The organism is Pseudomonas azotoformans (assembly GCF_001579805.1).
Taxonomy (GTDB): domain Bacteria; phylum Pseudomonadota; class Gammaproteobacteria; order Pseudomonadales; family Pseudomonadaceae; genus Aquipseudomonas; species Aquipseudomonas azotoformans_A.
The window spans coordinates 2,633,951-2,749,293 of sequence record NZ_CP014546.1; the positions used below are offsets into that span (position 1 = coordinate 2,633,951).

A 115,343-nucleotide genomic window follows, 5' to 3' on the forward strand; every position below is an offset into this window, starting at 1 on the left:
CCAGTTCAGCGAGGGGCCACGGTCGCTGGTCACTTCTACCGGGCGACCGGCGTAGGTGCTGTCCAGCGGTGCGTCAGGCTTGATCTGCACGCGGATGTCGGAGGACAGGTCGGCGCTGTTCAGGCTGGTGCTGCTGACGATGGTGCCGGTGCGGATCTGTTCTTCATCGGCCACTTGGAAGCTCACCGGCGTGCCTGGGCGAACATCGGCGAACTGGCGATAAGTGAAGCGCGCTTCCACATTGGCCAGGCTGCCGCGTGGCACCAGTTGGAAGATCACGTCGCCTTTGTTGGCGTACTGACCGTCGGCGACCATTTGCTGGGCTACCACGCAATCACAAGGCGAGGTCAGGGTGCCGGTCATTTGCTTGCCGAACAGCTCTTCGACCTTGGCCGGTTGCAGTTGGTCTTCATCCAAATGGCCCTTGAGCACGTCGAGCATGCTGGTGCTGAAAGTGGCGAGCGGCGCGCCTTTGGCGGCGATCCCGTCACCTTTGAGCAGGCTTTGCACCGTACCATCGCGCGGCATGGTCACGTTCATGCCGGGTACGCTGACCAGGCCGGCCTGGGCGTGGCTGACGAAGTACATGCCGTACACCGATTTGAAGATGAATCCGAAGGCGGCCAGGCCGACGATGAAGATGCCTGCGCTGAATACCACGGCGCGTAGACGGCCGGCGGCGGTCATGTTGCTGCCGCCGTCCTTGACCTTGCGCGCCTTGGTGAAGTTGTCGCGTTGCAGGGTCGCCAGCACGTCGCCCATGGTCACGATGTCACCGGACAAGTGCGAGGTGATCAGGTGGCGCAGGGTGGAAATATCCTGGGCGTCGAGGTTCTGGAACTGGCAGCCGGTACGGCCGCTCTGGCGGTCGTAGGAGCGGATCTGAAGCTCCACGTCCATCGCCAGGCCCAGGTTATCGATCACGAATTGCAGGCGGCCCTTGTGCACTTCGCCGACGGTCAACGGCTGGGTCGAGGTGAAGGCCAGGCCGCCGGCGGACAGGTCGATCACCCGGGCTTCGGTCGGCGTGCGGTCAGTGTTGAAGAAGCGCAGCTTGGCCGGGATTTTCACGCGGGCATGTTGGCGCTGGGCTTCGGATTCGTGGACAACATTGGCGTTTACTTGGCTGTTCATCAGGGCATTCCTTAAGTTAATTCAGGCTTGGCAGGGTCAGACCATCATCAGCAACACGGCGACGAAAATGCTGCCGGCGGAGAAGGTCATGGTCCGAGACGACCAGGTGTTGAACCAACGTTGAAAGCTGGCCAAATCGCGGGTCAGTTTGGTGTCCTGGCGGGTCCAGGACTGTTGATCAAGGCGGAAGAACACGTAGATCTTCACCAGTGCGCCCATGATCTGGTTGTAATAGAGAATCGCCGGGTAAGCCGGACCGATGGTGTGGCCGGAGCACGACAGCAACAGGGTGAGAATCAAGCGGGTAATGCCGATCCACAGCAGGTACGCGAGGATGAACGCGCCGCCGTACTTGAAGGTGGCGATGATTGCCACGGTCAGGCCGAGCAGGGAGGTCCACATCGACACGCGTTGGTCGAACAATACCACGCTGGTGAACAGACCCAGGCGGCGTACACCCAGGCCCAAGGCGCGGGAGTTCTGGCGCAGGTTGTTGCCGTACCAGCGGAACATCAGCTTGCGGCTGGCCTTGATGAAGCTCTTTTCCGGCGGGTGTTCCACGGTATGGATCGCCGCGTCCGGCACGTAGAACGTGTCGTAGCCCAGGCGCATCAGGCTGAACCAGCTGGACTTGTCATCACCGGTGAGGAACTTGAAGCGGCCCAGGCGCCAGTGTTGCAGCGAGTCGCTTTCCACGTCGGCGATAAAGCCGGGGTCGGTGACCACGCTGGCACGGAACACCGACATACGACCGGTCATGGTCAGTACGCGCTTGGACAGGGCCATGGAGCACATGTTGATGTGGCGTTGGGCGAAGCGCAGTTTGTGCCACTCGCTCATGATGTAGCCGCCGCGTACTTCACAGAATTCGTTGGTGGTGAGGCCGCCGACATTGCCGAACAATTGGAACCACGGCACGGTCTTGCGTACCACGCCTTCGGCGAGCACGGTGTCGCCGTCGATCACCGCAACGACTGCGCGGTCATCCGGCAGGTGGCGGGAGATGGCGCGGAAACCAAAGGCCAGGCCGTCGCGCTTGCCGGTACCGGCGATACGCACGAAGTCGAGCTTCACGTGTTCCGGCGGGTTCATGCGTTCCCACAGGCTTTTCACCAGCAGCTCATCGGACATTTCCACCAGCGAGCAGACCACGGTGGTCGGGAAGCCGCATTCGATGGCTTCACGGATCACCGAGCTGTAGACCTGCGCGGTGGTCAGCGCATCGATCCGGAAACTGGTGACCATCAGGAACACGTGGGACGGGTCGGCAGCCTTGCCCAGCTTGCGCACTTTGCGGCGCAGGTGCGGGTAGACCACGTACAGGAACAGCATGCCGCGAAAGAAATGCGTAGCACCCATCGAGTAACGCCAGATACCGACGGCGCCAATCAGGAAAATAAAATTCTTCGACTCGGAGTCGAACGTACTCGCCGGCAGCAGCAGGGCGAGTCCCATCAGCAGGCTGAGGAAGAACAGCCAGCCGGCGGATTGGAGCAATATGTGTTTTAACTTGGACATAAGCGTCATCCGAAGGTGAAGAAGGCTCCAGGCTGCCAGCGCTGGGGATTAGTACGCTGGCAGCTTGGAACTGGCCGTTGCTGTTACCAGCAAATGCCTTCGGTACGACCGCTCGTGCTGGTGGCCTTGGACATGAAGCCCACCAGGTCGATCACTTGCTTGCCGTGCGGTGCGTTCTGCGCCAGGGCACGGAATTTCTCATCGCGGTTGCCCAGGATGATCACGTCGGAGTTGTTGATCACGTCGTCGAAGTCCGAGTTGAGCAGGGACGACACGTGCGGGATCTTGCCTTCGATGTAGTCTTTGTTCGCGCCGTGAACACGGGCGTACTCGACGTTGCTGTCGTAGATGCTCAGGTCATAGCCTTTGCCGATCAGCATTTCGGCCAGCTCTACCAGCGGGCTTTCGCGCAGGTCATCGGTACCGGCCTTGAAGCTCAGGCCCAGCAGAGCGACTTTGCGCTTGTCGTGGCTGGAGACGATGTCGAAGGCGTTCTGCACCTGGGACTCGTTGCTGCGCATCAGCGAGTTGAGCAGCGGCGCTTCCACGTCCAGGGAGCCGGCGCGGTAGGTGAGGGCGCGCACGTCTTTTGGCAGGCACGAACCACCGAAGGCGAAGCCTGGGCGCATGTAGTACTGGGACAGGTTGAGGGTCTTGTCCTGGCAAACCACTTCCATCACTTCGCGACCGTCGACGCCGACGGCCTTGGCGATGTTGCCGATCTCGTTGGCGAAGGTCACCTTGGTGGCGTGCCATACGTTGCAGGTGTACTTGATCATCTCGGCAACGGCGATGTCCTTGCGGATGATCGGTGCGTCGAGCTCTTCGTACAGCGACTGCAGGACATCGCCGGAGGCTTTGTCGAATTCACCGATGACGGTCATCGGTGGCAGGTCGTAGTCGGCGATGGCGGTGGATTCACGCAGGAATTCCGGGTTGACCGCGACACCGAAGTCGACGCCGGCTTTTTTGCCCGAGCAGTCTTCGAGGATCGGGATCACCACGTTGGCCACGGTGCCTGGCAGCACGGTGCTGCGCACGACCACGGTGTGGCGGGTGGTTTTGTCACGCAGGACCAGGCCGATTTCGCGGCATACCGCTTCGATGTAATCCAGTTCCAGATCGCCGTTTTTCTTGCTTGGCGTGCCGACGCAGATCATCGACAGGTCGGTGTCGCGGATGGCTTCGGCGAAGTTGGTAGTACCGCGCAGCCGGCCGTTCTGAATACCCTGGCTCAACAGCTCGCCCAGACCGGGTTCAACGATTGGCGATTTGCCCGCATTGATCAGGTCAATCTTGTCCTTGGAGATGTCTACGCCCACCACTTCGTGGCCACGGGCAGACAGGCAACCGGCACACACTGCGCCAACGTAACCCAAACCAAATATGCTGATGCGCATCGCATTTACCTCTGTGTTAATCATGCCAATAATTGGCCGGAGTTCATGTTTGCAAGCGTCACTGATGCCACGAAAGTTGGGCGAATAGACGCCGACTTACCGCGTACAGGCATGTTAATTAGTGAGTGACTAACTATTGCACTCAAGTTGTGCGCAACTTGGCCTTGTTATTGGGGCTTGCCCTGAAATGCAGCCGGCCTTCCTAGGGGAAGGTGCCGACGCCAGTGCCGCAGGGTGCAGATAGAGGCTTAAAGCCTTTATTTATCAGCACCTTGGGTGTCATCACTGACACATTTAGGTAAGCGCTGCCTTGGCCTATAGGGGATAGCAATTCATCCTTATCGCCGCCCTCAACTCATATCAGTTGATGATATGACCCATGAGTCAAAGTTGATGGGGCAACTTCGCTACTTCCTTGGGTCGTTATGTAAGTCATCTCTTACAGAAACAGAGAATTTCGTTACCGGTGGTATGAGCCGTGCGTTTTGACGAAGTTCCGGGCCGCTCATCCTGTTTCCGGAAATTTCTTGAAATATTAGGAAAGATGGCACTGGTATTATATTGATAGCACTTGCTATTTGGGCCAGTAGTTGTGGGGAGTTGGGAGAAGGGGATAGTTTTGTGCCACTAGTGTTTAAAAAAAGTGGTGCCACTACGAAAAAAAACGACGGATGTCGAGTGAAAGAATTGTTAGAGATGCGTCAGGATGTTTTTTGACGCCAAAAAAATGGCGATTCGGAAGTTGAAATGCAATCAAAACTGTGGGAGCGGGCTTGCTCGCGAATGCGGTGGATCAGAGAAGAATCTATCGACTGACACGCCGCATTCGCGAGCAAGTCGAATCGTCGCACCGCCGCTCCCACATTTGGATCTCATTGCCTTAAGAGGCGGGTTCGGCTTTATTCCGGTGCGTGATCGCGCAGGAACACCAAGTTATCCGGCTTCGACTGCTCCGCATTGAAGCGATAGCCCTGCACGTCGAATTCCTTCAGCTTGGCCGGGTCGTTGATACGTTCTTCGATCACAAAGCGGCTCATCATGCCCCGGGCTTTCTTGGCGTAGAAGCTGATGATCTTGTACTGGCCGTTCTTCAGGTCCTTGAACTCGGTGTTGATGATCCGTGCGTTGAGGGCCGTGCGCTTGACCGCCGAGAAGTACTCGTTGGAGGCCAGGTTCAGCAACACGTCATCGCCTTGTCCGGCCAGTGCTTCGTTGAGCCATTCGCTGATGCGGGTGCCCCAGAAGGCGTACAGGTCCTTGCCACGGGCGTTGGGCAGTTTGGTGCCCATTTCCAGGCGATACGGCATCATCAGGTCCAACGGGCGCAGCAGGCCGTAGAGGCCCGAGAGCATGCGCAGGTGGTCCTGGGCGTAGGTGAAGTCGGCATCGCTGAACGTCTCGGCATTCAGGCCGGTGTACACGTCGCCTTTGAAGGCAAGCAGCGCCTGCTTGGCGTTTTCCTGTGTGAACGCAGGCGTCCAGCTGCCGAAACGCGCGGCGTTGAGGCCGCCGATCTTGTCGGATACGTGCATCAATTCGCTGATTTGTGCCGGGCTGAACTCGCGCAATTGTTCGATCAGCTCCTGGGAATGGTCCAGGTACTGCGGCTGGGTAAAGCGCTGGGTCGCAGGCGCGGTCTCGAAATCGAGGGTCTTGGCGGGTGAAATCACCATCAGCATGAAGTCGTCTCCTGTAATCGTGGGAGGGATTCTAGGGGCTGGGGCGTTTTGACTCCACCTATGATGGCGATAGGCGTGATCCGCTATGATGGCCGGTGACTCTGGAGAGGGAGACCCCGTGTGCGAATAGCACTTTTGTTGTCGGCTTGCCTGCTATGCCTGAATGCCCAGGCAGCGCCCGTGGATGTGGCGAGCCTGGACCGTGGCACCTGGCCTGAAAAACTCGGCAGCCCGGCGCTGTTCGACGTGGCCTCACGCGCCGAAATCCTCATGTTTGCCCACAGCCTGCTGGCCAGCGAGAACCAGGACGACGCCGCGCTAAAACAGCGCCTGGGCCTGAAGATCATCAACCTGTCCGCCATCGACGACCTGCGTCGCCAGCTCTGGCAGCGCCTGCTGGAAAATTACACGTTTGCCCAGCAGAGCTGCGAAGTCGACGCCTCGTTCTGCTATCTGGTAGAGAACATGGACGATCTGCGCGAGCAGGCCGGCAAGTTCGAGGTGAGCGAAGACTCCTTCTATATAGGCTGGGCCAACCCCAGCCATGTGTTTCATGAGCGTTATTTGGACGAGCTGCTGCGCAAGGCCGCGCTGTTCCCGCAGATCAGCAGCGAAATCGCACGGTTCGGCGACCATGAGCGCAATGGCGATGAGTTCAACGACCGCCTGTTCCTGCTCACCTTCGACGGCGGCCCCGCGCCCGTCAGCGGCAATACCGACTGGCTCACCGACTACCTGCGCAAGCAAAAGATGAACGCCACGTTCTTCGCCCTCGGCAGCAGCCTGCAAACCCGTGTCGAGCGCAGTTCGGTGGCCGATGTGCAGGCGTTGTACCAGGGCCAGTGCGTCGGCACCCAGGGCTGGCAATACCGCTCACACAGCCATTGGGTGGACTGGCAGAGTTCCATCACCCGCAGTGCGTCACTGGCGCAAAACCTGATGCCGGAAAACTACGTGCCGCTGTTCCGTCCGCCCTATGGTCAACGTCGTGCAGACAGCCAGGGCTTCTTTCAAGCCCAGGGCTTGCAGGTGGCACTGTGGGACATCGATTCCCAGGACGAACCGGGCAAGCTCAAGGCCGATGAATCGGCGCAACGGGTGCTGACCTTGATGCTGCTGTGGCGCAAAGGCGTGATTGTGTTTCACGACACCCAGGACAAGGCGCGGGTGGCTTTACCCATGCTGTTGCAGGCGACGGCGCAGAGTGGTCTGGGTTGGCAGGACTGCCGGGAGGCGTTTCGCTGAAATGCCCGTTCCTGTTGGGGATGAGGCGTTTTCGGGGTGATTTTGTGCGACATTTCGAAGCAGGCGGACTTCCGACTTTAGCGGGGTACGGGGTACTCGGCTAGTGCTATTCGTCATCCTGAAAAATAAACTTCAAAAAAGCGTCAAAGTGCTTTTTTCTGTCACACGTTTTGCGGTATTACGAAGTCAGATCGCCGAAACCTGCAGCACAGGTGGCGTCTTCCAAGACTCCTCAGGTGGGCACTGCGCTTGACGTCACTTAAGGTGCAGTCGGTGGTCGAATCGAGGCGCAGCACCGCCCAGGTATTGCGTCGACTGGCTCCCACAAAAGGTGACCGAGTATGGATGATCATGGACGTAACCCTTCTTCCGACCAGCCAATCCTTTATGTGCTTGATACCAACGTATTGATCCACGATCCAAACGCACTGCTCAACTTCGAAGAACACCACGTCGCCATCCCGATGATCGTGCTTGAGGAACTCGACAAACTCAAAAGCGGGCACCACAGCGTTGCCGCCGAATGTCGCCAGGCCATCCGCCTGATCGACAAGACATTGGGCGAAGCGTCGCCGGAGGACGTCGAAGTCGGCGTACCGATCCAGCGCGGCAAAGGCGGGCCCAAGGGCTTGCTGTCGATTCTGATGAGCAAGCGCAGCGAGCCCAACAGCCTGCTGCCGGAAAATCTGAACGACAACAAAATCATCAACCAATTGATCGACCTGCACGCCCGCGACAAGGACCTGCGCGTAGTGCTGGTGACCAAAGACATCAATATGCGCCTCAAGGCCCGAGCGTGTGGGATCGCGGCGGAGGACTACAGTACCGACCAACTGGTCGACGACGTGTCGATGCTGTCCCGTGGTTATCACATGATCACTGGCTCGTTCTGGGATCGCGTCAGCAAGGTCGAAACCCGCCAGGACCATGGCCGTACCTGGCACCAGGTGCAGCTGATCGAAAATCTGCCCGCCGTGCATATCAATGAATTCATCGTCGACGAACAGGGCTTCGTGGGCTGGATCAAAGAGATCCAGGTCGACAAGCTGCTGATCCTCGACCTGCATCAGGAACCCCTGTTGCACCAGGAAGCCTGGGGCCTGAAACCGCGTGACATCTACCAGAGCCTGGCGCTGTACGCGCTGCTCGACCCGGACATCCACCTGGTCAACCTGACCGGTGCCGCCGGTTCCGGCAAGACCATCCTCGCCCTGGCTGCCGCCATCGAGCAGACCATGGTGACCAAGCGCTATCGCCGCATCATCGCCACCCGCAGCGTGCAGGGCCTGGACCAGGAAATCGGCTTCCTGCCCGGCACCGAAGCGGAAAAAATGGAACCGTGGCTGGGGGCGATCACCGACAACCTCGAAGCCTTGCACATGGATGACGAAAACACCCATGGCAGCGTCGACTACATCCTCAGCAAAGTGCCGTTGCAGTTCAAATCCCTCAACTACATCCGAGGTCGCAGCTTCCAGCAGAGCCTGATTTTAATCGATGAATGCCAGAACCTTACCCCGCACCAGATGAAAACCATCATCACCCGTGCCGGCGCTGGTTCCAAAGTGGTGTGCCTGGGCAACCTGGCACAGATCGACACCCCTTACCTGTCCGCGACCAGCTCCGGGCTGACTTACCTGACGGAACGCTTCAAAGACTTCCCGAACGGCGTGCACATTGCGTTGCAAGGGGTTCCACGTTCGATCCTGGCGGAATACGCCGAATCCCATCTATAACCACAGCCACGGTGGGAGCTGGCAAGCCAGCTCCCACATTTATTGTGTGTAAGGTTTACAATCGGTGCTCCTGATCAGGAGTATCCCTGTGCTGACTCATCTCGATTCCCAAGGTCGCGCCCACATGGTCGACGTCACCGACAAGTCCGTGACGTTCCGTGAAGCGGTGGCCGAAGCCCGGGTGCGCATGCTGCCCGAGACCCTGCAAATGATTGTCGACGGCGCCCACCCAAAGGGCGACGTATTTGCCGTGGCCCGCATTGCCGGGATCCAGGCGGCGAAAAAAACCAGTGACTTGATCCCGCTGTGCCATCCGTTGATGTTGACGGGCGTCAAGGTCGAACTGAGCGCTGATGGCGCAGACGCGGTGCACATCCTGGCGCGCTGCAAACTCTCCGGCCAGACCGGCGTGGAGATGGAAGCCCTCACCGCTGCCAGCGTCGCGGCATTGACCATCTACGATATGTGCAAGGCCGTGGATCGCGGCATGACCATCGAAAGCATTCGCCTGCTGGAAAAGCTGGGCGGCAAGAGCGGGCACTTCAAGGCGGACCAGGCATGAGCATCAACGTATTGTTTTTTGCGCGTTACGCCGAGGCGGTGGGGTTTGATTCGCTGGAGATGGAAGGTGATTTCGCCACTGTCGACGCTGTACGCCTGGCGTTGGCCAGTGACCCGGAGTTTGCCGTACTCAACGAGACCAGCCTGATGTGTGCGCGCAACGAAGAGTTGTGCGGCCTTGATGAGCCGGTGCAGGCAGGTGACGAAGTCGCATTCTTCCCACCCGTGACCGGAGGCTGATCATGGCCATTCGAGTGCAGGCCCAGGCGTTTGATCCGGGTTTTGAGGTGAATGCCATGCACGCGGCCAACGTGGGTGTGGGTGCGGTGGTGAGTTTTGTCGGGTATGTACGCGACTTCAACGATGGCCTGGATGTGGCAGGCATGTTCCTGGAACACTACCCCGGCATGACCGAAAAAGCCCTGGCCAAGATCGCCGTGGAAGCCGAGCAGCGCTGGCCGTTGCTCAAGCTGGAAGTGCTGCACCGCATTGGCGCCCTGGAGCCAGGGGAGCCGATTGTGTTTGTGGCGGCAGCGAGCGCCCATCGGCAGGCAGCGTTTGATGCGTGTGCATTTGTGATGGACTACCTGAAGACGCGGGCGCCGTTTTGGAAGAAAGAAAATACCAGTGCGGGGCCGCGTTGGGTGGAGGGGCGCGAAAGTGATCAGGCAGCAGAGAAACGCTGGAATCTTGAAGGCTTTTAAAGCCCTATTGGCGTTAAAAAATTGAAAGTTTATTTCGAATGGCTCTTGTTAACTGTCAAATCTGACAGTTAACACTTTACGTGTTTTTCCTCTTAAATGTTATCTCGATAACATAAGGTTGGAGGTGCGTAGAAATGGCCGTGAATAAAAGCGTTGATAGGTCTGTGGAGAATTGTAAAACATCCGATGCGCGCGCGGAAATATACAGGGCTGCACACTTTCGGTTGGTTCTTCCAGGCGGTGGGTCATCAACTAATTTGCTTTATAGAAATGGCAAGCATCAACTCAAGGTCGTTATAGAGTTGATCTTGGAAAAACAAGAGCGTGACTTAACCTGGACGCAGGTGCTTTTGAGTGAGGTGCTTTACGCATACCTTCATGTCCGCACGTATGGGCCGCCAACGTCTGCGATGCCGCGCGGATTTAACTATTATAGATATAAGAATGATTATGATACTGGGCGCTGGACGGGTGATGGAGTTCCACAGTTGGAAGATCAGGCCGATCCAGTTTCTCCACCTCTAGGTGTTGAGCTATTTGATTATTATATATCTGCAGATGAGCGAGCGAGCATAGAGCCTCATCGATTGATGGCTCAATTAAATATCGGTAGTGAAACTATCGTATCAAGTGAGTGCGATTCGGGTATTTACGTCACGCCTGTTGTGCCCTATCGAGTGTTGGCGAGTCAGTTAACTCTTAATGCAGACTATGATGCACACCACAGTGAGAACTTTGATGTTGCTGTGTATTACTTGACTCTGCCGCAAGGTTTAAGGGTTTTCAGTAATTTGGGTCTTGAACTAGGAGTGGGTGAAACTGAAGCACCCCATCCTTTTCATACATCATGTATATTTGGTAGCTCCGGAGCACCTTTTCACAATCGAGTGGGAACGCTTACTGGGAAGGATGATTCGTTTACGGAGATTCGAGTTTCTGATATTTGGAATACAACAGTAGTATCGCCTAGTTTGCTGGTAAGGTTCGGTCAGGTGCGCACTAATATGCGTGCCATAAGGATCATTCATCGAGTAGTCCAGAACGGTCATTCACCCTGTCAAGGCACTTGGCTTGGACTCGATAATTTTGGGAATTTAATTAGGCTTCGAATCGCATCCCCGGATAAAGGCCAAACCGTAAACTTTCAAGATGCCTAGATTATGTGGGTGGGCTGATACAGATAATCCAGAGATTCAATAGGGTGCTCTATGGAACTGCATTCTCAGGCTTTTAACGTTGATCGCTATTTTCAAGGTCATGTTGACTCTCGAACAGGTCATTACAACTTCCGTATTCACTTAGTGACACTTTATCCGCAGGGCGCATTGGAGTCGAGAAAAGACATTGTTTTGTCATTTTCCCTAATGTCGCCCAATTCCTCATTCGTTGGGAGGAATTGGAGTTTGAGTAATACCGAATTTGATGTTGATAGTGGCAAACTTACTCTGCTAACAGGTGAGCGGTTCAGCACTCTCGGGCTCCCCCCGTTGGGGGGATGATGCAGTTCAAAGATCGCAAACTCAAGGATCTGGTTGTAAAACGCCCCGACGCCAGCACGTTGCATGTGGTTTATAAGGACGGTACACGTGAGGTATTGCAGCGTACCAGTAGTGCCAAACCATATAGGATTATATTTATTGATTTTGAAAACGGCGAGCGCTTGCAGTTTCGCTACGCAGTCAATGGTGAGCTCGAAAAAATCATCGGCCACAGTCAAGAATCTTTATTAACAATGGTGTATTCGGGGAATCGACTTCAGTACACAGATACGCGTGTCGATAGCGGACGTCAGGCTCGCACGCGTTTTACGCAGGTAAACGGTTTCCTCACTCATGTCACTGCGCCTTATGATACGGTTGGCGTGCCGGGGGTAGCGGGTTATACGTTTGAATACACGGAGTTCCGTAATGGCCTGATCGCAATTACTCGGGTAAGATCGCCTATGGGGGGAGATGAGCTGATCGTATACACCGAGGCGGGCCACTCGTATGCACAGAATCAATATATTCCGCGGGTTAACCGTTGGGTAATAACCCCTGGCGCTAACCAACAGATGATGATATGGGCTTATAGCTATAGTCCGGTCAATAATTTTACGGGGTACCCATTTATCGGTGGCTATGACAAGAACGAGGACAACGCGTACACCATAGGTGGTGAGTATAATTACTGGGTTGAGGAGAAAAGGCTCGGGACTAATGACGTGGTTTTGCTGACCACTCGTTTGACCTATAACAAATACCATCTGCTCATCGAGGAAGACGTCCTGCGCGAAGGCACCCGGACTACTAAACTCGTTGCTTATAACGCGAAACCTGGGCTCTTCCCGGCGCAGCCCGCTAACTATCAATTACCCACACTCATTACAACACGCTATGCACTTGTGGCAGGCGGTAATGTACGGGAGACAAAGGTCGCGATAACGACTGACGAATACGGCAATGAGTTAAGCCGTACCGAGGCCTCTGGTGTTCGTACCGAATACACCTATTATCCGGTCGCTGGGGAGAGCGGCAAGTGTCCGGCCGACTCCCATAATCAGTTCCAGCGCTACATAAAACAGGAACGCCTAGTTCCTGTCGGGGGAACGCCTGCCGCCCGACTCACCGAATACACCCACACTCGCTTGCCGTTGACGGGCGCCAGCTACTTTGTTGTGCAGCAGTCGACTTCTCAGGGGGCTGTATTCAACCAGCAGCAAACCTATTACGACACACCCGCGCAATTAGCCGGTCGGTTGAAGACCAGCACCTGCACTATCGATGGACAGTCACAGCACAGTGAGTTCAGCTACACCGTTACCGGTGACACGCTGACAGAAACGCGCAAGCTTGTTGGACGCGAGGGGCAATACCTGGAGTCGATCCGTACCCTCTCATTAGTCACCCGTCACCTGCTGTCGGTGACAGGGGACGGTAATTGCTCTTTGGATATGGTGTTCGATGCAAGTGGGCGGCTGGCGTCGGAGATAACCTCTGCCGGAAAACCGCAACAAGCTGGGCGCACCTATGCCTATCATTTCAAGGACGTGCAGAAAAACGCCCATCTGGTGACAACTGATGCACAAGGCAATCGTGTTATCACGTATTTTGATGGTAGGGGCCGCCGGGTATCGGAGGCTAAATTGCAGGCGGGTGGCGTGGAGGTTCTGACGGGGTCGTGGGCTTATGATGCGCAAGGGCGACAGGTTGAATCGGTGAAGACTGATTATCTGCCAGACGGCACTAGGACGCTAAAGAGCGTTTATACCTATAACCGTTGGGGCAATAGCAGTCGCACCACTCACCCGGATGGCAGCGTATCGATTGACGACTACGATCCACAGCTTAATCAAAGGCTGACAGGTACCGTCGGTGGCGAAAGACAGGAGACTATTTTCAACGAATTTGGCCAACCGGTTAAGGTCAATCGCCTAGATACCCTGGACAACGCCGTTGAGATAGAGTCCAGCACCTACGATGGTTTTGGCCGGTGCACTACCCGTGAAGACAAAGGTAATAAACGGACTGAACATTTTTTTTATGATGCTTTCGACCGAGTAGTGCGGTTGCGTGAAGTACCCGCCGATGGGAGCCCAGCGCGAGAACAGACAATAGTCTACGCGTCGGGAAGCAGTGACGATCACGTAACGGCCATCAAGATAAACGGCATAGAAGTGGGTACACGCAGCTTCGACAGCCTTGGGCGATTGACCTCGCAAGCCAGGGGTAAGGCCGCTGCAACAACCTTCGGCTATGAAACTAACTGGACGGAGCCGGTCACTCGGACGTCGCCTCAAGGTGCTGTCCAAACGCTGTCCTATGACAAACAGCTTGGTGTGGTTGAGCAGGTGAAACTGGCGGGCCATCCCGACCGGGATTTTCTGTTCAATCCGTCCGATGCCAGCCTGACACGCTCCACTTCGGCAGGTCTGGTCCATGAGTTGCTCTATGACGAATCCGGTTTTCCCAAGAGCGAAGTTCATACGGCCAACGGTAGTGTGTTAACGGCTGGATATAGCCACTCTCCAGCAGGACGTATGCTGCAACACACCGCTGCTGATGGTCAGCGCAGTCAATATGATTACGACGGGCAAGGACGTTTTATCAAGATGACTGCTGGATCGCTTATCGTCGAGCAGCGCTACAATGCGTTCGGACAGCCCGATACCCTGATCACGGCGCAGGGAGCCACACGGGTTGACACTAAAATCACCTACGATGGGTTGGGACGTGAGCACGTACGTCGCTTCGAGCAAAACGGTGCGCTGTTGCAGACCCTGACCAGCACTTATCACCCCAGTGGTTTGTTGGCGACGCGGTTTATGCGGGACGCAAATGGGCAGGTGGTGATTGGGGAGGCCTATGAGTACGACTCGTTTGGGCATTTGCGGGACTACACGTGTCAAGGCCGTGAACGTCCGGTGGACCGACAAGGTCGCGATATTGCTGCGCAGCAATTTAGCCATGGTGCTTTCGACAACCTCACAAAGGTGGTTACGACCTTCGTTGATGGCTCTGAAGATATTTGCCAGCGTTACTTCACAGGGCTGGATCCTACCCAACTGACACGTCTGACCTATACCAATCCGGTTCGGGATATAACACTGGCTTATGATGCTGCGGGCAACCTGCGAAAGGGTCCGCAAGGCCAGGTGTATACGTTCGATGGCTTTGACCAACTGACCCGCGTGCAAACTGGCATAGAGAGCATTCGCTACGAGTACGACGCAGAGGGACGCCAAGTTGTGGCTGCTCGTGGCGCAGAGCCTGCCGTCAGCTTGGCCTACGTAGGCGATCGTCTCGATACGCTGGCAGAGGGTGCGAAAAAAGTGCGCTACTTCCAGGCCGGCGAGCAGTTGGCGCTACGCAGTGGCGGAGTAGATGGGCCGCAACTGCATGTGAGCGATGGAGCGGGTAGTGTGCGTGGGGTGACGGCGCCGGGTCAGGCTCACGTAAGGCGGCATTACACGCCCTATGGTGATACGACCATTCCCCTCAATGATGGCAAGGCCCGCACCTTGGCCGACCTACAAGTACCCGCGTTCAACGGCGAGCGATTGGACTTGTCCGTTAACCTCTATCACCTGGGCAATGGTCAGCGTGCCTATGACCCGGATCTCAAGCTATTTCTCTCAGCCGATCCGCTGTTCTCTTCTGATGCAGGACTCGATGCTAATGGCTACTGCAACGGTGACCCGATCAACCAAAGCGACCCCAGCGGGTTGTTTCCAACCTGGTTGAAGTGGGTGTTGACTGGAGCGGCGTTGGCGTTAGGGGTTGTTGCGCTGGGCATTGGCGTGGCAGGCATTGCGGCAGTCGGTTTAGCCGCTGCAACCACAGCTCAGATGGTGATGGTCGCCGGAACGGCATTGGGTGTCATTGGTAGCACGTTAGGGGTCGCGGCATTAGGCGTCGAAGCGGTAGATGCGGCAATGGGGTGGGACCGTTCCAGTCACATCCGTAATTTGGGGTGGGCGGCCTTCGGCTTTTCAATGGCCTCCTGGGCAGCCAGCTCGTACAACGCCTGGGGAGCGGCGAGTGGAGCCTATAATTCTGCAAAAGGGATCAAGGGTGTTGGGGACATCGCACACCGTTCGGGTTATTTCACCGAACCCGCGCGTGAAGGCCTGAGATCTGCAATCAAGATATTCAGTGGCCGAACCTTTAAAGTCGCTGGTCGCATAACCCCGGGGAGTAAAGCATTTGGTTCTACCCGAGCCGTCATCAGAGGTGTGAATTTAATGCGCAGTCTGAATGCGCGTTACAGTGCCCTGACATCAGAGTCGCAGGAGGTTACTGGCGATGGGGTGGGACAACAGCAGCAACAGATGATGAGGCAATTTGTTGATATGCCGCAGAGCGCCAGCCGCTTTTATCAGTCCTTCAGAGATGAGGCGAACCGTATCCGTCAGCCGATTTTGGCTGAGGCATACCAAGAGACATCATGAGGTCGTCGGTGTGATTCACGGAGGCTGAAAAAAAAGCAAAAAAAGCAGGCGCTCACAAGCCTGCTTTTTCATTTTGAGCAAGGCTTAAGGCCGCTTACGCTCCACCGCCCGCAACAAATGCGTCGGCGGTGTCTCGCAGCTGATCTTGCGCCCCAGCAACGCCTCGATCGACGGCAATTGGTAAGAGTCATCCTCACCCGCAAAGCTGATCGACACACCTGCAGCCCCCGCACGGCCCGTACGACCAATCCGGTGCACATAATCATCCGGCACTTCCGGCAGGGTGAAGTTGATCACATGGCTGATGCCATCAATGTGAATCCCACGGCCTGCTACGTCAGTGGCCACCAGCACACGAATCTTGCCTTCGCGGAAGCCTTCCAACGTCTTGATACGCTTGTGCTGCGGCACATCGCCGGACAATTGCGCCGCGTTCACCCCATCACGCACCAGGCGTTCTTCGATGCGGCGCACTTCGTCCTTGCGGTTGGCGAACACCATCACGCGCTCCCAACCGTTGTCGTTGACCAGGTTGTAGAGCAACTTGTACTTGTCGGCACCGGCCACGGCATAGATGTGTTGCTCGACGTTTTCGCTGGCGACGTTTTCCGCTTCGATCTCGACGATGGACGGGTCGGTGGTCCACTGCTTGGCGAGGTTCATCACGTCTTCGGTGAAGGTCGCGGAGAACAGCAGGGTCTGACGCTCGGATTTCGGCGGGGTCTGGCGAATGATCTGACGCACTTGTGGGATGAAGCCCATGTCGAGCATGCGGTCGGCTTCGTCCAGCACCATCACTTCGACCATGTCCAGGTGCACGTCGCCGCGCTGGTTGAAGTCCAGCAGGCGGCCCGGTGTCGCCACCAGGATGTCGCAGTGACGGGCTTCAAGGTGCTTGAGCTGCTTGTCGAAGTCCATGCCACCGACGAACGTCATGACGTTGAGGCCGGTGTACTTGGTCAGGTCGGCGGCGTCCTTGGCGATCTGCACCACCAGCTCGCGGGTCGGGGCGATGATCAGTGCGCGCGGCTCACCCATGTAGCGCTCTTTCGGCGGCGGCGTCTGCAGCAACTGGGTGATGATCGAGATCAGGAACGCGGCGGTCTTGCCGGTGCCGGTCTGGGCACGGCCGATGGCGTCTTTACCGGCCAGGGTGAAGCCCAACACCTGCGCCTGGATCGGCGTGCAGTACGGGAACCCCAGGTCCTGGATGGCGTGCATCAGTTCAGGCGCCAGTTTGAAATCGTGGAAACGCGTCTTGCCTTCCTGGGGCTCGACGACAAACTCTTCGAGTTTCCATGGGATCACCGGCGGCTTTGGCGCACGTTCGCGACGTGGCTTTGGCGCCACTGGCGCGGCAGCAGGTTCAACTGGCTTTGCCTGTTCAGGCGGTGTCACCGCTGGCTTCTTGGGCTGGGCAGCCGGTGCGTTCCGCGCGGGTTGTTGGCCGTCATTGCGGCTACCGGCTGTCGGGGCAGGAGCACTGGAATCAGGCGCGAGCGGCTCAGCCTCGCTTTTGCCGAACATCTTCTTGAGTGCTTTGAGCACGGTGATCTCATTAATTGGTTAAGGAATGTACGCCGGCCAGTGTAATGCAAGAATCGGGCGCGGCGTAGTGCGTCTGTCATACGGCTACATAAACCGTGGTTTTCAGCCCAGGCGAGCGGTCAACCAGGCACCGATATCGCGGATCTCTTCGGGTAACACTTCGTGGCCCATTGGGTATTCCTGCCATGTCACGGTGACACCACGGGTCTTCAAATGCTCATAGGCACTACGGCCCATGGCGTTTTGCACCACGTCGTCATATTGGCCGTGCAGGCACAGCGTCGGAATACGCTGCTGACTGGCGGACAATTCGAGTTCATCACTGAAGGTCGGCGCATAAGTGGAGAGGGCGATCACGCCACCCAACGGGCCTTCCCAATTCAGGAATGCGGTATGGAAAACCACGGCACCGCCTTGGGAGAAACCGGCGAGGAAAATGCGCGACGCGTCTATTCCGGTTCTCTTCTGCGCTTCGATCAAATCCGTGACCATTTTGGCTGAGACTTCCAGCTCTTCCAGGCTGATGGAGCGCGCTGGGCTCATGGCCTTGATGTCGTACCAACTCGGCATCTCGTAGCCACCGTTGATCGTCACCGGGCGGGTCGGTGCCTGGGGCAAAACGAAACGGGTGGTCAGCAAGCTTTCCTGCAGCGCTTCGGCCACCGGCAGGAAGTCGTAGCGATCGGCACCCAGGCCATGCAACCAGATGACGCAGGCGTCTGCGGGCTTGGCGGGCTGAAGAATCAAGGGGTCGGTCATGTCTGCTCCATTAATGTGCGCGCGCTCCGATTAAGTGCGACGGAACGGTGCGCGACAGGTTGATCTGTTAAGAAGATGTCGCACGGTTGAATCTTTTTCTATTGACCGTGGGCTGAATCGGCTCAGCCGACACTCTGGTACGCGCCTTGCTATGTGTTGAACGATGTCAGCGCTATCTCGGGACGGTAACACTATCAGTGACTGCCGCCTGTGGGATAGCAACTGGAATTACTGCGACAACTTCATGCCGCTTGACCCTAAAAAAAGCCAACACGGGTCGATATCGCCTCATAAGGGTGCGCTGAGGTTCGAGCTCCGACACAACAAGAGCAAACTGGAGGTTTGAATGAAGGTATTGAAATCCACCCTGGCCATCGTGACTGCGGCGGCTGTACTGGGTGTCAGCGGTTTCGCCCAAGCTGGCGCCACCCTGGATGCCGTGCAGAAGAAAGGCTTTGTGCAATGTGGCGTGAGCGACGGCCTGCCGGGTTTCTCGGTGCCGGATGCCAGCGGCAAGATCCTCGGGATCGACGCTGACGTGTGCCGCGCTGTAGCCGCTGCTGTTTTCGGTGACGCGACCAAGGTCAAATTCAGCCAGTTGAACGCCAAGGAGCGTTTCACCGCGCTTCAATCCGGCGAAGTCGACATTCTGTCCCGTAACACCACCATGACCAGCTCCCGCGACGCCGGCATGGGCCTGAAATTCCCAGGCTTCATCACTTACTACGACGGCATCGGCTTCCTGGTAAACAACAAGCTGGGCGTGAAAAGTGCCAAGGAGCTGGACGGTGCAACCATCTGCATCCAGGCCGGCACCACCACTGAGCTGAACGTTTCCGACTACTTCCGCGGCAACAACCTGAAATACACCCCGATCACCTTCGACACCTCCGACGAAAGCGCCAAGTCGCTGGAATCCGGGCGCTGCGACGTGCTGACCTCCGACAAGTCCCAACTGTTCGCCCAGCGCAGCAAGCTGGCCGCGCCGAAGGACTACGTGGTTCTGCCGGAAACCATTTCCAAAGAGCCATTGGGCCCGGTCGTACGTAACGGCGACGACGAATGGCTGGCCATCGTGCGCTGGGTTGGCTACGCCATGCTCAACGCTGAAGAAGCCGGCATCACTTCGAAAAACGTTGAAGCTGAAGCCAAGTCCACCAAGAACCCGGACGTTGCGCGTCTGCTCGGTGCTGACGGCGAATACGGCAAAGACCTGAAAGTGAAGAAAGATTGGGTTGTGCAGATCGTCAAGCAAGTCGGTAACTACGGTGAAGTGTTCGAGCGCAACCTGGGCAAGAGCACCCCGCTGGAAATCGACCGTGGCCTGAACGCGCTGTGGAACAACGGCGGCATTCAATACGCACCCCCTGTGCGCTGATCGCTGATGGTTCTGTCACCCGGTGGGCCAACCGCCGGGTGATGTTCTGTTCCATTATTTTCGGGGCATTTCATGCAAAAACAAATCGGCGCACCCAAGCAGAAGCTAAGCTTCAGCGACCCTAAAGTGCGTGCGTGGCTCTTCCAGATCATCACGATTGTGGCGGTGGTCTCGCTGGGCTGGTACCTCTTCAACAACACCCAGACCAACCTTCAACACCGGGGCATTACCTCGGGTTTCGACTTTCTTGAACGCAGTGCCGGCTTCGGCATCGCGCAGCATTTGATCGACTACACCGAATCGGACAGCTATGCCCGAGTCTTTGTGATCGGTTTGCTCAACACTTTGCTGGTGACCTTCATCGGCGTGATCCTGGCGACCCTGCTCGGTTTTGTTATCGGCGTGGCGCGGCTGTCGCCGAACTGGATGATCAACAAGCTGGCGACCGTGTATGTGGAAGTGTTCCGCAACATTCCGCCGCTGCTGCAAATCCTGTTCTGGTATTTCGCGGTGTTCCTGACCATGCCGGGGCCGCGTAACAGTCATAACTTCGGCGATACCTTCTTTGTCAGCAGCCGTGGCCTGAACATGCCGGCAGCGATTGCCGCCGATGGGTTCTGGCCGTTTGTGGTCAGCATTTTGGTTGCCATCGTGGCAATCGTGCTGATGGCGCGTTGGGCCAACAAGCGTTTTGAAGCGACTGGCGTTCCGTTCCATAAATTCTGGGCGGGCTTGGCGCTGATCATCGTGATCCCTGCGTTGTGCACCTTGATCTTCGGTGCGCCGCTGCACTGGGAAATGCCCGAGCTCAAGGGTTTCAACTTTGTCGGCGGCTGGGTCCTGATCCCTGAACTGCTGGCGCTGACCCTGGCGTTGACCGTCTACACCGCCGCGTTTATCGCCGAGATCGTGCGGTCGGGCATCAAGTCCGTCAGCCACGGCCAGACCGAAGCCGCGCGCTCCCTGGGCCTGCGCCCTGGGCCGACGTTGCGCAAGGTCATCATCCCGCAGGCCCTGCGGGTGATCATTCCGCCGCTGACCAGCCAATACCTCAACCTGGCGAAAAACTCGTCCCTGGCGGCCGGTATTGGTTACCCGGAAATGGTTTCGCTGTTTGCCGGCACGGTGCTCAACCAGACCGGCCAGGCCATCGAAGTCATTGCCATCACCATGAGCGTGTACCTGGCGATCAGCATCAGCATTTCCCTGCTGATGAACTGGTACAACAAGCGCATTGCGCTGATCGAGCGGTGAGGAAACGCCCATGAGTTCACATACTTTCAAACCGGATATGCCGCCGCCGAACAAAGTGTTCGGGCCGATGGCCTGGATGCGCGCCAACCTGTTCTCCAGCTGGCTCAACACGCTGCTGACGCTGTTGGCGTTCTACCTGATCTACCTGGTGGTACCGCCGATCCTGAGCTGGGCGATCATCGACGCCAACTGGGTCGGTACGACACGCGCTGATTGCACCAAGGAAGGCGCCTGCTGGGTGTTCATCCAACAGCGCTTCGGGCAGTTCATGTACGGCTACTACCCCGGCGACCTGCGCTGGCGCGTGGACCTCACCGTGTGGCTGGCCATCGTTGGCGTGGCGCCGTTGTTCATCTCGCGCTTCCAGCGCAAGGCGGTCTACGGGCTGAGCTTTTTGGTGCTGTACCCGATCATCGCGTTCTTCCTGCTGCACGGCGGTGCGTTTGGCCTGACCAACGTGGCGACCAGCCAATGGGGCGGCCTGATGCTGACCCTGGTGATCGCCACCGTCGGCATCGCCGGCGCCTTGCCGCTCGGCATCATGCTCGCGCTCGGGCGGCGTTCGAATATGCCAGCGATTCGAGTGGTCTGTGTGACCTTCATCGAGTTCTGGCGCGGCGTGCCGTTGATCACCGTGCTGTTCATGTCCTCGGTGATGCTGCCGTTGTTCCTGCCCGAAGGCATGGGTATCGACAAGCTGCTGCGGGCGTTGATCGGCGTGATCCTGTTCCAGTCGGCCTATGTGGCCGAAGTGGTGCGCGGTGGCTTGCAGGCGATTCCCAAAGGTCAGTACGAAGCCGCTGCTGCGATGGGCCTGGGTTACTGGCGTTCGATGGGCCTGGTGATTCTGCCGCAGGCCCTGAAGATGGTGATTCCGGGCATCGTCAACACGTTCATTGCGCTGTTCAAGGACACGAGCCTTGTGATCATCATCGGCCTGTTCGACCTGCTCAACAGCGTCAAGCAAGCCGCCGCCGACCCTAAATGGTTGGGCATGGCCACCGAAGGCTACGTGTTCGCCGCCCTGGTGTTCTGGATTTTCTGTTTTGGTATGTCGCGCTATTCCATTCATTTGGAACACAAGCTCGACACAGGCCACAAGCGTTAGGAGTTGATGTTATGAGCGAAGCGATCAAACAGCCTGTGAGCCCTGAAGGCATTATCCAGATGCAGGGCGTCAACAAGTGGTACGGCCAGTTTCACGTGTTGAAAGACATCAACCTCAACGTCAAGCAGGGCGAGCGTATCGTGCTGTGCGGCCCCTCGGGTTCGGGCAAGTCCACCACCATCCGCTGCCTCAACCGCTTGGAAGAACACCAGCAGGGCCGCATCGTGGTGGATGGCGTGGAGCTGACCAACGATCTCAAGCAAATCGAAGCGATCCGCCGTGAAGTCGGCATGGTGTTCCAGCACTTCAACCTGTTCCCGCACCTGACCATCCTGCAGAACTGCACGCTGGCGCCGATGTGGGTGCGCAAGATGCCCAAGCGCAAGGCCGAGGAAATCGCCATGCACTACCTGGAGCGCGTGCGTATTCCGGAGCAGGCCCACAAGTTTCCGGGGCAACTGTCCGGTGGGCAGCAACAGCGTGTGGCGATTGCCCGGGCGCTGTGCATGAAGCCGAAAATCATGCTGTTCGACGAGCCGACCTCGGCACTCGACCCGGAGATGGTGAAGGAAGTACTCGACACCATGATCGGGCCTGGCCGAAGACGGCATGACCATGCTCTGCGTGACCCACGAAATGGGCTTTGCGCGCACCGTGGCCAACCGCGTGATCTTCATGGACAAGGGCGAGATCGTCGAACAGGCGGCGCCGAACGACTTCTTCGACAATCCGCAGAATGACCGGACCAAGCTGTTCTTGAGCCAGATTCTGCATTGATCGATATGTGAATAAATGAACCCGGCCTGGCGCCGGGTTTATTTTTTTGGGCTAGGACGCTTTGAGTGTTTCGGCCTTATCGTGCTTGGTGTAGGTGAAGGCGCCGCGCATGTCTGCGCCCTCGGCCAGGGCTTTTGCGTCAGCCAGCAAGTGCGGGTGACGATCCAGCAAACGCATCAGTACCACTAGGGTTTTGGGGGCAAGCAGTTCGCCGCGCTCGTAACGTGAGAAGGCGTTGTGGCCGCCACCGGAGAGCAGTTCCACGGCCTCTTTTTGCGTAAGGTGCAGTTTGCGGCGGATGCGTTTTATCTCGGCGCCGATCATTTTTCGGGCGACGACGACGAGTTCATCGCCTGCTTCTCCAAAACGGTCGGCGCTATCTGTATCCGGATCCCAAAAGCCGTCTCCACATACATGACATTCCCAGCCGGAAAGATTATCCACCCGACGCTCCATGCCTTTGACACTGATGGTTTCACTGCGGCCCTCGAAGTAGTGCAGTGCGTCGGGTGCGCCGCAGATATAGCAAAGCTCTGGTTCTTTCATTGGCTTTTCTCCTTGAAGGAGATCACCGGTGGCCTTCCGTCTGCGCGGTAAGTCACCTTGATGTAAATCTCCCTGCCTTTCGAGTGGGTGTGGTACACGTCCTGCCAGACTCGATGGTCCCCATAAGTGGTCATCGATTTGTACAGCATCCAGTTTTGTAATTCATAAATGACGTCTTGCATTTGCTCGATGCTGAAGCGCAGCTCCCAACCGCACTTTTGTGCTGACTGTGTGAAGGCGCTTCTCCCCAGCCGTCTCACATCCGCCTTTATCACCGCCAAATCGTAATGAGGTGTGTACTTTTCCATAAGACACCTGAGTCCAATAATTACCCTCATAGGGTAATTTTACCAATCGAAAATACTGCTCCTTTTCCTGCCTAAAAAACCTAGTGCGTTGCTCTTGTAGGCACGTCCGAATAGGCTGTAGGACTTTTCAACCAGTGATCAGGGCAAACGCCCATCCCTCTGCCGGCAGTTGATCAATGACCTCTGAAACCAAACTTGAAGAACTGTTGATCGACGCAGAAGCCGACGACGAGGTGATCCAGCACACCCCACCGGTGGTGAGCCGCCCGTGGTTGTTGATCATGGGACTGGTCCTGGTGGCGATGAACCTGCGCCCGGCGCTGTCGAGCCTGTCGCCGTTGCTCAACGAGGTGTCGGCCAGTTTGGGACTGTCGGCGGCCAAGGCCGGTTTGCTGACCACCTTGCCGGTGCTGTGCCTGGGGCTGTTCGCGCCGCTGGCGCCGATCCTGGCGCGGCGTTTTGGGGCCGAACGGGTGGTGCTGGGAATTCTGTTGACGCTGGCCGCAGGTATCATCCTGCGCAGCTCATTCGGTGAAGTCGGGCTGTTTGTCGGCAGCCTGATCGCAGGTGCCAGCATTGGCATCATCGGCGTGCTGTTGCCCGGTATCGTCAAGCGTGACTTCGCCAAGCAAGCCGGCACCATGACTGGCGTCTACACCATGGCGCTGTGCCTGGGCGCAGCGCTGGCGGCGGGCGCGACGGTGCCGCTGAGTCATTATTTCGGTGGCAGCTGGAACCTGGGCCTGGGCTTCTGGATCGTGCCCGCGCTGGTGGCGGCAGTGTTCTGGTTGCCCCAGGTCGGGCAAAAACACGGCGCCCATCAGGTGGCCTATCGGGTCAAGGGCTTGCTGCGCGATCCATTGGCCTGGCAAGTCACCTTGTACATGGGCCTGCAATCCTCCCTGGCCTACATCGTGTTCGGCTGGGTGCCGTCGATCCTGATCAGCCGTGGCCTGAGTGCCACCGAAGCCGGTTTGCTGCTGTCCGGTTCGATCATCGTGCAATTGCTCAGCGCCCTGACCGCGCCATGGCTGGCCACGCGTGGCAAGGACCAGCGACTGGCCATCGTAGTAGTGATGTTGCTCACCCTTGGCGGGCTCTTCGGCTGCCTGTTTGCGCCGCTTGAAGGCTTGTGGGGCTGGGCGATCCTGCTGGGATTGGGCCAGGGCGGTACGTTCAGCCTGGCGCTGACCCTGATCGTGCTGCGCTCGCGCGACGCCCACGTGGCCGCCAACCTGTCGGGCATGGCCCAGGGCATCGGCTACACGCTTGCCTCCATGGGCCCGTTGGCGGTGGGGGTGTTGCATGACTGGACCGGTGGCTGGGGCGCCACCGGCTGGGTGTTCGGCGTGATCGGCCTGGGCGCGATCATCGCCGGGTTGGGGGCTGGTCGTGCCCTTTACGTCGGGGTGACCAGCGAGAAGGTTTAGAGGTAACGCACGGTCAGGGTGATCGAGCCGTCGATGGGCACTTCTTCGGTCAGTGTCAGGGTACTGGCGGGGGCGATGACCGGAGTCAGCATCATCTGGGCTTCGAACGATTGCACCGGGATTGGCGTGTAAGCCGCGCTGTTGGCGACTGAAGTGATGCTATTGGGGCTTATGGAGCGGTGTCGTTCCCAGGTCGAACCGCCATCCATCGAGTCGGTCGCCCTGGCCGCCACGCCATCGGCGAACACCTTCTCCAGAAATGCAGAAACGGAACCGAGTTTTTCACTGCCGTTGATCAGCCCCAGGCCAAAGTAGGACGGCTCACCCATGGCCTCCGAACCCGCCCGGTTGTCCTTTGGCTCAATGGCCATCAGGGTCGGGGCCTCGCAGGTCACGGTCAGTTGCGTGACATAATCGCCTAGCGATGTGTAGTCGTTGAGCTTGAGATCCTTGGCGGAAATCTTGCCGACATCGTACTGCCCGCCATTGCCCAGGCTGGGCGAGCACGCGCTCGGGGTGATCAGTCCGCGCACGCTCATGTCAATGCTGGAGGCGGCAAAACTGTTGCTGACGCCAACCAGCAGCAGCGTAGCGATCAGGGTATTCAGGGACTTGCTCAAGGTGTTGCTCCTATACAGGGGGGAAGGGGGTTACAGGTACGAAATCGTAAGGGTCACGGAGCCGTCGATGGGCACTTCATTGGTCAGGGTCAGGTTGCTGGCCGGGGCGATGACGGTGCCGACCTGCAGGCCAGTGACCAGTCGTTGCACCGGCAAGGGCGCCAGCGTGGTCATGTCTGCAACAGACGTCAGGCCGTCATCCATGAAGGCACTCTCGCGCTGCCAGGTCGTGCCGCCGTCCTGCGAACCAATGGCTCTGACGGAGACTCCGTCCCCGGTGGGGCCGGACATGGAGATCGTGAGATAGCCAAGTTTTTCACTGCCATTGATCAGTCCGAGGCCGAAGTTATAGAAGTCGAGACTGGACTCCGTGCCTTCCCGGTTGTCCTGGGCGGCGATGGCGAACAACGTCGCGGCTTCGCAGGTCACCGTCATCTCCAGGGTTTGGCCGGGCAGGTAAGTGGGTAGGTCAAGGCGTAGGTCCTTGGCCGACACCTTGCCCAATTCAATGACACCGGCGTTGGGCAGGCCAGGGGTGCAGGCACTCGGTGTAATCGCCCCCCTGACGCTCAGGTCGATACTGGACGCAGCGAAGGCAGGGCCGACGCTCGCCAGCAGCGCGGCGATCAGGAGGTTGCGGGGGGTACTCATGGTGGTGCTCCTACTCAGGGGTTAGGGTTACAGGTACACAACTTCCAACGTGGCCGACCCGTCCATCGGTGTTTCCACGCTGAGGTCCAGGTTCTGCCGGGCGTTGATCGTGGCTTCCAGCTTCAATGTGCTGGTCAGCATCTGGATGGCCGAGGGGCCGGCAGTGCTACCGACCACATCGGTAAAACCGAGCAAGCTGCGCGAGCCGACATCGATGGGGTTGAGGTTGGCGGTGCGCCAGGCCAGGCCACCGGTGGTGGACTCGGTGCCGTACACCACGGCCAGGTCATCGACCACGGTTTGCTTGGGATCGAAACTCACCGAGTACACGCCGATCTTGTTGCCGCTGGTGTCCAGCCCCAGTCCGTAGAAAATCTCGCTATTGACGTGGGCCGTGCCGTCGCGGTTGTCGCGCATGCGCAGAGCGAAGCGACCGGGGGCGTTGCAGTTGACGGTCAGCGTCAGGTATTTGTGGGGCAGGCGGGTGCCGTTGGTGAGGTTGAGGTCGTTGCGTGAGATCTTGCCGAAGTCCACCAGGCCGCCGCTGGACAACAATGGCGTGCAGGCCATGGGTGTGATCAGGCCTGTGACGGCCAGATCGGCAGTGGACGCGGCGTGTGCGGTGCCAGCCAGCAGGGCCAGCGCGGCCAGAGGGGTCAGAACGGGGTTCATGGGAAGGCTCCTAGAGGTAGTTGAGTTCGAGGGTGGCGGCGCCGTCGAGGCGCACTTCGCTGCCCAGGTCCAGCGTGCCCAGCGGTGCGATCACCGCTTCCAGGCTGGTGGTGGCACTCAGTTGTTGAATCGGCTCGGGGCCGCCGGTGCTGCCGGCGCTGGCGCTGAAACCGAGGAACCGGCTGGCGCCAATCGCCAGCGGGTTGGCGCTCGCGCTGCTCCACGGCGCTGCGCCTGTGGGGGAGTCGGTGCGATAGAGCTGGGGGAAGCTGTCGGCGGTGGTGCGTGTCGGGTCGAAGATCAAGCGGTAGCGCCCGATTTTCTGCTGTCGTGCATCGAGCCCCAGGCCATATGACGTGTCATCCGCGGGGCCAGTGGCCGAGCCTTGGCGATTGTCCTGCAGGCGCAGCGTGAAGCCGGTGGGCGCATCGCACGCCACGCTGACCACCAGCGGTCGAGTGGGCAGGGCGGTTTCCTTGTCGATATTCAGGTCCATCACCGACAACTTGCCGAACGCCACCGTGCCGCCGTTGGACAGGCTTGGCGTGCAGGCCGCAGGAGCAAAGCGCGCTTGCAGGCGCAGTTCCCGTGAGCGGCCGGTGTTGATCGCATCGAACAGGCCGTTGGTTTCCCACGTGACCGCATCGCTGACGCGCAGGGCGTCCTCTTGCGCCCAGGCACTGAGTTCCAGTTGCAGCGACAAACTGCGCCCGTTGGCCGGCACGCCGGCGCGCATCGGCACAACTCCGTGCTCAGGTCGCCAACGCAATGTGGCGCCGCTGCTTACCACCGACTGGCCGCTGCCGGACAACAAGCCCAATTCCACCGCCTGGCCGTCGAGCAGTGCGTCGCTGACCCGCAGGCTGTAGCTGCCGCGCTGGGTGAACTGGAAACGTTCGTTGCCTGCCGCCAACCCTCGATAAAACAGGGACAGGCCGGTGGCTGTGGGGCAGTTCAGGCTCAGGCTCAAGCGGCGTTCACCCAACGAGTGTTCTGTAGGCGAACCCTGTGCAACAGCCCGGTTCATCAGGCCAAAGTCCACACGGGTTTCGCTCAGGTTCAACTGGCACTCATCCATGCCCCAGGCGTTTGCGCCCAGCAGCAGGCTGGCTGACAACAAGGCAGGTTTCAGGCCCATGGTGAAGCTCCTCATGGTTGGCACCGCGCCGGCGCGGTCTCGTAATACACCTCGGGGTCACCGCGTTCGGGCAACGCGTAGCTCAGGCGGCAGCGGGCTTGGCCGGGGGCGCTGACCCACAGCTCGCGACGGTCGAGCACGTCGGGCAAGAACACTTGGCTGCCTTCCTGCACCAGGGTCACGAACTCACCGTCGACGGTGCTGACCGCCGCGCCACGGGGCAGAGGTTGGCCGTCTGCGGTGGTGACGTTCAGCAGCACGCGGCGGGTGAGGGCCACGCCAAACTCGACTTTGTCCACCGCGCCTCGCCCGGCCGACAGTACCGCCAGGCCATTGCTGATATCGGCATTGCGCGGCAACGAGCGGGTTTGCACTTCCACCGGGCTGCGTCCGTACGGGCTGAGTTGCGGCACCACCGCCTGGCCTTGCCAGTCGGTCCACACCGGGCCGCTGGGGGTGCTGACCTGGATGCCGGCCATGTCGCCGACCGACATCACCGCAAAAGTCTCGCGCACCGGGTAGGGCGAAAAGGTCAGGCCATCGCCGTGCAGCACTACACCACCGCGGGCGCCGCCCTGGTAGCTGGAGCGTTCCTGGTTGTTGCGGGTGTAGTTGAAGTCCAGCTGGCTGTAATACGGCAGCGCCGAGACGCCGACGGACGACTCCACCTCACGGTCGCGGCTGTCGCGTTCGACGCCCACCTGGTAGCTCAACTGGTCATTGAGCTGCTCGCTCACCCCAGCACCGATGCGGTGTTCGCCACCGGCATTGCGCGCCCAGGCGCGGCCTCGACGGTTCTCGCCCAAGGGCACGCTGATGTTCAGGTACACGCTGTCATCGCTTTGCTGGCGCCCGCCAACTTGCCATTCGGCGCTCGCCGAGACCGACACCCGTCCAAAGCTGGTGCCCCACGACGCCAATGCACGGCTGCTGCTCTCGCCGGTAAAGGTCGAGGAGCGTGAGAAACCGGCGCTGAAGGCTCCCAGCATCGGATGCGACCAGGACGCCGTGGCGCTCTGCTGATCGCGATAGCGTGAGCGTTGTTGTTCGCGGGTGTCAGTGGTGTAAGTCGAGTCTTCAAGGTCGCGATAGCCCATGGTGCGCCAGGAGCCGGCCGTGGTAACTGCCCAACGCTCGGTCAGGCGTTGCGACCATGACAGATTGGTTTGCACACCGCGCTCGTTGCCCAGGCGACTGGCCTGGGCGAGCTGGGTAGAGACCTGGAACTGGCTGTCCTGCCACGGCAGCCAGCCCAGGTTCGCGCCGACCGCGCGATAATCCTCAGTCGCCAGCAGGCCGCCGCCCACGCTGACCTGCGGGTGCAGCGCACCGCTCCAGCCGCCGCTGACCACCCAGGGCTCGGCGCCTTCGCCGGCGCCGACTTTGCGTATACGTCCAGCCGCCACCGAGTAACCCGGTGCTGGCAAACCCAGGCCCAGCATGGCGGCGGGCACGGTGAAGCGGCGCTCTTCGCCGCTGGTTTCCTTGACGGTGACTTCCACATCTGAGCGGCTGTTCAAGCGCCGCACATCGGTGAGGGCAAACGGCCCGGCGGGCACCACCGTGGAATGAATCAACGCGCCGTTCTGGCGAATTTCCACTTGGGCCGGGCTGTTGGCGATGCCGGTGATGGTCGCGCCCTGGTTCTGGTCCTGCAGCGCGGTTTCGGTGAGCACCTGGGCGCCGGTGATTTGCGCACCGGCCAGCACCGGGTTGTACAGGTTGATCTGCCCGGCCTGGAACACTGCTTGTTGCTCGGCAAAGGTTCGCTGGGCGTAGGCATCCAGATGCGTGGTACGCGATGTGCTGTCTTGCCAGGTGCGTACCTGGCGGCTGCGTACGATCCAGTCGCCCGCGTTAAAGCCGACCTCGGTATTGGCCGAGCCGAAGCGGCTGTTGTTGTCGCCGTATTCGTTGTACAGCCCACTTAAATCGTAGTTGAGCAACCCGGCAAAACCGCCGGTCTGGTAGCCGGACACGTCGCGTACAGCCGGGCGCAGTGCTTCGGTCGGCACCACCAACGACAGGCTTAGGGTGGCCGGATCTTGCTCGATCACGGTTTGTGGGTAGGCGTCGAGAAAGTCATGGCATTCGCCAGTGTCCGCCGGCACGCGCAGGTTGCCCGCATCCAACAACGCCTGGTTGAAACACAGCGCGCCTTGCCCGTTGAACACCACATCGACCCGCCCGCGTCGCTGCCCGTTCACGTTGAGATTGAGGGCGTGGTGGCCTGCGGCAAAGCGAGGCGCTTCCAGCAGCAGGTTGGCCAACTGCGGGTCGATACCGCGCTGGGCCAGGGTTTGCGGGTCGAACGAGCCGGCACTTTCATCGGCCAGAGGCTCATTTGTTGGCAACGCGGTGCCCAGGGTCAGCGCAAGGCTCGCCAGCAACCAGTGTGCCCGGGGCGATGAAATGCCAGGCACGGCTTTGCCGTCGCGATCAGTCATAACTGTGCTCACAAGTCATACTCGAATAAGTGGAGGCAGGCCCGTACCGATCCCTCGGTACGGACAGGCTCCCGGTGGCCTTCAATGGGAAGCCACTTCGTTATCAGGGCGCCGGCATGAATCCTTGCGGCGCTGGGATCAAAGGGTGATCGGTGCTTCGTAAGGTGCCACCGCAAACCCGTAAACGGTGGCCGGCTGCATCTGCACGGTGCTGGCCTGGGCTTGGCTTGCGGCGACGCTCAAGGTCTCGCCGGGCAGTACGTAAGTGCGCGGCAGTAGCGCCGAGCCCTTGCCCGGCAGTAGCGTCAGCTCCTGGGCCAGGCGCACCACATAGGGCGTTGGGTTGTTCACGCTCAGTTGCTGGTTTTTCAGGCTCCAGACCAGGCCGGTCCAAGGCGTTCGATTGGGCGCCAGGCCTTTGGGATGCAGGATCACCGGCAGGTTCTGGCGCACCGTCACACCCACCCGCGCATGGCCAGCCTGGCCGTTGGCGCGGCCTTGGGGCATACCCTCGAAAATCACCCGTTTCAGGCGCTGGGTGGTCAAGGGCGTGGGTGACTGAAGGATGAAACGGATCAGTTGGCTCTTGCCCTGTTCGACCCGCGTCAGCGGCGGCGTGACAAACAGCAGCGGTGCCGAGTCCTCGGGAATATCCTCCAGGGTGACGTGCAGCAGGGCGAGCTTGGAATCGGTGTTGGTCACCGACACCGAGGCTTCGCCGTCGGCTTCGTTGACGATCACCACGGACGTGTCCGGCACCATGCCGTCAGCAAGCACCAGCGTTGGCCCCCACAGCGTCAGGGCCAGTGCCGCGAGGTAGAGACCGGTGTAGCGAACCAGGTTGAACACCCGTGTTATCAAGGCAGCGCAAGGAGAAGGGAACATGACTACAGATACCTCAGGTCTAGCACGATGGAGCCGTCCAGCGGCACCTCTTGGTCGAGGGTCAGGTAGGCGGCGGCGTTGATCGATGTTTTGATTTCCAGCTTGGCGGTCAGCACGCTATGCGGGTCCGGGACCAGGGTGCCGGGGTGCGCAAAACCCATGTAGTTATCCGGGTAAGCGTTGGACTCGGGAAACCAGGTCAGGCCCTTGTTGCTGGAGGCCAGCACAATTGCGCGCTGCCCGTCGCCCACGGCTTCGCGAATGGCCAGTGATACCGAGCCCAGGCGTTCAGCCGGGGCATACATGTTGTTGCCCAGGCCGTAATAGAAGCCCGGCCCCACGGATGAGTCGGCACGGTTGTCTACGCCTACCAGCACAAACAGGACTGACTGGTTGCAGGTCACGCTCAAGTCCAGCGTCCTGGCGGGCAGTTCGGTGAACTCATATTGATTGAGCGAACGCGCCGGCACCCGTCCGTGATCGACGACGCCGCTGGGTGACAGGGTGGGTGTGCAGGCGCTGGGGGTGATGCTGCCGGTCAACGTGACATCGACCTGCGAGGCGCACAGCGCGGGAGTGGCGGTCAGGCATAGACAGAGCGACATCAAGCGGCGTGAGAACGTGTTCATGGTCTGTTGTTGGAACCGTGTTGAGGAGACATCCGTGAGAACCGCGATGGGCGCAAGGCACTGCGTTGCGCCCGGTTTTGCGTTACAGGTACTTGACGGTCAAGGTGGCGGAGCCATCGATGGGCACTTCTTCGGTCAGGGTCAGACCATTGGCCGGGGCGATGCTGGGCATAATGGTCACGTCGGCCACCAACACCTGCACGGGGACTGGCGCGATGGTGGTGCTGTTGGCGACCGAGGTGAAGCCGTTGTTGATCAGGAACATCAGGCGTGTCCAAGTCAGCCCGCCATCGCGCGAGGCGATGGGCCCTACATCAGCGCCATCCGCCACTGCCGATTCCACGGCCATGGCAAAGTAACCCAGTTTTTCGCTGCCGTTGACCAGGCCCAGGCCGAAGGCCGCGTCGTCAACTGCGGAGGCCGAGCCCGCACGGTTATCCTTCGGTTCGATTGCCATCAAGGTTGCGCCATCGCAGGTGATGGTCAGTTGCAAGGTTTGGTCGGTCAGTCGGGTTTCTTCGTCAGCTTTGAGGTCCTTGGCGGAAATCTTGCCGATCTCCACATTACCGCCGCCGGACAGGGCTGGTTCACAGGCACTCGGGGTGATCAACCCGCGCACGGTCAGATCCACACTGGAGGCGGCGTAGGCTTGGCCTGCCCCTGTGAACAGCAGGGCGGCGAACAGGGCGTTAAGGGTCTTCATGGTGGTACTCCTAATGAGAGGCATTGAATGGAAAAGCGGCTTACCAGTACTTGAGTTGCAGCGTGGCCTGGCCGTCGAGCGGCACCTCATCGAGCAGGGTCAGGTCGGTGGCGGGTACGATGATGGTGAACGTACGCAGGCGCGCGTTCAGCGACTTGAGGGCAATGGGGGTGTTGGGGCCGTCGAGGGCGGCAAACGAGGTCAGTGCCTCGTGCCCCAAGTAGATGGATGGGACCCAGGTGGCGCCGCCATTGCTGGAGGTGATGACTTTGACGGGTGTTGCATCGGCCACCGGGTCGAACAGCGAAAACGCTACGCTGCCCAGTTTTTCCTTGTCGGGGGTCAGGCCCAGTCCGTGGTGTCGCGGGTTGATAGCGGAAGTGCCCGAGCGATTATCCACGGTGGTCAGCGTGAAAAACGTCTCTCCCTCGCACTGCACTTCAAGGCGCATCTCGGCCGGTTCCAGCCGTGTAGGTGAGCCTGGTAGCAGGTCCTTGGCTGTCATTTTGCCGTGGTCGATCACGCCGCCATTCGACAGCACGGGGGCGCAGGCGCTGGGGGTGATGGACCCAGAGACATTCAAGTCGGTGCTGCTGGCAGCGAACACGTCGGGCGCAAGCGCCGCGAGCAGCAGGGCGAGGGTAGGTTTATCCATGGCACAGATCCTTGTGGTGGGTTGAGGTGCTAAAGGTAAATAACGTCCACGGTGGCGGAGCCGTCCAAAGGCACTTGTTCGGTGAGGCTCAGGCCGCTGGCCGGGGCAATACTGGTCTCGACATGCAAGTCGGCAGTGACGTTGAGCAATGGGATGGGGGCCGCGATACCCGACTCGACGGTGCCGAAAGCTGCCAGTTGATGGCGCACCAACCAGGTGCCGTGTGGAAAACTCCACCAGCCTGCTCCGCCATTCATGCTGGCGAGGGGGATCACTGCCGCCGTATCAGAAACGGGATCGCTCAACGTCAGCAGATAGGTTCCGACTTTCTGGTCGCCATTGATCAGGCCCAGGCCGTAGCCGTAGCCATCATCTTTGTGCGCGGTACCGGCGCGGTTGTCGTTGCCCCGCAGGGCGAACAGCGTCGGAGCTACGCAATCCACGTGCAGCTTGAGGATGTGGGTGGGCAGCCAGGTGGAGCTGTCGGCGGACAGGTCTTTGGCCGCAATCTTTGCGAAATCGACCACTCCACTGGCACTCAGGGTAGGGCTACAGGCACTGGGCGTGATGCTGCCGCGCACCGCCAGATCGGCGCTACTGGCGGCAAACGCTTGATGTGCCACGGCAACCAACAGCGCCGTCACCAGCGCCTGGAGACGGCCGCTCATAGGTAGCGCAACTCAAGCGTGGCGGAGCCGTCCAACGGCACGGTATCGATTAGGGTTAACCAGTCCACTGGTGAGATGGCGGGCCAGACGATCACGTCCAACGCCAGGTTCTGCATGGGAATGGGCGCCAGAACACCTGAAGACCGGTTGCCAAAGCCTGTGAAGGTGGATGGAGGCCAAGGCGCTCCCGGTTCGAGCAGGTCCCAGGTGAGTCCGTTATCCAGCGATTTGAGCGAGTCGACGCTGGCGCCATCCGCCAGGATGTTGGCCATGTCCAGGAAATACGCCCCCACCAATTCGTCGCCGTTGATCACGCCCAGCCCATACATGGACGGATGCACCGCTTGGGGGCGTTCGGGTCGGTTGTCATGGGTCTTGATGGCGAACAGGGCCTGTGCTTCGCAGTCGACCTTCAGTTCGAAGATGAATTTTGGCAGTTCGGTTGCTCCGGTTGGTCTGAGGTCTTTGACCGAAATTTTGCCGTAATCCACTACACCGCCTTCGCTCAGGCTGGGGGTGCAGGCGCTCGGAGTGATTGCGCCTTTGACCGATAAATCCACCGCGCTGGCGGCCAACGCAAGCGTGCCATGGGTAATCAGCAGGGCGCCGACCAAGGCGGCGAGAGAGTCTTTCATCACAACAGGTATTCCTATGCAGGGACTAGGGGGCAGATTGGCGCGGTGAAGTTGCCCATGGGTTTTATGGTTGTGGTGGGCACGCGCTGCTTCAGGGGAAAGCGGGGAGGAATTTAGCGCCGGGTCGGGGAGGCGGAAATGCAACTATTACGAATGACAGGGTGGCAATGACATAAAGGGGTTGTGGCGTGAGAAAAAGCGTTTTACGCCGTGGTTGTCGTAGTTCTTGTATCGCTGATGGCCACTCGTTCGGATATTTTTCGCGATCCTTGATTTTCTGAAGCCATTCATTTGGGTTTGGTTAATCGTCTTATTTTGCGAAGAATTAGGGTGAGCGGATCGCTCCCTTTGGGGCTGCATGCCTGGCCACTTTCCAGACCGACGTTTGTCCGGGCCACTGCCTGGAGCCCGGGTGCTCGTGGTGGACGACCATTACACCTATCGCCTGCTATTAAGCTCGCTGCTGGAAAAACTCGGCGTCGCCCATCTGTGCTGTAGTGATGGGCAACAGGCGCTGCATGCACTGGCAGCAGAGCGTTTCGACCTGGTGATCAGCGACTGTCGCATGCCGGTGATGGACGGTTACACCATGACCCGCCAATTGCGCCTGCGCGAGCAGGCCGAGGGCCGACCGCCCACGGTCGTTCTGGGCCTGACCGGAAGCCTGGGGCCGGAAGAAGTTCGCCAATGTGTGGCGTGCGGGATGGACGGTTGGTTGACTAAACCCATAGGCTTTGCGCAATTGCGTGAGGTGTTGCATTGCTGGCTACCGCTTGAACCGGGCGGGCTTACCGTCGCCCCATCGGGGCTAAACAGTACTTTTCCCAGCCGTACCAGTCTGATTGACGCGTTTGGTTCGTGGGACGTAGTAGAGCCGATGTTGTTCAGCCTGATCCAGGAGGCGCATGCAGACCTGGCCTTGCTGATTCATGCCCAAGCCGTTCTGGATGCCAAGCTGGCTGCCGAGTGTTTGCATCGCCTGGTAGGCAGCGTGGCGTTTCTGGGGGAAAACGGCCTGGAAGGGGGGGCAGTGGAGTTGATCAAGAATGTGCAGTTGACCGGCATGGCGCTGAGCCGGTCGGCGCTGGAAGAGTTTCGCCATGATGTCGAGCAGTATCTGAATTATCTGGCACATCTATGAAGGAATATGTACCTCTGTAATGTAGTACTTTTCCGTATGTCATTTCTCTTAATTGTGTAGGCAGTTGTGTGTAACCCTTTAAATACGGGGTGGAGCGCTAAATCGATGATTTATTACCTATTGTTGCAGGAACTTGATCGCGTTATTTTCTCAGTCTCAAATTGCCATCATGGAAAAGCCGATGATCCGCATCATTATTGCTGACGATCACCCTATTGTTCGTGTAGGCCAAAAAGTGGTGATCGAGGCAAGTGGTAAGTACAAAGTAGTGGGCGAGGCCGATGGCCCGGATCAGCTTTTGGAGTTGGTCAGCCGTATACCGTGTGACGTGATCGTGACCGATTTTGCCATGCCCGGTAATCAACAAGCCGACGGCTACGGGTTATTGGGTTTGCTGAATCGTCAGTACCCGGATGTGCCGGTGATTTTGGTGACCATGTTCGCCAATATCGCCACCCTAAGGGCTGCTTTTGGCCATGGTGCGCGAGGGCTCATCGCCAAGAGCGCGTCAGCCCGGGAGCTGCCTATGGCGCTGAAAACCGTGGTGCAGGGGCGCCAATTTGTCAGCGAGTGCTTGCGCGCGCAACTTGACCAGGCCTGCCTGGAGCAGCCGACCCAGGCACCCAAGTTGTCTGGCAAGGAGCAGGAGGTGGTGCGCATGCTTGCCAGCGGTATGACGGTTAGCCAGATTGCGGCACGGGTTAATCGCAGTATTTCGACAATCAGTAAACAAAAAAGTACGGCGATGCATCGGTTATGTATCTCAACCGATGTGGATTTATTTACCTATGCGCGAGATGCCGGAATGGTGCCTTGATTATCAACTAAGTAAGTGTTCGTAATACTTGTATTGGGCAGGCGTTTGCTGCGCGGTAAAGTGCGTAAACGCTTTGGCGCCAATTGCGCCGGGGCTAAATCCCTAGTCTAATTACAAAGGGCGTATTGTTTGGGTGTTGGGTGCAGTGATGTACTTGGCGTTTAACAGTGACGCCCAACTTCTGCGAGCACGTTATAAATGAAACATATGTTGAGTTTGATGACGATGGCTATTGCTTTGGCCGGTGGTGGGCAAGCGATGGCGGCGTCGAGTGTGGATTTAAGCATCAAGGGGAGTATTACCCCTGCGGCGTGTACGCCGACGCTTTCCAATGGTGGGGTGGTCATGCATGGAAAAATATCGTACAGCGACTTAAACCGTTACGGCGCTACCAAGCTACCCACCGCAACGATTGCGTTGAGTGTCAATTGCACGGCGTTGACCTTGTTTGCGATCAAACCCACCGATAATCGCGAGGGCAGCTCGTCTGAGTGGCCTGGAGGTCCATCATCCTTTGGGCTGGGACTTGTCAACGGCGATGCTAAGGTTGGCTTTTATTCGTTGAAAATGAACAATTCCAAGGCTGACGGTGTGCTCCAGACGGTAATCGAATCTGTTGATGGGGAGACTTGGTTTGACGCGCTTGATAACGCTCAAATGTGGCAACCCAACTGGATGAGGTCCTTTAAAGATTCTGCGGGCAGTGGTATTACCCCGGTGCCGGTGCAAATCATGTCGGCCGATATCCTGGTGGACACCACCATCAACGACAAAGCGCTCTTGCCGGTTACCCAGGAAATCCCCATAGACGGCAGCGCCACCCTCGACGTGGTCTACCTCTGACCTACCCGCCACATTTATGCAGCAAATGGGCATAGCCTTCCTCTCACGTGCGGACTATCGTGCAACCCGGAGAACAACAACGCCCGGAGCCTGCCCATGACTGATGCCCACACCGCCCTGATCAACCATTTCTACCAGGCCTTCCAGCGCCTGGACGCCGAGGCCATGGCCGCCTGCTACACCGACGATGTGGTGTTCAGCGACCCGGCCTTCGGCGAACTGCGCGGCCGCGATGCCGCAGACATGTGGCGCATGCTCACCACCCGCGCCAAAGACTTCTCCCTGACCTTTGACAACGTGCGCAGCGATGAGCGCAGCGGCGGCGCGCATTGGGTCGCCACCTACCTGTTCAGTGCCACCGGCAACACGGTAGTCAACGATATCCAGGCGCGTTTTGTGTTTCGCGACGGCAAGATCTGCGAGCACCATGACAGTTTCGACCTGTGGCGCTGGTCGCGTCAGGCGTTGGGGACCAAAGGCCTGTTGCTGGGCTGGACGCCCATCGTCAAAAACGCTGTGCGCACCCAGGCGCTGCGTGGTTTGAAGGCATTCCAGGCCAGTCGTTGATAAGCTTGGCGCTCCTGTGTTTTAGCCGAATCTACCCGTGACTGATCCTTCTGAACCCAAGCCCTGGTTCGTCTACCTGGTGCGCGCCGCCAATGGCTCGCTCTATTGCGGCATCAGCAATGACCCGGTGCGCCGTTTTGCCTCACACCAGAGCGGCAAGGGCGCGCGGTTCTTCCTGTCCAGCCCGGCGGTGGCGCTGGTGTACACCGAGCAATGCGCGAGCAAGGGCGAGGCGTTGCGCCAGGAACGGCTGATCAAAAAGTTGAAGAAGAGTGCCAAGGAGTGCCTGGCGGCCAGTGGTTCATTGATTTGACTGATGGGTTCCCATCGCCCCGTTTCGGGTTGTTGCAGGCTAAGCTAGCGGCTCACTTCTAGAGCGGAGTCCGGCATGTCTGAATTGATTCTTCATCACTACCCACAGTCCCCCTTCGCAGAAAAAGCCCGCCTGTTGCTGGGCTTCAAGGGCTTGTCCTGGCGCTCGGTGCACATCTCGCCGGTGATGCCCAAGCCGGACCTCACCGCCCTCACCGGCGGCTATCGCAAGACGCCAGTGCTGCAAGTCGGCGCGGACATCTACTGCGACACCGCCTTGATCGCGCGCCGCCTGGAGCAGGAAAAATCCACCCCCGCGCTGTTTCCCCAGGGCCTGGAACTGGTCACCCAAGGCTTCGCCGCCTGGGCCGATTCGGTGGTGTTTTCCCATGCCGTGGCGTTGGTGTTCCAGCCCGAATCCCTGGCCGTCAAATTTGCCAAGGTGCCGCCTGAGATGCTCCAAGTGCTGGTGGCCGACCGCGGCAAACTGTTCAGCGGCGGCACGGCGACGCGTGTGCAACTGGACCAGGCCTTGCACCAATGGCCGGCGATTGTCAGTCGCATCGATCAACAATTGCGCCACCAGGCGGGGGATTTCCTGTTCGGCGAGCCATCGATTGCCGACTTCTCCCTGGCTCACCCGTTGTGGTTCCTCAAGGGCTCCTCCGTGACCGCGCCGTTGGTGGACGCCTATCCCGCCGTCGCCGCCTGGCTGGATCGCGTGCTGGGTTTCGGCCATGGCACTTGCACCCAGATGAGCGCCGAACAGGCCTTGGATGTATCGCGCAATGCGGCACCGGCGGTTTTGCCTGAAGAAGTCTTCGAGGACTTGAACGGCTTCAAGGCCGGCCAGCAGGTGACCATTTGCGCCACCGACTACGGCACCGACCCGGTCGCGGGCGAACTGTTGTTTGCCGGGCGCGAAGAGCTGATCCTGCGCCGCAGCGACGAACGTGCCGGCACCGTGCATGTGCATTTCCCACGCATGGGGTTTCGTATCCAGGCGCAATAAATAAAATATTTTGCAAATAAAGGTGAGGTAAATCCACCGCCCATCCGTGTAGTGCTTGAAACTGCGATCTATTCGCATTAACAGCGTTTTCTACACGGGTTCTCACAGCATGAAGTCGACGGCGGGCGGTTGGGTTAAACAGTGGCTGGGAGCCTCGGTATTGGCGGTATCGGGGTTGGCGTTGCTGCCCCTGAGCATTGCGCAGGCGCAGGAGCAGCAGAGCGCCCAGTTCAACTTTGCCCTGGCGGCTAAACCGCTGCCCCAGGCCTTGAGCGACTTCAGCCGGGTCACCGGCATCAGCGTGATCTACACCGACGAAGCGCCCTACGGCCTCAGCGCCCCGGCAGTCAGCGGGCAGATGAGTGCAAACCAGGCGCTTCAACGCCTGCTGGGCAACAGTGGCTTCACCTTCCGTCAGATCGATGCACGTACCTTGGCCCTTGAACCGCTGCCCACCGAAGGCGCGGTCAACCTCGGCGCCACCACCATCAGCGGTGTCGGCCAGGCCCAGGACAGCACCAGCTACCAGCCGCCGCCCACCAGTTCGGTGATGCGCTCCCACGCGCTGCTGCTGGAAACCCCGCAGACCGTCAACGTGGTGCCCGCCCAGGTGCTGCGCGACCAGACCCCGCGCAATCTGGATGATGCCCTCGCCAACGTCAGCGGTATCACCCAGGCCAACACCTTGGCCAGCACCCAGGACGCGGTCATGCTGCGCGGCTTTGGTGATAACCGTAACGGCTCGATCATGCGCGACGGCATGCCCATCGTGCAGGGGCGTGCGCTGAATGCCACGGCCGAGCGCGTCGAAGTGCTCAAGGGCCCGTCGTCGCTGCTCTACGGTATTCAGGATCCGGGCGGCGTGGTGAACATCGTCAGCAAAAAGCCGGAACTGGTGCAGTCCACTGCCCTGACCGTACGCGGCTCTACCTTTGGCGACGGCAAGAACGGCAGCGGCGGCAGCCTCGACACCACTGGCCCGATTGGCGACAGCGGCCTGGCGTATCGCCTGATCGTCGACCATGAAGACGAAGACTACTGGCGTAACTTTGGTACTCACCGTGAGAGCCTGATCGCGCCGTCCCTGGCCTGGTATGGTGACAGCACCAAGTTGCTGTTTGCCTACGAACACCGTGAGTTTCTCACGCCGTTCGACCGTGGCACCGCCATCGACAAGTCCAACCACCCATTGGATATCCCGGCCACTCGGCGTCTGGATGAACCTTTCAACAATATGGAAGGCCGCTCCGACCTGTACCGCTTCGAGGCTGATCACGACCTGAACGATAACTGGAAAGCCCATTTCGGCTACAGCTGGAACCGCGAGACCTACGACGCCAGCCAAGTGCGCGTCAGCGCGGTGAACACCAACGGCACCCTGACCCGCAAGATGGACGGCACCAAAGGGGCAATCACCACGGACCGTTTTGCCACGGCGAGCCTGGAAGGTAAGGTCAATGTGTTCGGCCTGCAGAACGATGTGGTGTTCGGCCTGGATGACGAGTACCGCAAGATCTACCGTGCCGACCTGATTCGTCAGAGTTCGCGCGCCACCAGCTTCAACTACAACAATCCGGTGTATGGCAACGAAGTCGCAGGCACTACCGTCAGCCCCGCGGACAGCGCCCAGACCGACCTGCTGCGCAGTGATTCGCTGTTCTTCCAGGACGCCCTCCACCTGAACGAACAGTGGATTTTCGTCGCCGGTGCGCGCTATCAGATGTACGACCAATACGCCGGCAAAGGCATACCGTTCAAGGCCAATACCAACGGCAACGGCCAAGCCTGGGTGCCGCGTGCGGGCCTGGTGTATCGCTACACCGATGAATTGTCGTTCTACGGCAGCTACACCGAGTCGTTCAAACCCAACTCCACCATCGCCGCCTTGGCCGATGGCAGCACCTTGACCGGCGACCTCACCCCTGAGGAATCCAAGTCCTGGGAACTGGGGGCCAAGCTCGACATTCCGGGACGTATCACCGCCAGCGCCGCGTTGTTCAATATCGACAAACGCAACGTGCTGGTCTCCGTTGGTTCCGGTGCCAACACCGTCTACAGCATCGCCGGCCAAGTGCGTTCCCGTGGCCTGGAACTGGATGCCACCGGCCAACTGACCGACAAGGTCAGCCTGATCGGCAGCTACGCCTACACCGATGCACTGGACGTCAAGGACAAGGACCCGACCCTGGAAGGCAACCGCCTGCAAAACGTCGCCAAGCACACCGGCTCGCTGGCAGTGGCTTATGACTTCGGCAACATCTTTGGCGGCGACCAGTTGCGCGTGGGCACCGGTGCGCGTTACGTCGGTGAACGTGCAGGCGATGCGGCCAACGATTTCACTTTGCCGGGTTACACCGTGGCGGATGCCTTCGCCACCTACGACACCAAGATCGATGGGCAGAAGGTCAAGTTCCAGCTCAACGTGAAGAACATGTTCGACCGCGTCTACTACACCTCGGCGGCCAGCCGCTTGTTTGTGTCCATGGGCGATGCGCGGCAGGTGTCGGTGTCCAGTACCCTGGAGTTCTAAAGGGTTTGTGGTAGCGTTGCCGCCACTGATGTCTTGGCGGAAACGATACTGATGCATTTTGGACGATGGCTACATCTGCTGTGCTTGAGCGTTTTGCTGGGTGGTTGCGCGAGTGTTTCACCGACTTCCACCCCGGCAAGCCTGGAGCAACTCCTGGCTGACCCGGCCCTCAACGGCGCTACTGTTTCCCTGATGGTGCGTGATGCCCGTAGCGGCAGCACGCTCTATCAACACAACCCGCGAACCCGCCTGATTCCTGCCTCCAATCTCAAGCTGCTCACCACCGCAGCGGCGATGGATGTGCTGGGGCCGCAGTATCGTTTTTCCACGCAACTGTTGAGTAACGGTACGCAGCAAGGTGAGCGTCTCACCGGCAACCTTTACCTCAAGGGCCTGGGCGATCCGACCACGCAACTCGCCGATTACCAGGCATTGGCGGCACAGCTTGCGGGCCAGGGTGTGCGGCAGGTCCAGGGCGACTTGGTATTTGACGATACCTTTTTCGACGCTGAACGCCTGGGGGTGGACTGGGCACACGACGATGAAAGCACCTACTACGGCGCGCAGATTTCCGCGCTGACCGTATCGCCTAACACGGATTTTGATGCGGGCACGCTGCTGGTCACGGCAAAGGCGCCCGCCATGATTGGCCAACCGGTCAGCGTGGTGGTGAGCCCTTCAACCGACTACGTACAGCTGAGCAACCGTGCAGTCAGCGGCCCTGGTAACAATTACGGGATCACTCGCCAGCACGGTACTAATCTGCTGCAACTCACCGGCGCATTGGCGCCAGGCAAACAAAGCCGGCAGTGGGTGAGCGTGTGGGAACCGACGCAATTGGTGGCCAATCTGTTTGAGCAGGCGTTGGCGCAGCAGGGCATTCAGGTACTTGGGCGACGTGTGATCGGTGGCGTCAGCCCAGTAACGGCCAGGGTGTTGGCCGAGCACCAATCGGCGCCGTTGCAGGAACTGATCACGCCGCTGCTCAAGCTTTCGAACAACAACATGTCCGAAGCGTTGCTAAAGACCATGGGCCGCAAGGCGTCCAATGCCGGGACGGCGCAGGCCGGTGTCGCAGCGGTGGCGGACTTCATGCGCCGCCAGGGCTTGGACCCGCTGACGCTGAGCCAGGTCGACGGTTCGGGCTTGTCGCGGCGCAATCTGGTGTCGTCGCAGAACCTCACCGATCTGCTGGTGGCGACGGCCAAACAGCCCTGGTTCGAGGCCTGGTATGACGCCTTGCCGATCGCCGGAAACACCGATCGAATGAGCGGCGGGAGCTTGCGTTATCGCCTGCGCGGGACGGCGGCGGAAAACAACCTGCACGCCAAGACCGGCTCCATGGCCGGCGTGTCTTCGTTGAGCGGCTACATCACCGACGCCCAGGGACGGCGCCTGGTGTTTTCAATGATCAGCAACAACTACCTGAGCACCGCCGCACCGATCCGCGCCTTGGAAAACCGTGTGGCGCTGGCCCTGGTGCAGTGGCACGACTAGTTCAGGGCTGATAGCCCATGCGCCAACTCACGGCCCGGGTCGCCGCCAGCAAGTGCTGCGCCGCCGGGCCGTCTTCGTCGGCATGGAACAACGAGGTGGGGCCGACCACGGTCATCACTGCCGCCACTTGGCCAATGGCGTTGAAGACCGGCGCGGATAACGCATCGACGCCGGGCATCAACAAACCATGCACAAAATGCAGGCCACGGTGGCGGATCTGTTCGCAGGCGGTGGCGTAGGCCTGGTCGTCTGCCAGGGCATGGGCAGTGCCGGCCTGAATTTCGCGTTCACGCAGCTCCACGGTTTCCCGCGACGGTAGAAAGGCGCTGAACACCAACCCGGTGGACGAACTGAGCAGCGGCAGCACCGAACCCAATTGCGTCACCACGGTGACGGCGCGCACCGCCGGTTCGATCTGCACCACGGTTGCGCCCTGGTTGCCCCATACCGCCAGGAAGCAGGTTTCATTCAACTCATCGCGCAGCTCCGCCAGGGGCATCGCGCCGACTTTCAATACGTCCATGCTGCCCAACGCCGCCAGGCCCACGCGCAAGGCTTCGCGGCCCAGCCCGTAATGGTTGGTGGCGGTGTTCTGTTCGGCGAAACCCGAGGCAATCAGCGCCTGCAGATAGCGGTGCACTTTGCTTGCCGGCATCTGCACGTGTTCGGCCAGGCGCGACAGCGAAGTCGCCGGGGACAGCTCGGCCAGGGCCTTGAGGATATCGGTGCCCACTTCGGCCGAGCGGACTTTCTGTTTACCGGTGTCGCGGGGCTTTTCCATGGAGGGGCGAGAATCCGAGAGATGAATGGGCGTCTTTATAGCTTGACGGTCGATAGTGATCAAATTACGTTATGCGTAACTGGATTACGATAAAAACAACTTCCGCACAGAGGACGATCCATGAACCTCGAATACCTGTCGGGCTTCGGCAATGAATTCGCCAGCGAAGCCTTGCCCGGCGCACTGCCGGTCGGCCAGAACTCCCCGCAAAAAGCGCCCTACGGGCTGTACACCGAACTGTTCTCCGGCACCGCGTTCACTATGGTGCGCAGTGAAGCCCGGCGCACCTGGCTGTACCGCATTCAGCCGTCGGCCAATCATCCGGCATTCGTCAAACTTGAGCGGCAATTGGCCGGTGGGCCGTTGGGCGCGGTGACGCCGAACCGCTTGCGCTGGAACCCGTTGGATTTGCCGAGCGAACCGACGGATTTCATTGATGGGCTGGTAGGTATGGTCGCCAACTCGGCGGCGGAGAAACCCTCTGGCATCAGCGTCTACAACTACCGCGCCAACCGTTCCATGGAGCGTGTGTTCTTCAATGCTGATGGCGAGTTGTTGATCGTCCCCGAGCAAGGTCGCCTGCGCATCGCCACCGAGTTGGGCGTGCTGGACGTGGAGCCGCTGGAAATCGTCGTGCTGCCGCGTGGCCTTAAATTCCGCGTCGAGATGCTGGATGCGCAAGCGCGCGGCTACGTCGCCGAGAACCATGGCGCGCCACTGCGCCTGCCTGACCTGGGACCCATCGGCAGCAATGGCCTGGCCAATCCGCGTGATTTCCTGACGCCGATTGCCCACTACGAAGACGTGAAGAAACCGACAACGCTGGTGCAGAAATTCCTCGGCGAACTCTGGGCCTGCGAGCTGGACCATTCACCGCTTAACGTGGTCGCCTGGCACGGCAACAACGTGCCGTACAAATACGACCTGCGCCGCTTCAACACCCTTGGCACCGTGAGCTTCGATCATCCGGACCCGTCGATCTTCACCGTCCTGACCTCGCCCACCAGCACCCACGGCCTGGCCAACCTTGACTTCGTGATCTTCCCACCGCGTTGGATGGTGGCCGAGAACACCTTCCGTCCGCCGTGGTTCCACCGCAACCTGATGAACGAATACATGGGCCTGATCCAGGGCGCCTATGACGCCAAGGCCGAAGGCTTCCTGCCCGGCGGCGCATCGTTGCACAGCTGCATGAGCGCCCATGGCCCGGACGGCGAAACCTGCACCAAGGCCATCAACGTAGAGCTGGCACCGCACAAGATCGACAACACCATGGCCTTCATGTTCGAGACCAGCCAAGTGCTGCGTCCCACCCAGTTCGCCCTGGACTGCTCGCAACTGCAAACCACTTATGACGCGTGCTGGGCCTCGTTGCCCGCCACCTTCAACCCGAACCGGAGATAACCCATGACTCAGTCCATACTTACCCGCAGCTGGGTGGCCTCCGCCAATGGTCACACCGATTTTCCCCTGCAAAACCTGCCGTTGGGCGTGTTCAGCATCAACGGCTCGGCTCCGCGCGCGGGCGTGGCGATTGGCGACTCGATCCTGGATCTGCACGCCGCCATCGATGAATTCGACGGTGAAGCCCGTCGCGCCGTCGAAGCGACCGCCGGTGGCCAGCTGAACGCCTTTTTTGAACTGGGTCGCGGCCCGCGCGTGGCCTTGCGCGAGCGCCTGCTGGAACTGCTGGCCGAAGGCAGCAAGCTGCACACCCGTGAAGCGCAGGTGCTGCACCGCGCCGCCGATTGCCAGATGCAGGTACCGGCGCGGATCAATGACTACACCGACTTCTACGTCGGCATCGAGCACGCGCAGAACGTCGGCAAACTGTTCCGTCCCGATAATCCTCTGCTGCCGAACTACAAGTACGTGCCGATTGGTTACCACGGCCGCGCTTCGACAATTCGCACCTCAGGCACCGAAGTGCGCCGCCCCAAAGGCCAGACCCTGCCGGCCGGGCAGACCGAGCCGACTTTCGGCCCGTGTGCGCGCCTGGACTACGAACTGGAGCTGGGTATCTGGATCGGCCAGGGCAACGAGATGGGCGACTCGATTGCCATTGGTGACGCGGCCGATCACATCGCCGGTTTCTGCTTGCTCAATGACTGGTCGGCACGGGATATCCAGGCCTGGGAATACCAGCCGTTGGGGCCGTTCCTGTCGAAAAGCTTCATCACCACCATCTCGCCTTGGGTCGTCACGGCTGAAGCCCTGGAACCGTTCCGCAAAGCGCAACCGGCGCGCCCTGAAGGCGACCCGCAACCGCTGTCGTACCTGCTGGATAAACGTGACCAGGCCGCAGGGGCCCTGGATATCGAGCTGGAAGTGCTGCTCACCACTGCCGCCATGCGCGAGCAGAACCTGCCGGCCCATCGCCTGGCCCTGAGCAACAGCCTGCACATGTACTGGACGGTTGCGCAATTGGTGGCCCACCACAGTGTCAACGGCTGCCAGTTGCAGGCGGGCGATCTGTTTGGTTCGGGCACCTTGTCCGGCCCGCAAGCCGGTCAGTTCGGTAGTCTGCTGGAAATGACCGAAGGCGGCAAAAAAGCCGTTGAATTACCGTCCGGCGAAGTGCGCAAGTTCCTTGAAGACGGCGACGAAATCATCCTGCGTGCCCGTTGCAACCGTGAGGGGTTTGCCTCCATCGGTTTCGGCGAATGCCGTGGCACCGTGATCGCGGCGCGCTAGGAGGGCAGGGTAATGGAACTCTACACCTACTACCGTTCCACTTCGTCGTACCGGGTGCGTATTGCCCTGGCGCTCAAGGGCCTGGATTTCACCGCGGTGCCGGTCAACTTGCTGGTGCCGGCGGGCGGCGCCAATCGTCAGCCCGAGTACCTGGCGATCAACCCGCAAGGTCGCGTCCCGGCCTTGCGTACCGAGGAGGGCGAACTGTTGATTCAGTCGCCGGCGATCATCGAATACCTGGAGGAACGTTATCCACAGGCGCCGCTGCTCTCCAAGGACCTGGCGACCCGCGCCCACGAGCGTGCGGTGGCCTCGATCATCGGCTGCGATATTCATCCGCTGCATAACTCCAGCACCCAGAACCTGCTGCGCCAATGGGGGCATGACGAGGTGCAACTGTTGGAGTGGATTGGCCATTGGATCAGCCAGGGCTTGGGCGCGGTGGAGCAGTTGATCGGCGACCAAGGGTTTTGCTTCGGCGAGCATCCGGGGTTGGCCGACACCTTCCTGATCCCGCAACTGTATGCGGCCGAGCGCTTCAAGGTGCCGCTGGCGGCGTACCCGTGCATTGGTCGGGTAGCGGCGTTGGCGGCGCAGCATCCGGCCTTTGTGCAGGCACATCCGGCCAACCAACCAGATACGCCTGCCGCCTGACGCTTGCTGTTCCATAACAATAAAAAACAGGTACTTGCGATGCACAATCAGATTGCCAGCTTTCGCGCGGCACTCGACACCCGTCCGGTGTCGCGCTATCAGTGGCTGATTCTCCTGTTGCTGGCGCTGCTGCTGGTGACCGACGGCTACGACGCCCAGGTGCTGGGTTACGTGGTGCCGGCGCTGGCCCAGGATTGGGGGCTGGAGAAGGCTGCATTTGGCCCGGTGTTCAGCGCCAACTTGCTGGGGCTTACCTTGGGCTCGTTGCTGGTGACGCCGCTGGCGGACCGGTTCGGTGTGCGTCGCATCCTGCTTGGCTGCGTGCTGATCTACGCCACGTTGACGGTGCTGATGGTATTCGCCAATTCGCTGAGCACGCTGATGGCCGCGCGGTTTATCTGCGGCATCGGCATGGGCGGCGCGATGCCCAGCGCGATGGCGTTGATGTCGGAATATTCGCCGCCGCGCCTGCGCACGTTGATGGTGACCCTGGCGGCGTGTGGCTTCTCGTTCGGTGGCGCGGCGGGTGGGTTTGTGGCGGCAGGGTTTATCGAAGGCTTCGGCTGGCAGGCGGTCTTCCTGGCGGGCGGCGTGACGCCTTTGCTGTTGTTCCCGTTTCTGGTGTGGCTGCTGCCGGAGTCCTTGCCGCGTTTGCTGCGTGATGCACCGCCCTATGCAAGGCTGCAGACAGTGACGTCACGCATGCTGCCGGGCTGGCAACCGCCGCCGGCGAGCGAGGCCGAAAACCAGCAGGAACAGGGCAGCAAGCTGACGGTGGTGGAGTTGTTCCGCAATGGCTATGCGCGCCCGACGCTGCTGATCTGGGCGACGTTTTTTGTCAGCCTGATCCTGCTGTATTTCATGATCAGCTGGCTACCGTCGCTGTTGCTGGAAAGTGGCTTGGCGTTGAAAGAAGCCAACCTGGTGACCTCGATGTTCCTGTTTGCCGGCACCGTGGGCGCCATTGGTATGGCCTGGTTCGCCGACCGCTTGAAAAGCAAAGTGCGCCTGTTGTCCTGCGTACTGGCCGCGGCTGCGGTATGCACCATTCTGCTCGGCCTCAACCATGACAACCCGCGCTATCTGGTGGCCTGCGTATTTGCGGCCGGGTTTTGCATCATCGGTGGTCAACTGACCCTTAATGCCTTCGCCAGTAACTTCTACCCGGCGCACGTGCGCGCCACCGGCACAGGCTGGGCGCTGGGTGTAGGGCGATTTGGCTCAATCCTGGGGCCGCTGTTTGGCAGCCTGTTGCTGGCGATGCATATTCCGGTGCAGCAGATTTTCTTCTTCTGCGCGATACCGGCGGTGATCGCAGCGTTGTTGATTATTCAGGTGCGTTCGCCTGGAACCGAGGCGCCGAAGAGTCCGCTGCCGGGCGATATTCTCAAGACACCGCAGGCTTAATGCACCACTGAATTGGGCGGCAGGTGGCCCAGGCGTTCGGTCAGGCGCAGGCGCTGGATCGGGTCTTCGCTGAGCATCAGCGCGTGTTCCAGGTCGAAGCGTTCGGCGTTGGGGCAGTCCAGGCGCTGATACAGGCTGGCCCTTGCGAGGTAATCGGCGGCGCTGGCGTTGCCCAGTTCCAGCACGCGTTCGGCGTCGATCAAGGCCTGGAGCGGAACGTCGTTGGAAAGGTGCAGTTGGCGCAGGTTGCGGGACAACCGTTGCAGGATCGAACGCGGGTCGGCGGTGTGCAGATGATCGGCCTGCAACTTGAGGTTGGGGCCGTATTGGCGCTGCAACAGGTCGCGGCAATCGTTGGGGTACAACCGTCGACCGCCGCAGGGATCCAGCAGGTGATCGGCGCCGGGGACTCTTAAAAGGAAATGGCCGGGGAAATTCACACCAACCATGGGAATCTCCAGGCGCCGCGCCAGCTCAAGGGCAATCAGGCCCATGGCCAGGGGTTGTCCGCGTTTGCGCTGCAAGACCTTGTCCAGCAGGGCGGCGGCGGGGCGCAGGGGCGTAAATTCATCCTGGGCAAACCCCAGGTCATTCAAGCGCCGCAACAGCGGCTGGCCCAGTTCATCCGCCGGCAGCAGCGGCATGCCCAGGCTGACCTGTTGTTGCAGCAAGGTCAGTTCCTGCAGGATCTGCAAGGGCTTCACGGCCGGGTCGTGCTCGGCAGCAATCCACAACGCCGCTTCAAACAGCGCGGGTGGGGAGCGTTCCAGGCAGGCGAAAAAGGCTTTGCGGGGATTCATTGCATTCTCCGGCGGATGCCCCCGTTTTAGCCTTGCTGGGAATTTTCGTCCAGTGGCTTGGAAAATATCCTGCGTGCTTATGTCGCAAGACCTGCGAAATCGGGCGGCTTATTCCAGCCTGGTCCGGCAGTTTTCTGCCGCAAGCCTATACTTGGCCCACTATCAGAAGTGATTCGGGAGCTTGACGATGTTTGCTCTCATGCACAGCACCCGCCTTGAATCGCTGCACTTGAGCATCGACCCGGCCACTGGGCTGAAGGCGGTCATCGCCATTCATAACAGCCGCTTGGGGCCTGCTCTCGGTGGCTGTCGCTACCTGCCCTACCCCGACGACGAAAGTGCCGTGGCCGATGCCGCGCGCCTGGCCCAAGGCATGAGCTACAAGGCGGCACTGGCCGGTCTGCCGGTGGGCGGGGGTACCGCCGTGATCCTGCGTCCCGGCCACGTGGAAAACCGCGCGGCATTGTTTGAAGCCTTTGGCCGTTGCATCGAACAACTCGACGGGCGCTACATCACCGCCACCGACAGCGGCACTTCGGTGGCCGACATGGACTGCATCGCCCAGCACACTCGTTACGTCACCAGCACCACCGCCGCAGGCGACCCATCACCCCATGCGGCGATGGGTGTGTTCGCCGGCATTCGCACCACCGCGATGGCGCGCCTGGGCAGCGATAACCTTGAAGGCTTGCGTGTGGCGATCCAAGGCCTGGGTAATGTCGGCTACGCCCTGGCTGAACAACTGCACGCTGCCGGTGCGGAATTGCTGGTAAGCGACATCGACCACGGCAAGGTTCAACTGGCCATGGAACAATTGGGCGCACACCCCATCGCCAACGACGCGTTACTGAGCACGCCATGCGACATCCTCGCGCCCTGCGGTCTCGGCGCCGTGTTCAACCGCCAGAGCGTCGGCCAGTTACGCTGCGCCGCCGTCGCCGGTTCGGCCAGTGCGCAATTGACCAACTTGCAAGTGGCCGACCAACTGGAAGGGCGCGGCATCCTTTACGCGCCCGACTATGTGATCAACTCCGGCGGCCTGATCTACGTCGCCCTCAAGCACGGCGGGGCGGAACTACCGACCATCACCGCGCACCTGTCCAACATCGGCACGCGCCTCACCGAGATCTTCGCCCACGCCCAGGCGGAAAAACGCTCACCCGCACGGGTGGCGGATGAGCTGGCCGAGCGCTTGCTGTATCGCTGATACACCGATCAGAGTTGATACTTCTCACGTACCAGTGAGCCGACCCCCATGCGATCCAGAATGTGCATTGGGCACAGAATCGTGACGCGAACGGTCCCTGGCAGCCGACTGATTTCAATCGAGCCGTTAAGCGTTGCGCGGTTGCGCACCTCGTCCATCGACAGGCCCGTGACCGCCGCCGCGCGCTCCAGGCCGTTTTCCGTCGCCAGGTTGAGGTCGGCGCCGCTGCCGATAAAGGTAATGGGCCCGTTGTCTTCGATCTCGAACTGCCCCCAGCGCTCGCCCAATGCCTTGACGTGCAGCCGTTGCTCGGCGGTCATCGGTCGAGCCATGGGCGGCAAGTCATCAAGGTTTTGCAGCAGGATCGGGCCGTCGAGGGCCAACCCCTTGATCACATGGGCGGTCAGTTCGGTTTCACCCGATACGTCTGTGGCATGCCCGGCAATTTCGCCATTGCCTTGCTGGGCGTGCATATCGCCCATGTACACCCCGGCGCCGGGAACTCTCACCGGGCAAATCAGCACGCAACCTTCGCGTACGGAGTTGGTGTCCATATGCCCGTCGGTTTTCGCCGCATGCAATTGGTCATGGGTCATGCCGTAGCGGTGGGGCGCGCCGACCAGATACTGGCCGAAGTCGGCGCAGTTGTGGGAATCCGGCAGATCCCGTGAAGGCGTGGTGCCGATATTGCCCAGGAAAGGCCGCATGTGCGCGGCAAGGCCGGGGATATCGGCGCGGGCCAGGGAGAGAATCGAGTGTTGCGCGGACATCTCCGGCAACGCCGCCATATCCGGTGCCTGGCCGGCGAGGCGGTCGGCTACCGCCTGGTTCACGGTCAGGCTCACCTGATGCTCGGCATCGAACACGATGACGTAGCCATGGCTGAACCGAAACGCGCTGACCTCCGCCCCGCAAGCGTTGCAACGAATGGCGTCGGCGCCGATCCCCTCGACATGGCTGGCGGGATGTTCTTGCCCACAGTTGGAGCAGAACTTGGCGACAAAGGGATCGCCGTGATAGCGCCCCTCAACAAAGCGCATGACGCCTGACGAAGTGGCCAGGGACGTCACGCGCATGCGTTTGATCTTCAGGGCCACGGCGTCACCGACTTCGGCGCCGGCGATGAATACGGGTTGAGTCACCTCATGCCCGCCCTCAAACGCGGGCGTGATCATCGGGCCCCAACACCCCGGTGGCGTACCGGTGATGAGGGTGCCGCCATCGGCGAGTGGGCCGAGCATCTTCTGGCTGGGGCCGATGAGGCCGTTGGTATAGGTGTTGACGATCAGGCGATCAACCGGTTTTGATTCGTGCATTTTTATTCTCCGGGTCCTATGTGATTGAACCTTCGGTCACGGTGTATTGATCAGTGAAGGTTCAGGCAGGCCCAGTAGACCGGTGTTTTGTATCCCGAATATGTCGCGCGGGTGCGCTAATACACAGTGGTACATAACGAGGGAAGAGGAAGGTTTTTCAGCTTGAAAATCCTGATAGGGTTCTGAGGGCGGGCGTTTTTCGGTACTTGCCCGCTATCGTTTTCCTACTTGCCGCGGAGAGTCTTCATGTCCAATCAAGCAACAGCGCATTCCGTAACGTTCAAGCGCCCAGACGGTGCCGAGGTCAACGGCTACCTGGCCAGCCCGGCTGAGCTGGAAGGGGCGCCGGCCATCGTATTGATTCAAGAGTGGTGGGGGCTTAACGAGCAGATCAAGGGCGTGGCCATCCGCCTGGCCGAATGCGGTTACCGGGTGCTGGTGCCGGACCTTTATCGCGGCGCCTCGACCGTGGAAGAGGAAGAAGCCCATCACCTGATGGACAGCCTGGATTTTGGCGATGCGGTGTCCCAGGACATCACAGGCGCAGTGCGTTACCTGCAGGCCGACTCGAAAAAAGTGGGCGTGACCGGCTACTGCATGGGCGGGGCGTTGACGCTGTTGGCGCTCAATGCCATTCCGGAGCTGGCGGCGGGTGTGGTCTGGTATGGCTTCCCACCGCTTGAATACCTGGATGCAGCAAAAATCAAAGCACCGCTGATTGGCCATTGGGGCACGCAGGATGCTTTTTTCAACATCGAAACCGTTGCGGAGCTGGAGTCAACGCTGCACGCGGCCGGTGTTGACGCTACGTTTTATCGCTACCTGGCGCGCCATGCCTTTGCCAACGAAACGGCGATCGGCCATGGCCGTATCCCCGACACGCAATACGACGCCGCTTGGTCGCAACTGGCGTGGGACCGCACGTTGACCTTCTTCGGTAAAACCTTGTGGCAGGCCTAAGGCGCAAACAGCCTTCGGTAAAACCTTGAGCCGCCGGTCTGCCTGAACCCGTTGGTTCACCCTGAATCAACGGCGGCGGGCCGTTCCCCTTACTCCGCCTCCGGCTGCCCGATCTCGGCCAGGGCGCTGGCGTTGTTCTTGAATGCTGCTGCAAAGGCGGCGCGGTTCTTGGCCATGAAAATACCGGCGTCTTCTGCCTGCTTTTCAGTCAAGCCTTCCACGTTTTTCAACAGGACATCCATCAGAGACTCTGCCAGTTCAAGCATCTGGTCGTGTGCGTCGGCAAGTTTGCGATCCACGAATGTAGTCTCCAAGTCGCGGGTACTGCGATACAGGGTTTCAACAGCCATTTTTTGGCCTCGTCATCAGGGTGCAGTAGTGAAGGGGAGTAGCCCTTGTGTTCGGGTGTTGCTGGAATGCTGTATTTATATACAGTAAAAAGGTTAAGCCAAACCACCGGATTTGGATAGCAGTTTTTTAATGTAGTCCGTAAATACAGGTTTGGAGTGCCTCATGTCACCCCGCCATCATCTTATACCTGCCCCTGGCCTTTTTTCTGCATGCAGAACAACCGTCACGTCCAACCCGCATTATCCGGTCGAGTCGACCTAAGGAAGCATCATCGTGAAGATCAATTGGGCCGAAAGGCTACGCCAGCAAGTGCACGGGCTGGCCGAGTCCCTGGGGAATCTGTTTGTCGAGTCGTTCCACTACCTGGCGCTGTTCGCCATTGGTGCGGTGACGGCCTGGGCGGCGGTGATGGAGTTTCTGGGGATGTTGGAGAACGGGCACATCAAGATCGATGACATCTTGCTGTTGTTCATCTACCTGGAGTTGGGTGCGATGGTCGGGATTTACTTCAAGACCAACCACATGCCGGTGCGCTTCCTGATCTACGTGGCGATCACCGCGTTGACGCGACTGCTCATCTCCAACGTGTCGCACCACAATCCGCCGGACGTGGGAATCATCTACCTGTGCGGCGGGATTCTGCTGTTGGCGTTCGCGATTCTGGTGGTGCGCTACGCCTCGTCGGCCTTCCCGTCGGTCAAGGTTGAAGGCCCGCGTCGCAAGGGCGAGGCGAGCCTGGAGACCGAGAAGGGCGAGCTTTAAAGCCCGACGCTGAACGGCAGGGCGCGGGTCGGCGGTCGATGCAGGACTTTGTGATCGCCATCCGTCATCACCGCCAGGATCTCCATGGCGCTGTGGCCCTGCTCGATGGCGATACCGAACTGAATGCTTTGCACCAAGCGTTTGAGCCGTTTTGGATCATTGCGCTGTTCGGCGCTGATCATGCGCTTGGCCACTACGCCTTGCTCGTTCGAGAGGGTCAGCATGATGCTGCCGTCCAGCCGTTGGATGCTCAAGTTGACGCGGTATTCAGGGGTGAAGGTGTCGGTGATGATCTGAAAAGGATTGTCCATGGTGCGTACCGCCTGATAAGAACATGCAGTCATTGACGACCGGTGTCGGGATTAGTTCGCGTCTCCTGACCATCGGCCACTCCGTCGCTGAGGTTTTCACAAGGTCCGTTTCCCTCTACAGCTGTACAGCAAAGGCCGTGCCGCATAAGGCGCCGAGCCGTTATTGCAGGACATGAAAAAGGCGAACCGAGGTTCGCCTTTTTGTTGGGTGATCTATTTCAGGGCAGTACAGAGAAAACGATCGCAGACAGCGCAATCAACCCGATCACCACTACAAACACATTCGACACCTGGCCCGAATACTGGCGCAGAGATGGCACGCGACGAATGGCATACATCGGCATCAGGAACAGCAGGCACGCGATGATCGGCCCGCCCATGGTTTCAATCATGCCCAGGATGCTCGGATTGAAGGTGGCGACGGCCCAGCAGGTCAGCACCATGAACAGTGCGGTGCAGCGTTCCAGCCATTTGGCCGACATCGAGCGATTGCGCCCGCGCAGGGATTTGACGATCAGGCCCTGGAAACCTTCGCTGGCGCCGATGTAGTGGCCGAGGAAGGATTTGGTGATAGCTACCAGCGCAATCAACGGCGCGGCGTAGGCGATCACCGGCGTCTGGAAGTGGTTGGCCAGGTAGGACAGGATCGAGATGTTCTGCGCCTTGGCTGCCGCTAGGTCGGACGGCGACAGTGCCAGTACGCAGCTGAAGCAGAAAAACATCACGGTCAGCACCATCATGCCGTGGGCCGTGGCTAGAATGCCGCTGCTTTTGCGCTCGGCCTGGGCGCCGTACACGCGTTTCTGGTCGACGGCGAAGGCGGAGATGATCGGTGAATGGTTGAAGGAAAACACCATCACCGGAATCGCCAGCCACAGGGTCTTGAAGAACAGCGGCATGGGCATGCCATCCCCGGCGGAGGCGAAGAAGGCGCCATTCCAGTTGGGGATCAGGCTGAAGGCCAGCAACAACAGGGCGGCGACGAACGGATACACCAGCACGCTCATGGCCTTGACGATCACGCCCTGGCCGCATCGTACGATGGCCATCAGGCCAAGGATCAGCATCAGCGAAAGGATCGCCCGAGGGGGCGGGGCCATGTGCAGTTGGTGTTCCATGAAACTGCTCAGGGTGTTGGTCAGCGCCACGCTGTATACCAGCAGGATCGGGAAGATGGCAAAGAAATACAGCAGGGTGATCAGCTTGCCCGCACCGACACCGAAGTGTTCCTCGACCACTTCGGTGATGTCACCGGATTTGCCTGACAGCACAAAGCGCGTCAGCCCACGGTGGGCGAAGAAGGTCATCGGGAAGGCCAGCAGGGCCAGTACGATCAACGGCCAGAAGCCGCCGACGCCGGCATTGATCGGCAGGAACAACGTGCCGGCGCCGATGGCGGTGCCGTAGAGGCCCAGCATCCAGGTGGTATCGTGTTTGGTCCAGCCGGTGGTCACGGTTGTTGGTGTAGCAGCAGGATTTTCAGCAGCAGGTGTACGTACATCGGTCATCGTTATTGCCTCGTTATTATTTTTGCGCGGGCTCACGTAGGGGGCGGGTAGCAGTGCTCCGATCAGCACTCCACCCAGCTGACCGCCAGGCCGCCCCGTGAAGTTTCTTTGTATTTGTCATGCATATCGGCGCCGGTATCACGCATGGTGCGGATCACCCGGTCGAGGGAAATAAAGTGTTTGCCGTCACCGCGCAGGGCCATTTGCGTGGCGTTGATCGCCTTGACCGCGGCGATGGCATTGCGCTCGATGCACGGCACCTGTACCAGGCCGCCGACCGGGTCGCAGGTGAGGCCGAGGTTGTGTTCCAGGCCGATCTCGGCGGCGTTTTCCAGTTGCTCTGGAGTAGCGCCCAAAATATCGGCAAGCCCTGCTGCAGCCATGGCGCAGGCCGAACCCACCTCACCCTGGCAGCCCACTTCGGCGCCGGAAATCGAGGCGTTTTTCTTGCAGAGAATGCCGACGGCGGCGGCGGCCAGGAAGAAATTGACCACGTCGTCGTCAGACGCGTCGGTGTTGAATTTCATGTAGTAATGCAGCACCGCAGGGATGATCCCGGCCGCGCCATTGGTCGGTGCAGTGACCATGCGCCCTCCGGCCGCGTTCTCTTCGTTGACGGCGAGGGCGAACAGGTTGACCCATTCCATGGCCGACAAGGTCGACGTGATGACATTCGGTTTACCGATTTCCAGCAGGCTGCGGTGCAATTTTGCCGCGCGGCGCGGTACGTCCAGACCGCCCGGCAAGATGCCTTCATCGCGCAAGCCTTGTTCCACGCATTCGCGCATCACCGACCAGATGTGCAACAGGCCACTGCGGATGTCGGCGTCGCTGCGCCACGCGCGTTCGTTGGCCATCATCAGCTCGGAAACCCGCAGGCCGTGCTTGTTGCACAAAGCCAGCAGTTCCACGGCGCTGGAAAAGTCGTAGGGCAATTGCACATCGCTCGTCGGCGCAATGCCCGAGGCCGCTTCCGCCGCTTCGATGATGAAACCGCCGCCCACCGAGTAATAGGTCTGCTCGCTCAGCAGGCCGGTTTCGCCGTAGGCGTGTAGGGACATGGCGTTGGGGTGGTAGGGCAGGCTTTCGTCCAGCAGTAGGAGGTCGTGCTTCCAGTTGAAGTCAATGTCGTGCTGACCTGCAAGAAGCAGTCGGCCGGATTCGCGCAGTTGCTGGATGCGTGCATTGATCGAGGTGGGGTCGACCCGGTCCGGCCATTCGCCCATCAGGCCCATTACGCAGGCGCGGTCGGTGGCGTGGCCGACGCCGGTGGCGGACAGCGAGCCATATAGGCGCACTTCTACACGGCGGGTGTCGTTCAGCAGCTGTTGATCGATCAGGGCTTGGGCAAAGGTCGCCGCCGCCCGCATCGGGCCGACGGTGTGAGAGCTGGAAGGGCCGATGCCCACTTTGAATAGATCGAAAACACTGATAGCCATGCTAAAGCCTTACAAGCAATGGAGTAGAAATCGCTGCCATGTTTTGTAGAGCGAGCGGAATTGGCGCGATACTGAGCCTCTGGAACGGCACTGACCAACGAATTATCCTAAGACACCCTTTAGCAGGACTAAACGCTATGCCCCGGCCCCTTCATGGCCAGACTTACGTCTGGTTGCACGTGTTTTCCTGTGCTGCGCGGCATTTGTCGTTCACCCGCTGCGCCGAGGAACTGCACATCACGCCGGGCGCGGTGAGCCAGCAGATCCGTCAGTTGGAGGAGCGATTGGGTTTCCGCTTGTTTCATCGGCGCGCGCGTGGGGTGGAGCTGAGTGCCGAAGGGCAGCGACTGGCGACAACGGTAGGGGAGGCCTACGGCAGCATCGACGCGGAGTTGCAGCGCCTGGACGCGGGGATGATCAGCGGCACCCTGCGCCTGCGCTCGATCCCATCGTTTCTCGGCAAGTGGCTGACCCCGCGCCTGCCGCGTTTGCAGCAGCGCTTCCCGGATATCCAGCTGCGCATGGTCGCAGAGGACAGCAGCATCGCCCTGCATGAGGGCGACTTCGACCTGGCCATCGACTTGAACGACGGCAGCTACCCTGGCCTGTTGTCCACAGCCTTGCTGGACGAACAGATTTTCCCCGTTTGCGCCCCGAGCCTGCTGCGCGGCCGGCCACCGCTGCATGGCCCCGCTGACCTGGTGCATTTCCCACTGCTGCACGACATCACCGCCTGGCGTGGGAGTTATGAGTACGCCGAGTGGGAGTTTTACCTGAATGCTATCGGCTATCACGACGCCGACGTACGGCGCGGGCACACCTTCAACCGTAACCACCTGACCATCGAAGCCGCCATCGCCGGCATGGGCGTGGCCATTGCGCGGCGCACCTTGCTCAACGATGAGCTGGAGCGTGGCACCTTGATCGTGCCCTTCGGCCTGGCCGTGCCTAACCACAAACGTTACGTGTTGCTCTATGCGCCAGGCGCACTGAGCCATCCGGGCGTACGCGCGGTGCACGATTGGTTGGTTGAGGAAGCAGGGATTTTCCGTGGATTGCACCCGTTGGGAGAGGGGCAATTGTGAGGTTGGCGGGCCGTAAGAAGATGTAACTAACTCCCCACCCTAACAGCGTTTTTGCTCGTAGTCAGACTTAATTTGTAATGTGGGATTTATCTTTGCAAAGGGGTTGAATTGTTCTGCTGACTGCTCAATTGTGTAATCAAGAGGTCATGGTTTCACCGACCCGGTGTTGCAGTTGTGACCTCTCGCGAGCTAGCTGAAATAAGGGAAGAACTATGCAAATCCAAGTCAATAGCGATAACCATATTGAAAGCAGCATCCGACTGGAGGAGTGGGTACGTACGACCATTGAGAGCACGCTCGAACGTTACGAAGAAGACCTGACCCGAGTGGAGGTCTACCTGCGGGATGAGAACGGCGACAAGCCCGGTCCCCACGATTTAAGTTGCCGCCTGGAAGCGCGGCCAAAAGGCCATCAACCGCTGTCCGTGCTGCACAAAGCCGATACCCTGGAACAGGCGATCGACGGTGCGGCGACCAAGCTGGACCATGCGTTGGAGCATTTGTTCGGCAAACTGCAAGGCAAGCCACGCGCTGCCGGGAAAAACCAGCCGACCACCAAAGTCAACGAAGATGAGCTTGAGCAGGAGTTTCTGGAAAAAGAACGCGCCGTGTTCAACGGCTGATAGCTTTCTCACGCTCCACTAAAAACGGGCCTGCATTTGCAGGCCCGTTTTCGTTTGAGTGGCGTTAGAACGCAATGGAGGTCTGCACGTAGACCGTGCGGGGTTCGCCGACGTATTTACCCTTGTTGTTATCGTCGAACGAGCGGGTGAAATACTGGGTGTTGAAGATGTTTTTCACACCCACTGCCACATTCAAATCCGACAGTTGCGGGCCGAAGTCATAGGCCGCGCGGCTGCTGAACAGCATGTAGCCAGGGATGCGTCCGTTGGCGCCGTTGGCGGTTTCCTTCTCGGTGTTGGCGTTGTCGGCGAACTGGCTGCTCTGGTAGCTGCTGTCCAGGTTGAGCTTCCAGCGGCCTTCGGTGTAGCCCACGCCAAGGGTGCCTTTGTGCTTGGACGAGAAGGGCACGCGATTGCCTTTGTTCGGGCCGTCTTCGCGGATGGTCGCGTCGACGTAGGCGTAAGTGGCGTACACATCGAAGCCAGACAGCGCCGGGCTCAAACCGTCGAGCGCGTAGTTGACGCTGCTCTCGATACCCTGGTGGCGGGTTTCGCCACGGGCAATCACCGAGTCGTTGGTTTGGTTGCTTTCGTACTGGTTGTCGAAGTTGATCAGGAATGCGCCGATTTCCGCACGCAAGGTGCCGTCGTCGTAGCGGGTACCGAGTTCCCAGGTACGGGCTTTTTCCGGTTTCACTTCGCCGCTGGTCACACGGTTCGGCATCTGGCTGTACTGCACGCTGCCGAACGAACCTTCGGTGTTGGCGTAGAGGTTCCAGCTGTCGCTGAGGTGGTACAGCACGTTCAGTGCCGGCAGCGCGGTGTTGTAGTCGCCTTTGTATTTGACGTTGGTCAGGTTGTTGGTCTGCTGGGACTCGATCATCTCGTAGCGAACGCCCGGCGTGATGGTCCACTTGCCGATATCGATCCGGTCATCAATGAAGAACGCATTGGCTTCGGTGCCGCCACGGGTGTCGCGGTCGTTGCGGCTGTCGGTGGTGGGGATCTGCTGGTTGGCAGCAATCGGCGTGCGGTAGCGCAGTTCGTGGCCGGGCCTCGTTGATGTAGCGGTAGCCGACGCCGACTTCGTGGCTGGTCGGGCCCAGGTCAAAACCTTGGGCGAAGCGGGTCTCGATGCCACGCACCCAGTATTCGCGCGGGGACAGGGAAAGGAACGTGCCCTGGTCCAGGTAACCGCTGCGCAAGGTCTTGGTGAAGAAGCTGTTCACGGTGAACTCGCGGCGATCCTGCTCATAGCGATAGCCGACGTTGAACATCGTACGGCGGCCCCAGAATTTGTCGTAGGGGCGGGTGGACTGGTAGGGATCCGCCTTGTAGTCCGCGACGTTCAAGCCCCCCGGCATATCGGCCTGGCCTTCGTAGTACTGCGCCATGGCGTTGAAGCTGTTGGCGTCATCCAGTTGGTATTTGCCCTTGAGGATCAGGTCGTCGATGCGCGTGTTGCTGTTTTCGCGCCAGTCGCCGCCACGGGTGCCGGAGTACAGAATCGCACCGCCCAGGCCGTTGTCAGCCGTACCGCCGGCCAGCAAGTTGCCGGTGGTCTTGAAGCCGTCGTGGCTGGAAGATGGGCTGGTTTCGGTCTGCAGGCCGCCTTTGACCGTGGGTGTATCCGGGATCGCGCGGGTCACGAAGTTGACCACGCCGCCGACGTTCTGCGGGCCGTAGCGCACCGCACCGCCGCCGCGCACTACGTCGACCGCGTCCATGTTGCCCATGCTGATCGGCGCAAAGGATAGTTGCGGCTGGCCGTAGGGCGCGAACGGCACCGGGATGCCATCCATCAGCACGGTGGAGCGCGACGCCAGGCGTGGGTTGAGGCCACGAATGCCGAAGTTCAGTGCCATGTCATGGCTGCCGGTGCCGTTGTTGTCCGGGGCGTTGACGCCGGGAATGCGGTTGAGCACGTCCTTGGCCTGAGTGGCACCCTGGCGTTCGAATTCTTCGCGGCGGATCACATCGCGGGCGCCGGGGTGTTCGAACACATTGGTCTGCGCCGCGTCGCCCAGCCAGTCGCCGACCACGCTGGAGGTGCCCAACTCAATGCTGGCCGGTGCCGTGGCCGGTTGCAGGCTGTAGGCATTGTCGCCTTCGGCACGGGCTTGCAGGCCGGTGCCTTCCAGCATTTTTTGCAGGCCGTCCGCAGCGCCGTAGTTGCCGGACAAGCCACGGCTCTGCATACCCGCTGTCACTTCGGAACCGAAGGAGATCAACACGCCGGCTTCGCGGCCAAACTGGTTCAGTGCAGCTTCCAGCGACATCGGGGCGATGTGATAGGGCTTGGCGTCGGCCGCCATCACCGGGGGCAGCACGGTCAGACTGAGGCTGACGCCGAGTAGGAGTTGGCGCAAGGTGCGGGCAAGAAGCGTCGGTTGCTGGGGCATGAAGAGCGGTCCTGAGAAGGAAGGATCAAGGTGGCTTTCCTTCTCTGTCACGCGAGGGGTGGAAAACGGCTCACTGTTTTTTGAATTAATTTCAGGCGCGTGCCTGCACGGTCACCCAATAGCGGGTAAAGCGCCGCACCTTCACCGGCAGGCTCACTTCCAGCAGGTCGAGAATGCGCTCGCTGTCATCCAGCGGGTAGCTGCCGGAGATCAGCAGGTTGGCTACCTGTGGGTCGCAATTGACCTGGCCACGGCGATAACGGCCGAGTTCGCCGAGGAAATCTTCCAGGCGCATGTGGGCAGCAACCAGCATGCCGTCGGCCCAGGCGCCGCTGTTGGCGTCGGTGGGGCGCGGGGTGTCCCAGCCTTTGCGGGTGAAGTTGACCTGGTGCGCGGCCTGGACGCTCAGCGGCAGGCCGGTGTAGGTATTGGGCATGACGTCGACGCGGCCGTCGAGCACGGCCAATTGCGTGTGATCGTTGAATTGTCGCACGTTCATGCGCGCCGCCTGGCTGGTGAGCAGGCCCTGGCCGGTCAGCACCTGCAATGGTGTGCTGCCTGCAATACCGGTCAGCAGGATCTCGCCTTCAAGCAGGCGGATCAGGCGTTGCTGGCCATCGAAATGCACATCCACCGCGGTGCCGGTGTTGAGCTGTAACTGGCTGCCATCGGCCAATTGCACCTTGCGTCGCTGGCCAACGGGGCTGCGATAGTCGGCGGTTAGCGGCGGCAAAATATGCTGTTGGCGAAGGCTCCAGGCGGCAGCGGAACCGGCGCCGAGGATCAACAGCAATTTCAGCGCCTGACGACGGCTGGTGGAGGTTGGCGCATTCAACGCCGCATGGGCCAGGGGCGACGGCATGCCGCGCAGGCGCTGGTTAACGCGCTGCATGTGGTCCCAGGCACGCTGGTGTTCGCTGTGGGCATTCAACCACTGTTGCCAGGCGGCTTGCTGGCGTGGGTTGAGCGCGCCTTGCTGCATTTCCATCAGCCAGTGCACGGCTTGTTCGGCGACTTGGGTGGAGAAGTTCATAGGGCGAAGTAGCAGCGCATAGCCGCTTTGCTCAGGTGGCGTTTGACGGTGGCGATGGAAATGCCCAGTTCCGCGCCGATTTGCGCGTAGGTCAGGCCATCGAGTTGGGCCAGCAGGAACGCACGTTTGACCTGGACGGGCAGGCCATCGAGCAGTTGGTCCAACTCCACCAGGGTTTGCAGGATGATTGCGCGTTCTTCTTCCGACGGTGCCACGTGCTCGGGCATCTGCGCCAAGGCGTCGAGGTAGGCGCGCTCCAGGTCCTGGCGGCGGTAGAAGTTGAACAGCACACGCTTGGCGACTGTGGTGAGGAACGCGCGGGGCTCGACCAGCGTGGGTGTTTCCCGCGCGGTGAGCACGCGGATGAAGGTGTCCTGGGCCAGGTCGGCAGCGCTTTCCGGGCAGCCGAGCTTGCGACGCAACCAGCCGGTGAGCCAGTGGTGATGGTCGTTGTACAACACTTCGACGGTATTGGACGGGCTCAACGCGGACACTCCACAAGCATCGCCATGCTTTAGAGAACAAGAATTGTTCGCATTGTAGGGCCCGCGACGGGCTTCGGCAATCCGTCGGGGCAGGTCTTTCATCCGTTCTGTTTTGCTTATGAGAATATTTATCATTAATATTGCGGCCTGATGAACCTGGCGCCTCTCGCATGAAAAGCAAAACCTCGCTGCCTGTCTCCTATCGCCTCGCCGTTACCTCGCGCGTGCTGGCTGCCGTGGTGGGCGGCTATCTGATGGCTTCCCTGGCCAGTATCTGCCTGGCGCTGTGGATACCCACTTCTCGCGCTGACGCAGTGATCACTGGGATGATGAGTTCTTTCGTGTTCTACCTGCTGGCCGTGCTCTGGTGTTTCGCTTGCCGCAGCGCCGCGCGCGCCTGGTTTGGCGTGATGCTGCCAAGCGCGGTATTTGCCACCCTGGCGGGTGTGGGCTTCTGGATGGCACGCACATGAAAGAGGGCTTTCGCCAGGCCATGGCCTGGCTGCACACGTGGGCGGGGCTGATCTTTGGCTGGCTGCTGTTTGCAATTTTCCTGACGGGCACCTTGGCGTATTTCAAGGATGAGATCAGCCATTGGATGCAGCCTGAAGTGCAGGCCCGCCCCTTGGACGACGCGCGCAGCCTGACGGTCGCCCAGACCTATCTGCAGCAAGTCGCGCCGACCGCCGCACGCTGGTTTATCACCCTGCCGGACAGCCGTGACCCCGGCCTGTCGGTGATGTGGCAAGACAAGGTCGACCCCGGCAAACGCGGCAACTTCATCCAGAAAACCCTCGACCCCGTCACCGGCCAGGCCGTGCAAGCCCGTGAAAGCATGGGCGGCGATTTCTTCTATCGTTTCCACTTCCAACTGCAAATGCCCCATCCCTGGGGCCGCTGGCTGTCGACTATCGCTGCGATGGTGATGTTCATCGCCTTGATCACCGGCATCATCACCCACAAGAAAATCTTCAAGGACTTCTTCACCTTCCGCCCCCGCAAGGGCCAGCGCTCCTGGCTCGACGGGCACAACGCGGTCGGCGTGCTGGTGTTGCCGTTTCATCTGATGATCACCTACAGCAGCCTGGTGATCTTCATGAGCATGGTGATGCCGGCCCCGATCCTGGCTTCCTATGGCGGAGACACCCGAGCGTTTTTCAGCGAAGTGTTCCCGAATACCAACAACGCGCCGGCAACGGGCCAGCCAGGCACATTGCTGCCGCTGATGCCGATGTACGAGCAAGCGCGGGCGCAATGGGCCGGTGGCCATGTGGGGCGCGTCGCCGTGAATAACCCCAGCGATGTGAACGCCTCGGTCAATGTGTTCCGCGCGGGTTCCGACAGCGTGGTGCATGATTTCGGCAGCACCGTTTCTTTTAATGGCACGACCGGCGAGCTGGTGCGGGTCAGTGGTGGGCAGTCGCTGCCTTCTGCCATCGGCGGTACTTTCTATGGCCTGCACATGGGCCACTTCGCTGGGCCGGTGTTGCGCTGGTTGTACTTTATCTGTGGCCTGGCGGGCACGGCGATGATCGGCACCGGTCTGGTGATCTGGCTCGGCAAGCGCCAGCTCAAACATGCCAAGGCTGCGGTCATGCCGTTTGAGTTGCGCTTGGTGGAAGTGTTGAACATCGCCAGCATGTCCGGGTTGATGATCGCCATTGCGGCGTTTTTCTGGGCTAACCGTTTGTTGCCGGTGAGCTTTGCCGAGCGTTCCGATTGGGAAGTTCAAACCTTCTTTATTGCCTGGGGGCTGAGCCTGTTGCACGCCATGCTGCGTCGCGGTCGCCAGGGCTGGGTCGAGCAACTGAGCTTCGGCGCGTTGCTGTTTATCGCGATCCCGCTGCTCAATGCACTGACGACTTCGCATCACCTGGGCGTTTCGCTGGCAACCGGCGACTGGGCCATGGCTGGCTTTGACTTGACGTGTCTGGCCAGTGGCGTTTTCCTCGGCTGGGCCGCCTTGAAGATGCAGCGTCGCACCGCGCCTGCGCCTAAAGCAGAGCGCGCACGCCCCCTGGCGCTGAAGCAGGAGGCGAACTGAATGCTGCTCGCGCTGCTGATGTGCTACGCCGGATTCACAGCACTGTGCCTGTCCACTGACCGTCACCACGGCGACTTGCTGCACAGCAAACCCTCGCCTCGTCGGCGCTTGGGTTTGCGGGTGATCGGTTGGTTGTTGCTGGTGGTGTCGATCTGGCCAGCAGTGGATGTCGCCGGTTGGGGCCAGGGCCTGGTGGAGTGGTGCGCCGTGCTGATGCTCAGCGCATTGCTGCTGGTGCTGTTGTTGCCGTACCGGCCAAGGCTGGCCTTGATCCTGGCGGGTGTCGGCCTGCTCGCCAGCCCCGTTGCAGCCTTCGCCACTTTCTGAGCCCGTCATGATGATCAGCACGCCACCCGAGTCCCAGGACAGCCCGCACGCTGACGCGGCGGGTGGACGTGCGCATTTCCTGCAGGTGTTCTTGTCCTAGCGTTCGCAGATGGAAGCCCTGGTGAGTCGCCGCGTGGGCTGCCGCGCCACGGCGGCCGACCTGGTGCAGGACCTGTTCCTGCGTTTCTGGCGCCGGCCGCTGGTACAGGTCGAAGAACTCAGCACTTACCTGCTGCGTTGCGCCGGCAACATCGCCATCGACCACCTGCGCAGCGAAGGCGCGCGGGTACGCAGCAGTGAAGGCTGGCTGCCTGAACAGCAAGACAACCAAGGTTCCGAACCCCAGGCGGCACTGGAAGCCGGCAATGACTTGCGCCATGTCGAAGCCGCCTTGCGCAGCCTGCCGGAGCGTACGCGGCAGATTTTCCTGCTCAACCGCATCCACGGCCGCAAGTACGCAGAAATCGCCAAGTCCATGGGCCTGTCCCAAAGTGCCGTGGAAAAACATATGATGCGTGCCCTCGAAGCCTGCAAAGCCAGCCTTCGCGAACCATCGCCAGGGAAAGCACCGTGAACGTCACTCCTACGCCCGCCCAGGAACAAGCCGCGCTGGCCTGGTTGAGCCTGCTGCATGACCAGCCCAGCAGTGGCGACCAGGCCACTTTCAGCCAGTGGTTGCGGGCAGATCCGGCGCACGTCGAGGCCTATTCCCAGGCCCAGGTGTTGTGGGAGTTGAGCGAAGTGCCAGCGCGCAAGCTGGCGGATGAAGAGGCGTTGGTGTTGCAGGGCTACCTCAATGCCATGAACGCCCCGAAACGCTCGCGGGTGGCGCGTTGGTCCGGCGCCTTGGCGATGGCTGCGTGCCTGCTGTTGATGGTGTCCACGGGCGCCGGCTGGCAGCCGTCACGCTGGATCGATGACTTCGGTGCCGACTACGTGACCGCGCCGGGCGAAGTCAAAACCGTCACGCTGGCGGATAATTCCCAAGTCACCCTCGATGCCGACAGTGCGATTGCCGTGGATTTCAACCATGGCGAACGGCACATCCAGCTGCGTCGAGGCGCCGGTTTTTTCAGCGTGACCCACACCGGGCAATCCTTTGTGGTGGAGGCGGGCAGTGGTGAAGCGCGGGTGCTGGGGACGCAATTCGAAGTGCGCCTGCAACCGGCAGGCGCTCAGGTGACGGTGTTGTCCGGACGGGTTGGCGTGACGCCGTCCAAGCAAGGTGCGCAGCAAATTCTTACGGCGGGACAGCAAGTGGCCTACGTAGACGGCGTTGCTGACCCTCTGCACGCGGTGGACAGCGAATCACGCCTGGCCTGGCGCGACGGTTGGCTCAATTACTACAAGGCGCCGTTGGCGGACGTGGTCAAGGACCTGGAGCGTTACTATCCAGGGCGCATCCTGTTGCTCAACGAAGCGATGGGCGCCAAGCGCGTCAGCGGCAGTTTCCCGAGCAAGGACCCGCAGGCGGTGTTGAATGCCTTGCAGGCCGTGCTTGGCTTTGAGCAGCACCACGTGCTCGGGCGGATGATCGTGGTGCGTTAGGCGCATCAGAGCTTTTAATGCGGTCCTTGATGGGCGCCGCCGGATAAAAAATGGAGCGCTCAGGATGCAGTTACAGTTTGCCGCCACGGATAACCCTTCGGTCACGCTTGTCGTGACTCAACCCAGCGACTTCGAAGCGCTTGTCGCCCTTCGGATTGAAGCCATGCGTGAAAGTCTTGAACGTATTGGCCGATTCGACCCTGTACGCGCCCGAGAGCGTTTTCGTGAGGGCTTTAGTGCCACCTTCACTCGCCATATCGAGGTTTCCGGCCAGCGGGTGGGTTTCGTGGTCGTTAAACCTGATTACGATGGGTGGTTGCTTGATCACCTGTACATCAAGCCCAACGCACAGGGGGTGGGGATCGGTTCGGTTGTCCTTCGACACATCTTCATGGAGGCGGATTCTGCGGCCATGACATTGCGGGTGGGTGCCCTCAGGGAAAGCGCTTCAAATCGTTTTTATACGCGGCATGGCTTTCAGTTCGTCGAAAGTAGCGAATTCGACAATTACTATGTTCGCAGCCCTCAGGACAATCACACGTATCTGAACAGAAAACCCACTTCCTGATCCCGACGTTGAGTAGGTTGGTTTATTTCAAAGCGGCCATGATCGCTTCCGGGTCGTAGTCACGGATCAGCGTGCCGTTCACGTCTACAAACGGAATCCCGCCCCCGCCCAACGCCTCATACGCATTGCGAGCCTGGGCGTCCTTCTCTATATCGAACGCCTGGTAGGGGATACCCTTCTGGTCCAGAAAGCGGCGGATCTGCTTGCAGTAACCGCACCACTCGGTGGCATAAAGCACCACACGCGCTGAAGCACGTACCTGCTCCGGCGCCACCTGTGAAGGGTTGAACACCCGCTCGATCTTGCCCCAGTTCTGGATCACCACCACGACCAGCAACACCAGCAGGACTTTCTTGAAAACCCCACCGAGCATCAGTTACGGCGCTTGAGCTGATCAGTCAGTTGAGTCGGCAGACCCTTGATGATCAAGGTGCCGGCAGCTTCGTCGTACTCGATCTTGTCGCCCAGCAGGTGCGCTTCAAAGCTGATGGACAAGCCTTCGGCACGGCCGGTGAAGCGGCGGAACTGGTTGAGGGTGCGCTTGTCCGCCGGGATTTCCGGCGACAGGCCGTAGTCCTTGTTGCGGATGTGGTCGTAGAACGCCTTAGGCCGATCTTCATCGATCAACCCTGACAATTCTTCCAGCCCCATCGGTTCACCGAGCTTGGCCTGGCTGCTGGCGTAATCCACCAAAGTCTTGGTTTTCTCGCGGGCGGATTCGTCCGGCAGGTCTTCGCTTTCGACAAAGTCACTGAAGGCCTTGAGCAGGGTACGGGTCTCGCCCGGGCCGTCGACGCCTTCCTGGCAGCCGATGAAGTCGCGGAAGTATTCCGAGACCTTCTTGCCGTTCTTGCCCTTGATAAACGAGATGTACTGCTTGGACTGCTTGTTGTTTTGCCACTCGGACACGTTGATGCGGGCCGCCAGGTGCAATTGACCGAGGTCCAGGTGGCGCGACGGGGTCACGTCCAGCTCGTCGGTCACCGCCACGCCTTCGCTGTGGTGCAGCAGGGCGATGGCCAGGTAATCGGTCATGCCTTGCTGGTAGTGGGCGAACAGCACATGGCCGCCGGTGGAGAGGTTGGACTCCTCCATCAGCTTCTGCAGATGCTCGACCGCCGTACGGCTGAAGGTGGTGAAATCCTGACCACCGTCGAAATACTCCTTCAACCAGCCGCTGAACGGGTGCGCGCCGGATTCGGCATGGAAGAAACCCCAGGCCTTGCCTTGTTTGGCGTTATAGCTCTCGTTGAGGTCGGCAAGCATGTTCTCGATGGCGGCCGACTCGGCAAGCTCGGAGTCGCGGGCGTGGAGAACTGCAGGTGTGCCGTCGGGTTTTTTGTCGATCAGGTGGACGATGCAATGACGGATCGGCATAGGCTTCTCGGCTGGTTGAGCGGGGAGCGGTGGGCCTCCCCGAAAAGTCGCCAAGTGTACCGCACCATTGGCCGAGACGGGCTTCGAAGGGTGTTTTGGGCGCCGTCCGACGGGCCATATGCCTTTTTTTCACGGTTTAGAGCGATAAAGCTGACCAAATGGGTAGGTAGAAGCGGATATTTCCCCGTCTCTGTGCTAGTTTTGCCCCGTCTTACGCCAAGTCTCGGCGATAAGCGTGCATTCAGCATCTGTCAGGTCGAACCAATCCCCGTTTCAAGCATCTATAACCCCGATCTCCGTGGTTATAGCCGGGGGTGCCAGGCCTAGACGGTCGGGCTCGACGGCTGACACTGCACTCTGCAATCCATATGAATTTGATAGGGAAGGAACACCACAATGGCTATTACTAAAGACCAACTGATCGCTGACCTGGCTGAAGCAGTAGACGCACCGAAAACCACCGTGCGCGCTCTGCTGGACCAACTGAGCCAAGTTGTTGCTGACCAGCTGGAAAACGGCGGCGAAATCACTCTGCCAGGCGTTGGCAAACTGAAAGTGACCGAGCGTCCTGCCCGTACTGGCCGTAACCCTTCGACTGGCGCTGCCATCGAAATCGCTGCCAAGAAAGTTATCAAGCTGGTTGTGGCCAAAGGCCTGACCGACGCTGTTAACAAGTAAGACGCAGCAAAAAAAACCGTGCTCCGGAGCGATCCGGGCACGGTTTTTTGTTGCCTGCGATTTGTCAGTCGCGAACCCAGCGCTGGCGCCAGATCTGTTGTTCGTTTTTGGTTTGGAAGGTCCACGCCACAAATCGGCTTTGTTTCTGGCCCTGGGACATTTCCACGACCTGGCTTTCCAGGACACCGGCCTTTTTCAGGGCGGTCTCGATGGCGGGCAAGTTCGATGCTTTTGACACCAGGGTGCTGAACCACAACACCTTGTGGGCAAAATGCGCGCTCTCGGCGATCAGTTGCGTTACAAAACGCGCTTCACCGCCTTCACACCACAGCTCGGCCGATTGGCCGCCGAAGTTCAGCACCGGCAACTTGCGCTTCGGATCGGCCTTGCCCAGGGCGCGCCACTTGCGTTCGCTGCCTTTGGTCGCTTCCTCCATGGACGCATGGAACGGCGGGTTGCACATGGTCAGGTCAAAACGCTCGCCCGGCTCCAGCAGGCCCAGCAGGATCTGCTTGGGATTGCTCTGCTGGCGCAGCTGGATGACCTTGCTCAGGTCATTGGACTGCACGATGGCCTTGGCGGCGGCCACGGCGATAGGGTCGACTTCCGAGCCCAGGAAATTCCAGCGGTATTCCATGTAGCCAATCAGCGGGTAGACGCAGTTGGCGCCCATGCCGATGTCCAGCACCTTGACGATAGAACCGCGCGGGATCTTGCCATCGTTGGTGCTGGCCAGCAGGTCAGCCAGGAAGTGTACGTAGTCCGCACGCCCCGGTACCGGTGGGCACAGGTAGTCCTGCGGGATGTCCCAGTGCTGGATGCCATAGAAGGCTTTCAGCAGCGCTCGGTTGAACACCCGCACCGCATCCGGGCTGGCGAAGTCGATACTTTCCTTGCCGTACGGGTTGATGATCACGAATTTCGCCAGTTCCGGCGTGGTCTTGATCAGCGCCGGGAAGTCGTAACGGCCTGTGTGGCGGTTGCGCGGGTGCAGGGTCGCCTCTTTACGCGGCGCGACGGGCTTGGCCGGGGCGGCGGTTTTGGGCTTCTTGCGTGGAGGCTTGGGCGTGCTGGGGGCGGTCATGATGATTCTGGTGTTGGCTCAAAGTGGTGGGCATTGTCCCACATTCTCCGGCGACTTACGGCAGGCATAAAAAAAGAGACCCGAAGGTCTCTTTTTTCACACGGTTTACACCTTACAGGCTGGAAATCCGCGCATGTTGCTCTGCCAGCTTGCCCAGGGCCTGTTCAGCCTCGGCCAGCTTGGCGCGTTCTTTCTCGATCACTTCAGCCGGTGCCTTGTCGACGAAGGCCGCGTTGGACAGCTTGCCGCCCACGCGTTGCACTTCGCCTTGCAGGCGGCCGATTTCCTTGTCGAGACGCGCCAGTTCGGCATCTTTGTCGATCAAGCCGGCCATCGGCACCAGCACTTCCATTTCGCCAACCAGTGCGGTGGCGGACAGCGGTGCTTCTGCGCCGGGCGCCAATACGGTGATCGACTCCAGCTTCGCCAACTTCTTGAGCAGCGCATCGTTCTCGGTAAGACGACGCTGGTCTTCAGCACTGGCGTTCTTCACAAACACCGCCAATGGCTTGCCCGGCCCGATGTTCATCTCGGCACGGATGTTGCGCGTGCCCATCATCAGGGTCTTGAGCCATTCGATATCGCTTTCGGCTGCCTCATCGATGCGCGCTTCATTGGCCACTGGCCAAGGCTGCAGCATGATGGTCTTGCCTTCGATACCGGCCAGCGGCGCCAGGCGCTGCCAGATTTCTTCGGTGATGAACGGCATGAACGGGTGTGCCAAACGCAGCGCCACTTCCAGTACGCGCACCAGGGTGCGACGGGTGCCGCGCTGGCGTTCGACCGGCGCGTTTTCGTCCCACAAGACTGGCTTGGACAGTTCCAGGTACCAGTCGCAATACTGGTTCCAGATGAACTCGTACAAAGCCTGTGCGGCCAGGTCGAAACGGAACTGGTCGAGCTGACGGGTCACTTCGGCTTCGGTGCGTTGCAGCTGCGAAATGATCCAGCGGTCGGCCAGGCTCAGCTCGACGGCTTCGCCGTTCTGGCCGCAGTCTTCGCCCTTGTCCAGCACGTAGCGCGCCGCGTTCCAGATCTTGTTGCAGAAGTTGCGATAGCCTTCGACGCGGCCCATGTCGAACTTGATGTCGCGACCCGTGGACGCCAGCGAGCAGAAGGTGAAGCGCAGGGCGTCGGTGCCGTAGCTGGCGATGCCGTCGGCGAATTCGTCGCGGGTCTGCTTCTCGATCTTCTTCGCCAGTTTCGGCTGCATCAGGCCCGAGGTGCGTTTTTGCACCAGGGTTTCCAGGTCGATGCCGTCGATGATGTCCAGTGGGTCCAGCACGTTGCCCTTGGACTTGGACATCTTCTGGCCCTGGCCATCACGCACCAGGCCGTGCACGTACACGGTCTTGAACGGTACTTGCGGCGTGCCATCCTCGTTCTTCACCAAGTGCATGGTCAGCATGATCATCCGGGCAACCCAGAAGAAAATGATGTCGAAACCGGTAACCAGCACGTCGGTGGAATGGAATTTCTTCAGGAATTCGGTCTGCTGCGGCCAGCCCAGGGTGGAGAAGGTCCACAGGCCCGAGCTGAACCAGGTATCCAGTACGTCGTTGTCCTGTTGCAGCGCAATGTCGGCACCGAGGTTGTGCTTGGCGCGCACTTCGGCTTCGTCGCGGCCTACATAGACCTTGCCCGACTCGTCGTACCAGGCCGGAATGCGGTGGCCCCACCACAACTGACGGCTGATGCACCAATCCTGGATGTCACGCATCCACGAGAAATACATGTTTTCGTACTGTTTCGGCACGAATTGGATGCGGCCATCTTCCACGGCGGCGATGGCAGGTTCTGCCAACGGCTTGGTGGACACGTACCACTGGTCGGTCAACCACGGCTCGATCACGGTGCCGGAACGGTCGCCTTTCGGCACTTTAAGGCCGTGGTCGTCAACGCTCACCAGCAAACCTGCGGCGTCGAAGGCGGCCACGATCTGCTTGCGTGCTTCGAAACGGTCAAGGCCGGCGTATTCGGCCGGGATCTTGCCGTCGATGCTCTCGTTCAGCGTACCGTCCAGGTTAAACACCTGGCAGGCTGGCAGTACGGCGGCGTTTTTGTCGAAGATATTCAGCAGCGGCAGGTTATGGCGCTTGCCGACTTCGTAGTCGTTGAAATCGTGGGCCGGGGTGATTTTCACGCAGCCGGTGCCGAATTCAGGGTCGCAGTAGTCGTCCGCGATAATCGGGATGCGGCGGCCGACCAATGGCAGCTCGACGAACTTGCCGATCAGCGCCTGGTAGCGCTCGTCGTTCGGGTTAACCGCGACGGCGGCATCGCCGAGCATGGTTTCCGGACGGGTGGTGGCGACGATCAGGTAGTCGTTGCCTTCAGCGGTCTTGGCGCCGTCGGCCAGCGGGTACTTGAGGTTCCACAGGAAACCTTTCTCGTCGTGGTTTTCCACTTCGAGGTCGGAAATTGCCGTGTGCAACTTGGTGTCCCAGTTGACCAGGCGCTTGCCGCGGTAGATCAGGCCGTCTTCATGCAGGCGCACGAAGGCTTCTTTCACGGCTTCCGACAGACCGTCGTCCATGGTGAAGCGCTCGCGGCTCCAGTCAACGGACGAGCCCAGGCGACGGATCTGACGGCTGATGTTGCCGCCGGACTGGTCTTTCCATTCCCAGATCTTTTCCAGGAATTTCTCGCGGCCCAGGTCATGACGGCTCTGGCCGGTGGCTTCGAGTTGGCGTTCCACCAGCATCTGGGTGGCGATACCGGCGTGGTCGGTACCCGGTTGCCACAGGGTGTTGCGGCCCTGCATGCGGCGGAAACGGATCAACGCATCCATGATCGCATTATTGAAGCCATGGCCCATGTGCAGGCTGCCAGTGACGTTCGGTGGCGGAATCATGATGGTGTAGGAATCGCCCGCGCCTTGCGGGGCGAAATAATTCTCGGATTCCCAGGTGTTGTACCAGGAAGTTTCGATGGCGTGCGGCTGGTAGGTCTTATCCATGCGCGGCGGGACCCTAGTTGGCATTTATTCAGGAAAGCCGGCAAGTATAACGGGGGATAGGGGAGAGGGGTAGGAGCGAGCAAAATCGCTCCTGATAGGACTTATGACTGGTATTGGCTCAACAACCGCTCCATCCGCGCATCCAGCCGGCGCTTGATCTCGGTCTCGATATGCGGGGCAAAGTCGTCGATCACGTCTTGCATGATCAACTGCGCGGCGGCGCGCAGTTCGTTGTCCAGGTGCAGCAGCAAGGCGTCTGGCCCTTTTTCAGCAGCGGCAGGTTCGACGGCGGGGGCTACCGCAACCGGCTCCGGCGCGACGGGTTTGCCGCCGACCATGTCGAACAACAGCGGAATCTGTACCTCGCCCTCGACCGTCTCGGTCAACAGCGGCGGTTGCAAGTCATCATCACCGAGCAACTGACGGATCGACTCCAGGTCGTCCAGCAGGTGGTCGTCTTTTTTTATAGGGTTGGGATTGTCCATCATGTACTCAAAGTCGTTGTAGCCGGTGATCTTGCAGAGGATAGCCCTGTTCGCGGTAGAAACGGAAACTCTCCCGCGCGGCCTGACGAATCGCCGGGTCTTCCACCACCACTTCCGCCACACGGGCGAAGGCCTTGGCGAACGGCGGTACTTTCAGGTCCAGGTTGACCAGCAGGTCCTGGTGATCGCCACAACTGTCGCCTAAACCCAGGACAACCAGGCCGTCGGGTTCGGACTCGGCGGGGCCGTGAGGCACGAAACTTTCGCCCTTGAAGCGCCACAGTCGGGCATCCAGCTCGTCGCGTTGGGCGGCATCGCTGCAATGCAGGTAGATGCGGTGGCCCATGCGCCAGGCTTTTTCGGTGAGTTTGCAGGCAAAGTCCAGGCGCGCGAGCGGGTCGGCGCTGGGCAATATATAGAAGTCGACTTGGGTCATTGCGGTTCCTGAGGCCGGGGCGGTGAGACAATCACCACCCCGGCGTCTTCAGTTTCAGGCCTTGGCGCGATCCAGCAGGTACTGGGTCAGCAGGGGAACCGGACGGCCGGTTGCGCCCTTGTCCTTGCCGCCACTGGTCCAGGCCGTGCCGGCGATGTCCAGGTGTGCCCAGTTGAAGTTCTTGGCAAAGCGCGACAGGAAGCAGGCCGCAGTGATGGTGCCGGCTTTCGGGCCGCCGATGTTGGCGATGTCGGCGAACGGGCTGTCCAGCTGTTCCTGGTACTCATCGAACAGCGGCAGTTGCCAGGCACGGTCGTCGGCGGCTTTGCCGGCGCTGAGCAGTTGCTCGATCAGCTCATCGCTGTTGCCCAGCAGGCCCGAGGTGTGGGAGCCCAGGGCGACGATGCAGGCGCCGGTCAGGGTGGCGATGTCGATCACCGCCTGTGGCTTGAAGCGCTCGGCGTAGGTCAGGGCATCGCACAGCACCAGGCGGCCTTCGGCGTCGGTGTTGAGGATTTCGACGGTCTGGCCGCTCAGGGTGGTGACGATGTCGCCCGGACGGGTCGCGCCGCCGCTCGGCATGTTCTCGGCACAGGCCAGGATGCACACCAGGTTGATCGGCAGCTTGAGTTCCAGCACGGCGCGCAGGGTGCCGAACACGCTGGCGGCGCCGCCCATGTCGTACTTCATTTCGTCCATGCCCAAGCCCGGCTTGAGGCTGATGCCGCCGGTGTCAAAGGTGATGCCTTTACCGACCAGGGCGTAAGGCTTCTCGGACTTCTTGCCGCCGTTGTATTGCATCACGATCAGGCGAGGCGGCTGGTCGCTGCCCTGGCCCACGGCATAGAACGAGCCCATGCCCAGTTCCTTGATCTTCTTCTCGTCCAGCACTTCGACCTTCAGGCCCTTGAACTCTTTGCCCAGCGCCTTGGCTTGTTCGCCGAGGAACGTCGGGTGGCAGATGTTCGGCGGCAGGTTGCCCAGGTCACGGGTAAACGACATGCCGTTGGCGATGGCGGTCGCGTGGGTTACGGCGCGCTCAACTTCAGCCTGCGCGGCCTTGATGGTCAGCAGGGTGATTTTCTTCAGGGCGCGGGGTTCGGCCTTAGTGCTCTTGAATTGGTCGAAAAGGTAGCCGCCGTCCACCAGGCTCTCGGCCAGCAGGCGGGTCTTGCCGTAGCTGTCACGGCCTTTGACCACGACTTCATCGAGTGCCAGCGCGGCGTCAGTGCCGCCCAGGCCCTTGAGGGTGGTGAGGATGCCGCTGACGATTTTGCGGAACGGACGGTCGCCCAGTTCAGCGTCCTTGCCCACGCCTACCAGCAATACGCGGTCGGCTTTCAGGTTGGGCAGGCTCTGCAACAGCAGGCTCTGGCCGACTTTGCCGGCCAGGTCGCCGCGCTTGAGCACTGCGCTGATGGCGCCGCCGCTGAGTTCGTCGAGTTGCTTGGCGGCAACGCCGAGCTTGCGGCCTTCGCCGATGGCGACCACGAGGGTGGCGGTTTTCAACGTTTCGGGGCTAACGCTTTTTACAACCAATTCCATTTTCGGGTCCCTTATAAAGGTCGGTTAGCCAGGAGTCTGTACTCCGGCTTTAATACCAGGCAGCTGTGTAAACCGCCGGCGACAAAGGCCGCAGTTTGAACCTCGCCGGCGGAGCCTGACAACCCTTGTCACCCGCTTTGTGCACGTGCATGAGCAAGCTCCGTGACAGGCGCGGTCAATCACAGGATAATGCGCCATCTTTTTAGCCGGCCCGTGCAAGCGGGCTGACTCGGTATGCTTGCTTGTTTGGCCGCCTTAGCCTGACAACCCTGGAGTGTCTGGTTTGATCGTCTTCCGTTATCTGTCCCGCGAAGTCCTGTTGACCCTGAGTGCCGTGAGTGCGGTTTTGCTGGTCATCATCATGAGTGGTCGTTTCGTCAAATACCTGGCCCAGGCTGCCTCCGGCGCACTGGATCCGGGCTCGCTGTTCCTGATCATGGGCTTTCGCCTGCCGGGCTTCCTGCAGCTGATCTTGCCGCTCGGCCTGTTCCTCGGGATCCTGCTGGCCTACGGCCGCCTTTACCTCGAAAGCGAAATGACCGTGCTCTCGGCCACCGGCATGAGCCAACAGCGCCTGTTGGGCATGACCATGATCCCGGCCGCCGGCGTCGCGCTGATCGTGGCCTGGCTGAGCCTGAGCCTGGCCCCCCAGGGCGCCATGCAGTTTCAGTTGGTACTGAATAAACAGGACGCGATGACCGAGTTCGACACCCTCGAGCCGGGCCGCTTCCAGGCGCTCAATGACGGTTCACGGGTGACCTACACCGAAACCCTGACCGACGACCGCGCCAACCTGGGCGGCGTGTTCATCTCCGAGAAGCGCCTGGGCCAGGACAAGAAGGACCGTGGCATTTCCGTACTGGTGGCCGATTCCGGTCGCCAGGAAGTGCGTCCTGACGGCAGTCGCTACCTGATCCTGGAAAATGGCTATCGCTACGATGGCAGTCCGGGCATGGCCGATTACCGTGCGATCAAATACGACACCTATGGCGTGATGCTGGCCCGTCCGGATATCAGCGACGAAGTCACCGACCGCGACGCCATCCCGACCACCGAGCTGTTCGGCAGCAAGGAGCTGCGCTCGATTGCCGAGCTGCAATGGCGGATTTCCCTGCCGCTGCTGGTGTTTATCGTGACCTTGATGGCGGTGCCGCTGTCGCGCGTCAATCCGCGTCAGGGCCGCTTCCTCAAGCTGTTGCCGGCGATCCTGCTGTACATGGCTTACCTCACCATTCTGATTTCCGCCCGTGGTTCCCTGGAGAAGGGCAAGCTGTCGCCAACCCTGGGCTTGTGGTGGGTGCACGGGATCTTCCTGGTGATTGGCCTGGGCCTGCTCTATTGGGAACCGATCCGTTTGAAAATGATGAGCCGTCGTGGCCAGAAGGAGTTGGCTCGTGGCTAAGCTCGATCGCTACATTGGTAGCAGCGTACTGATCGCCATTCTGGCGGTGTTGGGCATCATCCTCGGCTTGGCATCGTTGTTCGCCTTCATCGATGAAGTGGGTAACGTCACCGACACCTACACCGTGTGGGACGTGCTGAGCTACGTGGCCCTCACCGCGCCGCGCCGCCTCTACGACATGATGCCGATGGCCGCTCTGATCGGCTGCCTGATCGGCCTGGGCAGCCTGGCCAGCAACAGCGAACTGACCATCATGCGCGCCGCCGGCGTGTCCATCGGTCGTATCGTCTGGGCGGTCATGAAGCCCATGCTGCTGCTGATGGCGTGCAGCGTGCTGATCGGTGAATACGTCGCGCCGCCGGCCGAAACCACGGCCCAGGCCAATCGTGCCCTGGCCCAGGGTTCGGGCGACGCACAAAGCTCCAAGCACGGCCTGTGGCACCGCCAGGGTGATGAATTCATCCACATCAACGCCGTGCAGCCGGGTGGCCTGTTGATTGGTGTAACGCGTTACACCTTTGACAAAGAACGCCACCTGCTGTCGTCGAGTTTCGCCAAACGTGCGCAATACAGTGGCGAAAAGTGGCAGCTGAGCGACATTACCACTACGTATTTCCGCAACATCGACAAAGGCTCAAACGCCAGCACCGAAGTGATCAATGTGCCGAGCGAAGAGTGGGACATCGCCCTTAAGCCGCAATTGCTCAATACCGTGGTGATGATCCCGGAAAGCCTGCCGATCTCCGGGCTGTGGGGTTACATCCACTACTTGAAGGACCAGGGTTTGAACAACGGTCGCTACTGGCTGGCATTTTGGGTCAAGGTGTTGCAGCCGGTGGTGACGGCCGCGTTGGTGCTGATGGCGATTTCCTTCATCTTCGGCCCATTGCGTTCCGTGACCCTCGGTCAGCGCGTATTCACCGGCGTGCTGGTGGGCTTCACCTTCCGCATCGCCCAGGACCTGCTTGGCCCGTCGAGCCTGGTGTTTGGCTTTTCGCCGCTGTTTGCGGTGCTGGTGCCCACGGCCATCTGTGCCCTGGCCGGCTTCTGGCTACTGCGCCGGGCGGGCTGATTGCGCGCTTATGAACAAAAAATGCCCCGGTCGAGAGATCGGGGCATTTTTGTTCTGGTCAGCAAAGATGACGTCTGGCCCGAGCATCAGGTACAATTCCCGGCTATTTTTCAGCGGGCAATCTGCCTGCAGCCTTTTTGAGTGTTGATCCGTGAGTGATTTGAGTCATATCCGCAATTTCTCCATCATCGCCCACATTGACCATGGTAAGTCGACGCTGGCCGATCGATTCATCCAGATGTGCGGCGGCCTTGCCGAGCGTGAAATGGAAGCCCAGGTACTGGATTCCATGGACCTCGAACGCGAGCGCGGGATCACCATCAAGGCCCACAGCGTCACCCTGTACTACACCGCCAAAGACGGTATCAAGTACCAGCTGAACTTCATTGACACCCCTGGCCACGTTGACTTCACCTACGAAGTCAGCCGCTCGCTGGCTGCCTGTGAAGGTGCGTTGCTGGTGGTGGACGCGGGCCAGGGCGTTGAAGCCCAGTCCGTCGCCAACTGCTACACGGCCATCGAACAGGGCCTTGAAGTGATGCCGGTGCTGAACAAGATCGACTTGCCACAAGCCGATCCGGACCGCGTCAAAGAAGAAATCGAAAAAATCATCGGCATTGATGCCACCGACGCCGTCGAGTGCAGCGCCAAGACCGGCCTGGGCGTCGATGAAGTGCTCGAGCGCCTGGTCAAGACCATTCCTGCGCCAACCGGCAACTACGAAGATCCGCTGCAAGCGTTGATCATCGACTCCTGGTTCGACAACTACCTGGGCGTTGTTTCCCTGGTCCGCGTGCGCCATGGCCGTGTGAAGAAAGGCGACAAGATCCTGGTCAAGTCCACCGGCAAGATCCACCTAGTGGACAGCGTCGGTGTCTTCAACCCCAAGCACACCGCTACCACTGATCTGAAAGCCGGCGAAGTAGGCTTCATCATTGCCGGTATCAAGGACATCCACGGTGCGCCAGTCGGTGACACCCTGACCTTGAGCTCCACCCCTGACGTCGACGTGCTGCCGGGCTTCAAGCGCATCCAGCCGCAAGTCTACGCCGGCCTGTTCCCGGTCAGCTCCGACGACTTCGAAGACTTCCGCGAAGCCCTGCAAAAGCTGACCCTCAACGACTCGTCGTTGCAGTACACCCCGGAAAGCTCCGACGCCCTGGGCTTCGGCTTCCGTTGCGGCTTCCTCGGCATGCTGCACATGGAGATCATCCAGGAGCGCCTCGAGCGTGAATACGACCTGGACCTGATCACCACCGCGCCGACGGTTATTTTCGAGTTGGCGCTGAAAACCGGTGAAACGATTTACGTCGACAACCCGTCCAAGCTTCCAGACCTGTCTTCCATCGAAGACATGCGCGAACCGATCGTGCGCGCCAATATTCTTGTGCCGCAGGAACACCTGGGCAACGTCATTACCCTGTGTATCGAAAAGCGTGGCGTACAGCACGACATGCTGTTCCTCGGTACCCAGGTGCAAGTGACCTACGATTTGCCGATGAACGAAGTGGTGCTGGACTTCTTCGACCGTCTCAAATCCACCAGTCGCGGCTATGCTTCGCTGGATTACCATTTCGACCGTTACCAATCGGCTAATCTGGTGAAACTGGATGTGCTGATCAACGGCGACAAGGTCGATGCCCTGGCACTCATCGTGCACAAGGACAACGCGCACTACAAAGGTCGCCAGTTGACCGAAAAGATGAAAGAACTGATTCCGCGCCAGATGTTCGACGTCGCGATCCAGGCCGCCATTGGCGGGCAGATCATTGCACGGACCTCCGTCAAGGCACTCAGAAAGAACGTACTGGCCAAATGCTACGGCGGTGACGTAAGCCGTAAGCGCAAGCTGCTTGAGAAGCAAAAGGCCGGTAAAAAACGCATGAAGCAAGTAGGTAACGTGGAAATTCCACAAGAAGCCTTCCTTGCGGTGCTCAGGTTGGATAGTTAGGTCCTATGTCGCTAAATTTCCCGCTGTTGCTGGTCATCGCCGTTGCCGTTTGCGGTCTCTTGGCGTTGCTCGATCTGGTGTTCTTCGCCCCGCGTCGGCGGGCGGCTATCGCGTCCTATCAGGGCAGCGTCAGCCAGCCCGATGGCGTGGTGATCGAGAAACTGAACAAAGAGCCGTTGCTGGTTGAGTACGGCAAGTCGTTCTTCCCGGTGTTGTTCATCGTGCTGGTGCTGCGTTCGTTCCTGGTAGAGCCGTTTCAGATCCCGTCGGGGTCGATGAAACCTACCCTGGACGTCGGCGACTTCATCCTGGTGAACAAGTTTTCCTACGGGATCCGCCTGCCGGTGATCGACAAGAAGGTCATCGAAGTCGGTGACCCGCAGCGCGGCGATGTGATGGTGTTCCGCTACCCGAGCGACCCGAACGTCAACTACATCAAGCGTGTGGTTGGCCTGCCGGGCGATGTGATCCGCTACACCAGCGACAAGCGCCTGTTCATCAACGGTGAGTCGGTGGCCGAGAAACTGATCGGCTCCGAGCCGAACAGTTTGGGCAGCGCCGAGTTGTACCAGGAAAAACTCGGTACGGTAGAGCACGAAATCCGCAAGGAAATGAGCCGCTACCGTGCCCAGCCTGACGGCCAGTGGACAGTGCCGGCCGGGCACTACTTCATGATGGGCGACAACCGCGACAACTCCAATGACAGCCGGTACTGGGATGACCCCAACATTCCCAAGGACCTGCTGGGCATGGTTCCCGACCAGAATATCGTCGGCAAGGCCTTCGCGGTCTGGATGAGCTGGCCGGAACCCAAACTCAGCCACCTGCCGAACTTCTCGCGGGTCGGGCTGATCAAGTAATACAGGCGGCGCTGTGAACACAGCGCCGAATGCTTTTCTGGGGTGGGGACAAATCTGTCCTGCCTCATGCTGTACCAACCAGGATTTGAATTTGAACACTGCGTCAATCGTCGATGGCCGCCGGTGCCACCAAACAGATATGGGTAAACCGTGACCGTTTCTCTAAGTCGTCTCGAGCGTCAGCTCGGCTACACCTTCAAGGATCAGGAATTGATGGTCCTTGCCCTCACACACCGCAGCTTTGCAGGGCGCAACAACGAGCGCCTGGAATTCCTCGGTGATGCCATCCTCAATTTCGTCGCCGGTGAAGCGCTGTTCGAACGCTTCCCCCAAGCCCGTGAAGGCCAGCTTTCGCGCCTGCGCGCACGCCTGGTGAAGGGCGAGACCCTGGCGGTGCTGGCCCGTGGCTTCGGCCTGGGCGAGTACCTGCGCCTGGGGTCCGGTGAGCTGAAGAGCGGCGGTTTCCGCCGTGAGTCGATCCTGGCCGACGCCCTCGAAGCGCTGATCGGTGCCATCTACCTCGATGCAGGCATGGAAGCAGCCAAGGAGCGCGTCACCGCGTGGCTGACCTCCGAGATTGAAAGCCTCACGCTGGTCGACACCAACAAAGACCCCAAGACCCGCCTGCAGGAATTCCTGCAGTCCCGTGGTTGCGAACTGCCACGCTACGAAGTGGTGGATATCCAGGGTGAGCCCCATTGCCGCGTGTTCTTCGTGGAATGTGAAATCACCTTACTGAACGAAAAAAGCCGAGGTCAGGGTGTGAGCCGTCGCATTGCCGAACAGGTAGCGGCCGCTGCAGCACTGATTGCCCTGGGCGTGGAGAATGGCCATGACTGATTCAACCGCAACACGCTGTGGCTATGTTGCCATCGTCGGCCGCCCGAACGTGGGCAAGTCCACGCTGCTGAACCACATCCTCGGCCAAAAGCTCGCGATCACCTCGCGCAAGCCGCAGACCACCCGCCACAACATGCTGGGCATCAAGACCGAAGGCACCGTGCAAGCGGTCTACGTCGACACCCCAGGCATGCACAAAGGTGGCGAGAAAGCCCTGAACCGCTACATGAACAAGACCGCTTCGGCGGCGTTGAAAGACGTCGACGTGGTGATTTTCGTGGTTGACCGCACCAAGTGGACCGACGAAGACCAGATGGTCCTGGAGCGTGTGCAGTACGTCACCGGCCCGCTGATCGTCGCGTTGAACAAGACCGACCGCATCGAAGACAAAGCCGAATTGATGCCGCACCTGAGCTGGTTGCAGGAACAACTGCCGAACGCGCAGATCATCCCGATCTCCGCCCAGCACGGCCACAACCTGGATGCCTTGGAGCGCGTGATCGCCGAGCACCTGCCGGAAAACGAGCATTTCTTCCCGGAAGACCAGATCACCGACCGCAGCAGCCGTTTCCTCGCCGCCGAACTGGTGCGTGAGAAAATCATGCGCCAGATGGGCGCCGAGCTGCCGTACCAGATCACCGTCGAAATTGAAGAGTTCAAGCAGCAGGGCAAGACCTTGCACATCCATGCGCTGATCCTCGTCGAACGTGACGGCCAGAAGAAAATCATCATTGGCGACAAGGGCGAACGCATCAAGCGTATCGGCACCGAAGCGCGCAAGGACATGGAATTGCTGTTCGACTCCAAGATCATGCTCAACCTGTGGGTGAAGGTGAAGGGTGGTTGGTCCGATGATGAGCGTGCATTGCGCTCCCTGGGCTACGGCGACCTCTAACACACCGCGGAACCTCTGTGTGAGCGGGCTTATGTGGGAGCTGGCTTGCCTGCGATAGCGGTGGTGAATTCACTACAGCTTTCGCGGGCAAGCCCGCTCCCACATTGGTTGGTCGCTGTTCTTAAGTTCTGCGAAGAGACTCCCATGTCCCAATCCCCGCCCCCCAGCCAACTCGCCTACGTCCTGCACAGCCGCGCCTACCGTGAGACCAGCGCCCTGGTAGACTTCCTCACGCCCCAAGGCCGCTTGCGCGCGGTCTTGCGTAGCGCACGGGGCAAGGCGGGCACATTGGCACGGCCATTCGTGGCCCTGGACGTGGAGTTTCGCGGCAAGGGCGAGCTGAAGAACGTCGGTCGCATGGAAAGCGTCGGCACGTCCGCCTGGCTCAATGGCGAGGCGCTGTTCAGTGGTCTCTACCTCAATGAGCTGTTGATCCGCCTGCTTCCTGCCGAAGACCCGCACCCGGCTGTCTTCGATCACTACGCCGCCACCTTGCTGGCCCTGGCCGAAGGGCGCCCTCTGGAACCACTGCTGCGCGCCTTCGAATGGCGCCTGCTCGACGACCTGGGTTACGGTTTCGAACTGGCCAACGACCTGCACGGCGACCCCATCGCGGCCGACGGCATGTACCGTCTGCAGGTCGACGCCGGCCTGGAGCGCGTCTACCTGCTGCAACCGGGCCTGTTCCAGGGCACCGAGCTGCTGGCCATGAGCGAAGCCGACTGGACCGCTCCCGGCGCCTTGTCTGCCGCCAAGCGCCTGATGCGCCAGGCCCTGGCCGTGCACTTGGGCGGACGGCCGCTGGTCAGTCGCGAGTTGTTTCGAAAGCCCTGACAACCCCGTGTATGCTGTGCAGCGTTTCTTTCCCTTTTCAGGAGCGCTTCCGTGACCACCAGCAATCGCATTCTTCTTGGCGTCAACATCGACCACGTCGCTACCCTGCGCCAGGCCCGGGGCACCCGTTACCCTGACCCGGTCAAGGCCGCGCTGGACGCCGAAGAAGCGGGCGCCGACGGCATCACCGTGCACCTACGCGAAGACCGCCGCCACATCCAGGAGCGTGACGTGCTGGTGCTCAAGGAAGTACTGCAAACCCGCATGAACTTCGAAATGGGCGTCACCGAGGAAATGATGCAGTTCGCCGAGCGCATCCGCCCGGCGCACATTTGCCTGGTGCCGGAAACCCGTCAGGAACTGACCACCGAAGGCGGTCTCGATGTGGCCGGCCAGGAAGCGCGGATCAAGGCCGCCGTGGAACGCCTGTCGAAGATCGGCAGTGAAGTCTCGCTGTTCATCGATGCTGACGAGCGCCAGATCGAAGCCTCGCGCCGTGTCGGTGCACCGGCCATCGAACTGCACACCGGCCGTTACGCCGATGCCACCACGCCCACCGAAGTGGCCGACGAACTGCAACGTATCATCGACGGCGTGAGCTGCGGCCTCAAGGAAGGCTTGATCGTCAACGCCGGTCACGGCCTGCACTACCACAACGTCGAAGCCGTGGCCGCGATCAAGGGCATCAATGAGTTGAACATCGGCCATGCGCTGGTGGCGCACGCGCTGTTCGTCGGTTTCAAGGGTGCCGTGGCCGAGATGAAAGCCCTGATCCTGGCGGCCACCAAGGCCTGATCCGCCTACTGCGGCAATGCGAAGCCTTACTGTTTAGCCAGGGCAGGTGTATCGTATCTGCCCTTTGCAGGCCCTGGGCCTGCGGCCGATACGTGAGGTTGTTGTGTCCCGATCCTTTTCCCGTCGACAAATCCTGGGTGGTCTTGCAGGCCTGGCCGTAGTAGGCGTCGGTGCCGGTGGCGCCTACCGCTACTGGCTGGGGAAAGTTGCCGAGGCCGAGGCGGGGCATGACTACGAGCTGATCGCCGCACCCCTGGAGGTGGAACTGGTGCCGGGCCATAAGACCGAAGCCTGGGCGTTCGGTCCGTCAGCGCCGGGCACCGAGTTGCGGGTGCGCCAGGGCGAATGGCTGCGGGTGCGTTTTATCAACCACTTGCCGGTCGCCACCACCATCCATTGGCATGGCATCCGCCTGCCGCTGGAAATGGACGGCGTGCCCTACGTCTCGCAGTTGCCGGTACTGCCCGGTGAGTATTTCGATTACAAATTCCGTGTGCCCGACGCCGGCAGCTACTGGTATCACCCCCACGTGAACAGCAGCGAAGAACTCGGCCGTGGCCTGGTCGGCCCGCTGATCATCGAAGAGCGCGAACCCACCGGTTTCAAACACGAACGCACGCTTAGCCTGAAGAGCTGGCATGTGGACGAAGAGGGCGCTTTCGTGGCCTTCAGCGTTCCTCGTGAGGCGGCACGCGGCGGCACGGCCGGGCGGTTGTCGACGATCAATGGCGTGTCCCAGGCAGTCGTCGATTTGCCCGCCGGACAGATTACTCGCGTGCGTCTGCTCAACCTCGACAACACCCTGACCTATCGCATCAACATTCCGGATGTCGAGGCGCAGATCTACGCGTTGGACGGCAACCCCATCGAGCCGCGCCCGCTGGGCAAGGAATACTGGTTGGGCCCCGGCATGCGCATCTGCCTGGCGATCAAGGCACCGCCGGCCGGCGAAGAGCTGTCGATCCGCAACGGCCCGGTACGCCTGGGTACCTTCCGTTCGGTGGCCAACGCCGATGCGCCGACCGAATGGCCGCCAGCGCTGCCGGCCAACCCGATTGCCGAGCCGGACCTGGCCAATGCGGAGAAACTCAACTTCAATTTCGAGTGGGTCGGCACGGTGTCCGTGGATGACGGGAAACCACCAAGCCTGTGGCAGATCAACGGCAAGGCCTGGGACATCACCGACAAGACCTGTGCCGACCGCCCGATCGCCAAGCTGGAAAAGGGCAAGAGTTACATTTTCGAATTGAAGAACATGACCCAGTACCAACACCCGATTCACCTGCACGGCATGAGCTTCAAGGTGATCGCCTCGAACCGACACAAGGTGATCCCATACTTCACCGACACCTACCTGCTGGGTAAAAACGAGCGCGCCCGCGTAGCGTTGGTAGCGGATAACCCAGGGGTGTGGATGTTCCACTGCCACGTGATCGACCACATGGAAACCGGCCTGATGGCCGCCATCGAGGTGGCGTGATGCGCCAGTTTCGTCCCACTGCGATCATCGACCGCAGCCGCGACCAGGATTTCATGCGCGAAGCCCTGGCCCTGGCTGCCCAAGGCGCGGCATTGGGTGAAGTGCCCGTCGGTGCGGTGCTGGTGCAAGACGGCGAAATCATCGGCCGTGGCTTCAACTGCCCCATCAGTGGCAACGACCCCAGCGCCCACGCCGAAATGGTCGCCATCCGCGCCGCCGCGCAAGCCATCAGCAACTACCGCCTGGTGGGCAGCACGCTGTATGTGACGCTGGAGCCGTGCAGCATGTGCGCGGGGCTGATCGTGCATTCGCGGATTGCGCGCGTGGTGTACGGCGCGCTGGAACCCAAAGCGGGGATCGTGCAAAGCCAGGGGCAGTTTTTTACCCAGGGCTTTCTCAATCATAAGGTGCTGTTTGAAGGGGGGGTGTTGGCCGAGGAATGCGGGACGGTCTTGAGTGAGTTCTTCAAGGCGCGAAGAGCCAAGCCGTCCCTTTGAGATTTATTTGCGGGCGATGATCACCGCCCGCATCGGCGCCGGCAGCCCTTCAATCGTCTTGCTGTGATCGTGCGGATCGAGGAAATCACTCAGCGACTGGTACTTCATCCACTCTGTCCCACGCTGTTCCTCGACCGTGGTCACACTCACATCCACACAGCGCACGTCGCTGAATCCTGCGCGGCGTAGCCACAGCATCAACGCCGGCACTGACGGCAGGAACCATACGTTGCGCATCTGCGCGTAGCGGTCTTCCGGCACCAGCACCTGTTGCTGATCGCCTTCCACCACCAGGGTTTCCAGCACCAATTCACCACCTTTGACCAGGGTGTCCTTCAACGCCAGCAAATGCTCGATGGGCGAACGCCGGTGATAGAACACCCCCATGGAAAACACCGTGTCGAAGCCTTCCAGATTCGCCGGCAGGTCCTCGAACGGGAACGGCAGGTGCCACGCCTTGGGTTCTGACAGGTAACGCTGCACCGCCTGGAACTGACAGAAGAACAACCAGTTCGGGTCCACGCCAATCACGCTGTCGGCCCCGGCGCCGAGCATGCGCCACATGTAGTAACCGTTGCCGCAGCCCACGTCGAGGATGCGCTTGCCCTTCAGGTTCAGGTGTGGTGCCACGCGGGACCACTTCCAGTCCGAGCGCCATTCGGTGTCCACATGCACGCCGAACAGGTTGAATGGCCCTTTGCGCCACGGACTCAGGCCCATCAGCGCGGCATGCATCTGCACGCGGGTGTCATCGTCGCAGTCAGTATCGAGCGTCAGGCCGTTGAGCAAATCCACTTCGCTGGGCTGGATTTTTGGCAGTGCATCCAGCGCACTCTGCCAGCGTTCCAGGTCGCCATGACCCTTTTCCATCTTGCTATCGAGTTGCGCTTGCAGGCCCTGGGCCCACACGGCCAGGGGAGTGCCGACCAGATGGCGGGCGAGGGGAGACAGATCAATCATGGCAAGGCAATCAACGAGGCAAAGTTAAGACACTGGAACCACGGCACGACTTTCGAAAAACCGGCCGCCAGCAGGCGCTCGCGGTGTTCTTCGAGGCTGTCGGGCTTCATGACGTTTTCGATGGCGCTGCGTTTCTGGGCGATTTCCAGTTCGCTGTAGCCGTTGGCGCGTTTGAACGCGATGTGCAGATCGGTGAGCAGCGCGTGTTCTTCTGCATCGTTGAAACGCAGCTTTTCTGAGAGGATCAGCGCGCCACCCGGCAACAGCGACTGGCGGATGCGCGCGAGCAAGGCCAGGCGCTCATCGGGCGCGATGAATTGCAGGGTGAAATTCAGCGCCACCACCGAGGCCGGCTGGAACTGCAGCGCGAGGATATCGCCCTCGATGACCTCGACCGGCAGCAGCTCCTGGAACATCGAGTCTTGGCCATTGAGGTATTCACGGCAACGCTCGACCATCGCGGCCGAGTTATCCACCGCGATCACCCGGCAACCGTCGGTGCGCACGTGGCGGCGCAGGGCCTGGGTCACCGCGCCCAGCGAGGATCCCAGGTCATATAGCACGCTGTTAGGTTGGGCAAACTGCGCGGCGAGTACGCCGAGGTTCTCGACGATGGTCGGGTAGCCGGGCACCGAGCGTTTGATCATGTCCGGGAACACCCGCACCACGTCCTCGTTAAAGGCGAAGTCCGGCACCTGGGGCAGGGGCTGGGCGAATAGGCGATCGGGTTCTTTGCTCACGGTTGTTCCGGCGACGATTGGGGAAAGGCCGGCATTTTAGCCAAGTTGGCCCCGGTGTGCGCGGGTTGTCTGATAAACCGTGACGGAGCTGTCGGTACTGGCTTCACCGCCCCGGCGATCTCCGTTACTTTTTGGCGGTAGGGTCCGTGTGAATAGCAAAAGCACCCTCAACCTCAATGATGTTTTTTGGTGGAAAGACGTTTTGTGCAGTGAACTTGAACTGGCCCTCGTAGCGACCAGTTTTATGGTCAAAATCAATACCCACACGACCGGTGCTAGTTAGGTAGTGCGAGGGAGCAGTGTTTCCACCGGCTATGAGTGCGCGAATGTGATCGCCTGGAAAATCATGTTCGCCGTAGGGTATGTGCGCCACCATATCAATCTGGATGATGCGCAGAAGGCTGGCTGAATCCTCATCCACGCCTACGATCCTTGTCAGTCCATTCTCGTGCGTCAGATAAACCGCGTTTGCAACGAAATTCGCTTTACCGTTGATGGATGCGGTCAATGTTCCCTTGGCTTTCTTGAGTGTTCTACGGGTGGCCATGATTGAACCCTTCTGACCCATTCGCCCACATGATTATGCGCGTTGTCCCATGACGTTATCGGCAGACGCCTACTTTACGTAACTGTCAAAACTACCAGTCGTTTAGACGTTTTGATTCTAGGCAGGGCGTAGGAAAGAGGACTTGGTTTTTTCAAGGATTGTCGCTGGGGTGTTCTGTCTGTGTACCGAGTGCAAACGCAGATGCAGTGATACCCCATTGTCCCAGCCAATACGTGGTGATCAGCAAATACGGCGCCGCATCGAACGCCGCCACAAACCGATTGATACCGATCAGCGTGTCAGAAAACACAAACGACGCCGCACCCGCCGCCGCCAGCCACGCCGAACGCTTCGGCACATCGCTGCCCAGCCGGGCCAGTGCGCGCCAGAGCATGGCGCTGATCACCAGCGCGTAAACCACCACCGGAACCAGCAGGTCGCCCAGACCATGGGAGATCAGGATGTTCAACAGGATTGCGCCTACGCCCAGCGCCAATATCAGCGGCAGCAGCGCCAGGCGGCGGCAATCGCTGAAGTAGGCTTTCAGATACGCCAAATGTGCAAACAGGAAGGCACCCAGGCCAAAGATAAACAGGTCGCCCGGCCAGGCGAGCAATACGTCACCCACCAGGGAAAAAATCAGCCCCAGGCTGATCCAGCGTCGATAGTCGGTGGGCGGTGCATCATGCAGCCAACCCAGCAGCGCCAGCACCGGCAGCGGTTTGACCAGCAGGCACAATAAGGTGGCATGGGTGGTCAGGCCGTAGATAAAGGTGCCGGCGCCCATCAACGCAAGAATCAGCCATGGCATATCAGTTCACCGTGATGGCGCAGTCAAAGGTTTCGACGGGTTCGGCTTCCGGCTCCCAGGGTTGCTGGGAGGTCAGGCGCAAACGACCCTGGCCGGCTGCGAAAGCCTGGAAACGCCAGGTCGACTGGCCGCCGCCACCGATCACACCGGATTCCGAGCTGCTGTAGACCTCCGGGCTCAGTGCGCGCAGCACGCCGCCAGCGGAGTCCTGGATGGCCCAGCGGTAGCCGGTGGTGGGGTTGCTTGGCAGGGTGAGGATAAGGTTTTGTCCGCTTTTGAGCTGGAGCGGGCAGGCGCTCTGGTTATCCACGGTGACGTTTTGCTTCGGTGCACTGGCGCACGCGGCCAGCAGGGCAAGGCTCAAGGGGAGAAGCAGGCGGGCAGCGGTCATGGGGGCTCCGTTGATTCACGACGAAGGGCGAGCATAACCGAAGATGAGACAAGGTGTGACAAGGAGGGATTTGCGCTGTGGCGACTGGCGCCTTCGCGGGCAAGCCCGCTCCCACATTTTGATGGGTGAACACATTCAAAGGTGGGAGCCGGGCTTGCCCGCGATGAGGCCAGGGCGGGTACTACATAATTGTCAGAACAGCACTTTCGCCACATCCGCAAAACGCTTGGCAAAGTGCACCGTCATGCCTTCCTTCAGGTACTCCGGCAGCTCTTCAAAACTGCCGCGATTCGGCTCCGGCAAGATCAGTTCATGGATCTTCTGGCGCCGCGCCGCAATCACCTTTTCGCGTACGCCGCCAATCGGCAGTACGTGCCCGGTCAGCGTCAGCTCGCCGGTCATGGCCACGCCTTTTTTCGGCGGTTGGTTACGCGCCAGCGACAGCAGCGCACTGGCCATGGTCACCCCGGCGCTCGGGCCGTCTTTCGGCGTGGCGCCTTCCGGCACGTGCAAGTGCACGAAGGCTTCGTCGAAAAACTTCGGATCACCACCAAACGACTTCAGGTTCGAGCTGATGTAGCTGTAGGCGATTTCCGCGGACTCCTTCATCACTTCACCCAACTGCCCGGTGAGTTTGAAACCACGATTGAGCGTATGGATACGCGTCGCCTCGATCGGCAAGGTCGCGCCGCCCATGCTGGTCCAGGCCAGGCCTGTGATCACGCCGGTGCCGGACAGCACTTGCTCGTTGCGGAATACCGGGATGCCCAGGGAGCTTTCCAGGTCCTTGTTGCCGATCTTGATCACCGAATCCGGCTCGTCCAGCAACTTGACCACCGCCTTGCGCACCAGTTTGCCCAGCTGTTTCTCCAACTGACGCACCCCGGCTTCGCGGGCGTAACCGTCGATCAACGCACGCAAGGCGCCATCGCTGATGGTCAGGCTGTTTTTCGACACGCCGGCTTTTTCCAGCTGTTTCGGCCACAGATGGCGCTTGGCGATAGCGACTTTTTCTTCGGTGATATAGCCCGACAGGCGAATCACTTCCATACGGTCCAGCAGTGGGCCGGGGATGGAATCCAGGGTGTTGGCGGTGCACACGAACAGCACTTTGGACAGGTCCAGCCGCAGGTCCAGATAGTGGTCGAGGAATTCGACGTTCTGCTCAGGGTCAAGGGTTTCCAGTAAGGCCGACGCCGGGTCGCCCTGGAAGCTCTGGCCCATCTTGTCGATCTCGTCGAGCATGATCACCGGGTTCATCACTTCCACATCTTTAAGCGCCTGCACCAGCTTGCCCGGCAGGGCGCCGATGTAGGTGCGGCGATGGCCCTTGATCTCGGCCTCGTCGCGCATGCCGCCGACGCTGAAGCGGTAGAAAGGCCGGCCCAGGGATTCAGCGATGGATTTACCCACGCTGGTCTTGCCCACGCCCGGCGGGCCGACTAGCAGCACGATGGAACCGGCGACTTCGCCCTTATAGGCACCCACCGCAAGGAACTCAAGGATGCGGCTCTTGATGTCATCCAGGCCCGCATGGTGTTTATCCAGCACTTTTCGCGCATGTTTCAGGTCGAGTTTGTCCTCGCCAAACACGCCCCACGGCACCGAAGTGGCCCAGTCCAGGTAGTTGCGTGTCACCGCGTATTCCGGTGAACCGGTTTCGAGGATCGACAGTTTGTTCAATTCTTCATCGATGCGTTTTTTCGCCTGGGGCGGCAGCACTTTGCCTTCCAGGCGTTGCTCGAACTGTTCGACGTCCGCGCTGCGGTCGTCCTTGGTCAGGCCCAGTTCCTGCTGGATGACCTTGAGTTGTTCCTTGAGGAAGAACTCGCGCTGGTGCTCGCCGATCTTGCGGTTGACCTCGGCGGACAGTTCTTTTTGCAGGCGCGCGACTTCAACCTCTTTGCGCAGCATCGGCAGCACTTTTTCCATGCGCTTGAGCATGGGCACGCAGTCCAGCACTTCCTGCAACTCGTTACCGGTGGCCGACGTCAGCGCGGCGGCGAAGTCGGTGAGTGGCGACGGGTCGTTGGGGCTGAAGCGGTTGAGGTAGTTCTTCAACTCCTCGCTGTACAGCGGGTTGAGCGGCAGCAGTTCCTTGATCGCATTGATCAGCGCCATGCCGTAGGCCTTGACCTCATCGGTCGGCTCGCTCGGCTGGTGCGGGTATTCGACTTCCACCAGGTACGGTGGGCGGTGGTGCTTGAGCCAGGTCTTGATGCGCACGCGCGTCAGGCCCTGGGCGACGAATTGCAGCTTGCCGTTTTCGCGGCTGGCGTGGTGCACCTTCACCAGGGTGCCGTACAGCGGCAGGCTGGAGGTGTCGAAGTGGCGCGGGTCTTCCGGCGGCGTGTCCATGAAGAACAGGGCCAGGGAGTGGTGGTCGGATTTGCTCACCAACTCCAGGGTTTCGGCCCACGGCTCTTCGTTGACGATCACCGGCAGCACTTGGGCCGGGAAGAAAGGCCGGTTGTGGATCGGAATGATGTAGACCTTGTCCGGCAGGTTTTGCCCAGGCAGGGCCAGGCCGGTATTGGACGAGGCGGATTCAGCGTTTTCGGGGTCGGCGTAGTCGTTGAGGTCGTAATCAGGGAATTCTTGCTGGTCGCTCATGGGGCACCTGCATAAGGAAGTATGCAGGTTAGATGGGGCGGGGTAGCGGTGGTTTCAATGGTCGCGTGAAGTTAGCAACAAATTGCATGAATTCAGCTGATCTTATGCAGATAGCTCGGCAATGGCTGCTCCGGCAGCACTGACAACACTTTCAACCGTTGCAGCATGCGCTGCCGCGCCCGTTGCAGGTGCTCACGCAGGTTCAACGCCGCTGCATCAAATGCACCGTGCAGCAGTAATTCCAGAATCAACCGATGTTCGGCCAGCATGGCCGGATCGGCGCCGATCCCCAGCAAACGGTAGAAAATCCGGCTGATGATCATCGGGCTTTGGCCCTGGCGGATCAACGCCGCGATCTTGCGGTTCTGCAGGCCGGCGAGGCAGCGCTGGTGCAAGTCCTCCTCGATCTGTTCGATGGCCTCCAGGCTGCAATGGGCGCTGTCCTGGGCGTCCAGCACGCGTTGTAACATCGCTTCCAGCATCTCGCGGTCCAGCCCCGGCGCACTTTGGCGCAAAGCTTCGGGCTCCAGGCAGGCGCGCAGTTCGTAGTCTTCGGTGACTTCACGGGCGGTCAGCGGTCCGGCCAGCCATTGGGAGTAGGGCTCTTTTTCCACCAATCCCCGGTCGCGCAGGCGCATCAGCGCCTCACGCACCACCGCGCGGCTGACGCCGTAGTGGTCGGCGGCGGCTTGCTCATCGAGGCGGTAATGGCCGAAGGCAATGCAGGTGGACAACGCCGCGCCGATCTCTTCGACGATGCGCTCGCCCAGTGGCCGCGTATCCACCAACTCATCTTCGCCGTTGAGGCCCAGGTGTGCATGGCTCAAGGGCAAGCGTAGCGGTTCCATGGCCAGGCCGTCGGGGTTGATCAGGTAACCCCGACCGTTGAAGCGGCAGATCAACCCTTCCTCATGCAGCAGGTCCAGGGCTCGGCGCACCGGCACACGGCTGGTGCCGAACAACTCGGCCAGTGGCGCCTCCAGCAAGACCAGGCCGTGGCGCGCGGTGCCGTTGACGATCGCATCACGCAATACCTGGTGAATCATCGCGTAACGGGAGGCCGAGGCGGACGCTGCTTTCATCGCTTTCTCTGGGGCTTGTAGGACGGTGGCCGGGGATTCTCTCATAAGTTACGCCTGTCACCCTGCGCCACAGCGGTGGCACCTTTGTGGGGCTCGGAATCGGGGAATGTTACTTTTCTGCACCAAAATGTACTTATTAATAAAAGATACATTATTTCATTGAAGGCGCTTTCCTTCTTCCTGGCAAGATTTTTTCCGGCTGATTAAAACCATCTATCCCGTAGTTCTGGGCGAAATCCCCTGATTGCGTAAATGCTCCCGGAGAAAGACTGGCACGAAATCTGCCTTTGTAAAATGTACATTTTATTAATATGTACGTTTTATGAGGGTCACCCTGATGTCAGACGCCACATCAATGGCCGAGGATTTCGCCAGCGGTCGCAGCGATCCGGTGCAAATCCTCGAACAGGCAATCGAAAAGGCGAGTGAGGTCCCGGCGGTGTTTATCAGCCTGACCGCCGAGCGTGCGCGTCGCGAAGCCGAAGCCGCTGCCGCCCGTTGGCGCGCCGGCCAGCCGTTGAGCGTATTCGACGGCGTGCCCCTGGCTTGGAAGGATCTGTTCGACGTGGCCGGCAGCGTCACCACTGCGGGCGCGGCCTACCGCCGCACTGCGCCTGCCGCGTTGCTCGACGCACCAAGCGTAGGTCTGCTGTGCCGCGCCGGGATGGTCAGTGTGGGCAAGACCAACCTCAGCGAACTGGCCTATTCCGGCCTGGGCCTGAACCCGCATTTCGGCACGCCGCACAACCCCCATGGCACTGACCAACCGCGCATTCCTGGCGGTTCGTCGTCCGGTTCAGCCGTGGCCGTCGCCGCTGGCATCGTGCCGATCGGCATGGGCACCGACACCGCCGGTTCGATCCGCATTCCCTCTGCCTTCAACGGCCTGGTGGGGTACCGCAGCAGCAGCCGACGCTACAGCCGCGACGGCGTGTTCCCGTTGGCCCATACCCTCGATAGCCTGGGCCCGCTGACTCGCAGTGTGCGTGATGCCCTGGCCATTGACGATCTGCTGCATGGCCGCACTCAAACCCACACCGCCCGCAGCCTCAAGGGTCAGCGTTTTGTGCTGGCGCAACAGGATGTTGAACCCGCTGTGCGCAACAACCTGCTGCGCGCCGTGGAGCAACTCAAGGCCCACGGCGCACTGATCGAAGAGCGCGAATGCCCGACCTTCCAGGCCACCCTCGACCTGATCAAACACCACGGCTGGCTCGGTTCCTTCGAAGCCTTCGCCCTGCACGAAGCCTTGCTCGACAGCCCTGACGCCGAACAACTCGACCCGCGTGTACGCCGCCGCCTCGAAGCCGCGCGCACGCTGCCGGCCAGCCAACTGCTGCATCTGGTCGATGCCCGCCGCCGCCTGCAACAGCAACTGGTCGACGACCTCGACGGCGCCATCCTCATCATCCCCACCGTCGCCCACGTCGCACCCGCATTGGCACCGCTGGAAGCCGACGACGACCTGTTTGTGAACACCAACCTCGCCACCCTGCGCCTGACCATGCCCGGCAGTTTGCTCGACATGCCTGGTGTGAACCTGCCCAGCGGCCGCGATGCCCAGGGCCTGCCCACCGGGCTGCTGCTCAGCGCCCCGACGGGGGAAGACGCTCGCCTGCTGCGCGCAGCGTTGTCCGTCGAATCCGTACTCAACGTTTAAGGAGACACATCATGGCTAAAGACATTCTCTGTGCATTCGGCGTCGACGTTGACGCCGTCGCCGGCTGGCTCGGTTCCTACGGCGGCGAAGATTCGCCGGACGACATCTCCCGTGGCCTGTTCGCCGGTGAAATCGGCGCGCCACGCCTGCTCAAACTGTTCGAGCGCTACGGCCTGCGCACCACTTGGTTTATCCCTGGCCACTCGATGGAAACCTTCCCCGAGCAAATGAAAGCCGTGGCCGACGCCGGTCACGAAATCGGTGTGCACGGCTACAGCCACGAAAACCCCATCGCCATGACCGCCGAGCAGGAAGAAATCGTCCTGGATAAATCCATCGAGCTGATCACCCAGGTCACCGGCAAACGCCCGACGGGTTACGTGGCGCCGTGGTGGGAATTCAGCAAGGTCACCAACGAACTGCTGCTGAAAAAAGGCATCAAGTACGACCACAGCCTGATGCACAACGACTTCCACCCCTACTACGTGCGCAAGGGCGACAGCTGGACCAAGATCGACTACAGCCAGCACCCCGACACCTGGATGAAACCCCTGGTTCGCGGCGAAGAAACCGACCTGGTGGAGATCCCGGCCAACTGGTACCTGGACGACCTGCCGCCGATGATGTTCATCAAAAAAGCCCCCAACAGCCACGGCTTCGTCAACCCGCGTCACCTGGAAGAAATGTGGCGCGACCAGTTCGACTGGGTCTACCGCGAACACGAACACGCGGTGTTCACCATGACCATCCACCCCGACGTATCCGGCCGCCCACAAGTGCTGCTGATGCTGGAGCGCCTGATCGAACACATCCAGAGCCATGCCGGCGTGCGCTTCGTCACCTTTGACGAAATCGCCGACGACTTCATCCGCCGCCAACCCCGTACCTGACCCCTTATTCCTGAGGCGCGACCCATGTCCATCTACAACAAGCTTGACCTGACTGGCTGGAAACCCCGGCAATTGACGTCCAAGGAGGTGCGTTTCGCCACCTGGATCGCGTTTTTCGCCTGGGTGTTTGCGGTGTATGACTTCATCCTGTTCGGCACCTTGTTGCCGGAGATCGGTCGGCATTTTGGCTGGGGTGAAGTGGAGCAAGCGGAAATCGCGACGTGGGTGGCGGTGGGCACGGCGGTGGTCGCGTTTGCCATCGGCCCGGTGGTGGACAAATTGGGGCGGCGCACCGGGATTATCTTCACGGTGGCCGGCTCTGCGCTGTGCTCGGCGCTGACGGCGATTGGCGGGGCGTGGGGTAAGTCGCCGCTGATCTTGATCCGTTCCTTGGGCGGTTTGGGGTATGCCGAGGAAACCGTCAACGCCACGTATTTGAGTGAATTGTACGGTGCCTCTGAGGATCCGCGCCTGACCAAGCGCCGGGGTTTTATCTACAGCCTGGTGCAGGGCGGCTGGCCGGTGGGTGCTTTGATTGCCGCCGGTTTGACCGCGCTGTTGCTGCCGGTCATTGGCTGGCAGGGCTGCTTCATCTTCGCCGCGATCCCGGCCATCGTCATCGCGATCATGGCGCGCAAGCTCAAGGAGAGCCCGCAGTTCCAGATCCACCAGCGCATCAGCCAATTGCGTAAAAGCGGCGCCGTCACAGAAGCGCAAAACGTCGCCGCCACCTACGGCGTGGATTACGACGAACACAGCAAGGCGGGCCTTAAAGCCGCGTTCCGTGGCCCGGCGCGTCGCGCCACCTTAGTGATTGGCGCGGCACTGTTGCTCAACTGGGCGGCGATCCAGGTGTTCAGCGTGCTCGGTACCTCGGTGATCATCAGCGTGCACCACATCTCGTTCGAGAACTCGCTGATCATCCTGGTGCTGTCGAACCTGGTCGGCTATTGCGGTTACCTCAGCCACGGCTGGATGGGCGACAAGATCGGCCGTCGCAACGTGATCGGCCTGGGCTGGATGCTCGGCGGCCTGTCGTTTGCCGGGATGCTGTTTGGCCCAAGCAATATGCCGATGGTGGTCGGGCTGTACAGCCTGGGCCTGTTCTTCCTGATCGGGCCGTACTCGGCGGCGCTGTTCTTTATCAGCGAGAGTTTCCCCACCAGCATCCGCGCCACCGGTGGCGCAATCATCCATGCCATGGGCCCGATTGGTGCGGTAGTCGCAGGTTTTGGCGCGACCCAGGTGTTGTCCGCTGGCAGCGACTGGCAGACCGCTGCGCTGTGGTTCGGTGCGCTGCCGTGCTTCCTGTCTGGCGCCTTGATGTTTGCCGCACGTCATGTGCGTCCGGAAACCGTTCAGTAAGGAGTGTTCGATGAGCCGTAAAGTTGCCTTGATTACCGGTGCCGCCAGCGGCATCGGCCAAGCCCTCGCCGTGGCTTATGCCCGTAATGGCGTAGCGGTGGTCGGCGGGTATTACCCGGCCGATCCCTATGACCCGCAGACCACCGTCAGCCTGGTGGACGAGGCGGGCGGGGAGTGCCTGATGCTGCCGTTGGACGTGGGTGACACCGCTTCGGTCGATGCACTGGCCGCGCAAGCCATCCAGCATTTCGGCCGACTCGATTACGCCGTGGCCAACGCCGGCCTGCTGCGCCGCGCACCCTTGCTGGAGATGACCGACGCGTTGTGGGACGAAATGCTCAATGTCGACCTCACGGGGGTGATGCGCACCTTCCGCGCGGCAACTCGACATATGCATGCAGGCGGCGCGCTGGTGGCGATTTCGTCGATTGCCGGCGGCGTGTATGGCTGGCAGGAACACAGCCACTACGCGGCGGCCAAGGCTGGCGTGCCGGGGCTGTGCCGGTCGCTGGCGGTGGAATTGGCGGCCAAGGGCATTCGTTGCAATGCGGTGATTCCTGGGTTGATCGAGACGCCGCAGTCGCTGGATGCAAAGAACTCGCTGGGGCCGGAAGGCTTGGCCAAAGCGGCGCACGCGATTCCGTTGGGCCGGGTAGGGCGGGCGGATGAAGTGGCGTCGCTGGTGCAGTTTTTGACCAGTGACGCGTCGAGCTATCTGACCGGGCAAAGCATTGTCATCGACGGTGGCCTTACCGTGCGCTGGCCGGACTGATTGAGGAATGAACATGAGACAACTGGAAAACCGCCGCGCGGTGATCACCGGCGCTGGCAGCGGCATCGGTGCCGCCATCGCCCGTGCCTACGCCGCTGAAGGCGCGCGCCTGGTGCTGGCCGACCGCAACGCTGCCAGCCTCGCGGAAACGGCGATCACCTGCCGCAACCTCGGCGCCGAGGTGTTCGAATGCCTGGCCGATGTCGGCACTGTCGAAGGTGCCCAGGCGAGCGTTGACCGTTGCGTCGAACACTTCGGCGGCATCGATATCCTGGTCAACAACGCCGGTATGCTCACCCAGGCGCGCTGCGTCGACCTGTCCATCGAGATGTGGAACGACATGCTGCGCGTCGACCTCACCAGCGTGTTCGTCGCCAGCCAGCGCGCCTTGCCGCATATGCTCGCGCAGCGTTGGGGACGGATCATCAACGTCGCCTCGCAACTGGGCATCAAGGGCGGCGCCGAGCTGACCCATTACGCGGCGGCCAAGGCCGGGGTGATCGGCTTCACCAAGTCCCTGGCCCTGGAAGTGGCCAAGGACAATGTGTTGGTCAACGCCATCGCGCCCGGCCCGATCGAGACGCCGTTGGTGGGCGGTATCAGCGACGACTGGAAACGTGCCAAGGCCAAGGAACTGCCCCTGGGGCGCTTCGGCCCTGGCGGATGAAGTGGCGCCCACGGCGGTGCTGCTGGTCAGCGAGCCCGGTGGCAACCTGTTCGTCGGTCAGACCCTGGGTCCGAACTCCGGCGATGTCATGCCATGAGTGAGGTATAGCCATGTGTGGACTCTGCGGCTTGCTCGGCGAAGACTTGCACTGGAGCGATCCTCTGGGCGACGAACTGCCCCGACGCCGCGAACGCCTGCGCCGAATCGCCGCCATCAATCAGGTGCTGGCGGTGTTCCGGCTTAAGGTCGAAGATTTCCAGGGGGCGTCGTATCTGCTGCTGGGCGCTACCGGCAAGCAGGAATTGGCTAGCGGTCTGGATCAACTCTGGCAGGCGGCTGAGACGATGCTCGGCCGTTCGCTGGATCCCCTTGACCCGCGCTTGCTGGATCATCTGGAGTCATCCGTATGAGCATCGCCCTTAATGTCATCACCGGCTTCCTCGGCAGCGGCAAGACCACCTTGCTCAAGCGTCTGCTGCAAGGCGAGAGCCTGGGCGACACCGCGCTGCTGATCAACGAATTCGGCGATGTCGGCATCGACCATCTGCTGGTGGAAGAAGTCGCGCCGGACACCGTACTGCTGCCCAGCGGCTGCGTGTGTTGTTCGATCCGAGGCGAGCTGAAGGACGCGCTGCTCGGCCTGCTGCAACGCCGCGAGCGTGGTGAAATCCCGGCGTTCAAGCGCGTCATTCTGGAGACCACCGGCCTGGCCGACCCGGCGCCGATTCTTGCCACCCTGAACAACGACGTGCAACTGCGCGGGCGTTTCCATATTGGCTTGGTGATCACCCTGGTCGATGCCAGCCACGCCGACCTGCAAGAACGCCTGCACCCGGAATGGCTGGCGCAGGTGGCGGCGGCGGATCGCCTGCTGTTGAGCAAGACCGACCTGGCCGGCGATTGCACGGCGTTATGCGCTCACTTGCAGGCGCTGAATGCCGGTACGCCGATCCTCGATACCCACGACATCCACAGCGGCGATCAACTGTTGCTCGGCGAAGGCCTGCGCAGCGCCGAACCCGCCGTGGAAGTCAGTCGCTGGCAACTGCATCGCACCACCACCGCGACCCACGGCGCCGCCCAAGTGTGCAGCCTGACCTTCGACCAGCCGCTGGACTGGGTGGGTTTCGGGGTGTGGTTGTCGATGCTGTTAAGATGCCACGGCGAACGAATCCTTCGTGTCAAAGGGCTGCTCAACGTGAACGCCAGTAACGCTCCCATCGTCATTCATGGTGTGCAGCATTGCCTGCATGCGCCGGTTCATTTGCCTGCATGGCCGGGCACCGATCGGCAGTCGCGCCTGGTGTTTATCCTGCGCGGCCTCGACCCCGAGCTGTTGCGACGCTCCTTCAACGTGTTTTCACGGCGTTTCGCGGCATGATCACTCTGCGCGTCCTCGGCACCTCCGTCACCCTGCTTGAATGCCTGCGCGTCCGTGCGGAACAGGAGCTGGGTATTCGCCTGGTCTACCAAGTACACGATGTCGAGCAGGCCCAACGCATCGCGGTGATGCAACCCGACAGCTACGACCTCTACGACCAATGGTTCCACAACGTCGACTTCGTGTGGCCGGCCCGGGCCATCCAGCCTATCGACACCCGGCGCATCGCGCTGTGGCACGAAATCAATGATTTGCCCAAGCGCGGTCGCCTATCACCGGATGACCGACTGGGCAGCGGCAGCGTGCCCAGCGAACGGTTGTTCGTGCAGCACGACGGCAGCCTCGGCAGCACGGTCACCGAGCGCATCAGCATGTTGCCCCTGACCCACAACGCCGACAGTTTCGCCTACCGTCCCGAACGCTTGCCCGAAGGCTTTTGCCACGGTAATGAAAGCTGGGGCTGGCTGCTCGATCCTGCTTGGCGTGCACGCACGGCTTTGCAAAGTGATGCCGCCATCGGCGCGCTGGATGCTGCATTGGCGGTGCAGGGTGCGGGGCTGGCCAGTTTCAGGGACATCGGCAATATGAGCATCGAGGAGATCGACGTGCTCGCCGATATCCTGGTGCGCAAGCAGAAGGAGGGGCACTTTGCGGCGTTCTGGTCTGATGATGAAGAGGCGGCGCAATTGATGCTCAGCCCGAGTATCGATATCCAGAGCCTGTGGTCGCCGACCTTGATGCGCCTTCATCGCGCGGGTGTGAAATACCGCTTGGCGGTGCCGCGTGAAGGCTATCGCGCGTGGTTTGGTGGGTTGTCGTTGTCGCGACATGCGAAGGGGCCGGTGTTGGATGCGGCTTATGCGTATTTGAATTGGTGGTTGTCGGGGTGGCCTGGGGCGGTGATGGCGCGCCAGGGGTATTACATTGGCAATCCGGCGCGGAGTCGGGATCACTTGAGCAGTGCGGAGTGGGATTACTGGTATGCCGGCAAGCCTGCTCGGGAGGAGTTGCTCGGGAGTGATGGGTTGCCGTTGATTGATGTGGGTGAGGTGCGGGATGGGGGGTCTTATGAGGCGCGTATGGGGCACATTGCGGTGTGGAATTCGGTGATGGATGAGCATAATTATCTGGTGCGCAGGTGGGGGGATTTTATGCGGGCTCGGTGTGTTTGATTGATTGAGTACATATCCGTTTCTTCGGTAACGGCGGATATTGGTTCCGCTCTTACAGCGGGTCACTTTTGGAAAAGAGCCCGGAATGCCGGCCCAGCCAAAAGTAACCAAAAGGGCTCTTGCCCCAACACTCGGCACCTCACCTAGGCTCGGTGTGCCCGTAATCCGACAGGGATTTGGGGGGCCGCCGCCACGCGCCATCCATGGCGCGGGGCGGCTAAACCGGCATCCCTGCCGGTTTACCCCCCAAATCCCTGCCGAATTCCGGCCAGCGTGTTTGACGGGGCGCCTAAGATCAAAATCAAAAACAAAGCCAGAGCCAGAGCCAGAGCCAGAGCAGAGTGATATCTACCTGATATAGGAGATCTAAATTGTGGGAGCGGGCTTGCTCGCGAAAGCGGTGGATCAGTCAAAGATGTAATAGCTGACACCCCGCCTTCGCGAGCAAGCCCGCTCCCACATTTGAACCGAGACCGGCTTCAAGAAACCGGTCGGCTACCAGGCCGCCGCGCTTTTGCTTTTGATCTGGCGCGCCCCGTCAAACACGCTGGCCGAACGCAGGCTTGAATCCGTGGGTAACCCGGCAGGACGCCGGGTTAGCCGCGCTGGGCCAAGGATGGCCCATCGCGGCGGCCCACGGATTCAAGCCGGAGTGAGGGAACACCGAGCCTAAGCGAGGTGCCGAGTGTTGGGGCAAGAGCGTTTTGGTTACTTTGCCGCTTTTGCAAAGTGACCCGCCGTAAGGGCGGAACCCATATCAGCCGTTACCCAAATAACGGATATGTACTCAACTCAATCCCCAGCCAACCCATTGTCGCCAAAAAACCGCCACCAAACTCCCCGCTTTTATTGGGTGCACTTAACCCAAGTCCCAGCTAATCTCCTAAGACCTAATATTCAATCCAAATGGATATTTTTTTGACGCCAGGTCAGCAGTCGCAAGGAATGCACATGACAAAGGGACGTAATGGCAGAGAGAGGCGAACGCTGCCAGAGGGCACTGCAATGAGGTGGCGCCACACGTTCCAAACCCGCATCGCCGGGGTGCTGGCGCTGTTACTGCTGGTGGTGGTCGGCGCCACCTATTTCGCCGTCAAGACCGCCACCACCCGCGCCGTGGAAAACCAGGCGCAAGTCCAGTTGCAAACCGGCAGCCAAGTGTTCGAGCGCCTCATCGACCTGCGCGGGCGGCGCCTGCAATACGGGCTCGACTGGCTGACCGTCGACCTCCCGTTCAAACAAGCTGTGGCCGAAGGCAAGACTGTGCCGATTCTGGCTGCATTGCGTCGCCACGGCACGGGCATCCGTTCCAGCGAGGTCTTCGTACTGGACCTGGACGGCAAGGTCATGGTCAGCACCTTGCCCATCCTCACGCGCGGCCAGCTTTTCCCCTATGACAACGCCCTGCGCCATGCCCGGCGCACGGGCCTGCAGATGCTGATCGTGGCCTTGGACGGACGGCCGTATCTGTTGGTGCAGGATGAAGTGCTCGACGAGTTGCCCATCGCACGCATCGTCATGGGCTTTCCCATGGACAAGCTGTTCGCCAATGAGCTGCGTTCCATGAGCAATCTGGAGGTGTCGTTCCTCAGCGTGCAAAACGGCATCCCCGGCCCGCTGTACAGCACGCAGCCGGATGCTTACCAGGCCGCCACTCTCAGCCTGTTGCGCGAGGGGCATGTCGACCCCGAGCCGAAAATCCACTTGTTCTATGGCCAGCGGGTACTCAGCCAGGTGCTGCCGCTGGCCAACACCGACGATGGCGATGAAGTGCGCGTGCTGCTGCAAAGCCCACTCGACCATGCCCTGGAATCCTTTGCGCCGCTGGACCGGCAGTTCCTCGGGATTGCCCTGGCAGTGCTGCTGGTGTCGTTGGCCGGCGCGCTGTTTCTGGCGCGACGGGTATCGCGCCCGCTCAATGCCCTGGTGCAGGCGGCCGAGCGTATCGGTGCCGGTGATTACCGCACACCGGTGCGAGTACGCAGTCACGATGAATTCGGCTTGCTGGCCCGCGCCTTCAATGCCATGCAAAGCGGCATTGCCGTGCGTGAGCGGCAGTTGGCGCATAACGCCCTGCACGATCCATTGACCGGTTTGCCCAACCGCGCCCTGGCCATGGAGCGCCTGGGCAGTGCGATCAGTGCGCGACGGCCGGTGGTGTTGCTGTACGTCGGCATCGAAAATTACCGGGTGATCAACGAAGGTTTCGGCCCTGAAGGCGTTGAAGAGATGCTGCGCGAAGCCAGTCGCTGCCTGTCCATGAGCCTGTTGGCCAGCGATACGGCGGCGCGTATCGCTGGCAGTGAGTTCCTGCTGCTACTGGAAAACACTGAGGTTGATCGCGCCGTGGCCCGCGCCGACCGTCTCTACGCGCTGCTCACCGAGCCGCAGCGCATCGGCCATGACGAGCTGCGCCACGAAGTGAGCATCGGCATCGCCGCCTACCCGGCCGACGGCCAGCAAGTGGAAGAGTTGATCAGCCGCGCCGCCATCGCCCGGCATGACGCGGCCAGCCTGCCGGGGCATTTGCAGATCTACCAGCAGGACCGCGACCTGGCCCACCAACGTCAGATCACCCTGATTCGTGACCTGCGTCGAGCGGCCATCGAGGGTGAGTTGTTCCTGTGTTACCAGCCCAAACTCGACCTCAAGCATGGCCACGTACGCCAGGCCGAAGCCTTGTTGCGCTGGCAGCACCCGACCCTCGGCCAGGTGTCTCCGGCAGAGTTCATCCCCTTGGCCGAACGCACCGGCAGCATGGGCAGCCTGACCCTGTGGGTGATTGAAGAAGCCATCCGCCAGATCGCCGAGTGGTCGCAGCGCGGCATGCTGATCCAGCTGTCGGTGAATATCTCGGTGGATGATTTGGCTGATGATGACCTGGCGATTCGTGTCACTGCGCTGTTGATGCAATATCAGGTGGACGCCGAGCAACTGATTTTCGAGATCACCGAAAGCGCGATCATGCACAACCCACAACAGGCCCTCAGTGTGTTGGAGCAGTTGCGCGGCTGCGGCATCAGTTTGTCGGTGGATGACTTCGGCACCGGCTATTCATCGCTCGCGCAATTGCAGCGCCTGCCGGTGCAGGAGTTGAAGATCGACCAATCCTTCATACGCAACCTCGACAGCACCAGTGGCGACGGGGTGATCGTGCGCTCCACCATCGAGATGAGCCATAACCTTGGGCTCAAGGTCGTCGCCGAGGGCGTGGAATTCGCCCCCAGCCTGAAGCTGCTCAAACAGTGGAATTGCGACACTGCCCAGGGCTACCTGATCAGTCGGCCCTTGAATGCCATGGCGTTCGAGATGTGGATGCGTCGCGAACGGGTGCCGATCTAGATAAGCCCTTCCCATCGACTACAGATTTTCAAGACGGGGTCGATAACCTCTACAGAGCCTGACCGGTTGCATAGGTTTTTGCCGACCGGCGGTCATGTATTGATGCATGTCCAGTGATGGCAATTGGCCTTATTTGCGTCATCATGCTCGCAGTTCAATGCTGTTGTGCCAAGGCTGGCCGCTCTTTTAGCCCTTTTCTGCGGATCGACCATGGCTCGGATTTTCTCTCTGTTATCCCTTGCTGCGCTGTTGCTGGCGGCGGCCGGCCTTGTGCCTGCGGCGACGCTTGAGGTGTTGGCTTACCAGGCCGATGGCCGCCCGGTGACCGACGCGGTGGTGACCGTGCGGGGCCCGGTTGGTGCGCCCGAGGGTGTGCTCAAGGCGGATATGGACCAGCGCGGCCAACGCTTCGCGCCCCATGTGTTGGCGGTGCATACCGGCACGCAGGTGCGCTTCCCCAATAGCGACAATATTCGTCATCAGGTCTATTCGTTTTCCACCGCCAAGCGCTTTGAGCTGCGGCTATACGAGGGCACGCCATCCGACCCGCTGCTGTTCGACAAGCCCGGGGTCGTGGTGTTGGGCTGCAATATCCATGATTGGATGCTCGGCTATATCTACGTGACCGATGATCCTCGCTTCGGTGTCAGCGATGCCGAGGGACGCGTGCGCCTGGAGCAACTGCCGGCCGGTGACTACCACGTGACCCTGTGGCACCCGCAGTTGGCGGGTATGCAGCCGCTGGACGGCGGTACCTTGAAAATCCCCGCTGCGGGCCTGAGCCATCGGGTTTCAATGAGCCTGGAGCCTGCGTCCGCGGATCTGCCGCCGACGCCCAGCGCCTTTGGTGATGCCTTCAATCGAGCCGCCCGTGAAACTGCGCAGTAGTTTCCAGGCGCGTGTCGCCAGTGTGCTGATCCTGCTGTCGCTGGTGGTGATCGGCGCGCTGTATTTCAGCGTCAAGGCGGCGACCCGCTCGGCGGTACACGGCCAGGCCCTGTCCCAGTTGGAAGTGGGCACGCGGGTGTTCGAGCGCTTGCTCGATGTTCGTGGTCGGCGCCTGGCTGACGGCGTTCAGCTGTTGGCCGCCGACTTCGGTTTTCGCGATGCGGTCGCCAGTGGCGATTCGGCGACGATGCGCTCGGTGCTGCTCAACCACGGCAAGCGCATCAACGCCAGCGACATGATCCTGCTGGGCATGGACGGCAAAGTCCTGGCCAGCACCCTGGAGGAAGTCCCGGAGGGCTCGACCTTTCGTTACGACCAGGCCTTGCGCGAAGCACGACGCAATCGCCAGGCGATGTTGATGGTGCCGTTGCAAGGCGAGCCGCATCTGTTGGTGGAGGCTTCGGTGCTGGCGCCATTGCCGATTGCGCGGGTGGTGATGGGTTTCAGCATGGACGCAGCGTTTGCCGATGAGCTGCGTTCGTTGAGCAACCTGGAAGTCTCGTTCCTGGCGATTGACCATGACCGCCCTGGCGAGTTGGTCAGCACCCAGCCACAGGTGCTGCGCGAGAGCATCAGCGTATTGATGCAAGGCGACTCGACGCGCCGTGGCGTGTCGACCACCGATCATCTTGAACACAGCTTTCTCAGCCAGTCGTTGGTCCTGGCCAGCGATGAAAACGGCAAAGTCCTGGCCTTGCTGCAAAGTCCGCTGGACGCGGCGATGCAGGCGTTTGTGCCGCTGGATGAAAAGATCCTCGGGATAGCCTTGGTCGCGCTGATAGCGTCTCTGGTCGGTGCCTTGCTGCTGGCCCGTACGGTGTCGCGCCCGGTGCAGGCGCTGGCGCTGGCGGCCGAGCGAATCCGCAGCGGCGACTACCAGACCCCGGTCGTGCTGGCGCGCAGTGATGAACTGGGGCGCCTGGCGCTGGCGGTCAACACCATGCAAAGCGGGATTGCCGAGCGTGAACAACAGCTGGCGCACAACGCCCTGCATGATCGTCTCACCGGCCTGCCAAATCGTGCGCTGGCGATGGAGCGCCTGGGCAGTGCGATTGCCCTGCAACGACCGATGGCGCTGATTTACCTGGGCATCGACAACCTGCGCGCCGCCAGCGAAGCCGCCGGCCCCGAAGCCGTGGACCAATTGCTGTTGACGGTGAGCCAGCGCCTGCAGGCGGCGCTGCGCCCCGGCGACACCTTGGCACACCTGATCGCCGATGAGTTCCTGCTGCTGCTGGAAGGCGCGGGCAGTGACGAGGCGGTGGGCATGGCTGACAAACTTCAGCAACTGTTGCTGCGTCCCCAGCGCATCAATGGCCATGACCTGGCGTTGGATTGCCGCCTGGGCATCGCGGCCTACCCGGCCGATGGCGAAAGTCCCCAAACCTTGCTGGAACGCGCGGCCATCGCCATGAAAGACGCCGCGCAAATGCCGGGGCGCTTGCAGATCTACGAGCAGGGCCGTGACCTTGCGCATCGCCGGCAAATCACCTTGATCCGCGACCTGCGCCACGCGCCTAACCAGGGCCAACTGCTGCTGCACTACCAGCCCAAACTGGATATTCGCCAGGGCCACGTGCGCCAGGCCCGAAGCCCTGTTGCGCTGGCAACACCCGCAATTTGGCATGGTCTCGCCCGCGGAATTCATCCCCTTGGCCGAACGCTCGGGCAGCATCCAGTTGCTGACCCAATGGGTGATCGAAGAGGGCATTCGCCAGTTGTGCGAATGGAACCGGCGTGGCCTGTCGCTACAGTTGTCGCTGAACATCTCGGCCGACGATCTGCTCGGCGATGAACTGGCCCACCGCGTGTCGGCGTTGTTGCGTCGCTACGGCTTGCCAGCGGAACAGCTGTTGTTCGAAATCACTGAAAGCGCGGTGATGCGCGAGCCGGAAAAAGCCCTCAAGGTACTCAACTTGCTGCGCGACTGCGGTATCGGCCTGTCGGTGGACGACTTCGGCACCGGTTATTCGTCATTGGCCCACCTCAAGCGCTTGCCGGTGCAAGAGTTGAAGATCGACCAATCCTTTGTGCGCAACCTCGATGAAACCAGTGAAGACGCGGTGATCGTGCGCTCCACCATCGAGATGAGCCACAACCTGGGCCTCAAGGTGGTCGCCGAGGGCGTTGAGTACGCCCACAGCCTGCGCTTGCTGGAGCGTTGGCAGTGCGACACGGCCCAGGGTTACCTGATCAGTCGGCCTTTGAGTGCCGACGCCTTCGAAGCCTGGGTGGCCTTGCCCCTCAGTGCGCAAACTTCCCTGGTTCATTGAGTGGCATGACGGTGCGTGTTTCTTTTCTGATCGGTTGCCTTGGTGTACTGACCCTGCAAACGGCGTGGGCCGATAACGGCCGTCTGATTGCCACGGGTGGCGCCAGCAGCATTGAAGGTACGGCGGGCGGCGGGATCACGCCGTGGGCGGTGCTGGCCGGTTATGGCGAACAGCACGAGTGGGGTGCCACGGCGTTCGCCACCACGGTCAACCTGCCGGACTATCGGCTGGACGTGGCCGGGTTGGCGCTGGCGTATGACAACCGCGTCGAAGTGTCTTTCGCCCGCCAGCGTTTCGACCTCGGCACGCTGGTGCACACGCTCAATCTGCCCGAAGACAACCTCGGCCAGGACGTGCTGGGCCTCAAGGTGCGACTGTTTGGCGACGTGATCTACGACGATTTGCCCCAAGTGTCCCTGGGCTTGGAATACAAGCACCAGACCAACTTCGACATCCCGAAGTTGGTGGGCGCCAAGCGTGACAGCGACGTCGAAGGCTACCTCGCCGCCAGTCGCTTGTTCATGGGCGCCGCGTTTGGCTACAACGTGCTGGTCAACGGCAGCCTGCGCTACAGCCGGGCGAATGAAATCGGTTTGCTTGGCTTTGGCGGCGACCGCCGCGACAGCCGCAGCCTGCTCAAGGAAGGCTCGCTGGCGCTGCTGCTCAACCCGCGCTGGGCGGTGGGCGTGGAGTACCGCGAGAAGCCCGACAACCTGTCGTTTGCCGGCGAAAGTGACTGGGCGGATGTGTTCGTCGGCTACTTTCCCAACAAGCATGTGTCGTTTGTATTGGCCTACGCACGCCTCGGCGAAATCGCCACGCTGGCTAATCAGAACGGCACTTATCTGTCTGTGCAGGGGAGTTTCTGATGCGCTGGTTACCGCTGGTTCTCGTCGTGTGCCTCAGCGCCTGCGCGCAACAACCACCGAAGGATGACAGCCTGTACCGCGACCTTGGCGCCATGCCCGGCATCACGCGGATTGTCGAAGGTCTGCTGCTGAACATCGCCCGGGATGAACGCATCGTCGAGCGGTTTCGTCGCATTGATATCCAGCGTTTGCGCAACAAGTTGATCGAACAGTTTTGTGTGGAGGCGGGCGGGCCGTGCACCTATACCGGGGATAGCATGGCGGAGAGTCATAAGGGGCAAAATGTGAGCCGCAGTGATTTTAATGCGTTGGTGGAGGATTTGATCAAGGCGATGGATCAGGAAGGCATCTCGGTGCCGGTACAGAACCGCCTGATTGCGCGGTTGGCGCTGATGCGCGGCGAAGTGATCGAACACTGACGGCTGATCGTTCCCACGCTCCGCGTGGGAATGCAGCCCCGGACGCTCCGCGTCCCGAAGCGTGACGCGGAGCGTCATAAGCGGCATTCCCACGCAGAGCGTGGGAACGATCAATGGGGGCGATCAAACACTGACCCCCCCCCGGACGATGATGTCCAAATGTGGGAGCAGGCAAGTCAGTTTCCACATTTGACCTGTGTTGTATATGAAAAATACGGCTTATTTGAAGCCTGTTACTTGGTTCATATCGTAAGTTGTAGAAGCACTTTGCCACAAAACCACAAAGGTTTTTGTGTTCATATCATAGCTTTTCAACGTTCCAGTTTTAGTTTCTTCAGCGCCGTTACTGTTGACATAAGAAAAAGTCATTCCTTTGTTCAGGCGCTTCGCGAACTCTTTTTCCACGTCTGCATCAGAAACAGTGTTATTCTTACTACCAGTCATAAGTCACCTCATCGCAATGTTCGTTAAGTTTTAGAACGGTATTAAAAACTTCTACCCCAGGGCTCTTGTCGCTATGAAATTATGTGGGGGGTACCTGCTTTTGGTTACTGTTATAAATCACAGTTTTTTAGAGTTTTTTGCAATATAAGTTATTACAGCGAGCGTTTAAATGTGGGAGCTGGCTTGCCTGCGATAGCGGTGTGTCAGTGAAAGCTGTTCTGGCTGATACACCGCTATCGCAGGCAAGCCAGCTCCCACATTCTGATCGGTGTTGTAAATGAAAAAGGCGGCGACCCTCAACAGGTCGCCGCCTTTTTTTACCGCCAGTGAAGCTTAATCCGGCAGTTTAAACGCCATCACATAGTCACCCTGCTTGGTACCCAGGGAACCATGACCGCCGGCCATGACCAGCACGTATTGCTTGCCGTCTTTACCGGTGTAGGTCATCGGGGTGGTTTGCGCGCCGGCTGGCAGGCGGCCTTCCCACAGTTGCTTGCCGTTTTTCACGTCATAGGCACGCAGGTACTGGTCGAGCGTACCGCTGAGGAACGCCACGCCACCGGCGGTGGTGAAGGTGCCGCCCAGGCTAGGCACGCCCATGGTCAACGGGATCGGAACCGGCGCGCTGTCACGCACGGTGCCGTTCTTGTGCATCCAGATGGTTTTATGGGTGGTCAGGTCGACCGCCGCCACGTAACCCCACGCCGGTGCCTGGCACGGCAGGCCCATTGGCGACAGCATGGCTTCGAGGATCACACCGTACGGCGCGCCTTTGTTCGGCTGCACGCCTTCGGTTTCGCTGACGCGTGGACCTTGCTTGGCAATATCGGCGGCCGGGATCAGCTTGGATTTGAACGCCATGTAGCTCGGGTTCACGAACGCGATCTGGCGCACCGGGTCGACGGAAATGCCACCCCAGTCGAACACGCCGAAGTTACCTGGGTAAACGATCGAACCTTGCAGCGATGGCGGAGTGAAAGCACCGTCGTAGCGCATGGATTTGAAATCAATCCGGCACAGCAGTTGGTCGAACGGTGTCACGCCCCACATGTCACGCTCTTTGAGCGGCGGTGGCATGAAGTTCAGGTCGGACTTCGGTTGGGTCGGCGAAGTGTGATCGCCAGCCACAGCGCCTTGCGGTACAGCGACTTCGTGGATCGGCACCACAGGCTGGCCGGTCGCACGGTCCAGCACGTAGATGCTGCCTTGCTTGGTCGACGCCATCACCGCCTGCTTCACGCCGGCTTCGGTCTTGATGTCGATCAGCGACGGCTGGCCGCCCACGTCCATGTCCCACAGGTCATGGTGAGTGAACTGGAAGGTCCACTTCACGTGGCCGCTGTCGATGTCCAGGGCGGTCAGGCCGGCGCTGTATTTTTCCGAGTCTTCGGTACGGTCGCCGCCGTATTGGTCGGGCATCTGGTTGCCCATCGGCAGGTAGAGCATGCCGAGTTTTTCATCCACGGCGAACATGGACCACATGTTCGGCGAGTTGCGGGTGTAGGTCTTGCCTTCGGCCAACGGGGTGGTGTCGTCCGGGTTGCCGCTGTCCCAGTTCCACACCAGCTTGCCGGTGTGCACGTCGAACGCGCGGATCACGCCGCTCGGCTCGTCGGTAGAGACGTTGTCGGTGACGTGGCCGCCGATCACTACCAGATTTTTGGTCACGGCCGGTGGCGAGGTGGAGTAGTAACCGCCGGGGGCGAAACCACCTATGTTAGCTCGCAGGTCGACCTGGCCTTTGTCACCGAAGTCTTCGCACATCTTGCCGGTGTCGGCGTTGAGGGCGATCAGACGGGTGTCGGCGGTCGGCACGAAGATGCGTTTCGGGCAGGCATTCGGTGCGGCAGCCGGGCTGGCGCTGCCAGTCGGACTCTGCTCGGAAGCGTAGGCCGCGTCATCGTGATACGACACGCCACGGCAGGTCATGTGGGCCCAGCCCTTGAAGTTCTCGGCACCCATGCTGCTGATCTTCGGATCGAAGCGCCAGATTTCCTTGCCGGTGTCCGGGTCCAGCGCAATCACCTGGCTATGCGGCGTACACACGTAGAGCATGCCGTTGACCTTCAGCGGGGTGTTTTCTGCGGTGGTCTCGCCTGGATCGTTCGGGCCAGGGATGTCGCCGGTGCGATACGTCCACGCCGGCACCAGCTTGTGGGCGTTTTCCGGAGTGATCTGCGCCAATGGCGAGTAGCGATCGCCGTAGGCCCGAACGGCCGTAGGAGTTCCAGTCGCCATCGGCCTGGGACGGTGCAGCGCTGGCCATGCCAGGGACTGCGTCGCGGTCGAGTTGGCCGGTCTTGACCATTTCACCGGGGTTGGTGAACTGGCTGGCCAGGGCGGTAGCACCCGCCAGCACTACGGCCACGCTCAGCGCGCCAGTGCCCAGCGGGGCAGGTTGGCCACGCAGCAACGGACGGCGAAACCACGGAAGCAACATGACGATACCCAGGGCAAACAACAGCGCCAGGCGCGGCACCAACTGCCACCAATCCAGGCCGACTTCCCACAAGGCCCACACGGTGCTGGCAAACAGCACCAGTGCGTACAGGCCCAGCGCGGCGCGACGGGTGGCCAGCAACAGGATGCCGGTCAGGGTGATGCCGATACCGGCCAGCAGGTAATACAGCGACCCGCCAAGCATCGTCAGCTTGATACCCCCGGCCAGCAAGGCCAGGCCCATGATCAGCAGCAAGACGCCGAGCAGCCTGGGCAGCAGGCGGCTAGGGCTCGAAGCACCATCAGTGCTCATAGTGTGTTTCTCCGTGACGTTGGAATTATGTATCCCCGTGTTTCTTCACTGTAGATGACGATTCGACACGGGCTTGGTTCAGCGTTAATTCGGTTTTTCTGGGGATAAGTGGGGTTATCCACAGCCGGGCGATTTATCCCCAGGCGCAGGTCGGTGTAAGACAGCGCTGTCTTGGGCGGAGGGGGAATTCGGCAAGATGGGGTCGACCGCGGAAGTGAAACGTTTCAGTTTATTGCGGGCAAGGATAAAGGGAGTTGTCTTGGAGAGAAAGGACGAATCGCGATATGCATCATTTCTGAATTGGTAACAGTGACCAAGTGTCGCTGCAAAAGCTGAGCGTGGTAGGGCCTTTGTGGGAGCTGGCTTGCCTGCGATAGCATCACCTCGGTATTACTGAAACACCGAGGTGGCCGCATCGCAGGCAAGCCAGCTCCCATATAAATCCGGTTCCCGCAGAGGGAGTGATGGTGTGGGTTAGAAGGTAGTACGAATGCCGAACTGCACACTCCGCCCCGGCGCCGGCGCAATATCCCGCAGGATCGAGCTGGCATACCGTACGGTCTGGTTGGTCAGGTTTTCACCGTTCACAAACGCCAACCACTGGCTGCCACCCATGTTGAAGCGATAACCCGCGCTCGCCCCCAAGGTGGTGTAGCCATCGGTGCCGCTCTCGTTATCCGGCACACGGCCTTGGCCTGCCGCATGTTCCACGTCGATGCGTGCCTGCCAGCGGTCCAGTTCCCACAGCAAGCCGCTGTTCAAGCGCAGCGGCGCAATACGCGGCAAGGCTTCGCCGGTGTCCAGGTTGGTGGCACGGGTGTAGTCGCCCGACAGTTCCAAGGCAAACTTGCCGTAGGCGCTTTCGCCAAGCTTCCAGTGATCCTGGGCTTCAAAACCGGCGAAACGGGCGCGCACGCCGGAGTATTTGTACTCGGGGATGCCGCCGGCGTCTTCTTCACCTTCATCGTTCAGCGTGCGACCGCTGCCCAACAGGCCGATGTAATTGGAGAAGCGGCTGTAGAACACGCCGAAGCTGCCCTTGTGAGTGCCGTTGTCAAAGCGCAGCGCCAGGTCGCTGGACACGGCTTTTTCTTTCTTCAGGTTGGCATCGCCCAGCTCGTAGGTGCCGGTGGCAACGTGGGCGCCGTTGGCGTACAGCTCGTAGAAAGTCGGTGCGCGTTCGGTGTAGCCCAGGGTCGCGGCCAGGGACCAGACCGGCGTGAGGGTGTAGACCGCGCCGGAAGACAGGCTGCCGGCGGTGAAATCGTTGGATTTGTCGGCCCCTGCAAAACGTGCGTTGCCCTTGGCATCCGGGTCGACGCTGGTGTGTTCCAGGCGTCCGCCGAGGCTGAGTTTCAGGCGTTCGGTGGCCTGCATTTCTTCGAGGATGAACAGCGCGCCAGCCGTGGTGTCGGTCTGCGGTACAAAGGCTTCTTCACCGAGGGCCGAGAATTCATTGCGGGTGACTTGGGCACCGACCACGCCATCGAGCGGGCCAATCGGCTGATGACGGGCTTCAACGCGGGCTTCATAACCCTTGTTCTTGAAGATCGTGCCGGTTTCGCCGCCTTCGATTTCGCGGTGTTCGTAGTCGGTGTAACCCGCGTCGAGTTTCACCGAGGTAAACGGGCCTTGCAGGTTGCGAATCTCCGAGGCGAAGGCGTAGTGATCCTGCTTCATGCGGATGCGCACGTCCTGCTCGGCCGGGGAGCCGTAGTTCGCGTCGTAATTGCTGTAGGACAAACCAGCATAACCGTCGTCCCAGGTGTAGGAACCGCCCACGGCACCGCCGTCCTGGCGCCCATCGCTGTTACCCAGACGGCCGTTTTTACCCGGTGCGTCGTCGCTTTCTGGTGCGTGACGGCTGCGGGCCTGGCCGGGGATTTTCAGGTCGTTGAATTCCCGCGCATTCGCATCCAGGTGCAAGGCAAAGGTGCCGTTGCCGGCTTCCAGCCTGCCCGCGCTGCTGCGGGTGGTGTCGGCGCCGCCGTAGCGCAGTTCACCGGCACCGTGGATGCCTTCGATGGCTTCGGTCGGGATGCGGTTGTCGAAGGTGTTGACCACACCGCCGATGGCGCTGCCGCCGTACAACAACGCGGCTGGGCCGCGCACGATTTCAATGCGGTCGACGTTGACCGGGTCAAGCGGCACTGCGTGGTCGTAGGACAGCGACGACGCATCCAGCGCGCCCACACCATTGCGCAGAATACGAATGCGGTCGCCGTCCTGGCCCCGGATGATCGGCCGGCTGGCGCCTGGGCCAAAGTACGAAGAGGACACACCCGGCTGCTTGTTGAGGGTCTCGCCGAGGCTG

99 protein-coding genes and 6 pseudogenes (2 of these 105 running past the window's edge) are annotated in these 115,343 nt (G+C 60.4%); 59 read left to right on the forward strand and 46 right to left on the reverse strand.

Going from position 1 to position 115,343, the window contains the following annotated elements:
• From AYR47_RS12220 to yaaA, 4 genes are all read right to left on the reverse strand, one after another.
• Positions 1–1,134 carry the 5' portion of an alginate biosynthesis protein Alg44 gene (locus tag AYR47_RS12220; RefSeq protein ID WP_033899573.1) on the reverse strand. It extends 33 nt beyond the left edge of the window, so the window shows 1,134 of its 1,167 coding nt (coding positions 1–1,134); its start codon is at positions 1,132–1,134; the stop codon falls past the left edge of the window.
• Positions 1,135–1,170: 36 nt separating this feature from the next.
• The gene (alg8, locus tag AYR47_RS12225; protein ID WP_161630253.1) at positions 1,171–2,652 is read right to left on the reverse strand and encodes a mannuronan synthase; all 1,482 of its coding nucleotides are present in this window, start codon (positions 2,650–2,652) and stop codon (positions 1,171–1,173) included.
• 83 nt (positions 2,653–2,735) lie between these two features.
• On the reverse strand, positions 2,736–4,052 hold the full coding sequence (locus AYR47_RS12230) for a nucleotide sugar dehydrogenase (protein WP_033899577.1): 1,317 nt from the start codon (positions 4,050–4,052) through the stop codon (positions 2,736–2,738).
• An 899-nt stretch (positions 4,053–4,951) separates the two neighbouring features.
• A complete protein-coding gene (yaaA, locus tag AYR47_RS12235) occupies positions 4,952–5,731 on the reverse strand; it encodes a peroxide stress protein YaaA (RefSeq protein ID WP_061435379.1) in 780 nt (259 codons plus the stop codon).
• 120 nt (positions 5,732–5,851) lie between these two features.
• Here yaaA and AYR47_RS12240 point away from each other — a divergent pair, with 120 nt between their 5' ends.
• The 7 genes from AYR47_RS12240 (at position 5,852) to AYR47_RS12265 (ending at position 15,906) form a co-directional block, all read left to right on the forward strand.
• On the forward strand, positions 5,852–6,976 hold the full coding sequence (locus AYR47_RS12240; RefSeq protein ID WP_061435381.1) for a polysaccharide deacetylase family protein: 1,125 nt from the start codon (positions 5,852–5,854) through the stop codon (positions 6,974–6,976).
• Positions 6,977–7,317: 341 nt separating this feature from the next.
• Positions 7,318–8,712 (forward strand): PhoH family protein, encoded by a 1,395-nt coding sequence (locus AYR47_RS12245; RefSeq protein ID WP_016978207.1) that lies wholly within the window; start codon positions 7,318–7,320, stop codon positions 8,710–8,712.
• An 88-nt stretch (positions 8,713–8,800) separates the two neighbouring features.
• Positions 8,801–9,274 (forward strand): cyclic pyranopterin monophosphate synthase MoaC, encoded by a 474-nt coding sequence (gene moaC, locus AYR47_RS12250; RefSeq protein WP_061435383.1) that lies wholly within the window; start codon positions 8,801–8,803, stop codon positions 9,272–9,274.
• Positions 9,271–9,513 (forward strand): molybdopterin converting factor subunit 1, encoded by a 243-nt coding sequence (gene moaD, locus AYR47_RS12255; protein ID WP_033899587.1) that lies wholly within the window; start codon positions 9,271–9,273, stop codon positions 9,511–9,513. The genes moaC and moaD overlap by 4 nt, the downstream gene beginning before the upstream one ends.
• A gap of 2 nt (positions 9,514–9,515) precedes the next feature.
• On the forward strand, positions 9,516–9,977 hold the full coding sequence (moaE, locus tag AYR47_RS12260; protein WP_061435385.1) for a molybdopterin synthase catalytic subunit MoaE: 462 nt from the start codon (positions 9,516–9,518) through the stop codon (positions 9,975–9,977).
• 134 nt (positions 9,978–10,111) lie between these two features.
• Positions 10,112–11,134, forward strand: a complete 1,023-nt coding sequence (locus AYR47_RS32560) for a hypothetical protein (RefSeq protein ID WP_156487795.1) — start codon at positions 10,112–10,114, stop codon at positions 11,132–11,134.
• Between the two features lie 341 nt (positions 11,135–11,475).
• Positions 11,476–15,906, forward strand: coding sequence for an RHS repeat domain-containing protein (locus tag AYR47_RS12265; protein WP_237142546.1), 4,431 nt, complete (start codon positions 11,476–11,478; stop codon positions 15,904–15,906).
• Between the two features lie 84 nt (positions 15,907–15,990).
• Here the strand turns inward: AYR47_RS12265 and rhlB are convergent, their stop codons facing one another.
• Both rhlB and AYR47_RS12275 read right to left on the reverse strand, forming a co-directional pair.
• Positions 15,991–17,460, reverse strand: a complete 1,470-nt coding sequence (gene rhlB / locus AYR47_RS12270) for an ATP-dependent RNA helicase RhlB (protein ID WP_208603940.1) — start codon at positions 17,458–17,460, stop codon at positions 15,991–15,993.
• A 96-nt stretch (positions 17,461–17,556) separates the two neighbouring features.
• Complete coding sequence (locus tag AYR47_RS12275; RefSeq protein ID WP_033902501.1) at positions 17,557–18,213, reverse strand: alpha/beta hydrolase; 657 nt, start codon at positions 18,211–18,213, stop codon at positions 17,557–17,559.
• 346 nt (positions 18,214–18,559) lie between these two features.
• Here AYR47_RS12275 and AYR47_RS12280 point away from each other — a divergent pair, with 346 nt between their 5' ends.
• The 4 genes and pseudogenes from AYR47_RS12280 to AYR47_RS12295 all read left to right on the forward strand — a co-directional run bounded on the left by AYR47_RS12280 (position 18,560) and on the right by AYR47_RS12295 (position 22,730).
• A complete protein-coding gene (locus tag AYR47_RS12280) occupies positions 18,560–19,591 on the forward strand; it encodes an amino acid ABC transporter substrate-binding protein (protein WP_016978213.1) in 1,032 nt (343 codons plus the stop codon).
• A 72-nt stretch (positions 19,592–19,663) separates the two neighbouring features.
• Positions 19,664–20,845, forward strand: coding sequence for an amino acid ABC transporter permease (locus tag AYR47_RS12285; protein WP_033902500.1), 1,182 nt, complete (start codon positions 19,664–19,666; stop codon positions 20,843–20,845).
• Positions 20,846–20,855: 10 nt separating this feature from the next.
• Positions 20,856–21,953 carry an amino acid ABC transporter permease gene (locus tag AYR47_RS12290; protein ID WP_016978216.1) on the forward strand — a complete coding sequence of 366 codons (1,098 nt, stop codon included), beginning with the start codon at positions 20,856–20,858 and terminating at the stop codon, positions 21,951–21,953.
• Between the two features lie 11 nt (positions 21,954–21,964).
• Positions 21,965–22,730 (forward strand): annotated as a pseudogene (locus AYR47_RS12295) (amino acid ABC transporter ATP-binding protein).
• Between the two features lie 51 nt (positions 22,731–22,781).
• Here the strand turns inward: AYR47_RS12295 and AYR47_RS12300 are convergent.
• Positions 22,782–23,276 carry a type II toxin-antitoxin system MqsA family antitoxin gene (locus AYR47_RS12300; protein ID WP_061435389.1) on the reverse strand — a complete coding sequence of 165 codons (495 nt, stop codon included), beginning with the start codon at positions 23,274–23,276 and terminating at the stop codon, positions 22,782–22,784.
• Positions 23,273–23,584, reverse strand: coding sequence for a type II toxin-antitoxin system MqsR family toxin (locus tag AYR47_RS12305; protein WP_033902508.1), 312 nt, complete (start codon positions 23,582–23,584; stop codon positions 23,273–23,275). The genes AYR47_RS12300 and AYR47_RS12305 overlap by 4 nt, the downstream gene beginning before the upstream one ends.
• A gap of 176 nt (positions 23,585–23,760) precedes the next feature.
• Here AYR47_RS12305 and AYR47_RS12310 point away from each other — a divergent pair, with 176 nt between their 5' ends.
• On the forward strand, positions 23,761–25,014 hold the full coding sequence (locus AYR47_RS12310; RefSeq protein WP_033902498.1) for a CynX/NimT family MFS transporter: 1,254 nt from the start codon (positions 23,761–23,763) through the stop codon (positions 25,012–25,014).
• On the opposite strand, the gene AYR47_RS12315 is transcribed toward AYR47_RS12310, so the two are convergent.
• From AYR47_RS12315 to AYR47_RS12365, 11 genes are all read right to left on the reverse strand, one after another.
• Entirely contained in the window at positions 25,011–25,634 is a 624-nt protein-coding gene (locus AYR47_RS12315) for a DUF1120 domain-containing protein (RefSeq protein ID WP_061435391.1), read from the reverse strand. The two genes, AYR47_RS12310 and AYR47_RS12315, sit on opposite strands and share 4 nt — an antisense overlap.
• A 30-nt stretch (positions 25,635–25,664) precedes the next feature.
• Positions 25,665–26,285 (reverse strand): DUF1120 domain-containing protein, encoded by a 621-nt coding sequence (locus AYR47_RS12320; RefSeq protein ID WP_061435393.1) that lies wholly within the window; start codon positions 26,283–26,285, stop codon positions 25,665–25,667.
• A 27-nt stretch (positions 26,286–26,312) separates the two neighbouring features.
• Complete coding sequence (locus tag AYR47_RS12325) at positions 26,313–26,957, reverse strand: DUF1120 domain-containing protein (RefSeq protein ID WP_033902495.1); 645 nt, start codon at positions 26,955–26,957, stop codon at positions 26,313–26,315.
• 10 nt (positions 26,958–26,967) lie between these two features.
• Positions 26,968–28,095: a DUF1120 domain-containing protein gene (locus AYR47_RS12330; RefSeq protein WP_061435395.1), complete on the reverse strand. Its 1,128-nt coding sequence runs from the start codon at positions 28,093–28,095 to the stop codon at positions 26,968–26,970.
• 11 nt (positions 28,096–28,106) lie between these two features.
• A complete protein-coding gene (locus AYR47_RS12335) occupies positions 28,107–30,542 on the reverse strand; it encodes a fimbria/pilus outer membrane usher protein (RefSeq protein WP_082781490.1) in 2,436 nt (811 codons plus the stop codon).
• A gap of 138 nt (positions 30,543–30,680) precedes the next feature.
• On the reverse strand, positions 30,681–31,427 hold the full coding sequence (locus AYR47_RS12340; protein ID WP_237142547.1) for a fimbria/pilus chaperone family protein: 747 nt from the start codon (positions 31,425–31,427) through the stop codon (positions 30,681–30,683).
• 2 nt (positions 31,428–31,429) lie between these two features.
• Entirely contained in the window at positions 31,430–32,056 is a 627-nt protein-coding gene (locus AYR47_RS12345) for a DUF1120 domain-containing protein (RefSeq protein ID WP_061435397.1), read from the reverse strand.
• An 82-nt stretch (positions 32,057–32,138) separates the two neighbouring features.
• Positions 32,139–32,759, reverse strand: coding sequence for a DUF1120 domain-containing protein (locus AYR47_RS12350; RefSeq protein WP_033902491.1), 621 nt, complete (start codon positions 32,757–32,759; stop codon positions 32,139–32,141).
• 40 nt (positions 32,760–32,799) lie between these two features.
• The gene (locus tag AYR47_RS12355) at positions 32,800–33,414 is read right to left on the reverse strand and encodes a DUF1120 domain-containing protein (RefSeq protein WP_033902490.1); all 615 of its coding nucleotides are present in this window, start codon (positions 33,412–33,414) and stop codon (positions 32,800–32,802) included.
• A gap of 29 nt (positions 33,415–33,443) precedes the next feature.
• The gene (locus AYR47_RS12360) at positions 33,444–34,082 is read right to left on the reverse strand and encodes a DUF1120 domain-containing protein (protein WP_033902489.1); all 639 of its coding nucleotides are present in this window, start codon (positions 34,080–34,082) and stop codon (positions 33,444–33,446) included.
• On the reverse strand, positions 34,079–34,717 hold the full coding sequence (locus AYR47_RS12365; RefSeq protein ID WP_033902488.1) for a DUF1120 domain-containing protein: 639 nt from the start codon (positions 34,715–34,717) through the stop codon (positions 34,079–34,081). Before AYR47_RS12365 ends, AYR47_RS12360 begins: the two co-directional genes overlap by 4 nt.
• Positions 34,718–35,129: 412 nt before the next feature.
• Between AYR47_RS12365 and AYR47_RS12370 the strand changes: the two genes are divergently transcribed.
• The 8 genes from AYR47_RS12370 (at position 35,130) to dacB (ending at position 43,436) form a co-directional block, all read left to right on the forward strand.
• The gene (locus AYR47_RS12370; protein WP_237142548.1) at positions 35,130–35,858 is read left to right on the forward strand and encodes a response regulator; all 729 of its coding nucleotides are present in this window, start codon (positions 35,130–35,132) and stop codon (positions 35,856–35,858) included.
• A gap of 181 nt (positions 35,859–36,039) precedes the next feature.
• On the forward strand, positions 36,040–36,675 hold the full coding sequence (locus AYR47_RS12375) for a response regulator transcription factor (protein WP_033902486.1): 636 nt from the start codon (positions 36,040–36,042) through the stop codon (positions 36,673–36,675).
• A gap of 198 nt (positions 36,676–36,873) precedes the next feature.
• On the forward strand, positions 36,874–37,518 hold the full coding sequence (locus AYR47_RS12380; RefSeq protein ID WP_033902485.1) for a DUF1120 domain-containing protein: 645 nt from the start codon (positions 36,874–36,876) through the stop codon (positions 37,516–37,518).
• A 96-nt stretch (positions 37,519–37,614) separates the two neighbouring features.
• The gene (locus tag AYR47_RS12385; RefSeq protein WP_033902484.1) at positions 37,615–38,085 is read left to right on the forward strand and encodes a nuclear transport factor 2 family protein; all 471 of its coding nucleotides are present in this window, start codon (positions 37,615–37,617) and stop codon (positions 38,083–38,085) included.
• Between the two features lie 37 nt (positions 38,086–38,122).
• The gene (locus AYR47_RS12390; RefSeq protein ID WP_016978233.1) at positions 38,123–38,398 is read left to right on the forward strand and encodes a GIY-YIG nuclease family protein; all 276 of its coding nucleotides are present in this window, start codon (positions 38,123–38,125) and stop codon (positions 38,396–38,398) included.
• 75 nt (positions 38,399–38,473) lie between these two features.
• A complete protein-coding gene (locus tag AYR47_RS12395) occupies positions 38,474–39,409 on the forward strand; it encodes a glutathione S-transferase family protein (RefSeq protein WP_033902483.1) in 936 nt (311 codons plus the stop codon).
• Positions 39,410–39,518: 109 nt separating this feature from the next.
• Complete coding sequence (locus tag AYR47_RS12400) at positions 39,519–41,939, forward strand: TonB-dependent siderophore receptor (RefSeq protein WP_082781491.1); 2,421 nt, start codon at positions 39,519–39,521, stop codon at positions 41,937–41,939.
• Between the two features lie 51 nt (positions 41,940–41,990).
• Positions 41,991–43,436, forward strand: a complete 1,446-nt coding sequence (gene dacB / locus AYR47_RS12405; RefSeq protein WP_033902481.1) for a D-alanyl-D-alanine carboxypeptidase/D-alanyl-D-alanine endopeptidase — start codon at positions 41,991–41,993, stop codon at positions 43,434–43,436.
• Position 43,437: 1 nt separating this feature from the next.
• Here the strand turns inward: dacB and AYR47_RS12410 are convergent, their stop codons facing one another.
• Positions 43,438–44,217 (reverse strand): IclR family transcriptional regulator, encoded by a 780-nt coding sequence (locus AYR47_RS12410; RefSeq protein WP_033902480.1) that lies wholly within the window; start codon positions 44,215–44,217, stop codon positions 43,438–43,440.
• A gap of 120 nt (positions 44,218–44,337) precedes the next feature.
• On the opposite strand from AYR47_RS12410, the gene hmgA reads away from it, so the two are divergent.
• The 4 genes from hmgA to AYR47_RS12430 are packed head-to-tail and all read left to right on the forward strand — an operon-like array spanning position 44,338 to position 48,972.
• Positions 44,338–45,621, forward strand: a complete 1,284-nt coding sequence (hmgA, locus tag AYR47_RS12415; protein ID WP_061435401.1) for a homogentisate 1,2-dioxygenase — start codon at positions 44,338–44,340, stop codon at positions 45,619–45,621.
• A 3-nt stretch (positions 45,622–45,624) separates the two neighbouring features.
• A complete protein-coding gene (gene fahA, locus AYR47_RS12420) occupies positions 45,625–46,911 on the forward strand; it encodes a fumarylacetoacetase (protein WP_061435402.1) in 1,287 nt (428 codons plus the stop codon).
• Positions 46,912–46,923: 12 nt separating this feature from the next.
• Positions 46,924–47,565: a maleylacetoacetate isomerase gene (gene maiA / locus AYR47_RS12425; RefSeq protein WP_061435404.1), complete on the forward strand. Its 642-nt coding sequence runs from the start codon at positions 46,924–46,926 to the stop codon at positions 47,563–47,565.
• A gap of 39 nt (positions 47,566–47,604) precedes the next feature.
• Complete coding sequence (locus tag AYR47_RS12430) at positions 47,605–48,972, forward strand: MFS transporter (RefSeq protein WP_061435406.1); 1,368 nt, start codon at positions 47,605–47,607, stop codon at positions 48,970–48,972.
• On the opposite strand, the gene AYR47_RS12435 is transcribed toward AYR47_RS12430, so the two are convergent.
• A complete protein-coding gene (locus AYR47_RS12435; RefSeq protein ID WP_033902475.1) occupies positions 48,969–49,772 on the reverse strand; it encodes a SirB1 family protein in 804 nt (267 codons plus the stop codon). The two genes, AYR47_RS12430 and AYR47_RS12435, sit on opposite strands and share 4 nt — an antisense overlap.
• 187 nt (positions 49,773–49,959) lie before the next feature.
• On the opposite strand from AYR47_RS12435, the gene AYR47_RS12440 reads away from it, so the two are divergent.
• Positions 49,960–50,979 (forward strand): Leu/Phe/Val dehydrogenase, encoded by a 1,020-nt coding sequence (locus tag AYR47_RS12440; protein ID WP_061435408.1) that lies wholly within the window; start codon positions 49,960–49,962, stop codon positions 50,977–50,979.
• 8 nt (positions 50,980–50,987) lie between these two features.
• On the opposite strand, the gene AYR47_RS12445 is transcribed toward AYR47_RS12440, so the two are convergent.
• On the reverse strand, positions 50,988–52,295 hold the full coding sequence (locus tag AYR47_RS12445; RefSeq protein ID WP_061435410.1) for an acetamidase/formamidase family protein: 1,308 nt from the start codon (positions 52,293–52,295) through the stop codon (positions 50,988–50,990).
• A gap of 246 nt (positions 52,296–52,541) precedes the next feature.
• Here AYR47_RS12445 and AYR47_RS12450 point away from each other — a divergent pair, with 246 nt between their 5' ends.
• The gene (locus tag AYR47_RS12450) at positions 52,542–53,255 is read left to right on the forward strand and encodes a dienelactone hydrolase family protein (RefSeq protein WP_033902472.1); all 714 of its coding nucleotides are present in this window, start codon (positions 52,542–52,544) and stop codon (positions 53,253–53,255) included.
• Positions 53,256–53,344: 89 nt separating this feature from the next.
• Here AYR47_RS12450 and AYR47_RS12455 read toward each other — a convergent pair whose 3' ends face one another.
• The gene (locus tag AYR47_RS12455) at positions 53,345–53,605 is read right to left on the reverse strand and encodes a YebG family protein (RefSeq protein ID WP_016978245.1); all 261 of its coding nucleotides are present in this window, start codon (positions 53,603–53,605) and stop codon (positions 53,345–53,347) included.
• 274 nt (positions 53,606–53,879) lie between these two features.
• On the opposite strand from AYR47_RS12455, the gene AYR47_RS12460 reads away from it, so the two are divergent.
• Complete coding sequence (locus tag AYR47_RS12460) at positions 53,880–54,368, forward strand: phosphate-starvation-inducible protein PsiE (protein ID WP_016978246.1); 489 nt, start codon at positions 53,880–53,882, stop codon at positions 54,366–54,368.
• On the opposite strand, the gene AYR47_RS12465 is transcribed toward AYR47_RS12460, so the two are convergent.
• From AYR47_RS12465 to AYR47_RS12475, 3 genes are all read right to left on the reverse strand, one after another.
• Positions 54,365–54,679 carry a DUF3509 domain-containing protein gene (locus tag AYR47_RS12465; protein WP_016978247.1) on the reverse strand — a complete coding sequence of 105 codons (315 nt, stop codon included), beginning with the start codon at positions 54,677–54,679 and terminating at the stop codon, positions 54,365–54,367. The two genes, AYR47_RS12460 and AYR47_RS12465, sit on opposite strands and share 4 nt — an antisense overlap.
• A gap of 218 nt (positions 54,680–54,897) precedes the next feature.
• Positions 54,898–56,187 (reverse strand): serine/threonine transporter, encoded by a 1,290-nt coding sequence (locus tag AYR47_RS12470; RefSeq protein WP_061435411.1) that lies wholly within the window; start codon positions 56,185–56,187, stop codon positions 54,898–54,900.
• Between the two features lie 62 nt (positions 56,188–56,249).
• Complete coding sequence (locus AYR47_RS12475) at positions 56,250–57,626, reverse strand: L-serine ammonia-lyase (RefSeq protein ID WP_061435413.1); 1,377 nt, start codon at positions 57,624–57,626, stop codon at positions 56,250–56,252.
• Between the two features lie 137 nt (positions 57,627–57,763).
• Between AYR47_RS12475 and AYR47_RS12480 the strand changes: the two genes are divergently transcribed.
• Both AYR47_RS12480 and AYR47_RS12485 read left to right on the forward strand, forming a co-directional pair.
• On the forward strand, positions 57,764–58,711 hold the full coding sequence (locus AYR47_RS12480) for a LysR substrate-binding domain-containing protein (RefSeq protein ID WP_061435415.1): 948 nt from the start codon (positions 57,764–57,766) through the stop codon (positions 58,709–58,711).
• A 212-nt stretch (positions 58,712–58,923) separates the two neighbouring features.
• Positions 58,924–59,334, forward strand: a complete 411-nt coding sequence (locus AYR47_RS12485) for an HPF/RaiA family ribosome-associated protein (RefSeq protein WP_016978251.1) — start codon at positions 58,924–58,926, stop codon at positions 59,332–59,334.
• A gap of 64 nt (positions 59,335–59,398) precedes the next feature.
• Here the strand turns inward: AYR47_RS12485 and fecA are convergent.
• From fecA to AYR47_RS12500, 3 genes and pseudogenes are all read right to left on the reverse strand, one after another.
• A pseudogene (gene fecA, locus AYR47_RS12490) lies at positions 59,399–61,736 on the reverse strand (TonB-dependent Fe(3+) dicitrate receptor FecA).
• A gap of 91 nt (positions 61,737–61,827) precedes the next feature.
• Complete coding sequence (locus AYR47_RS12495) at positions 61,828–62,769, reverse strand: FecR domain-containing protein (protein ID WP_033902463.1); 942 nt, start codon at positions 62,767–62,769, stop codon at positions 61,828–61,830.
• A complete protein-coding gene (locus AYR47_RS12500) occupies positions 62,766–63,254 on the reverse strand; it encodes a sigma-70 family RNA polymerase sigma factor (protein ID WP_033902504.1) in 489 nt (162 codons plus the stop codon). The genes AYR47_RS12495 and AYR47_RS12500 overlap by 4 nt, the downstream gene beginning before the upstream one ends.
• Positions 63,255–63,424: 170 nt before the next feature.
• Between AYR47_RS12500 and AYR47_RS12505 the strand changes: the two genes are divergently transcribed.
• From AYR47_RS12505 to AYR47_RS12530, 6 genes and pseudogenes are all read left to right on the forward strand, one after another.
• Positions 63,425–63,727 carry a DUF3649 domain-containing protein gene (locus tag AYR47_RS12505; RefSeq protein ID WP_033902462.1) on the forward strand — a complete coding sequence of 101 codons (303 nt, stop codon included), beginning with the start codon at positions 63,425–63,427 and terminating at the stop codon, positions 63,725–63,727.
• Entirely contained in the window at positions 63,724–65,298 is a 1,575-nt protein-coding gene (locus AYR47_RS12510) for a PepSY-associated TM helix domain-containing protein (protein WP_061435417.1), read from the forward strand. Before AYR47_RS12505 ends, AYR47_RS12510 begins: the two co-directional genes overlap by 4 nt.
• Entirely contained in the window at positions 65,299–65,625 is a 327-nt protein-coding gene (locus AYR47_RS12515; RefSeq protein WP_061435419.1) for a DUF3325 domain-containing protein, read from the forward strand.
• A 7-nt stretch (positions 65,626–65,632) separates the two neighbouring features.
• Positions 65,633–66,199: pseudogene (locus AYR47_RS12520) on the forward strand (RNA polymerase sigma factor).
• On the forward strand, positions 66,196–67,173 hold the full coding sequence (locus tag AYR47_RS12525) for a FecR family protein (protein ID WP_061435423.1): 978 nt from the start codon (positions 66,196–66,198) through the stop codon (positions 67,171–67,173). Before AYR47_RS12520 ends, AYR47_RS12525 begins: the two are co-directional and overlap by 4 nt.
• 64 nt (positions 67,174–67,237) lie before the next feature.
• Positions 67,238–67,741: a GNAT family N-acetyltransferase gene (locus tag AYR47_RS12530; RefSeq protein WP_061435425.1), complete on the forward strand. Its 504-nt coding sequence runs from the start codon at positions 67,238–67,240 to the stop codon at positions 67,739–67,741.
• Positions 67,742–67,763: 22 nt separating this feature from the next.
• Here the strand turns inward: AYR47_RS12530 and AYR47_RS12535 are convergent, their stop codons facing one another.
• Both AYR47_RS12535 and yejK read right to left on the reverse strand, forming a co-directional pair.
• On the reverse strand, positions 67,764–68,114 hold the full coding sequence (locus AYR47_RS12535; RefSeq protein WP_061435426.1) for a glutaredoxin family protein: 351 nt from the start codon (positions 68,112–68,114) through the stop codon (positions 67,764–67,766).
• The gene (yejK, locus tag AYR47_RS12540; RefSeq protein WP_010212893.1) at positions 68,114–69,118 is read right to left on the reverse strand and encodes a nucleoid-associated protein YejK; all 1,005 of its coding nucleotides are present in this window, start codon (positions 69,116–69,118) and stop codon (positions 68,114–68,116) included. Before yejK ends, AYR47_RS12535 begins: the two co-directional genes overlap by 1 nt.
• A 396-nt stretch (positions 69,119–69,514) precedes the next feature.
• Here yejK and AYR47_RS12545 point away from each other — a divergent pair, with 396 nt between their 5' ends.
• The gene (locus AYR47_RS12545) at positions 69,515–69,796 is read left to right on the forward strand and encodes an HU family DNA-binding protein (RefSeq protein WP_003188840.1); all 282 of its coding nucleotides are present in this window, start codon (positions 69,515–69,517) and stop codon (positions 69,794–69,796) included.
• 64 nt (positions 69,797–69,860) lie between these two features.
• Here AYR47_RS12545 and rlmF read toward each other — a convergent pair whose 3' ends face one another.
• The 5 genes from rlmF to AYR47_RS12570 all read right to left on the reverse strand — a co-directional run bounded on the left by rlmF (position 69,861) and on the right by AYR47_RS12570 (position 76,305).
• Positions 69,861–70,880: a 23S rRNA (adenine(1618)-N(6))-methyltransferase RlmF gene (rlmF, locus tag AYR47_RS12550; protein WP_033902456.1), complete on the reverse strand. Its 1,020-nt coding sequence runs from the start codon at positions 70,878–70,880 to the stop codon at positions 69,861–69,863.
• A 112-nt stretch (positions 70,881–70,992) separates the two neighbouring features.
• On the reverse strand, positions 70,993–73,839 hold the full coding sequence (locus AYR47_RS12555; RefSeq protein WP_061435427.1) for a valine--tRNA ligase: 2,847 nt from the start codon (positions 73,837–73,839) through the stop codon (positions 70,993–70,995).
• A gap of 101 nt (positions 73,840–73,940) precedes the next feature.
• A complete protein-coding gene (locus AYR47_RS12560; RefSeq protein WP_033902454.1) occupies positions 73,941–74,324 on the reverse strand; it encodes a hypothetical protein in 384 nt (127 codons plus the stop codon).
• A gap of 7 nt (positions 74,325–74,331) precedes the next feature.
• On the reverse strand, positions 74,332–74,760 hold the full coding sequence (locus AYR47_RS12565) for a DNA polymerase III subunit chi (protein WP_033902453.1): 429 nt from the start codon (positions 74,758–74,760) through the stop codon (positions 74,332–74,334).
• A gap of 54 nt (positions 74,761–74,814) precedes the next feature.
• Positions 74,815–76,305 (reverse strand): leucyl aminopeptidase, encoded by a 1,491-nt coding sequence (locus AYR47_RS12570; protein ID WP_033902452.1) that lies wholly within the window; start codon positions 76,303–76,305, stop codon positions 74,815–74,817.
• Between the two features lie 283 nt (positions 76,306–76,588).
• Here AYR47_RS12570 and lptF point away from each other — a divergent pair, with 283 nt between their 5' ends.
• The 10 genes from lptF to tadA all read left to right on the forward strand — a co-directional run bounded on the left by lptF (position 76,589) and on the right by tadA (position 86,931).
• A complete protein-coding gene (lptF, locus tag AYR47_RS12575; RefSeq protein WP_028618984.1) occupies positions 76,589–77,707 on the forward strand; it encodes an LPS export ABC transporter permease LptF in 1,119 nt (372 codons plus the stop codon).
• Complete coding sequence (lptG, locus tag AYR47_RS12580) at positions 77,700–78,779, forward strand: LPS export ABC transporter permease LptG (RefSeq protein ID WP_033902451.1); 1,080 nt, start codon at positions 77,700–77,702, stop codon at positions 78,777–78,779. The genes lptF and lptG overlap by 8 nt, the downstream gene beginning before the upstream one ends.
• Before the next feature lie 151 nt (positions 78,780–78,930).
• Entirely contained in the window at positions 78,931–80,730 is a 1,800-nt protein-coding gene (gene lepA / locus AYR47_RS12585) for a translation elongation factor 4 (protein WP_003210439.1), read from the forward strand.
• Positions 80,731–80,735: 5 nt separating this feature from the next.
• Entirely contained in the window at positions 80,736–81,590 is an 855-nt protein-coding gene (gene lepB, locus AYR47_RS12590) for a signal peptidase I (RefSeq protein WP_033902450.1), read from the forward strand.
• A gap of 150 nt (positions 81,591–81,740) precedes the next feature.
• Positions 81,741–82,430: a ribonuclease III gene (gene rnc, locus AYR47_RS12595; RefSeq protein ID WP_033902449.1), complete on the forward strand. Its 690-nt coding sequence runs from the start codon at positions 81,741–81,743 to the stop codon at positions 82,428–82,430.
• The gene (gene era, locus AYR47_RS12600) at positions 82,423–83,325 is read left to right on the forward strand and encodes a GTPase Era (RefSeq protein WP_033902448.1); all 903 of its coding nucleotides are present in this window, start codon (positions 82,423–82,425) and stop codon (positions 83,323–83,325) included. Before rnc ends, era begins: the two co-directional genes overlap by 8 nt.
• Before the next feature lie 144 nt (positions 83,326–83,469).
• Positions 83,470–84,159 carry a DNA repair protein RecO gene (gene recO, locus AYR47_RS12605; RefSeq protein WP_016978272.1) on the forward strand — a complete coding sequence of 230 codons (690 nt, stop codon included), beginning with the start codon at positions 83,470–83,472 and terminating at the stop codon, positions 84,157–84,159.
• Positions 84,160–84,210: 51 nt separating this feature from the next.
• Positions 84,211–84,954: a pyridoxine 5'-phosphate synthase gene (gene pdxJ, locus AYR47_RS12610; protein ID WP_033902447.1), complete on the forward strand. Its 744-nt coding sequence runs from the start codon at positions 84,211–84,213 to the stop codon at positions 84,952–84,954.
• Positions 84,955–85,057: 103 nt separating this feature from the next.
• Positions 85,058–86,434: a multicopper oxidase family protein gene (locus AYR47_RS12615; protein WP_061449422.1), complete on the forward strand. Its 1,377-nt coding sequence runs from the start codon at positions 85,058–85,060 to the stop codon at positions 86,432–86,434.
• Positions 86,434–86,931, forward strand: a complete 498-nt coding sequence (tadA, locus tag AYR47_RS12620; RefSeq protein WP_033902446.1) for a tRNA adenosine(34) deaminase TadA — start codon at positions 86,434–86,436, stop codon at positions 86,929–86,931. The genes AYR47_RS12615 and tadA overlap by 1 nt, the downstream gene beginning before the upstream one ends.
• Positions 86,932–86,934: 3 nt before the next feature.
• On the opposite strand, the gene cmoB is transcribed toward tadA, so the two are convergent.
• The 7 genes from cmoB to AYR47_RS12655 all read right to left on the reverse strand — a co-directional run bounded on the left by cmoB (position 86,935) and on the right by AYR47_RS12655 (position 94,075).
• A complete protein-coding gene (gene cmoB / locus AYR47_RS12625) occupies positions 86,935–87,891 on the reverse strand; it encodes a tRNA 5-methoxyuridine(34)/uridine 5-oxyacetic acid(34) synthase CmoB (RefSeq protein WP_061435428.1) in 957 nt (318 codons plus the stop codon).
• On the reverse strand, positions 87,888–88,631 hold the full coding sequence (gene cmoA, locus AYR47_RS12630) for a carboxy-S-adenosyl-L-methionine synthase CmoA (RefSeq protein ID WP_061435429.1): 744 nt from the start codon (positions 88,629–88,631) through the stop codon (positions 87,888–87,890). Before cmoA ends, cmoB begins: the two co-directional genes overlap by 4 nt.
• Before the next feature lie 124 nt (positions 88,632–88,755).
• Positions 88,756–89,178, reverse strand: a complete 423-nt coding sequence (locus tag AYR47_RS12635) for a hypothetical protein (RefSeq protein WP_156487796.1) — start codon at positions 89,176–89,178, stop codon at positions 88,756–88,758.
• 151 nt (positions 89,179–89,329) lie between these two features.
• A complete protein-coding gene (locus AYR47_RS12640) occupies positions 89,330–89,989 on the reverse strand; it encodes a lysoplasmalogenase (RefSeq protein WP_033902442.1) in 660 nt (219 codons plus the stop codon).
• A 1-nt stretch (position 89,990) separates the two neighbouring features.
• Complete coding sequence (locus tag AYR47_RS12645) at positions 89,991–90,380, reverse strand: protease inhibitor I42 family protein (protein ID WP_033902441.1); 390 nt, start codon at positions 90,378–90,380, stop codon at positions 89,991–89,993.
• A 192-nt stretch (positions 90,381–90,572) separates the two neighbouring features.
• Positions 90,573–92,993 carry an endopeptidase La gene (lon, locus tag AYR47_RS12650; protein ID WP_033902440.1) on the reverse strand — a complete coding sequence of 807 codons (2,421 nt, stop codon included), beginning with the start codon at positions 92,991–92,993 and terminating at the stop codon, positions 90,573–90,575.
• Positions 92,994–93,085: 92 nt separating this feature from the next.
• Complete coding sequence (locus AYR47_RS12655) at positions 93,086–94,075, reverse strand: GntR family transcriptional regulator (RefSeq protein ID WP_033902439.1); 990 nt, start codon at positions 94,073–94,075, stop codon at positions 93,086–93,088.
• Between the two features lie 337 nt (positions 94,076–94,412).
• Between AYR47_RS12655 and AYR47_RS12660 the strand changes: the two genes are divergently transcribed.
• From AYR47_RS12660 to AYR47_RS12720, 13 genes and pseudogenes are all read left to right on the forward strand, one after another.
• Entirely contained in the window at positions 94,413–95,735 is a 1,323-nt protein-coding gene (locus tag AYR47_RS12660; RefSeq protein ID WP_061435430.1) for an amidase, read from the forward strand.
• Positions 95,736–95,746: 11 nt separating this feature from the next.
• Complete coding sequence (locus tag AYR47_RS12665; protein ID WP_003234086.1) at positions 95,747–96,625, forward strand: polysaccharide deacetylase family protein; 879 nt, start codon at positions 95,747–95,749, stop codon at positions 96,623–96,625.
• 24 nt (positions 96,626–96,649) lie between these two features.
• Entirely contained in the window at positions 96,650–97,990 is a 1,341-nt protein-coding gene (locus AYR47_RS12670) for an MFS transporter (protein WP_061435432.1), read from the forward strand.
• Positions 97,991–98,000: 10 nt separating this feature from the next.
• Positions 98,001–98,762, forward strand: coding sequence for an SDR family NAD(P)-dependent oxidoreductase (locus AYR47_RS12675; protein WP_061435434.1), 762 nt, complete (start codon positions 98,001–98,003; stop codon positions 98,760–98,762).
• Positions 98,763–98,775: 13 nt separating this feature from the next.
• Positions 98,776–99,526, forward strand: a pseudogene (locus AYR47_RS12680) (SDR family NAD(P)-dependent oxidoreductase).
• A gap of 13 nt (positions 99,527–99,539) precedes the next feature.
• Positions 99,540–99,839 carry a hypothetical protein gene (locus tag AYR47_RS32030; RefSeq protein WP_082461892.1) on the forward strand — a complete coding sequence of 100 codons (300 nt, stop codon included), beginning with the start codon at positions 99,540–99,542 and terminating at the stop codon, positions 99,837–99,839.
• On the forward strand, positions 99,836–100,810 hold the full coding sequence (locus tag AYR47_RS12690; RefSeq protein WP_061435437.1) for a CobW family GTP-binding protein: 975 nt from the start codon (positions 99,836–99,838) through the stop codon (positions 100,808–100,810). The genes AYR47_RS32030 and AYR47_RS12690 overlap by 4 nt, the downstream gene beginning before the upstream one ends.
• Entirely contained in the window at positions 100,807–101,982 is a 1,176-nt protein-coding gene (locus tag AYR47_RS12695) for an ABC transporter substrate-binding protein (protein ID WP_061435438.1), read from the forward strand. The genes AYR47_RS12690 and AYR47_RS12695 overlap by 4 nt, the downstream gene beginning before the upstream one ends.
• Positions 101,983–102,987: 1,005 nt before the next feature.
• Positions 102,988–105,324, forward strand: coding sequence for a putative bifunctional diguanylate cyclase/phosphodiesterase (locus AYR47_RS12700; RefSeq protein ID WP_033902430.1), 2,337 nt, complete (start codon positions 102,988–102,990; stop codon positions 105,322–105,324).
• A 210-nt stretch (positions 105,325–105,534) separates the two neighbouring features.
• Positions 105,535–106,212, forward strand: a complete 678-nt coding sequence (locus tag AYR47_RS12705) for a methylamine utilization protein (RefSeq protein ID WP_061435439.1) — start codon at positions 105,535–105,537, stop codon at positions 106,210–106,212.
• Positions 106,196–108,545: pseudogene (locus AYR47_RS12710) on the forward strand (putative bifunctional diguanylate cyclase/phosphodiesterase). The gene AYR47_RS12705 and the pseudogene AYR47_RS12710 overlap by 17 nt, the downstream one beginning before the upstream one ends.
• Positions 108,546–108,550: 5 nt before the next feature.
• Positions 108,551–109,414, forward strand: coding sequence for a DUF3034 family protein (locus tag AYR47_RS12715; protein ID WP_033902427.1), 864 nt, complete (start codon positions 108,551–108,553; stop codon positions 109,412–109,414).
• Entirely contained in the window at positions 109,414–109,833 is a 420-nt protein-coding gene (locus AYR47_RS12720) for a group I truncated hemoglobin (RefSeq protein ID WP_061435440.1), read from the forward strand. Before AYR47_RS12715 ends, AYR47_RS12720 begins: the two co-directional genes overlap by 1 nt.
• Before the next feature lie 219 nt (positions 109,834–110,052).
• Here the strand turns inward: AYR47_RS12720 and AYR47_RS12725 are convergent, their stop codons facing one another.
• The 3 genes and pseudogenes from AYR47_RS12725 to AYR47_RS12735 form a co-directional block, all read right to left on the reverse strand.
• Positions 110,053–110,277, reverse strand: a complete 225-nt coding sequence (locus AYR47_RS12725) for a hypothetical protein (RefSeq protein ID WP_033902425.1) — start codon at positions 110,275–110,277, stop codon at positions 110,053–110,055.
• Positions 110,278–110,610: 333 nt separating this feature from the next.
• Positions 110,611–113,029 (reverse strand): annotated as a pseudogene (locus tag AYR47_RS12730) (glucose/quinate/shikimate family membrane-bound PQQ-dependent dehydrogenase).
• A 474-nt stretch (positions 113,030–113,503) separates the two neighbouring features.
• Positions 113,504–115,343, reverse strand: the 3' portion of a protein-coding gene (locus AYR47_RS12735; RefSeq protein WP_061435442.1) for a TonB-dependent receptor. It continues 179 nt past the right edge of the window; only the last 1,840 of its 2,019 coding nucleotides appear in the window; its start codon lies off the right edge, out of view; its stop codon occupies positions 113,504–113,506.

What these genes read in the sequence shown, in the direction of transcription:
- AYR47_RS32560 (WP_156487795.1), top strand. Translation starts at nt 10,112, where the DNA reads ATGGCCGTGAATAAAAGCGTTGATAGGTCTGTGGAGAATTGTAAAACA.
- AYR47_RS12455 (WP_016978245.1), bottom strand. Translation starts at nt 53,605, where the DNA reads ATGGCTGTTGAAACCCTGTATCGCAGTACCCGCGACTTGGAGACTACA.
- AYR47_RS12695 (WP_061435438.1), top strand. Translation starts at nt 100,807, where the DNA reads ATGATCACTCTGCGCGTCCTCGGCACCTCCGTCACCCTGCTTGAATGC.
- AYR47_RS12465 (WP_016978247.1), bottom strand. Translation starts at nt 54,679, where the DNA reads ATGGACAATCCTTTTCAGATCATCACCGACACCTTCACCCCTGAATAC.
- AYR47_RS32030 (WP_082461892.1), top strand. Translation starts at nt 99,540, where the DNA reads ATGTGTGGACTCTGCGGCTTGCTCGGCGAAGACTTGCACTGGAGCGAT.
- AYR47_RS12515 (WP_061435419.1), top strand. Translation starts at nt 65,299, where the DNA reads ATGCTGCTCGCGCTGCTGATGTGCTACGCCGGATTCACAGCACTGTGC.
- AYR47_RS12360 (WP_033902489.1), bottom strand. Translation starts at nt 34,082, where the DNA reads ATGAGCGGCCGTCTCCAGGCGCTGGTGACGGCGCTGTTGGTTGCCGTG.
- AYR47_RS12495 (WP_033902463.1), bottom strand. Translation starts at nt 62,769, where the DNA reads ATGAACTTCTCCACCCAAGTCGCCGAACAAGCCGTGCACTGGCTGATG.
- AYR47_RS12445 (WP_061435410.1), bottom strand. Translation starts at nt 52,295, where the DNA reads ATGCACGAATCAAAACCGGTTGATCGCCTGATCGTCAACACCTATACC.
- lon (WP_033902440.1), bottom strand. Translation starts at nt 92,993, where the DNA reads ATGAGCGACCAGCAAGAATTCCCTGATTACGACCTCAACGACTACGCC.
- AYR47_RS12635 (WP_156487796.1), bottom strand. Translation starts at nt 89,178, where the DNA reads ATGGCCACCCGTAGAACACTCAAGAAAGCCAAGGGAACATTGACCGCA.
- cmoB (WP_061435428.1), bottom strand. Translation starts at nt 87,891, where the DNA reads ATGATTGATCTGTCTCCCCTCGCCCGCCATCTGGTCGGCACTCCCCTG.
- AYR47_RS12660 (WP_061435430.1), top strand. Translation starts at nt 94,413, where the DNA reads ATGTCAGACGCCACATCAATGGCCGAGGATTTCGCCAGCGGTCGCAGC.
- rlmF (WP_033902456.1), bottom strand. Translation starts at nt 70,880, where the DNA reads ATGACCGCCCCCAGCACGCCCAAGCCTCCACGCAAGAAGCCCAAAACC.
- AYR47_RS12530 (WP_061435425.1), top strand. Translation starts at nt 67,238, where the DNA reads ATGCAGTTACAGTTTGCCGCCACGGATAACCCTTCGGTCACGCTTGTC.
- AYR47_RS12715 (WP_033902427.1), top strand. Translation starts at nt 108,551, where the DNA reads ATGACGGTGCGTGTTTCTTTTCTGATCGGTTGCCTTGGTGTACTGACC.
- AYR47_RS12350 (WP_033902491.1), bottom strand. Translation starts at nt 32,759, where the DNA reads ATGAAGACCCTTAACGCCCTGTTCGCCGCCCTGCTGTTCACAGGGGCA.
- AYR47_RS12510 (WP_061435417.1), top strand. Translation starts at nt 63,724, where the DNA reads ATGAAAGAGGGCTTTCGCCAGGCCATGGCCTGGCTGCACACGTGGGCG.
- era (WP_033902448.1), top strand. Translation starts at nt 82,423, where the DNA reads ATGACTGATTCAACCGCAACACGCTGTGGCTATGTTGCCATCGTCGGC.
- AYR47_RS12330 (WP_061435395.1), bottom strand. Translation starts at nt 28,095, where the DNA reads ATGGGCCTGAAACCTGCCTTGTTGTCAGCCAGCCTGCTGCTGGGCGCA.
- AYR47_RS12535 (WP_061435426.1), bottom strand. Translation starts at nt 68,114, where the DNA reads ATGCTCGGTGGGGTTTTCAAGAAAGTCCTGCTGGTGTTGCTGGTCGTG.
- AYR47_RS12690 (WP_061435437.1), top strand. Translation starts at nt 99,836, where the DNA reads ATGAGCATCGCCCTTAATGTCATCACCGGCTTCCTCGGCAGCGGCAAG.
- AYR47_RS12565 (WP_033902453.1), bottom strand. Translation starts at nt 74,760, where the DNA reads ATGACCCAAGTCGACTTCTATATATTGCCCAGCGCCGACCCGCTCGCG.
- dacB (WP_033902481.1), top strand. Translation starts at nt 41,991, where the DNA reads ATGCATTTTGGACGATGGCTACATCTGCTGTGCTTGAGCGTTTTGCTG.
- AYR47_RS12655 (WP_033902439.1), bottom strand. Translation starts at nt 94,075, where the DNA reads ATGAAAGCAGCGTCCGCCTCGGCCTCCCGTTACGCGATGATTCACCAG.
- AYR47_RS12400 (WP_082781491.1), top strand. Translation starts at nt 39,519, where the DNA reads ATGAAGTCGACGGCGGGCGGTTGGGTTAAACAGTGGCTGGGAGCCTCG.
- recO (WP_016978272.1), top strand. Translation starts at nt 83,470, where the DNA reads ATGTCCCAATCCCCGCCCCCCAGCCAACTCGCCTACGTCCTGCACAGC.
- AYR47_RS12320 (WP_061435393.1), bottom strand. Translation starts at nt 26,285, where the DNA reads ATGAGTACCCCCCGCAACCTCCTGATCGCCGCGCTGCTGGCGAGCGTC.
- AYR47_RS12560 (WP_033902454.1), bottom strand. Translation starts at nt 74,324, where the DNA reads ATGGACAATCCCAACCCTATAAAAAAAGACGACCACCTGCTGGACGAC.
- AYR47_RS12480 (WP_061435415.1), top strand. Translation starts at nt 57,764, where the DNA reads ATGCCCCGGCCCCTTCATGGCCAGACTTACGTCTGGTTGCACGTGTTT.
- AYR47_RS12505 (WP_033902462.1), top strand. Translation starts at nt 63,425, where the DNA reads ATGAAAAGCAAAACCTCGCTGCCTGTCTCCTATCGCCTCGCCGTTACC.
- alg8 (WP_161630253.1), bottom strand. Translation starts at nt 2,652, where the DNA reads ATGTCCAAGTTAAAACACATATTGCTCCAATCCGCCGGCTGGCTGTTC.
- AYR47_RS12340 (WP_237142547.1), bottom strand. Translation starts at nt 31,427, where the DNA reads ATGTTCCCTTCTCCTTGCGCTGCCTTGATAACACGGGTGTTCAACCTG.
- AYR47_RS12475 (WP_061435413.1), bottom strand. Translation starts at nt 57,626, where the DNA reads ATGGCTATCAGTGTTTTCGATCTATTCAAAGTGGGCATCGGCCCTTCC.
- AYR47_RS12410 (WP_033902480.1), bottom strand. Translation starts at nt 44,217, where the DNA reads ATGGAAAAGCCCCGCGACACCGGTAAACAGAAAGTCCGCTCGGCCGAA.
- AYR47_RS12245 (WP_016978207.1), top strand. Translation starts at nt 7,318, where the DNA reads ATGGATGATCATGGACGTAACCCTTCTTCCGACCAGCCAATCCTTTAT.
- AYR47_RS12555 (WP_061435427.1), bottom strand. Translation starts at nt 73,839, where the DNA reads ATGGATAAGACCTACCAGCCGCACGCCATCGAAACTTCCTGGTACAAC.
- moaD (WP_033899587.1), top strand. Translation starts at nt 9,271, where the DNA reads ATGAGCATCAACGTATTGTTTTTTGCGCGTTACGCCGAGGCGGTGGGG.
- AYR47_RS12265 (WP_237142546.1), top strand. Translation starts at nt 11,476, where the DNA reads ATGCAGTTCAAAGATCGCAAACTCAAGGATCTGGTTGTAAAACGCCCC.
- AYR47_RS12230 (WP_033899577.1), bottom strand. Translation starts at nt 4,052, where the DNA reads ATGCGCATCAGCATATTTGGTTTGGGTTACGTTGGCGCAGTGTGTGCC.
- AYR47_RS12345 (WP_061435397.1), bottom strand. Translation starts at nt 32,056, where the DNA reads ATGAACACGTTCTCACGCCGCTTGATGTCGCTCTGTCTATGCCTGACC.
- AYR47_RS12430 (WP_061435406.1), top strand. Translation starts at nt 47,605, where the DNA reads ATGCACAATCAGATTGCCAGCTTTCGCGCGGCACTCGACACCCGTCCG.
- AYR47_RS12305 (WP_033902508.1), bottom strand. Translation starts at nt 23,584, where the DNA reads ATGGAAAAGTACACACCTCATTACGATTTGGCGGTGATAAAGGCGGAT.
- AYR47_RS12290 (WP_016978216.1), top strand. Translation starts at nt 20,856, where the DNA reads ATGAGTTCACATACTTTCAAACCGGATATGCCGCCGCCGAACAAAGTG.
- AYR47_RS12705 (WP_061435439.1), top strand. Translation starts at nt 105,535, where the DNA reads ATGGCTCGGATTTTCTCTCTGTTATCCCTTGCTGCGCTGTTGCTGGCG.
- AYR47_RS12325 (WP_033902495.1), bottom strand. Translation starts at nt 26,957, where the DNA reads ATGAACCCCGTTCTGACCCCTCTGGCCGCGCTGGCCCTGCTGGCTGGC.
- AYR47_RS12280 (WP_016978213.1), top strand. Translation starts at nt 18,560, where the DNA reads ATGAAGGTATTGAAATCCACCCTGGCCATCGTGACTGCGGCGGCTGTA.
- AYR47_RS12700 (WP_033902430.1), top strand. Translation starts at nt 102,988, where the DNA reads ATGAGGTGGCGCCACACGTTCCAAACCCGCATCGCCGGGGTGCTGGCG.
- AYR47_RS12395 (WP_033902483.1), top strand. Translation starts at nt 38,474, where the DNA reads ATGTCTGAATTGATTCTTCATCACTACCCACAGTCCCCCTTCGCAGAA.
- moaE (WP_061435385.1), top strand. Translation starts at nt 9,516, where the DNA reads ATGGCCATTCGAGTGCAGGCCCAGGCGTTTGATCCGGGTTTTGAGGTG.
- AYR47_RS12300 (WP_061435389.1), bottom strand. Translation starts at nt 23,276, where the DNA reads ATGAAAGAACCAGAGCTTTGCTATATCTGCGGCGCACCCGACGCACTG.
- AYR47_RS12275 (WP_033902501.1), bottom strand. Translation starts at nt 18,213, where the DNA reads ATGACCGACCCCTTGATTCTTCAGCCCGCCAAGCCCGCAGACGCCTGC.
- AYR47_RS12640 (WP_033902442.1), bottom strand. Translation starts at nt 89,989, where the DNA reads ATGCCATGGCTGATTCTTGCGTTGATGGGCGCCGGCACCTTTATCTAC.
- AYR47_RS12675 (WP_061435434.1), top strand. Translation starts at nt 98,001, where the DNA reads ATGAGCCGTAAAGTTGCCTTGATTACCGGTGCCGCCAGCGGCATCGGC.
- maiA (WP_061435404.1), top strand. Translation starts at nt 46,924, where the DNA reads ATGGAACTCTACACCTACTACCGTTCCACTTCGTCGTACCGGGTGCGT.
- AYR47_RS12545 (WP_003188840.1), top strand. Translation starts at nt 69,515, where the DNA reads ATGGCTATTACTAAAGACCAACTGATCGCTGACCTGGCTGAAGCAGTA.
- AYR47_RS12725 (WP_033902425.1), bottom strand. Translation starts at nt 110,277, where the DNA reads ATGACTGGTAGTAAGAATAACACTGTTTCTGATGCAGACGTGGAAAAA.
- AYR47_RS12470 (WP_061435411.1), bottom strand. Translation starts at nt 56,187, where the DNA reads ATGACCGATGTACGTACACCTGCTGCTGAAAATCCTGCTGCTACACCA.
- yejK (WP_010212893.1), bottom strand. Translation starts at nt 69,118, where the DNA reads ATGCCGATCCGTCATTGCATCGTCCACCTGATCGACAAAAAACCCGAC.
- AYR47_RS12570 (WP_033902452.1), bottom strand. Translation starts at nt 76,305, where the DNA reads ATGGAATTGGTTGTAAAAAGCGTTAGCCCCGAAACGTTGAAAACCGCC.
- AYR47_RS12440 (WP_061435408.1), top strand. Translation starts at nt 49,960, where the DNA reads ATGTTTGCTCTCATGCACAGCACCCGCCTTGAATCGCTGCACTTGAGC.
- AYR47_RS12355 (WP_033902490.1), bottom strand. Translation starts at nt 33,414, where the DNA reads ATGGATAAACCTACCCTCGCCCTGCTGCTCGCGGCGCTTGCGCCCGAC.
- AYR47_RS12645 (WP_033902441.1), bottom strand. Translation starts at nt 90,380, where the DNA reads ATGACCGCTGCCCGCCTGCTTCTCCCCTTGAGCCTTGCCCTGCTGGCC.
- fahA (WP_061435402.1), top strand. Translation starts at nt 45,625, where the DNA reads ATGACTCAGTCCATACTTACCCGCAGCTGGGTGGCCTCCGCCAATGGT.
- lepB (WP_033902450.1), top strand. Translation starts at nt 80,736, where the DNA reads ATGTCGCTAAATTTCCCGCTGTTGCTGGTCATCGCCGTTGCCGTTTGC.
- AYR47_RS12335 (WP_082781490.1), bottom strand. Translation starts at nt 30,542, where the DNA reads ATGACTGATCGCGACGGCAAAGCCGTGCCTGGCATTTCATCGCCCCGG.
- AYR47_RS12285 (WP_033902500.1), top strand. Translation starts at nt 19,664, where the DNA reads ATGCAAAAACAAATCGGCGCACCCAAGCAGAAGCTAAGCTTCAGCGAC.
- AYR47_RS12665 (WP_003234086.1), top strand. Translation starts at nt 95,747, where the DNA reads ATGGCTAAAGACATTCTCTGTGCATTCGGCGTCGACGTTGACGCCGTC.
- AYR47_RS12365 (WP_033902488.1), bottom strand. Translation starts at nt 34,717, where the DNA reads ATGAAAGACTCTCTCGCCGCCTTGGTCGGCGCCCTGCTGATTACCCAT.
- AYR47_RS12435 (WP_033902475.1), bottom strand. Translation starts at nt 49,772, where the DNA reads ATGAATCCCCGCAAAGCCTTTTTCGCCTGCCTGGAACGCTCCCCACCC.
- AYR47_RS12450 (WP_033902472.1), top strand. Translation starts at nt 52,542, where the DNA reads ATGTCCAATCAAGCAACAGCGCATTCCGTAACGTTCAAGCGCCCAGAC.
- AYR47_RS12485 (WP_016978251.1), top strand. Translation starts at nt 58,924, where the DNA reads ATGCAAATCCAAGTCAATAGCGATAACCATATTGAAAGCAGCATCCGA.
- AYR47_RS12375 (WP_033902486.1), top strand. Translation starts at nt 36,040, where the DNA reads ATGATCCGCATCATTATTGCTGACGATCACCCTATTGTTCGTGTAGGC.
- AYR47_RS12310 (WP_033902498.1), top strand. Translation starts at nt 23,761, where the DNA reads ATGACCTCTGAAACCAAACTTGAAGAACTGTTGATCGACGCAGAAGCC.
- AYR47_RS12720 (WP_061435440.1), top strand. Translation starts at nt 109,414, where the DNA reads ATGCGCTGGTTACCGCTGGTTCTCGTCGTGTGCCTCAGCGCCTGCGCG.
- AYR47_RS12670 (WP_061435432.1), top strand. Translation starts at nt 96,650, where the DNA reads ATGTCCATCTACAACAAGCTTGACCTGACTGGCTGGAAACCCCGGCAA.
- hmgA (WP_061435401.1), top strand. Translation starts at nt 44,338, where the DNA reads ATGAACCTCGAATACCTGTCGGGCTTCGGCAATGAATTCGCCAGCGAA.
- AYR47_RS12385 (WP_033902484.1), top strand. Translation starts at nt 37,615, where the DNA reads ATGACTGATGCCCACACCGCCCTGATCAACCATTTCTACCAGGCCTTC.
- tadA (WP_033902446.1), top strand. Translation starts at nt 86,434, where the DNA reads ATGCGCCAGTTTCGTCCCACTGCGATCATCGACCGCAGCCGCGACCAG.
- AYR47_RS12380 (WP_033902485.1), top strand. Translation starts at nt 36,874, where the DNA reads ATGAAACATATGTTGAGTTTGATGACGATGGCTATTGCTTTGGCCGGT.
- yaaA (WP_061435379.1), bottom strand. Translation starts at nt 5,731, where the DNA reads ATGCTGATGGTGATTTCACCCGCCAAGACCCTCGATTTCGAGACCGCG.